77 protein-coding genes are annotated in these 92,314 nt (G+C 72.8%); 45 read left to right on the top strand and 32 right to left on the bottom strand.

Features of this window, described 5'->3' with window-relative positions; translation table 11 throughout:
• Positions 1-128: 128 nt before the first annotated feature.
• The 4 genes from ACWKZU_RS08290 to ACWKZU_RS08275 all read left to right on the top strand — a co-directional run bounded on the left by ACWKZU_RS08290 (position 129) and on the right by ACWKZU_RS08275 (position 4,526).
• Positions 129-902 (top strand): ABC transporter permease, encoded by a 774-nt coding sequence (locus ACWKZU_RS08290; RefSeq protein ID WP_449281847.1) that lies wholly within the window; start codon positions 129-131, stop codon positions 900-902.
• A 23-nt stretch (positions 903-925) separates the two neighbouring features.
• A complete protein-coding gene (locus ACWKZU_RS08285) occupies positions 926-1,714 on the top strand; it encodes an ABC transporter ATP-binding protein (RefSeq protein ID WP_449281849.1) in 789 nt (262 codons plus the stop codon).
• Positions 1,715-1,804: 90 nt separating this feature from the next.
• Positions 1,805-3,223 carry an aldehyde dehydrogenase family protein gene (locus tag ACWKZU_RS08280; RefSeq protein ID WP_449281846.1) on the top strand — a complete coding sequence of 473 codons (1,419 nt, stop codon included), beginning with the start codon at positions 1,805-1,807 and terminating at the stop codon, positions 3,221-3,223.
• Between the two features lie 22 nt (positions 3,224-3,245).
• A complete protein-coding gene (locus ACWKZU_RS08275; RefSeq protein WP_449281845.1) occupies positions 3,246-4,526 on the top strand; it encodes an aminotransferase family protein in 1,281 nt (426 codons plus the stop codon).
• Positions 4,527-4,604: 78 nt separating this feature from the next.
• On the opposite strand, the gene ku is transcribed toward ACWKZU_RS08275, so the two are convergent.
• Positions 4,605-5,435, bottom strand: coding sequence for a non-homologous end joining protein Ku (ku, locus tag ACWKZU_RS08270; protein ID WP_449281844.1), 831 nt, complete (start codon positions 5,433-5,435; stop codon positions 4,605-4,607).
• A 69-nt stretch (positions 5,436-5,504) separates the two neighbouring features.
• Between ku and ACWKZU_RS08265 the strand changes: the two genes are divergently transcribed.
• Genes ACWKZU_RS08265 through ACWKZU_RS08255 form a run of 3 tightly spaced genes read left to right on the top strand, consistent with a single transcriptional unit; the run spans position 5,505 to position 8,901 of the window.
• Complete coding sequence (locus tag ACWKZU_RS08265) at positions 5,505-8,072, top strand: ATP-dependent DNA ligase (protein WP_449281843.1); 2,568 nt, start codon at positions 5,505-5,507, stop codon at positions 8,070-8,072.
• 20 nt (positions 8,073-8,092) lie between these two features.
• Positions 8,093-8,383 carry a hypothetical protein gene (locus ACWKZU_RS08260; RefSeq protein ID WP_449281842.1) on the top strand — a complete coding sequence of 97 codons (291 nt, stop codon included), beginning with the start codon at positions 8,093-8,095 and terminating at the stop codon, positions 8,381-8,383.
• Entirely contained in the window at positions 8,380-8,901 is a 522-nt protein-coding gene (locus ACWKZU_RS08255) for a GAF domain-containing protein (protein WP_449281841.1), read from the top strand. Before ACWKZU_RS08260 ends, ACWKZU_RS08255 begins: the two co-directional genes overlap by 4 nt.
• A gap of 68 nt (positions 8,902-8,969) precedes the next feature.
• On the opposite strand, the gene ACWKZU_RS08250 is transcribed toward ACWKZU_RS08255, so the two are convergent.
• Together ACWKZU_RS08250 and ACWKZU_RS08245 are read right to left on the bottom strand one after the other, a co-directional pair.
• A complete protein-coding gene (locus tag ACWKZU_RS08250; protein ID WP_449281840.1) occupies positions 8,970-12,344 on the bottom strand; it encodes a putative Ig domain-containing protein in 3,375 nt (1,124 codons plus the stop codon).
• Positions 12,345-12,570: 226 nt separating this feature from the next.
• Entirely contained in the window at positions 12,571-13,704 is a 1,134-nt protein-coding gene (locus ACWKZU_RS08245) for an ROK family protein (RefSeq protein WP_449281839.1), read from the bottom strand.
• Positions 13,705-13,940: 236 nt separating this feature from the next.
• On the opposite strand from ACWKZU_RS08245, the gene ACWKZU_RS08240 reads away from it, so the two are divergent.
• The 3 genes from ACWKZU_RS08240 to ACWKZU_RS08230 all read left to right on the top strand — a co-directional run bounded on the left by ACWKZU_RS08240 (position 13,941) and on the right by ACWKZU_RS08230 (position 17,194).
• A complete protein-coding gene (locus ACWKZU_RS08240; protein ID WP_449281838.1) occupies positions 13,941-15,017 on the top strand; it encodes a sugar ABC transporter substrate-binding protein in 1,077 nt (358 codons plus the stop codon).
• A gap of 75 nt (positions 15,018-15,092) precedes the next feature.
• On the top strand, positions 15,093-15,899 hold the full coding sequence (locus ACWKZU_RS08235; RefSeq protein WP_449281837.1) for an ATP-binding cassette domain-containing protein: 807 nt from the start codon (positions 15,093-15,095) through the stop codon (positions 15,897-15,899).
• Entirely contained in the window at positions 15,896-17,194 is a 1,299-nt protein-coding gene (locus ACWKZU_RS08230) for a sugar ABC transporter permease (protein WP_449281836.1), read from the top strand. Before ACWKZU_RS08235 ends, ACWKZU_RS08230 begins: the two co-directional genes overlap by 4 nt.
• 28 nt (positions 17,195-17,222) lie before the next feature.
• Here ACWKZU_RS08230 and ACWKZU_RS08225 read toward each other — a convergent pair whose 3' ends face one another.
• Together ACWKZU_RS08225 and ACWKZU_RS08220 are read right to left on the bottom strand one after the other, a co-directional pair.
• Positions 17,223-18,596, bottom strand: a complete 1,374-nt coding sequence (locus ACWKZU_RS08225) for an MFS transporter (protein ID WP_449281835.1) — start codon at positions 18,594-18,596, stop codon at positions 17,223-17,225.
• 91 nt (positions 18,597-18,687) lie between these two features.
• On the bottom strand, positions 18,688-19,083 hold the full coding sequence (locus ACWKZU_RS08220) for a hypothetical protein (protein ID WP_449281834.1): 396 nt from the start codon (positions 19,081-19,083) through the stop codon (positions 18,688-18,690).
• Positions 19,084-19,407: 324 nt separating this feature from the next.
• Between ACWKZU_RS08220 and ACWKZU_RS08215 the strand changes: the two genes are divergently transcribed.
• Positions 19,408-26,739, top strand: a complete 7,332-nt coding sequence (locus tag ACWKZU_RS08215) for a fibronectin type III domain-containing protein (RefSeq protein WP_449281833.1) — start codon at positions 19,408-19,410, stop codon at positions 26,737-26,739.
• 103 nt (positions 26,740-26,842) lie between these two features.
• Here the strand turns inward: ACWKZU_RS08215 and ACWKZU_RS08210 are convergent, their stop codons facing one another.
• Positions 26,843-27,823 carry a VOC family protein gene (locus ACWKZU_RS08210; protein WP_449281832.1) on the bottom strand — a complete coding sequence of 327 codons (981 nt, stop codon included), beginning with the start codon at positions 27,821-27,823 and terminating at the stop codon, positions 26,843-26,845.
• Between the two features lie 67 nt (positions 27,824-27,890).
• Entirely contained in the window at positions 27,891-28,466 is a 576-nt protein-coding gene (locus ACWKZU_RS08205) for a helix-turn-helix domain-containing protein (RefSeq protein ID WP_449281831.1), read from the bottom strand.
• 97 nt (positions 28,467-28,563) lie between these two features.
• Between ACWKZU_RS08205 and ACWKZU_RS08200 the strand changes: the two genes are divergently transcribed.
• Both ACWKZU_RS08200 and ACWKZU_RS08195 read left to right on the top strand, forming a co-directional pair.
• Positions 28,564-30,030, top strand: a complete 1,467-nt coding sequence (locus ACWKZU_RS08200) for a DHA2 family efflux MFS transporter permease subunit (RefSeq protein WP_449281830.1) — start codon at positions 28,564-28,566, stop codon at positions 30,028-30,030.
• Positions 30,027-30,941 (top strand): hypothetical protein, encoded by a 915-nt coding sequence (locus tag ACWKZU_RS08195; RefSeq protein WP_449281829.1) that lies wholly within the window; start codon positions 30,027-30,029, stop codon positions 30,939-30,941. The genes ACWKZU_RS08200 and ACWKZU_RS08195 overlap by 4 nt, the downstream gene beginning before the upstream one ends.
• A gap of 53 nt (positions 30,942-30,994) precedes the next feature.
• On the opposite strand, the gene ACWKZU_RS08190 is transcribed toward ACWKZU_RS08195, so the two are convergent.
• The 6 genes from ACWKZU_RS08190 to ACWKZU_RS08165 form a co-directional block, all read right to left on the bottom strand.
• Positions 30,995-31,768, bottom strand: coding sequence for a hypothetical protein (locus tag ACWKZU_RS08190; RefSeq protein WP_449281828.1), 774 nt, complete (start codon positions 31,766-31,768; stop codon positions 30,995-30,997).
• Between the two features lie 79 nt (positions 31,769-31,847).
• The gene (locus tag ACWKZU_RS08185; protein WP_449281827.1) at positions 31,848-33,173 is read right to left on the bottom strand and encodes an ATP-binding protein; all 1,326 of its coding nucleotides are present in this window, start codon (positions 33,171-33,173) and stop codon (positions 31,848-31,850) included.
• Positions 33,166-33,843, bottom strand: a complete 678-nt coding sequence (locus ACWKZU_RS08180; RefSeq protein ID WP_449281826.1) for a response regulator transcription factor — start codon at positions 33,841-33,843, stop codon at positions 33,166-33,168. The genes ACWKZU_RS08185 and ACWKZU_RS08180 overlap by 8 nt, the downstream gene beginning before the upstream one ends.
• Before the next feature lie 178 nt (positions 33,844-34,021).
• Positions 34,022-34,687 (bottom strand): DUF6320 domain-containing protein, encoded by a 666-nt coding sequence (locus tag ACWKZU_RS08175; RefSeq protein ID WP_449281825.1) that lies wholly within the window; start codon positions 34,685-34,687, stop codon positions 34,022-34,024.
• On the bottom strand, positions 34,684-36,102 hold the full coding sequence (locus ACWKZU_RS08170) for an alcohol acetyltransferase (protein ID WP_449281824.1): 1,419 nt from the start codon (positions 36,100-36,102) through the stop codon (positions 34,684-34,686). The genes ACWKZU_RS08175 and ACWKZU_RS08170 overlap by 4 nt, the downstream gene beginning before the upstream one ends.
• Complete coding sequence (locus tag ACWKZU_RS08165) at positions 36,099-37,109, bottom strand: alpha/beta hydrolase (RefSeq protein ID WP_449281823.1); 1,011 nt, start codon at positions 37,107-37,109, stop codon at positions 36,099-36,101. The genes ACWKZU_RS08170 and ACWKZU_RS08165 overlap by 4 nt, the downstream gene beginning before the upstream one ends.
• Before the next feature lie 128 nt (positions 37,110-37,237).
• Here ACWKZU_RS08165 and ACWKZU_RS08160 point away from each other — a divergent pair, with 128 nt between their 5' ends.
• Positions 37,238-38,230 (top strand): MDR family oxidoreductase, encoded by a 993-nt coding sequence (locus ACWKZU_RS08160; protein WP_449281822.1) that lies wholly within the window; start codon positions 37,238-37,240, stop codon positions 38,228-38,230.
• Positions 38,231-38,261: 31 nt separating this feature from the next.
• Here the strand turns inward: ACWKZU_RS08160 and ACWKZU_RS08155 are convergent, their stop codons facing one another.
• Positions 38,262-39,065 carry a DUF1206 domain-containing protein gene (locus ACWKZU_RS08155; protein ID WP_449281821.1) on the bottom strand — a complete coding sequence of 268 codons (804 nt, stop codon included), beginning with the start codon at positions 39,063-39,065 and terminating at the stop codon, positions 38,262-38,264.
• Positions 39,066-39,152: 87 nt separating this feature from the next.
• Between ACWKZU_RS08155 and ACWKZU_RS08150 the strand changes: the two genes are divergently transcribed.
• Positions 39,153-40,208 carry a hypothetical protein gene (locus ACWKZU_RS08150; protein WP_449281820.1) on the top strand — a complete coding sequence of 352 codons (1,056 nt, stop codon included), beginning with the start codon at positions 39,153-39,155 and terminating at the stop codon, positions 40,206-40,208.
• 142 nt (positions 40,209-40,350) lie between these two features.
• Here the strand turns inward: ACWKZU_RS08150 and ACWKZU_RS08145 are convergent, their stop codons facing one another.
• Both ACWKZU_RS08145 and ACWKZU_RS08140 read right to left on the bottom strand, forming a co-directional pair.
• On the bottom strand, positions 40,351-41,694 hold the full coding sequence (locus tag ACWKZU_RS08145; RefSeq protein ID WP_449281819.1) for an MFS transporter: 1,344 nt from the start codon (positions 41,692-41,694) through the stop codon (positions 40,351-40,353).
• Positions 41,694-42,350, bottom strand: coding sequence for a flavin reductase family protein (locus ACWKZU_RS08140; protein ID WP_449281818.1), 657 nt, complete (start codon positions 42,348-42,350; stop codon positions 41,694-41,696). The genes ACWKZU_RS08145 and ACWKZU_RS08140 overlap by 1 nt, the downstream gene beginning before the upstream one ends.
• Before the next feature lie 105 nt (positions 42,351-42,455).
• On the opposite strand from ACWKZU_RS08140, the gene ACWKZU_RS08135 reads away from it, so the two are divergent.
• The 3 genes from ACWKZU_RS08135 (at position 42,456) to ACWKZU_RS08125 (ending at position 44,636) form a co-directional block, all read left to right on the top strand.
• Complete coding sequence (locus ACWKZU_RS08135; protein WP_449281848.1) at positions 42,456-43,115, top strand: GntR family transcriptional regulator; 660 nt, start codon at positions 42,456-42,458, stop codon at positions 43,113-43,115.
• 19 nt (positions 43,116-43,134) lie between these two features.
• The gene (locus ACWKZU_RS08130; RefSeq protein ID WP_449281817.1) at positions 43,135-44,067 is read left to right on the top strand and encodes an aldo/keto reductase; all 933 of its coding nucleotides are present in this window, start codon (positions 43,135-43,137) and stop codon (positions 44,065-44,067) included.
• A gap of 182 nt (positions 44,068-44,249) precedes the next feature.
• Entirely contained in the window at positions 44,250-44,636 is a 387-nt protein-coding gene (locus ACWKZU_RS08125) for a DUF1304 domain-containing protein (RefSeq protein WP_449281816.1), read from the top strand.
• 66 nt (positions 44,637-44,702) lie between these two features.
• On the opposite strand, the gene ACWKZU_RS08120 is transcribed toward ACWKZU_RS08125, so the two are convergent.
• Positions 44,703-45,485, bottom strand: coding sequence for an ABC transporter ATP-binding protein (locus tag ACWKZU_RS08120; RefSeq protein WP_449281815.1), 783 nt, complete (start codon positions 45,483-45,485; stop codon positions 44,703-44,705).
• A 79-nt stretch (positions 45,486-45,564) separates the two neighbouring features.
• On the bottom strand, positions 45,565-46,527 hold the full coding sequence (locus tag ACWKZU_RS08115; protein WP_449281814.1) for an ABC transporter substrate-binding protein: 963 nt from the start codon (positions 46,525-46,527) through the stop codon (positions 45,565-45,567).
• Between the two features lie 40 nt (positions 46,528-46,567).
• On the opposite strand from ACWKZU_RS08115, the gene ACWKZU_RS08110 reads away from it, so the two are divergent.
• Genes ACWKZU_RS08110 through ACWKZU_RS08095 form a run of 4 tightly spaced genes read left to right on the top strand, consistent with a single transcriptional unit; the run spans position 46,568 to position 51,107 of the window.
• Positions 46,568-47,617 (top strand): FecCD family ABC transporter permease, encoded by a 1,050-nt coding sequence (locus tag ACWKZU_RS08110; RefSeq protein ID WP_449281813.1) that lies wholly within the window; start codon positions 46,568-46,570, stop codon positions 47,615-47,617.
• On the top strand, positions 47,614-48,675 hold the full coding sequence (locus ACWKZU_RS08105; protein WP_449281812.1) for a FecCD family ABC transporter permease: 1,062 nt from the start codon (positions 47,614-47,616) through the stop codon (positions 48,673-48,675). The genes ACWKZU_RS08110 and ACWKZU_RS08105 overlap by 4 nt, the downstream gene beginning before the upstream one ends.
• On the top strand, positions 48,668-49,582 hold the full coding sequence (locus ACWKZU_RS08100; RefSeq protein WP_449281811.1) for a siderophore-interacting protein: 915 nt from the start codon (positions 48,668-48,670) through the stop codon (positions 49,580-49,582). The genes ACWKZU_RS08105 and ACWKZU_RS08100 overlap by 8 nt, the downstream gene beginning before the upstream one ends.
• A gap of 52 nt (positions 49,583-49,634) precedes the next feature.
• Entirely contained in the window at positions 49,635-51,107 is a 1,473-nt protein-coding gene (locus tag ACWKZU_RS08095; protein WP_449281810.1) for a lipase maturation factor family protein, read from the top strand.
• A gap of 28 nt (positions 51,108-51,135) precedes the next feature.
• Here the strand turns inward: ACWKZU_RS08095 and ACWKZU_RS08090 are convergent, their stop codons facing one another.
• On the bottom strand, positions 51,136-52,179 hold the full coding sequence (locus ACWKZU_RS08090) for a YeiH family protein (protein ID WP_449281809.1): 1,044 nt from the start codon (positions 52,177-52,179) through the stop codon (positions 51,136-51,138).
• An 87-nt stretch (positions 52,180-52,266) separates the two neighbouring features.
• Here ACWKZU_RS08090 and ACWKZU_RS08085 point away from each other — a divergent pair, with 87 nt between their 5' ends.
• Positions 52,267-53,178 carry a LysR family transcriptional regulator gene (locus ACWKZU_RS08085; protein WP_449281808.1) on the top strand — a complete coding sequence of 304 codons (912 nt, stop codon included), beginning with the start codon at positions 52,267-52,269 and terminating at the stop codon, positions 53,176-53,178.
• A gap of 69 nt (positions 53,179-53,247) precedes the next feature.
• Here the strand turns inward: ACWKZU_RS08085 and ACWKZU_RS08080 are convergent, their stop codons facing one another.
• Together ACWKZU_RS08080 and ACWKZU_RS08075 are read right to left on the bottom strand one after the other, a co-directional pair.
• Positions 53,248-53,718 (bottom strand): Hsp20/alpha crystallin family protein, encoded by a 471-nt coding sequence (locus tag ACWKZU_RS08080; RefSeq protein ID WP_449281807.1) that lies wholly within the window; start codon positions 53,716-53,718, stop codon positions 53,248-53,250.
• A 97-nt stretch (positions 53,719-53,815) separates the two neighbouring features.
• Positions 53,816-54,982 (bottom strand): PQQ-dependent sugar dehydrogenase, encoded by a 1,167-nt coding sequence (locus ACWKZU_RS08075; RefSeq protein ID WP_449281806.1) that lies wholly within the window; start codon positions 54,980-54,982, stop codon positions 53,816-53,818.
• A 242-nt stretch (positions 54,983-55,224) separates the two neighbouring features.
• Between ACWKZU_RS08075 and ACWKZU_RS08070 the strand changes: the two genes are divergently transcribed.
• Positions 55,225-56,622 carry a YibE/F family protein gene (locus ACWKZU_RS08070; protein WP_449281805.1) on the top strand — a complete coding sequence of 466 codons (1,398 nt, stop codon included), beginning with the start codon at positions 55,225-55,227 and terminating at the stop codon, positions 56,620-56,622.
• Here the strand turns inward: ACWKZU_RS08070 and ACWKZU_RS08065 are convergent.
• Positions 56,606-56,971 (bottom strand): DoxX family protein, encoded by a 366-nt coding sequence (locus tag ACWKZU_RS08065; RefSeq protein ID WP_449281804.1) that lies wholly within the window; start codon positions 56,969-56,971, stop codon positions 56,606-56,608. The two genes, ACWKZU_RS08070 and ACWKZU_RS08065, sit on opposite strands and share 17 nt — an antisense overlap.
• A 112-nt stretch (positions 56,972-57,083) precedes the next feature.
• Here ACWKZU_RS08065 and ACWKZU_RS08060 point away from each other — a divergent pair, with 112 nt between their 5' ends.
• From ACWKZU_RS08060 to ACWKZU_RS08050, 3 genes are read left to right on the top strand one after another with little or no spacing between them, the layout of a single operon-like run.
• Positions 57,084-57,518, top strand: coding sequence for a winged helix-turn-helix transcriptional regulator (locus ACWKZU_RS08060; protein WP_449281803.1), 435 nt, complete (start codon positions 57,084-57,086; stop codon positions 57,516-57,518).
• A 4-nt stretch (positions 57,519-57,522) separates the two neighbouring features.
• Complete coding sequence (locus tag ACWKZU_RS08055; protein WP_449281802.1) at positions 57,523-58,209, top strand: cyclase family protein; 687 nt, start codon at positions 57,523-57,525, stop codon at positions 58,207-58,209.
• Between the two features lie 18 nt (positions 58,210-58,227).
• Complete coding sequence (locus tag ACWKZU_RS08050; protein ID WP_449281801.1) at positions 58,228-58,863, top strand: 1-acyl-sn-glycerol-3-phosphate acyltransferase; 636 nt, start codon at positions 58,228-58,230, stop codon at positions 58,861-58,863.
• A 161-nt stretch (positions 58,864-59,024) separates the two neighbouring features.
• On the opposite strand, the gene ACWKZU_RS08045 is transcribed toward ACWKZU_RS08050, so the two are convergent.
• Both ACWKZU_RS08045 and ACWKZU_RS08040 read right to left on the bottom strand, forming a co-directional pair.
• Entirely contained in the window at positions 59,025-60,467 is a 1,443-nt protein-coding gene (locus tag ACWKZU_RS08045; protein ID WP_449281800.1) for an MFS transporter, read from the bottom strand.
• 37 nt (positions 60,468-60,504) lie between these two features.
• Complete coding sequence (locus ACWKZU_RS08040; RefSeq protein ID WP_449281799.1) at positions 60,505-61,638, bottom strand: 3-isopropylmalate dehydrogenase; 1,134 nt, start codon at positions 61,636-61,638, stop codon at positions 60,505-60,507.
• Positions 61,639-61,789: 151 nt separating this feature from the next.
• Here ACWKZU_RS08040 and ACWKZU_RS08035 point away from each other — a divergent pair, with 151 nt between their 5' ends.
• Positions 61,790-63,262: an aldehyde dehydrogenase family protein gene (locus ACWKZU_RS08035; protein ID WP_449281798.1), complete on the top strand. Its 1,473-nt coding sequence runs from the start codon at positions 61,790-61,792 to the stop codon at positions 63,260-63,262.
• A gap of 160 nt (positions 63,263-63,422) precedes the next feature.
• A complete protein-coding gene (locus ACWKZU_RS08030) occupies positions 63,423-64,223 on the top strand; it encodes an SDR family NAD(P)-dependent oxidoreductase (RefSeq protein WP_449281797.1) in 801 nt (266 codons plus the stop codon).
• 18 nt (positions 64,224-64,241) lie between these two features.
• Here the strand turns inward: ACWKZU_RS08030 and ACWKZU_RS08025 are convergent, their stop codons facing one another.
• The 5 genes from ACWKZU_RS08025 to ACWKZU_RS08005 form a co-directional block, all read right to left on the bottom strand.
• Complete coding sequence (locus ACWKZU_RS08025; protein ID WP_449281796.1) at positions 64,242-65,645, bottom strand: amidase; 1,404 nt, start codon at positions 65,643-65,645, stop codon at positions 64,242-64,244.
• Positions 65,646-65,689: 44 nt separating this feature from the next.
• Complete coding sequence (locus ACWKZU_RS08020) at positions 65,690-67,498, bottom strand: ABC transporter ATP-binding protein (RefSeq protein WP_449281795.1); 1,809 nt, start codon at positions 67,496-67,498, stop codon at positions 65,690-65,692.
• On the bottom strand, positions 67,498-68,409 hold the full coding sequence (locus tag ACWKZU_RS08015; protein ID WP_449281794.1) for an ABC transporter permease: 912 nt from the start codon (positions 68,407-68,409) through the stop codon (positions 67,498-67,500). Before ACWKZU_RS08015 ends, ACWKZU_RS08020 begins: the two co-directional genes overlap by 1 nt.
• Positions 68,410-68,411: 2 nt before the next feature.
• Positions 68,412-69,359: an ABC transporter permease gene (locus ACWKZU_RS08010; protein ID WP_449281793.1), complete on the bottom strand. Its 948-nt coding sequence runs from the start codon at positions 69,357-69,359 to the stop codon at positions 68,412-68,414.
• 108 nt (positions 69,360-69,467) lie between these two features.
• Positions 69,468-70,988 (bottom strand): ABC transporter substrate-binding protein, encoded by a 1,521-nt coding sequence (locus ACWKZU_RS08005; protein ID WP_449281792.1) that lies wholly within the window; start codon positions 70,986-70,988, stop codon positions 69,468-69,470.
• Between the two features lie 244 nt (positions 70,989-71,232).
• On the opposite strand from ACWKZU_RS08005, the gene ACWKZU_RS08000 reads away from it, so the two are divergent.
• Positions 71,233-71,991 carry a FadR/GntR family transcriptional regulator gene (locus tag ACWKZU_RS08000; protein WP_449281791.1) on the top strand — a complete coding sequence of 253 codons (759 nt, stop codon included), beginning with the start codon at positions 71,233-71,235 and terminating at the stop codon, positions 71,989-71,991.
• On the opposite strand, the gene ACWKZU_RS07995 is transcribed toward ACWKZU_RS08000, so the two are convergent.
• On the bottom strand, positions 71,942-73,231 hold the full coding sequence (locus ACWKZU_RS07995; RefSeq protein WP_449281790.1) for an MFS transporter: 1,290 nt from the start codon (positions 73,229-73,231) through the stop codon (positions 71,942-71,944). The genes ACWKZU_RS08000 and ACWKZU_RS07995 overlap by 50 nt on opposite strands.
• Positions 73,232-73,436: 205 nt before the next feature.
• Here ACWKZU_RS07995 and ACWKZU_RS07990 point away from each other — a divergent pair, with 205 nt between their 5' ends.
• From ACWKZU_RS07990 to ACWKZU_RS07980, 3 genes are all read left to right on the top strand, one after another.
• On the top strand, positions 73,437-73,946 hold the full coding sequence (locus ACWKZU_RS07990; RefSeq protein WP_449281789.1) for an Lrp/AsnC family transcriptional regulator: 510 nt from the start codon (positions 73,437-73,439) through the stop codon (positions 73,944-73,946).
• A gap of 41 nt (positions 73,947-73,987) precedes the next feature.
• Positions 73,988-75,163, top strand: a complete 1,176-nt coding sequence (locus ACWKZU_RS07985; RefSeq protein ID WP_449281788.1) for an acyl-CoA dehydrogenase family protein — start codon at positions 73,988-73,990, stop codon at positions 75,161-75,163.
• Between the two features lie 74 nt (positions 75,164-75,237).
• Positions 75,238-76,770, top strand: a complete 1,533-nt coding sequence (locus tag ACWKZU_RS07980) for a M15 family metallopeptidase (protein ID WP_449281787.1) — start codon at positions 75,238-75,240, stop codon at positions 76,768-76,770.
• 200 nt (positions 76,771-76,970) lie between these two features.
• On the opposite strand, the gene ACWKZU_RS07975 is transcribed toward ACWKZU_RS07980, so the two are convergent.
• On the bottom strand, positions 76,971-77,255 hold the full coding sequence (locus ACWKZU_RS07975) for a hypothetical protein (protein ID WP_449281786.1): 285 nt from the start codon (positions 77,253-77,255) through the stop codon (positions 76,971-76,973).
• Positions 77,256-77,563: 308 nt separating this feature from the next.
• Here ACWKZU_RS07975 and ACWKZU_RS07970 point away from each other — a divergent pair, with 308 nt between their 5' ends.
• Positions 77,564-78,895 carry a peptidoglycan DD-metalloendopeptidase family protein gene (locus ACWKZU_RS07970; RefSeq protein WP_449281785.1) on the top strand — a complete coding sequence of 444 codons (1,332 nt, stop codon included), beginning with the start codon at positions 77,564-77,566 and terminating at the stop codon, positions 78,893-78,895.
• Positions 78,896-79,246: 351 nt separating this feature from the next.
• Here the strand turns inward: ACWKZU_RS07970 and ppa are convergent, their stop codons facing one another.
• Positions 79,247-79,738, bottom strand: coding sequence for an inorganic diphosphatase (gene ppa, locus ACWKZU_RS07965; RefSeq protein ID WP_449281784.1), 492 nt, complete (start codon positions 79,736-79,738; stop codon positions 79,247-79,249).
• Between the two features lie 254 nt (positions 79,739-79,992).
• Here ppa and tilS point away from each other — a divergent pair, with 254 nt between their 5' ends.
• From tilS to ACWKZU_RS07910, 11 genes are all read left to right on the top strand, one after another.
• Positions 79,993-81,105, top strand: coding sequence for a tRNA lysidine(34) synthetase TilS (gene tilS / locus ACWKZU_RS07960; RefSeq protein ID WP_449281783.1), 1,113 nt, complete (start codon positions 79,993-79,995; stop codon positions 81,103-81,105).
• 246 nt (positions 81,106-81,351) lie between these two features.
• Complete coding sequence (gene hpt / locus ACWKZU_RS07955) at positions 81,352-81,912, top strand: hypoxanthine phosphoribosyltransferase (RefSeq protein WP_449281782.1); 561 nt, start codon at positions 81,352-81,354, stop codon at positions 81,910-81,912.
• A 218-nt stretch (positions 81,913-82,130) separates the two neighbouring features.
• Entirely contained in the window at positions 82,131-84,374 is a 2,244-nt protein-coding gene (gene ftsH / locus ACWKZU_RS07950; protein WP_449281781.1) for an ATP-dependent zinc metalloprotease FtsH, read from the top strand.
• Positions 84,375-84,379: 5 nt separating this feature from the next.
• Positions 84,380-84,976, top strand: coding sequence for a GTP cyclohydrolase I FolE (gene folE / locus ACWKZU_RS07945; RefSeq protein WP_449281780.1), 597 nt, complete (start codon positions 84,380-84,382; stop codon positions 84,974-84,976).
• The gene (folP, locus tag ACWKZU_RS07940; protein ID WP_449281779.1) at positions 84,969-86,462 is read left to right on the top strand and encodes a dihydropteroate synthase; all 1,494 of its coding nucleotides are present in this window, start codon (positions 84,969-84,971) and stop codon (positions 86,460-86,462) included. Before folE ends, folP begins: the two co-directional genes overlap by 8 nt.
• Positions 86,459-86,980, top strand: coding sequence for a 2-amino-4-hydroxy-6-hydroxymethyldihydropteridine diphosphokinase (folK, locus tag ACWKZU_RS07935; protein WP_449281778.1), 522 nt, complete (start codon positions 86,459-86,461; stop codon positions 86,978-86,980). Before folP ends, folK begins: the two co-directional genes overlap by 4 nt.
• Positions 86,967-87,482 carry a DUF3180 family protein gene (locus ACWKZU_RS07930; RefSeq protein WP_449281777.1) on the top strand — a complete coding sequence of 172 codons (516 nt, stop codon included), beginning with the start codon at positions 86,967-86,969 and terminating at the stop codon, positions 87,480-87,482. Before folK ends, ACWKZU_RS07930 begins: the two co-directional genes overlap by 14 nt.
• 209 nt (positions 87,483-87,691) lie before the next feature.
• Positions 87,692-88,243, top strand: a complete 552-nt coding sequence (locus tag ACWKZU_RS07925) for a PH domain-containing protein (RefSeq protein WP_449281776.1) — start codon at positions 87,692-87,694, stop codon at positions 88,241-88,243.
• Positions 88,240-90,144 carry a PH domain-containing protein gene (locus tag ACWKZU_RS07920; RefSeq protein WP_449281775.1) on the top strand — a complete coding sequence of 635 codons (1,905 nt, stop codon included), beginning with the start codon at positions 88,240-88,242 and terminating at the stop codon, positions 90,142-90,144. The genes ACWKZU_RS07925 and ACWKZU_RS07920 overlap by 4 nt, the downstream gene beginning before the upstream one ends.
• Complete coding sequence (locus tag ACWKZU_RS07915; RefSeq protein WP_449281774.1) at positions 90,141-90,935, top strand: Rossmann-like and DUF2520 domain-containing protein; 795 nt, start codon at positions 90,141-90,143, stop codon at positions 90,933-90,935. Before ACWKZU_RS07920 ends, ACWKZU_RS07915 begins: the two co-directional genes overlap by 4 nt.
• A gap of 196 nt (positions 90,936-91,131) precedes the next feature.
• Positions 91,132-92,314, top strand: a 1,183-nt coding sequence (locus ACWKZU_RS07910; protein ID WP_449281773.1) for a lysine--tRNA ligase, incomplete at its 3' end; no start/stop codon positions are given.

The raw sequence follows: 92,314 nt of genomic DNA, 5'->3' as shown, positions 1-92,314 counted from the left end.
GTGCAGTTCGACGTGCTGTACGCCTACGTGATCGTCACCGGGCTCGTCGGCCTGCTGTTCAACCTGCTCCTCGAGTACGCCGAGAAGCGGGTCATCTTCTGGAAGGGCGCTGCGGCGGAGGGCACACGATGACGCGGAGAATCTCCCAGTTCCTGATCGCGCTGCTGCTGCCGCTCGCCCTGCTGGTGTGGTGGTGGTTCGGCTCCGCGAGCAGCGGCGCCTTCTTCTTCCCGCCCCTGTCGAAGATCCTCACCCGGTTCCGCGAGCTCTTCCTGAGCCCCGCGGTGATGGACACGCTCGTGCCGAGCCTCATCAACCTCGCGGCGGGGTTCCTCCTCGCCGCCGTGATCGGGGTCTTCGGCGGGCTGATCCTCGGCCAGCATCCGAGGATCCAGGCCTTCTTCGCGCCGCTGATCCACTTCTTCCGCTCGCTGCCGGGACCGGCGCTGCTCCCGCTCTTCATGCTGCTCTTCGGGCTCGACATGCAGATGAAGGTGTGGGTCATCGCCTTCACGACGCTCTTCCCGATCCTGCTCAACACCATCGACGGGGTCCGCGCTCGCGAACCGCGCTGGAAGGACGTCGACGACGTCTTCCGGATATCGCAGCAGCGGCGCTTCTGGCACGTCACGCTGCCCGGCGCCATGCCGCAGATCATGACCGGCCTGCGCGTCGGGCTGCAGACCGCGCTGCTGATGATGGTCGTCAGCGAGATGCTCGCCTCGACCAACGGCGTCGGCTTCCTGGTGCTGCAGTCGCAGCAGCAGTTCCGCGTGCCCGACATGTGGGCGGGCATCCTCATGCTCGGCCTGCTCGGCCTCGTGCTCAACCTGCTGTTCGAGCCCATCGAGCGACGCGTGCTGCGCTGGTACCACGCCACCCACGACCCCGCATCCCAGTAACGAAACGAGACACCGTGAACGACATGCCACAGCGCACGACCGAGGATCAGATCCTCACCGTGCAGCACCTCTCGAAGACCTACGGCAGCGGCGAGGGCGCCTTCACCGCGATCGCGGACGTCACCTTCTCGCTGCACCGCGGCGAGTTCGTCTGCGTCGTCGGACCGAGCGGCGCGGGCAAGACCACCCTCCTGAACTGCCTCACCGGGCTGCTCGCCCCGACGACCGGGGAGCTGCTGTTCGAGGGGCAGCCGATCAGCTCGCCGCCCGCCGGCCTCGCGGTCGTCTTCCAGGACTACGCGCGGTCGCTCTTCCCCTGGATGACCGTGGAGAGCAACATCGCGTTCCCGCTCAAGGGCAAGGGGATCGCCAAGGACGAGATCGAGGCCCGCGTCCGGGAGTCGATCGAGGCGGTCGGGCTCCGCGGCGCCTCGCGCAAGTACCCGTGGCAGCTCTCGGGAGGGATGCAGCAGCGCGTCGCCATCGCCCGCGCACTCGCCTACAAGCCCGACTGCCTCGTGATGGACGAGCCGTTCGCCTCGGTCGACGCTCAGACCCGGTTCGAGCTGGAGGACCTGCTGCTGCAGGTGCGCAACGACTTCGGGATCAGCGTGCTGTTCGTCACCCACGACATCGACGAGGCCGTGTACCTCTCGGACCGGGTCGTGGTGCTCACCCGCGCTCCCGCGGCCGTGCGCTCCGTCGAGATCATCGACCTGCCGCGACCGCGCGCGCAGGTGCGGACCCGGCAGGAGCCGAGGTTCGCCGACTACCGCACGACGCTCTTCGAGCTCGTGCAGACGCAGCACTGAACGAACCGCGCCGCCGCGCAGCATCGAACCGCGGGGCTCGAACCCCGCAGTATCGAACCGCGGCACCAGGAGACAGGGAGGGATCGATCCATGAGAATCGAGAACAGCAACTTCATCGACGGCCGGCTCGTCGCCGCCACCGGCGAGGGGTACGGGCTGGTCGACGACGCGAGCACGGGTGAGACGATCGCGGAGGTCGCCCAGGCCTCGAGCGCCGACGTCGAGGCGGCCGTGGGCGCCGCAGCGGCGGCGCAGCGCGGTTGGGCCTCGCGGCCACGGGCCGAGCGCGTCGAGATCCTCACCCGGTGGGCCGATCTCATCGAGCAGCACGCCGACGAGCTCGGGGAGCTGGAGGTCGCCGAGGTCGGCGTTCCCACCGGGCAGGTGCGGCAGTTGCACGTCGGCCTCGCCGTCACCGCGATCCGGGCGACGCTGCGCGGTGCCGCGCAGGCCCTGAGCGAGGAGCGAGCCGAGACCGCGCGGGTCGTGCGGCAGCCGGTGGGAGTGGTCGCGGCGATCACCCCGTGGAACTACCCGCTCTTCCAGTCCGTGCTCAAGGTCGCCCCGGCGCTCGTCGCCGGGTGCGCCGTCGTGCAGAAGCCCGCCGAGATCGCGCCGCTCGCGGTGCTGAGGATCGCCGAGCTCGCGGCGGAGGCCGGCGTGGCGCCGGGCGCCTACAACGTGCTGAACGGTCCGGGCCGCAGCCTCGGCCAGGAGCTCATCTCCCACCCCGCGATCGACTTCGTCTCGTTCACCGGATCCTTCGGGGGAGGGAGCGCGGTCGCCGCCGCCGCGGCACGCCGCTGCCGTCCGGTGGCGCTCGAACTCGGGGGCAAGAGCGCGTCCATCGTGCTCGACGCCGCGAAGCTCGCGGCCGCCGCCCGCTTCACCTGGGCCAGCTCGATCCAGAACGCCGGACAGACCTGCGCCGCGCTGAGCCGGCTGCTCGTGCCGCGCGACCGGCTCGACGAGGCCGTCGCGGTGCTCGAGACCGAGCTCGACCGCGTGGTGCTCGGCGACGCCCACGACCCCGCGACGACGACGGGTCCGGTCGTCAGCCGCCACCAGCAGCAGCAGATCCTGCGCATGCTGCAGGGCGTCGAACGCGACGGCAACCGCTTCGTCGGCCGATCTCCGCTCGACGCGGCGGTGCCCGAGCGCGGATGGTTCGTGCCGCCGGCGATCGTGCTCGTCGAGAATCGCGAGGCGGAGATCGCGCGGGAGGAGGTCTTCGGACCCGTGCTCTGCCTCGTCCCGTTCGACGACGAGGACGACGCGCTCGCCGCCGCCGAGCACACCGATTTCGGGCTCATCGCGCGGGTGTGGACCGACGACGACCGTCGCTTCGCGCGCTTCGCCGAGCTGATGCGCGTGGGAAGCGTGCTCCGCAACGACGTCGTCGCCGACTGGTCGGCGCCGTTCGGCGGGGTCAAGGACTCCGGTTACGGACGAGAGCGGGGCGCCTGGGGCGTCGCGGAGTATCTCGTCGACAAGGCCATCCACGAATAGACGCAGAAGGAGAGCATCGACGATGACGCGACATGCCGGCCTGGAAGAACTCGATCAGGCCACGATCATCCACCCGCAGACCCGGATCGGGCACCCGCAGCCCCCGGTGATCTTCGACCGCGGCGACGGCGCCCTGCTCTGGGACACCCGGGGCCGCGAGTACGTCGACGGCACCTGCGGACTGTGGCAGTGCCCGGTGGGTCACGGCCGGGCCGAGCTCGGCGCGGTCGCCGCCGAGCAGATGGGGCGCCTCGAGTTCTACTCGTCGTTCGGCGACTACTCGAACGAACCCGCGATCCGGCTCGCGGAGCGCCTGCTCTCGCTCGCCCCCGCCGGCATCGAGCGGGTGTTCTTCACGAACGGCGGATCCGAGGGCAACGAGACCGCGATCAAACTCGCGCGCTTCGCCCAGATCCACGCGGGCCGGCCGCGGAAGACCGGCATCCTCGCGCGCAAGGGCGGATACCACGGGATGGGAGGGGCCTCCCTCGGGGTGACGGGCATCGAGAAGCTCACGGCGGGGGTCGGCCCGCTCATCCCCGGCGTGGAGTGGCTCGCGCACCCGAACGATCCGGGGGAGGGAGCGCCGAAGACCGAGGCGCTGATCGCGGACCTGGAGACGAAGATCGCGGAGGTGGGGGCCGAGAACATCGCCGCCTTCATCGGCGAGCCGGTGCTCGGCGTCGGGGGCATGGTGCTGCCCCCGCCCGGATACTGGGAGCGCGTGCAGGAGGTGCTGCGCCGGCACGAGATCCTGCTCATCCTCGACGAGGTCGTCACGGCGTTCGGCCGCACGGGGGAGTGGTTCGCCGCGCAGCACTACGGCATCGAGCCCGACATGATCGTCACCGCCAAGGGCATCACCAGCGGGTACATCCCCATGGGCGCGGTGCTCGTCGGGGAGCGCGTCATGCGCCTCGCCGACGGCGGCGCCTTCCTGCACGGCTTCACCTACAACGGACACCCGGTGGGTGCGCGCGTGGCGCTCGCCAACCTCGACATCATCGAGCGCGAGGGCCTCATCGCGCGCGGCATGGAACTGGGCGCGTGGCTGCGCGAGGGGCTCGAACCGCTCGAGGAGATGGCGCACGTGGCCCAGGTGCGGTCGCTCGGCACCCTCGTGGGCATCGAGACGACGCTGCCGGACATCTCGGCCGTGCAGGAGGCCTGCCGCGGGGACGGGGTCATCGTGCGCGCGAACGGGAAGAACATCGTGCTCTCACCGCCGCTCGTGATGACACGGGAGCAGTGCGACCGGCTCACGCGAGCCATCGTCACCCACGTCGGCGCGCTCGGCTCCTGAGGCGGGGCGCGGGGCGGAGCGGCTGAGAGGCGCGCGGGCGAGGCGGGGTGATCCCCCTCCGTGCGGTGCGCCTCCGCGCTACTGCGCCCGGCGCGTGCGCGCAGCCGGCCTGCGCTTGCGGGCCTTCGCCGCGCGCGACTTCTTGACGCTCTGCTTGAGGGCCTCCATGAGGTCGATCACCTCGGCGCCGTCGCCCTCGCGCTCGCCGAAGGTGGCGTCGGTGTCGAGGGCGTCGCCCTCCCGGCGCTTCGCCTCGATGAGGCGCCGCAGCTCCTCCTGGTACTCGTCGGTGAACTGCTCCGGGTCGAAGTCCCGGGAGACGCTCTTCACGAGCGCGGCCGACAGCTGCATCTCCTTCGCCGAGATGCGGGTGCGCTGCTCGAGGGCGGGAAAGGCGGGCTCCCGGAACTCGTCCGGCCACAGCAGGGTCTGCAGCACCAGCACGTCGCCCCGCGTGCGGAGCGCGGCGAGCCGCGTCTTCTGCCGCAGCGCGAACTGCACGACCGCGGTGCGGTCGGTGTTCTCGAGCGTGCGCCGCAGCAGCACGTAGGCCTTCAGCGACTTGCCCGCCGGCTCGAGGTAGTAGCTGCGATCGAAGAGCATCGGGTCGATCTGCTTCGACGGCACGAACTCCACGACCGAGATCTCCCGATCGCGCTCCTGCGGGATCGACGCGAGCTCCTCCCGGGTGAGCACCACGGTCTCGTCCTCGTCGACGAAGGCGCGCTCGATGTCCTCGTAGGGGATGATCCGGTCGCAGACCTCGCATCGCCGCTGGTACCTGATCCGCCCGCCATCGGCGCCGTGCACCTGGTGCAGCGGCACGTCGTGATCCTCGGTGGCGCTGTACAGCTTGACGGGCACGTTGACCAGACCGAAGGTGATCGCGCCGCTCCAGATCGCTCTCATGCTTACAGTAGAGCCGATCCGCTTGTCAAAGGTCTACTGCTTGCGCGGCGCAGCACCCATCATGTAGGCATGGCGAGCGAGTACCGACTGGTGCGGGTCGGCGGCCGGGAGATCCGGCTGTCGAACCTGGACAAGGTGCTGTACCCGTCGACGGGCACGACCAAGGCCGACGTGATCGCCTACTACAGCGAGATCGCGCCCACCATGCTCCCGCACTGCCGCGACCGCGCCGCCACCCGCAAGCGCTGGCCCGACGGCGTGGGAGCCGACGGCACCGGCGACTTCTTCTTCCAGAGGGACCTCGGCGACTCCGCGCCCGGCTGGGTCGCGACCGGCTCGATCCAGCACAAGGATCACGTCAACGTCTACCCGCTCGTGAACGACGAGGCGACCCTCGTCTGGCTGGCGCAGCTCGCCGCGCTCGAGATCCACGTGCCGCAGTGGCGCTTCGACGCGCGGGGGGAGCCGCTCGCCCCCGACCGGCTCGTGCTCGATCTCGATCCGGGACCGGGCGTCTCGCTGCGCGAGTGCGCCGACGTCGCGTTCGCGGTGCGCCGCCTGCTCACCGGCATGGGGCTCACCGCGGTACCGGTGACCAGCGGCAGCAAGGGCATCCACCTCTACGCGGCGCTCGACGGGCGGCAGACCTCCGAGCAGGTCTCCCGCGTCGCCCGGGAGCTCGCCCGCTCGCTCGAGGCGGACCACCCCGACGAGATCACCAGCTCCATGCAGAAGTCGCTGCGCGCCGGCAAGGTGTTCATCGACTGGAGCCAGAACAGCGCCAGCAAGACGACGGTCGCCCCCTACTCCCTGCGCGGGCGGGCCGCGCCCTTCGTCGCGGCGCCGCGGAGCTGGCGCGAGCTCGCGTCGCCGCATCTCCGGCAGCTCGACTTCCGCGAGGTGCTGAAGCGGGTGGCCCGCCGCGGCGACCCCATGCTGCCGCTCGCGCCCACCGCCGCCCAGCGCACCCACGAGCGGCTGGAGCCGTACCGCGGGAAGCGCGACGCGCGACGCACGCCCGAGCCGGTTCCCGGGCGGGGCGACGACCTCGAGGCGAACGAGGATCCCGCGGCGCCCCGATTCGTGATCCAGCGGCACGACGCGCGGCGCCCGCACTTCGACTTCCGGCTCGAGCACGACGGCGTGCTGGTGAGCTGGGCGCTGCCCAAGGGGGTGCCCACCGACCCCGCGAAGAACCGCCTCGCCGTTCCCACCGAGGACCACCCGATGGAGTACCGGCACTTCGAGGGCACGATCCCGCGCGGGGAGTACGGCGCCGGAGAGGTGCGGATCTGGGACGAGGGCGGCTATGAGCTCGAGAAGTGGCGGGACGACGAGGTGATCGTCGCGCTCACCGGCCGGCCCGGGGGCGGCCTCGGCGGCACGCGCAGGTTCGCGCTCTTCCGCACGAGCGCCGACCCCGAGAAGGCCGCGTGGATGATCCACCTCATGGAGCCGGAGGAGCCGGGGCCTGATCCGGGTCGGGATCGGGAGCCGGGCCGGGATCGGTCCGGGGGCCGGGATCCGGATCCCGCGCCGCGACGGTCCGCCCGCGCGCGTGCTCGCGGACGCGGGGCGCCCCGATCCGCGCGATCCGCCTCGCACGCTCTGCCGGATCCGCCTGCGCCCATGCTCGCGACCCGCGGCACGGCGGCCGCGCTCGGGCACCTCGACCCGGAGGAGTGGGCGTTCGAGATGAAGTGGGACGGGATGCGGGTCCTCGCCGCGGTGACGGCCGCGCCCGGCGGGGCGGGGTCCGAGGACGGCCCGTCCGACAGTGCCGCGGTCGGGGGAGCGGCGGACGGGGGAGTGGCGGTGCTGCTGCGGAGCCGCTCGGGAGCCGACGTCACCGCGAGCTATCCCGAGCTGCAGGCGCTCGCCGACGCCGTCAACGCGGAAGAGGCCGTGCTCGACGGCGAGATCGTCGCGCTCGCGCCCGGCGGCGTGCCGAGCTTCGGGCGGCTGCAGGAACGGATGGGGCTCACCGGCGAGCGGGAGGTCGCCCGCGCGCGGCGCGGCGCACCGGTGACGCTGTTCGCCTTCGATCTGCTCGAGCTCGAGGGCCGCGACTGCCGCGGCCTGAGCTACCGGCAGCGGCGAGAGCTGCTCGCCGAGGTGCTCGAGGATCACGCCGGCGCGGCCGTGGCGCTCCCCGCCGCGGTGGAGGGCGACGCCGAGCACGCGATCGCGACGAGCCGGCGGCTCGGACTCGAGGGGATCGTCGCCAAGCGCCGGGACAGCCGATACCGGTCCGGGATCCGCTCCGCGGACTGGCTCAAGTTCCCGCTCTTCGAGACCGCCGAGGTGGTCGTGATCGGGTGGCGCGAGAGCGAGGCCGATCCGAGCGGGCTCGCCTCCCTGCTGCTCGCGGGCCGCGTCGACGGCGAACTGCGCTACGCGGGGCGGGTGGGCACCGGGTTCTCCGCCGCCGAGCGCAGGGACATCCGGCGGAGGCTCGCGGGGCGTCGGCAGTCGTCCGCCGCGACGGAGGTGCCGGCCGAGGTGCGCCGCGACGCCCGCTGGGTCGAGCCGGAGCTGGTGGGCGAGGTGAGCTTCGGCGGGCGCACCGCCGAGGGGCGCCTGCGCCACGCGGTCTGGCGCGGTTGGCGACCCGACAAGACCGTCGACGAGCTGTAGGCAGAGCGAAGGAGCACTCCATGCACCATCCCGAACCCGTACCGGCGGTGAACGCCGTGGCGAACGCGGCCGTGAACCGGGGCGCGAGCGAGGCCGCGGGCTCCGACGCGCGGGCGGCGGTGCACCGAGCGGGTGCGGCGGATCGGGCGAACCCGTTCCGCAGGCTGCTCGCCGCCCTCGCGTCAGCGCTCGGGCTCGCCCCGCGGAGGCGCGCGCGCCGCGATCCCGAGCTGCTGCACGACGACCCCTACGCGGCCTATCTGCGCTGGAAGCGCGGGTGCGCCGACGGGCTCGCTCCCGAGGCGCGGTGACCATCGCGCGCACGCCGTCCGCGAGCGCCCCGCCGGTGTTCCGCGCGCCCATGCGCTCCCGCGACGACGAGATCGCGGAGGGAGCCGAGGGAGCCGCGGTCGAGCGCGCCCTCGCCCTCGGCCTCTGCGGCTTCGGCGGCCGGCTCGATCCGGCACCCGAGACCGCCGCCGCTGCCGCCGCCCTGGCCGCGACGCAGCACGGGGAGCGGACGGCCCGCCGCATCGAACGCTTCGCCGAGGCACCCGTCGGCGCGCTCGTCTGGACGCGGGACGTCGACGGGCTCTTCCGGCTCGGCCGGATCACGGGCGGGTGGCGGTACGACGACCGGGCCGCCGCGACGGCGTGCGCCCTCGTGCACGTGCGGCCGTGCGACTGGCTCGCGTCTCCGGTGGCGGAGCCGAGGGTGCCGGCCGCGGTGCGGCGCGCCTTCGCGCGCGGCGGCCGCAACTGGCAGCGGATCCGCGACGAGTCCGCGTCTCCGCGCAGCCTCGATCTGTGGGAGGAATCGCGGGGGTGAGGACGAAGGGGGCTCGCAGCGATCATCGATCACTGCGAGCCCCCTGAGCGTCACGCCGCGTTCGGCGGTCAGCCGATCCGGTGTCGGCGTCGCAGCACGAGCGCCAGGCCGCCCGCGAGCAGCAGGGCCCCGGTCAGCAGGGCGGCGAGGCCGCCCTCGGCACCGGTCGAGACCAGGCCGCTCGCACCGGACCCGTCGCCCGAGCCGTCGGCGCCCGCCGAGGCGTCCTGCTCGTTGCCCGGATCCTCCGGATTCTCGGCGGCCGCGGCAGCGACCTCGCCCGAGAACTCGAAGGTCAGCAGCTCCTCCGTGCCGTTGTCGACGGTGACCACGAAGAAGTAGCGTCCCGGCTGGGTCGGCGTGCCGGTGAGCATGCCGGTCGCCGGATCGAGCGACAGGCCCTCGGGCAGCTGACCGGAGGTCACGCGGTAGGTCGGCGCCGGGTCGGCGTTCACGCCCTTGCCGAGATCCACCGAGACGGGCTTGCCCTCCACGAGCTGCGGCAGCTTGGGGGCGTTCCCGCCCGTCTGCGCGGGGGACTGCACCACGGTGCCGCCGAACTCGTGGGTGATCGGATCGCCCACGCCGTTGTCCGCGGTCACGGTGAAGGCGAACCTCCCCGCCTCCGTCGGCGTGCCGGTGATGTCGCCCGTGGCCGGGTTCAGCGCGAGGCCCTTCGGCAGCGCCCCGGCCGTCACCGAGTAGCTCGCCGCCGGGGTGCCCTGGGCGAAGACCGCGTCCGCGAACGGAGCGCCGACGCGCGGCTGGGCGATCGTCGTGTCGACCCACTGCGGCGCCGCGTTCACGATGCCCGTGAACTCGAGCAGCGCGGGATCGCCGATGCCGTTGGAGGCCTCGAGGGTGAACGCGTAGGGACCGGGTTCGGTCGGCGTGCCCGTGATCGCCCCGGTCGCCTCGTCGAGGCTCAGCCCGGCGGGCAGGGCCCCCTCGGAGACGCGGTACGCGGGGGCGGGGGTGCCGATCGCCGTAGCCGACTCCGAGACCTCCGTGCCGACGACGAGCGCGAGCCCGTCGTGCGGGTTCCAGATCGGCGCCTGGTCGACGACACCGGTGAACTCCCGCGTGGTCTCGTCGCCCACGCCGTTGGCGGCGGTGACGGTGAAGGCGTAGGGGCCCGCGGTCGTCGGGGTGCCGGTGAAGGCGCCCGTGGCCGGGTCCAGCGAGATCCCCTCGGGGAGCGAGCCCGCGGTGACGGCGTACGCGGCTGCCGGCGTGCCGGTGGCGTTCACCGCACCGGTCGCCGCGTCGCCCACGATCCAGTGGCCGGGAGCGCCCGTGATCGCACCCGGCGCCTCGACCACGGTGCCCGACACCGGCAGCGAGCTGCTGCCGTGGTCGTTGGTCGCGACGATGGTGAACGAGTAGGCGCCCGCCGTCGTCGGGGTGCCCGAGACGCGACCGGTGGCCGGATCCAGCGAGAGCCCGTTCGGAAGCGCGCCCTCGCCGATCGAGTACTCGGGTGCGGGGGTGCCGTCGGCCGTGAACGTCACGTCGACGGGCTCGCCGACCTGCGGCGTCCAGCCCGGCTGCGCGCTCCAGCCCGGCGCCTGCTCGACCGTGCCCGTGAACTCGCGGAACGTGTCGGACCCGATGCCGTTGGACGCCGTGATCCGGAAGGAGTATGCGCCGGCGGAGGTCGGGGTGCCGCTGAAGGCGCCCGTCGCGGGGTCGAGCGTCACGCCGTCGGGCAGCACGCCGTTCGAGACGGTGAAGGTCGGCGCCGGGGTGCCGGTCGTGGAGACCGCGCCGCTCGCCGCGCCGCCGACGACGAACAGGTCGGGCCCACCCGTGATCGGGCCGGGAGCCGCGTTCACCGTGCCGGTGACGACGAGGTCGTCGGTGCCCGTCGGGTTCGTCGCGCGCAGCGTGAACTCGTAGGGGCCGGCGGCCGTCGGGGTGCCGCTCACGACGCCGGTCGTCGCGTTGAAGTTCAGGCCGGCGGGGAGGGAGCCCGAGAGCAGCGAGTAGGTGGGCTTCGTCATGCCGGTCGCGGTGAAGGTCGTCGACAGCGGCGTGCCGACGACGGCGCTGCCGAGCGGCTGCACGGTCCACGCTGGAGCCGCCGGGCTGCCGCAGGTGAAGCCGTTCAGGACCGTCGACTGGGCGCTCGTCGAGCCGATCGCGTTGGTCTTCGTCACGGTGATGCGCAGCTGGCTCCCGGGAGCCTCGACCAGGTAGCAGCTCGCCCCGGTGGCGCCGGGGATCGACGTCGTGGTGCTGCCGACGGTGCTGGTCCACTGGTAGGAGGTACCCGTGATGGGGGAGCCGCCGTCGACCCAGCTGCCCTCGTTCGCGGTGATCGTGTCGCCCTCGGCGAACGGGCCGTTCACGAAGGGCGCGCCGACGTTCTGGGGGGCGGTGCGCGCCGCGAGCACCCGGAAGGAGCGCGCGACGGTCTCGGCGGGAACGTAGTCGCCGCCGCCCGCCTGGTTCGCCAGCACCGTGCAGATCCCGAGGTTGCCGGTGAGGGTGACGGTGGTGCCGCTCACGGTGCAGATCGAGGTGGTGCCGGAGCTGAAGGTCACGGCGCCGCCCGACGCGGCCGTGGCCGAGACGGTGAGCGGGCCATCGGCGACCACGCGATCCGACAGGCTCGCGAAGTTGATCGAGTTCGCGAGGCCGAGCTTCACGACGCTGTCGATGTACATGTTCGACCCGAGTGCGTAGCCGCCGGTCTGGTCGTAGCTGCCGTTGACGAAGCGGAACCGGTAGGTGCCGTTCGCGGGGATCTCCTTGCTCGCGGTGGTCCAGTTCTGGGTCGCACCGCGGCCGTAGGCGATGAGCGTGTGATCCGCCGGGGTGCCGTAGCCGTTGCCGTCGACCTTCACCAGGTAGGCGTAGACCTCGTAGTCGTCGCTGACGCGCTGGGCGGCCCAGTCGAAGGAGACCGCCTGGCCGACCGTCGCGGTGAACGGCTGCGTGTAGACGTCGGGGCCGAAGGTCGAGCAGTAGGTGGTGAGCCCGCCGAAGGTGTTGGTCCCCTGGCAGTTGGTGCTGGAGGACAGCTGCATCACGCCCGAACGGCCCCCGAAGGTGGCGTTGGTGTTCGACGACCAGGTGCCCGCGTTCGTGAGCGCGCGCTCGTCGCTCTCGCGCTGCCACCCGGCGTTGCCCGTGTGGTAGTTGAAGTCGGTGATGAACTCGTAGGGATCCTGCGTGCGCGAATCCGTGCCGCGCACGGTGTACGGGCCGATGCCGCTGATGGCCACCGGCTTGCGCTGCGAGCGGCTGGCCAGATCGCCGAGGATCACGCGACTGTTGTTGGGCGCCTCGAACGCGATGTTCTGCACGGCGGCCTCGGCCGGTGCGGCGCCGGCGCCGAGGACGATGGTCGAGAGCGCGACCGCGGTGGTCGCGACGAGGGCGAGTGCGCGTTTCGCGCGGAATCGAGTGCGCCTTCTGGGCACGCCGAATACGGACATCTCTGTCTCCAAGGTTTGCTTGGCGACACGAAAGAGCGATCCCCATGTCCCCGAAAACGACAAACTGCGTGATCGCTCACGTCCCCCGCGGGAAACAGTAGCAGCGGCTGTGGCCCGGGTACAAGAATTTCACCGACGCATCGCGAAAGATGTATTCGCACGCCGTACTCGGCGGGGCGGGGCGGGGCGAGCCGAGGTGATCCGCGCCCGTGGCCGCCGCGGGCGCTCAGCGCTGCACGCCCGCTCTCGTCGGAATGGCCCCGGCCCGCATCGCCACGGTGAGCGCCCCCTGCACGGGCGACATCGCGCCGTGATTGCTCGGCCCGACGGTGAAGTCCCCGAGGATCTCGCGGTGCACGAGCTTCCGGATCCGCGCGTTCGCACCCTCGACGATCGATCCCACGGGGATGTCCTCGAGCCCGCCGATCATCAGCCGTCCCGGCTGCAGCGCGGCGATGACGGGTGCGAGCACGGTGCCGATGGCCTCGCCCGCGTCGTGCATCGCGCGCTCGCTCGCGATGTCCCTCTGGGCGAGCAGCCGCTCGAGCCCCTGCCGGTCGAGCCGTCCGTGGATCGGCTCCAGCGATCGGAGGATCGCGGGCACGGACGCCAGCGTCTCCAGACAGCCGCGATTGCCGCAGCCGCAGAGCTGGCCCTCCTGCCGCAGCGCGAGGTGGCCGATCTCGCCGGCCTGCCCGAACGACCCCCGGACCAGCTGATTCCCGATGATGACCCCCGCGCCGATGCCCGTCGAGACCTTCACGAAGATGAGGCTCGACATCGTGCCGTCGTGCTCGGCGAGGGCGCCGGCGTTGGCGTCGTTCTCGACCGCGATGGGCACGTCGAAGACCCGGCGCACCGTCTCCGAGACGGGGATGCCGTTCCAGCTGCTGATGAAGGGGGACCTCACGATCTCTCCGTTCGAGACCGGCTGCGGCACGATGACCCCGACGGAGAGGAGCTCGCCGTGCTCGGCACAGCTCTCGACGAGGGTGCGGGCCGTCTCGAGGGCCTCGTCGAGCGCCGAACGGGGATCGCGATCGACCGGTTCCTGCCTGCTGTCGTGCACCAGGATGGTCCCGCGACTGTCGGCGATCACGACCGATCGGTGCGCGTGGCCGAGGTCGATCGCGCAGATGACCCCCCGCGGAGGCACGAGCGCGAGCTTCGACGCGCGTCTGCCGCGCCCGCCGCCCTCGCCGTCCGCGGCGGCTGTGACCACTCCGGCCTCGAGCAGCTCCGAGATCCCGGCCGTCACGGTGGCGCGCGAGAGCCCGGTCTCGGCGACGAGCTCGGCGCGGGTCGCCGCGCCCAGGCGGCGGAGGGCGGACGCAATCGTCTCGTTCGTCCGGGTACTCACGCTGGAAGGGTCCCTGTGCTCGCCATAGAAGAATTTTGATCACAGTCAGTCATAAATGACAAGTATCTTTCTGAATTGACGGGAATATTTGACTAAATATTGACAAAAGACATCTCGTTACAGAACTGTTACTGTCAAGTTCTGGTACGAACAACGCCGGTGGGGCAGTATCCAAAGTGCGCGAGCGCGCAAGGGGATCGGGAGGATCCTCCACCTTCGACGAAGAAGAGGCGAACATGAAATCTGCAATGACCTCCGCGGTGGCGCTCTCCGGTGCCCTCGTGCTGGCGCTCACCGCGTGCAGCAGCGGGACCTCCGGGGAGTCCTCCGGCGGCGGCGAGGGTTCGGCCGAGGCCGGCCGCGCGTGCGTGATCCTGCCCGACGCCACCTCGTCGCCCCGCTACGAGAACATGGACCGGCCGTATCTGCAGCAGGGCCTCGAGGCTGCCGGCTTCGAGGCGGACATCCAGAACGCCCAGGGCGACGTCAACAACTACTCCACGATCGCGGATCAGCAGCTCACGCGGGGCTGCGGCGTGATGATCCTCGGCGACTACCAGGGCGCCGCCGAGAAGGTCGCGGAGCGGGCCGCCGCCGAGGGGATCCCCGTCATCGCCTACGACCGCCCCTTCGCCGGCGCCGACTACTACGTCTCCTTCGACAACGTCGAGGTGGGACGACTGCAGGGTCAGACCGTGCTGAACGGCCTCGAAGCGGCGGGCGTCGACCCGGCGGATGCCACCGTCGTCTACATCGGCGGCGACCCGGCGGACGGCAACGCCGCGATGTTCCACGAGGGCGCCGACGAGGTGCTGTCCGAAGCTGGCATCACGCCCGCTCAGGAGCCGCCCGGCGCCTGGGATCAGGCGGTGTCCCAGACGAACTTCGAGCAGGCGCTCACGGCCCTCGACGGCCAGGTCGACGGCGTCTGGGTCGCCAACGACACGAACGCGGCCGGCGTCATCCAGGTTCTGCAGAACAACAACCTCAAGGGCGTGGCGGTCTCCGGGCAGGACGCCAACGTCGCCGGCCTGCAGAACATCCTGCTCGGCTGGCAGACGGCCACCGTCTACAAGCCGGTGGCGGACGAGGCCGCGGCGGCCGTCGAGGTGGCGGTCGCGCTGCTGCAGGGCGAGGAGGTCGAGACCGACGCCGAGCTCGAGGACGGCACGCCCTACGTGCAGGTGACCCCGGTGCTCGTCGGACCGGACGAGGTGATGCAGGTGATCGAGGCCGGAGACGCCTCCTACGAGGACGTCTGCACCGACGAGGTCGCAGCGGCCTGCGAGGAGTTCGGGATCACGGCTCCGTAGCCGGCCTCGTGGGGCGCCGCGATCGTGCCGGCGCCCCGCGAGCCCGCCCGGAAGCCGTCGTGAGGAAGCGGAGATATGTCAGACACGAATGCGGTCGTCCAGCCGATCATCGAGCTGATCGGCGTCAAGAAGTCCTTCGGGCCGGTCAGCGTGCTCAAGGGTGTGAATCTCAAGGTGCATCCGGGGCGGGTCACCGCGCTCGTCGGCGACAACGGGGCGGGGAAGTCGACGCTCATCAAGGGGCTCGCCGGCGTGCAGCCCTACGACGAGGGGCAGGTGCTCGTCGACGGCGAGCATCGGGACCTCAGCACCCCGAGAGACGCATCTGAGCTCGGGATCGAGGTGGTGTACCAGGACCTCGCCCTGTGCGACAACCTCGACATCGTGCAGAACATGTTCCTCGGGCGAGAGGAGCTCTCCTCCGGCACCTTCAACGAGGGGCTCATGGAGAAGGAGGCCTCGGACACGCTGCGCTCCCTCTCGGTCCGCACCGTCAGCTCGGTGCGGCAGAAGGTCTCCTCGCTGTCGGGCGGTCAGCGCCAGACGGTCGCCATCGCGCGGGCGGTGTTGAAGAAGGCCCGCGTGGTGATCCTCGACGAGCCCACGGCGGCGCTCGGCGTCGCCCAGACCGAACAGGTGCTGAACCTGGTCGAGCGGCTCGCGGACCAGGGCGTCGCGGTGATCCTGATCAGCCACAACCTCGTCGACGTGTTCCAGGTCGCCGACGACATCGCGGTGCTGTACCTGGGCCAGATGGTCGCGCAGATCCCGACCGGCGAGACGAGTCGCGACGACGTCGTCGGATACATCACGGGGACGAAGACGCTCGGCGGCGTCGAGATCATCTCCACCGAGGCGATCGATCTGGGAGGATCCCGATGAGCGAGACGACGCAGGGCGAGACGACGCGGAGCGGGACCGCGCAGCCCGCGGCGACGCGGAACGAGGGATCCGCGGAGGCCATCGGCAGCGGGATCGAGGGGGGCCTGCTCGACCAGGTGCGCTCCTGGTGGCAGCGGGTGCGCAGCGGCGAGATGGGCGCGCTCCCGGCCGTCGGCGGCCTCATCGTTCTCGGAGCGCTCTTCAGCGTGCTGAGCCCCTTCTTCCTCACCGAGCGCAACTTCGCGAATCTGCTCAATCAGTCCGCGACGCTCGTGATGCTCGGCGTCGCGCTCGTGTTCGTCCTGCTGCTCGGCGAGATCGACCTGTCGGCCGGTGTCACGGGCGGCGTCGCGATGGCGCTGTTCGTCGTGCTCAACGGGCAGTTCGGCGTCCCCTGGCCCATCGCCCTGCTGGCCGGCTTCGGGTTCGGCCTCGTCTCGGGTGCGCTGATCGGCTTCTTCGTCGCCCGAGTGGGGATCCCCTCCTTCGTCGTGACGCTGGGCCTGTTCCTCGGGTTCCAGGGTCTCGCCCTGGTCATCATCGGGGCGGGCGGTCTGTATCGCATCGAGGTGCCGGAACTGATCGCCCTGCAGAACGGCAACCTCCCCGTGTGGGGCGGGTGGCTCATGCTCGCCGTGATGCTCGTCGTGTCGGCCGCGACGTCGTACTGGGATCGGGCCCGGCGCACGCGCGCCGGTGTGCCGAACCGCACCATCGCCCTCGTCTGGATCAAACTCGCGGCCATCGCGGTGATCGGCGGCATCGTGGTCTACGTGCTGAACCAGGATCGCGGGCAGTCGGTCGTCGCGGTCCAGGGGGTGCCGGTCATCGTCCCCGTCGTGCTCGTGATCCTGTGGGCGGGGACGTTCGTGCTCGACCGCACCCGCTTCGGACGCTACATCTACGCCATCGGCGGGAACGCCGAGGCGGCGCGCCGATCCGGGGTGAAGGTGCGCTGGGTGAAGTGGTGGGCGTTCGTCATCTGCTCGTCGCTCGCGGTCGTCTCGGCGCTGTTCAGCGTCGCACGTGTCGGCTCCGTCGACGCGACGGTCGGGCGGGACATCGTTCTGAGCGGCGTCGCCGCCGCCGTGGTCGGCGGCGTGAGCCTCTTCGGGGGCCGGGGCCGGCTCGTCCACGCCGCGATCGGCGCGCTGGTGATCGCGGTGATCACGAACGGACTCGGGCTGCTCGGCCTGCCGGCGGGCATCAGCCTGCTGGTGACGGGCGGAGTGCTGATCCTCGCGGCGACGGTCGACGCCCTCTCCCGGCTGCGATCGGGCGGAACCCGCCAATAGGGCTGCCGGCTCACCGCTCCCGCCGCCCTCAGCCCCGCGCGTCGCCCATTCTGAGGCCCGGGATCAGAGAGAGCACCAGCACCGCCGCGGCGACGGCGAAGACGGCCGGGAACCCGGAGCCGGCCAGCGGGAAGGAGAGGGACGCCAGGCCGGCCACCGCGATGGCGACCGCCGACCCGGTGGAGTCGGAGACCGAGAGGGCCGATGAGTTGAAGCCCTCGTTCGCCGGGGTCGAGTAGGCGAGGGTCAGCACCGTCAACCGCGGATAGACCAGTCCCATCCCGCCGCCGGCGATGCCCCAGCCGATCACCACGAGCCAGGGCAGGTCATCCGTTACGGCGACGAACAGGAGCGCGAGGATCCCGGCGAGCAGGAGCGGGGCGCTGATCGCGAGGATAACGGTGCTGCCGAGCCGGTCGCCGTACCTGCCCTGGGCGAAGGAGGCCAGCGACCAGGCCAGCGCGGCCGTGGTGAGCGCGAGCCCCGCGATCACCGGGCTGAACGCGAAACGGTCCATGAGGAGCTTGGGCACGAACGCCTCGGCGGCGAGGAACGCCCCCGCGACGAGACCGCGCATGAGGATCACGCTCGGCAGGCCGGGGCGGGCGCTCATGGTTCCGACGGGGAAGAGGGGCCTGACGGCGAGGCCGATGATCGCGATGCACACGAGGGCGATCGGCCAGCCGACGGCGGGCGGCGCCTCGGCCGCGAAACCCGTGCCGACGGCCGCCCCCGCCACGACGGTCGCGAGCAGCAGGCGCAGTACGACCGTGCGGCGGTCGGGTGCAGCGGCGTCGCGCGCCCCCTCCGGGGTCTCCAGGGAGAACCCCCGCAGCTGCGCGGCGACGAGGAGGAACGCCAGCGCGGTGAGGATCGCGACGCCGAGGAACGCCCACCGCCAGTGCAGGAACTGCGCCACCGCGCCCGCGAGGGCCGGGCCGATCATCGACGGCACCACCCAGGCGGCCGCGAACGCGGCGAAGATCCCGCCGTGCAGCTCGCGGGGATACACCCGCGCGATGACGACGTAGAGCGACACCGTCTGCCCGCCCACACCGAGTCCCTGGATCAGGCGACCCGCGATGAACGTGTACATGTCGGGGGCGAAGCCCGAGACGACGAGGCCGATCATGAAGAGCGCCACCGCCGTGTACAGCGGGCCCCTCGGGCCGGTGCGGTCGCTCCACACGCCCGCGGCGACCATTCCGATCACCCCGGTGGCGAGCGTGCCGGAGAAGGCGACCGCGAACAGGGCCTCCCCGTCCAGATCGGTGCTGACGATGGGCATCACCGTGGTCACCGCCAGCGCCTCGATCGCGGCGAGGAAGATCAGGGCCACGGATCCGACCGTGATGCCCAGCCGTGCGCGATCCCAGATCGTCGCCGCGGGAGCGATGCTCACGATCGTGACCTCCAAGCTCTGCGCCGCGTGAGGCGAACCACTCACCACTGTACCGTCCGGTCTCTTCGCCGGGCGGGAGCGGGGTCCGCGCTCAGGACACGAGCAGGGGGAGGAACGACAGGATCGTGCTCACGACCCCGATCGCGGTGAGGGCGAGCCCGGCGACGTAGACGGCGTGCAGCACCGGGCGGCGGGGCTCGGGCCGCATCCGCTGCGGGTGACGCTCGCTGATGAACGCGTCGGCGGTCTCCCGTCCGCGCCAGAGCAGCGTCTCGTCCGCGGTCAGCAGGCGCTCCCAGAAGTCGTCCGCCGCGTACCAGCGGGCGCGGATCCGGGATCCCTCCTCGACGAGCACGATCTCGACGGGCACCCAGCGCCCGTCGCCGGCCTTCACGAGGAGGGCGATCAGCAGCGCGGGCAGGCCGATCCCGAATCCGAACCAGGAGAGCACCTCGCCGATGGCGCCCAGCGCATCGATCGCGTTCACCCGCGCTCCCGTCCTCATCCGTGGCGAGGGAACCAGGCTCGCGAAAAAAGGGGTTCGCTGCGATCGTAGATCACCGCGAACCCCCGCCGCACCTCGCACCGCGGGTGCGCCGCGCGGATCCGCGGACCGCCCCGGGCGAGCGCCCGACGCCCTCCGGGGGAGCGCCCGGCGCGTGCCCGGAGAGGGAGAAGAATCGGGATAGTGTTTCCCGCCGCGTCGCATTGCGAGTTCCGGGCGCAAATAGCATGGTTGCCGACGCGCTGGCGAGTCGGGGTAGAGCAGTCAGCCAAGAGGGGATCTCAGCGCGCAGAAGGTTGGGGTACCTTGCAGAACAGAGTCGTGCGCCGTCCGCTGGGGATCGCACTCGCTTTCGCAACCATCGCGGCGCTCGTGGGCAGCAGCCTGCTCATCACCGGATCACCGGGCTGGACCGCGCCGCAGCAGCACTCGCAGACCTTCGGCTACACCGGATCGACGACCGTGTGGACGGTCCCGAGCGGAGTGCGGTCCGTGCAGGTCGAGATCCGCGGCGGCCAGGGAGGCAACGGCGGCGACGACGCCGCAGGCGCCCCGGCCATCAGCACCTACCGGGGCGTGATCACCGGCACCCTCGAGGTCGCTCCGGGGCAGGCGCTCACCGTGGCCGTCGGCAGCGGCGGGGCGACCGGCGCGAGCAGCGCCCAGGGATCCGCCGCCGGGCCGGCGGGCGGGAACAACCCGCTGCCGGGCTACAACGGCGGCACGGGCGGCAAGGTCGGCACCGCCGGCAGCTCGGGCCAGGGCGGCGGCGGCGGCGCGGCCAGCGTGCTGCAGGTCGCGGGCCAGGACATCGTCGCGGGCGGCGGCGGCGGCAACGGCGGCTCCGGCCAGTACGCGCCGACCCGGGGCCGCGTCGCGGACAGCGTCTTCGTCCCCCGCACCGACGCCGTCTCCACCGACGGCCAGGTCGGGCTGCAGCCGAGCGGCGGCAACAACGACGGCGGTGGCTCGGGCGGCGGTGGCGGCGGCGCCCAGGGCGGCGCCCAGGGTCGCGTGGAGTTCGGCGCGGGCACCTCGACCGAGTGGTTCGGCTACGGCGGCTCGGTCGGCCAGAACTCCACGGCGTCGTTCACCACGCTCAGCGCGGGGTACGAGCACCTCGCCCAGAACACGGGCCACGGATCGATCGTGCTCCGCTGGGTGACGGGCGTCGCAGCGGCACCCGCGGCGCCGCAGGGCGTCGCCGGGATCGGCGAGGTCGACCTCTACTGGGACGCGCCGACCGAGATCGGCCAGGGCCCCATCACCGACTACCGGGTGCAGTTCAGCGCCAACGGCGGCACGACCTGGAGCGATGCCCCGTCCGTCGGATCCGCCACCGCCGAGCAGACCGTCACCGGGCTGAGCAACGGGACCGCCTACGTCTTCCGAGTCGCGGCGGTGACGCCCGCGGGCATCGGCGACTACTCGCCGCCGTCCCAGCCGCTCACCCCCTTCGCGCTCCCGTCCGCGCCGACGATCACGAGCGTCGATCCGCTGGACGGCGCGCTCTCGGTGGGCTTCACCGCACCCGCGACCGGCGCTCCGCCGACCGGCTATCAGTACCGGATCGACGGGGGCGCCTGGGTGCCCGTGGCGGGTACCGGCCAGCCGATCACGATCTCCGGCCTGAGCAACGGCACGCCCTACAGCGTCGAGATCCGCGCGACGAGCGGCGTCGGCGCCGGCGCCGCGAGCGCGCCCGAGAACGGCACCCCGCGTGCGGTCCCCGGCGCTCCGACGGTGACCGGGGTCGTCGCCGGCGTGGGCACCGGAACCGTCTCCTTCACCGCCGGCTTCGACGGCGGATCGCCCATCACCGGCTACGAGTACCGCCTCGACGGCGGCTCCTGGCAGACGATCGGGTCGGGGACGAGCCCGCTCGCGCTGAGCGGGCTCGGCGACGCCACCGCCACCGCGGTCGAGATCCGCGCGGTGAACGCGGTCGGCGCTGGAGCGCCCAGCGCGCCGATCACCGTCACGACCCCCGATGTCCCGGGGGCGCTCGTCGACGCCGCGGCGGTCGGGCTCGACCGCGCGGTGTCGGTGGACTTCGCGCTCGGCACCACCGGCGGATCGCCGATCACCGGCGTCGAGATCAGCCTCGACGGCGGTGCGAGCTGGTCGCCGGCCGGCCTGTCGGGGCCGATCACGATCCCCGGCCTCGTGAACGGGACCGAGCAGAGCGTGCGGCTGCGCGCGGTGAACGCGGTGGGCGCCGGGCCCGCGACGACCGTCGCGGCCACGCCGGCCACGGTGCCGGGAGCGCCCGGCATCGCCTCGGTGGACGACAACGGGGCCGGTGCGCTCGAGGTGGCGTTCACCCCTCCCGCGCAGGACGGCGGTTCCCCGATCACGGGCTACGAGTACTCGACGGACGGCGGCCTGAGCTGGGCCGCCGCGGACGGGGGATCCTCTCCGCTCACCATCACGCAGGGGAGCGACGGCGGTGCGCTCGATCCCGAGACCGTGTATCCGGTCGCGCTGCGCGCGGTCAACGGCGCCGGAGCCGGTCCCGCCTCCTCCGCGGTGAACACCCTCGGGCCGGTGCCGCCGGTGCTCGCGGGACCGCCGACGATCACGGCGGTCGTCTCGCAGCCGGGCGCCCTGGCCGTCGAATTCACCCCCGGCGACAACGGCGGCGAGACCGTGACCGAGTACCAGTACTCCGTCGACGGCGGCGCGAGCTGGTCGTCGACGGGTTCCCTCTCCGGTCGCTTCGTCATCGGCGGGCTCGCCGACGGCACCTCCTACCCGGTGCTCGTGCGCGCCGTGACGAGCGCCGGCGACGGTGCGAGCTCGGCCCCGGTCTCCGGCACCCCCGCCTCCGCCCCCGGAGCGCCGACGCTCACGGCGCTGCAGCGCGGCGACGGACAGCTCACGGTCGAGGCGACGCTCGGCGGCAGCGGCGGATCCCCCGTCACCGACCTCGAGTACACGCTCGACGGCGGTTCGACCTGGCACCCCACGGGCCTGACCGAGGGGCCGGTCACGATCTCCGGCCTGAACAACGGCCAGAGCGTCACGGTGCAGCTCCGCGCGCGCAACGCGGTCGGGGTGAGCGGCGGTTCGAACCCGCTCACCGCCAGCCCGGCCGCAGCACCGCCGCAGCCGGCGCTCACGCTGACCCCCGGCGACACGACCGTCGCCGTCGCGGCCTCCTTCCCGTCGGACGGCGGTGCGCCGCTGACCCGCATCGAGTACTCGCTCGACGGCGGCTCGACCTGGTTGGACACGGGCAGTCTCTCCGGCGCCCTGCTGCTGACCGGCCGCGCGAACGGCACGCCGGTCGAGGTGCGCCTGCGCGGAGTGAACGCGATCGGCGCCGGCGCCGTCGCGGTCGAGACCGCGACCCCGCGCACGGTTCCGGGCCCGCCCACCGACGTGGTGACCGTGGGGAACACCTCCTCGGTCGAGGTCGCCTGGCAGGCGCCGGCCGACGACGGCGGATCGCCGATCACCGGCTACACGGCGTACGCGTACAGCAGCCCGAGCTCCACGACGCCGGTGGCCTCCTGCACCAGCACCGGCGCGCAGGCGTGCACCATCCCCGGTCTCGCGAACGGCACCACGTACTTCGTCGCCGTGGCGGCGAAGAACGCGGCGGGCACCGGACCGGAGTCGGTGCGGCGCCCCTCGGCGATGCCGCTCGTGCGACCGGGAGCGCCCAACCTCACGGCGGTGACCGCGGGGGATCAGCGCCTGACGCTGACCTTCGCGGCGGGGACGGCCGGGGACCGGCCGATCCAGCGCTACGAGTACACCGTCGACGGCGGCACGACCTGGCTGCCGCTCGGAACGGGCAGCCCGGCGAACGTCTCGGGTCTCGTGAACGGCACCCTCTACAGCGCGCAGGTGCGCGCCGTGAGCGAGGCCGGCCCGGGTCCTGCCTCCAATGCGCGCACCGGAACCCCGTACGGCTATCCGTTCGCGCCCACGAACATCGTCGCGACGCCCGGCAGCGGGAGCGCCGCCGTGACCTGGAGCCCGGCCGACCTGAACGGCACCGCACTGTCCCGGTACGCGGTGACGCTGTTCAACGCGCAGAGCGGCGGCGCGGTGGTGGCGGGTCCCGTCTACACGACGGGGACCAGCCACACCTTCACCGGGCTCGCGAACGGCACGACCTACTACGCCTCGATCCAGACCGAGGCCACGGCGCCCGTCGGAGGCACGCTGTACTCCGAGCGGTCCGATCCGCGCGTTCCGGTGACGCCCAATCAGGCGGGCACCCCGCCGACCTTCGGCACGCCCACGCGCACGGCGGACGGGTACACGGTCACGATCACCAACTACCAGGCCTCGTCGTCGTACACCCTGAACCAGGCCGGGCTCCCCGCGGGCGCCTCGGCCACTCGCTCGGGCGGCACCATCACGGTGACCGGCCTGGCTCCCGGAGCCGGCGGCACGGTCGGGGTCACGGTGACGCGATCCGGATTCACGCCGGCCACGGCCGCCGTGATGGGCACCGCGCTGAACGCCGGAGTGGAGCCCCAGTTCGGGGCGCCCGTGCCCACGGTCGACGGCTACACGGTGCAGATCACCAACTTCGATGCGGCCGCGAGCTACTCGACCTCCGGCCTGGCGTCCGGAGCGGCGGCGACCGTCGGCGCGACCGGGCTGGTGACCGTCACCGGCGTCGCCCCCGGCGCCACGCAGAGCGTGACGGTCCGGGCCGCGAAGACGGGCTCCGTGGACGGGGTCGGGTCGACGCAGGGAACGGCGCTCGCCGCCGCGCTGCAGCCGAGCTTCGGCACGCCGACGCGCACCGCCGACGGCTTCACCGTGCAGATCACCAACTACGACGCGGCGTTCGCCTGGTCGGCCGCGACCTCCACGGGATCCGCGACGGTGAACTCCTCGGGCCTCGTCACCGTCACGGGCATCGTGCCGGGCGGCGCGGCCTCGGTGACCGTCGGCACGAGCCGCGCCGGCTACGCCGAGGGATCGCGGGACGTCTCGGGCTCGGCGCTCGAGGCGGCGCTCTCGCCGGCGTTCGGCGCGGTGACCCGCACGGCGGACGGCTTCACCGTGCAGATCGCGAACTACGACGCGGCGTTCGCCTGGTCGGCCGCCGCTCCCGGCGGCGCGGCGAGCGTGAGCGCGTCGGGGCTGCTGACGGTGACCGGTCTCGACGCCGGATCCGCCGCGACGGCGACGGTGGAGACGAGCCGCGCGGGGTACCTGCCGGGCAGCGGGAGCGTCTCGGGTCAGGCGCTCGGCGCCGGCGCGGCCCCCGAGTTCGGCACGCCCTCGCGCACGGCGAGCGGGTACACGGTGCGGATCGAGAACTTCGATGCGGATGCGAGCTACGCGCTCGACACGTCCGAGCTGCCCGCGGGCGCCACCGCCACCCGTGCCGGGGACACCATCACCGTGATCGGGCTCCTGCCGGGCGCGAGCGGCGAGGTGGGCGCGACGGTGTCGAAGGCCGGCTTCACGAATGCCCGGGGCTCGGTGACGGGTGCGGCGCTGGAGACCGGAGCGGCGCCGGTGTTCGGCACGCCGACGCGCACGGTCGACGGTTACACCGTCGTCATCACGGACTACCAGTCGCTGGCGCTCTACGTGCTCGATCCGACGGCACTGCCCGCAGGCGCCTCGGCGACGCTGGCGGGCGACACGATCACGGTGACGGGCCTGGCCGCCGGAGCGGCCGGCGAGCTCGCCGTCACGGTGACGCGTCCCGGCTTCACGCCCGCCTCCGGCTCGGTGAGCGGCGCGGCGCTGGAGACCGGGGCGGCGCCGGTGTTCGGCGCGCCGGTGCGCACGGCCGACGGCTACACGGTGCTGATCGAGAACTTCGACGCGGACGCGGCGTACACCCTCGACGGCTCGGAGCTGCCGGCCGGTGCGAGCGCCGTGCGCAGCGGCGACACGATCACCGTGACCGGGCTGGCCCCCGGTGAGCGCGGCGAGGTGGGCGTGACGGTCTCGAAGGCCGGATCCACCGACGCCTCCGAGACGGTGGCGGGTACGGCGCTGGAGACGGGCGTCGCGCCGGTGTTCGGCACGCCGGTGCGCACAGCCGACGGCTACACCGTGCTGATCGGGAACTTCGACGCGGACGCCGAGTACGAGTTCTCGGTGCCGGCGGGCGTGACGGCCGCGGTCGACGGCTCGGGCCTCGTGACCGTGAACGGCGTCGATCCGGGTGCGGAGGCGACGCTGGAGGCGACCGTATCGAGGGGCGGATTCACCGACGCCTCGGGCTCGGTGAGCGGTACGGCGCTGGAGACGGGCGTCGCGCCGGTGTTCGGCACGCCGGTGCGCACGGCCGACGGCTACACCGTCGTCATCACGAACCTCGATCCCGATGCCGTCTACGCGCTCGACGAGTCGACGCTGCCCGCGGGGGCTTCGGCCGCACGGAGCGGGGACACCATCACGGTGACCGGGCTCGCGGCCGGCGCGACGGGTGCGGTCGGCGTGACCGCGTCCCGGGCCGACCGCACGGACGCGTCGGCGACTGCGACGGGCACCGCCCTGGAGGCCGCGCTGGTGCCGGAGTTCGGGACCGTGAACCGTACCGCCGACGGCTACTCCGTGCAGATCGTGAACCACGATCCGGCCTTCGACTGGTCGGTCGCCGCTTCGCACGGCGATGTCGCGATCGACGCCTCGGGGCTGGTCACCGTGACCGGCCTGGACCCGGGTGCCGCCGCGACGGTGACCGCGGAGACGAGCCGCACGGGCTACGTGTCCGGCAGCCGCGAGGTGAGCGGCACCGCACTGGAGACCGGCGCGGCGCCGGTGTTCGGCGCGCCGACGCGCACGGTCGACGGCTACACGGTGCGGATCGAGAACTTCGATCCCGACGCGGACTACGCGCTCGACGCGTCCGCGCTGCCCGCGGGCGCCGCCGCCTCTCGTGCCGGGGACACCATCACCGTGACCGGGCTCGCGCCCGGCGCGAGCGGCGAGGTGGGTGTGACCGCGTCGAAGACCGGGTACGCCGACGCCGCGTCGCCGGTGACCGGCACCGCGCTCGAGACGGGCATCGCCCCGGCCTTCGGCCCGGTGACCCGCACGGCCCAGGGCTTCACCGTCGAGATCACCAACTTCGATCCCGCCGCCGAGTACCTCGTCGCGGTGCCTCCGGGGACGACGGCCCGTCTGGTCGGATCGACCCTCGTCGTGACCGGCCTCGCTCCGGGCAAGAGCTCCACGATCGACGTGCGGGTGCAGCTCCCGGGTTCGACCGAGGCCGCCGGTTCGGTCACCGGGACCGCGCAGCAGGCCGGCTCGGCGCCGAAGCTCTCGAAGCCGAGGCCGACCGCGGACGGCTTCGAGGTGACCATCCTCGACTACGACCCGTCGCTCGAGTACACCGTCACGGTGACGCACGGCACGGTGAAGCGCGTCGGCGCGCTGATCGTGGTCACCGGGCTGGAGCCGGGGCAGGAGGCGGTGCTGACGGTGACGGCATCGAACGCCGACACGGCCGCCGGCACCCAGGCCGTCGCGGGTGCCGCTGCGGCGGCACCCGGCCCGGGCGAGGAGCCCGAGGCCCCCGGCACGACGCCCGGCGGCGGACTCGCCGGAACCGGTGCCGCGGGTGCCGCGCCGATCGGCCTGCTCGCAGCCCTCCTGCTGCTCGCCGGGGCGGGGCTCGTCGTGCGGCGCCGCAGGGTCTGAGCGCACGGGCTCCGGAACGGCCGCCCGCTCCGGAGCCCGCCTCGCCGTCGGCGAGGGGATCCCGTCCGCTCGCTCTCAGCCCGCTGCGCCCGGTCCGCCGCGCTCAGTCCGCCGCGGACACCCGCACGACATTGCCCCAGGGGTCTGCGGTCGTGAGGGTACCGGCGGAGCGCTCGTAGTCGTGGCCGGCCTCGTCGAGCCGCTCGGCGATCCCGTCGACGGCGGTGCCGTCGGGCACGGCGACGGTGAGGGAGCCGAGGCCGGTGGCGTTCTGGCGCGGGCCCGCGCCGGCGCTCTGCCAGGTGTTCGTCGCGAGGTGGTGGTGGTAGCCGCCGGCCGCGTAGAACAGGGCTCCGTCGGTGCTCGAGGTGACCGCGAAGCCGAGGGCGTCGGCGTAGAAGGCGCGCGCCTCCTCGAGATCCCCGACCTTCAGGTGCACGTGCCCCATGTCCGCGGATGCGGGGCCGGCGCCTGCCTCGCCGAGGTGCTCCTGGATGAAGGCGTTGGGGTCGAGCTCCGCCGATCCCATCTGCACCTCGCCGTTCTCCCACCGCCACTCGCTCCGCGGCCGGTCGACGTAGAGCTCGAGGCCGTTGCCCTCGGGATCGAGGAAGTAGAAGGCCTGGCTCACCGCGTGATCGGCCGACCCCTGGAAGGTCTCGGGCGCCACCTCCGCGATGTTCATGAGCACGCTCGCGAGTGCCGCCTCGTCCGGGTAGAGGATCGCCGAGTGGTAGAGGCCGGCCTCGGAGAGGGTGGACCCCGTCTCGCCGCCGGCGCCCGAGGTCAGGCGCAGCAGCGGCGCGTCGAGCCCGAGCACCACCTCGTGGTCCGATTCGCTCAGCACCTCGAGGCCCACGGCCTCCTCGTAGTAGGCGCGCACCTTCGCCGGGTCGTGCGCGCGCAGCTCGACGACGCCCACGGAGGTTCCGTCGGGAAGCGCCGCCGCCGGCGCGCCGTCCCCCGTACCGGCTCGTGAGGACGACACCGCACCCCAGACGATCGCCGATATCGCGGCGAGCACCGCGACGGCGGAGACGACCAGGACGGCACGGGAACGGGGACGCGTCGGGAGAACTGCCATGCTCTCCTCGAACACGGCCGCGGCGGGCGGCATTCCTGCGAATACCCGGTGGAGCGCGGCGACTCCCTCAGGCGCCGGTGCGCTCGATGCGGGTGACGGGCCGATCCCCGCGCGGGCCGAAGAGGTGCAGGATCTCGACCGAGAGACCATCGGCGGGGCCGAACCAGTGCGGGGTCATGGGATCGAACTGCGCGGTCTCGCCCGGGTCGAGCAGATGATCCTCGTCGCCGAGCAGCAGCCGCAGCCTCCCGGCGAGGACGTAGAGCCAGGCGTGGCCCGGGTGCGCGACGAGCCGCGGTTCGCGCGGCCCGAGCACGTGCTTGAAGACCTGCACGCGGCTCGGGGCCAGCGTCAGCGGCACGACGACGCCTCCGGTGGCGGCCCGCTGCGGTTCCAGGTGCACGCGCGGATCGCCCGTCGCCGGTGCGGCCACGAGCTGATCCAGCGACACCTCGTACGTCCGCGCGAGCGGGAGCAGCACGTCGAGCGTCGGCTGCCGGCGCCCGGTCTCGATTCGCGAGAGGGCGCTCACCGACAGCCCCGACCGCTCGGCCACCGCGGTCAGCGTGAGCCCCCGGGCCTGCCGCAGCCGGCGCAGGCGCGGGCCGATGGCGCTCAGGATCTCGGCGACGTCCGTATGCATGCCCCCATCTTTGCAGATTCCGCAAAATCACTGGGTCCTGCGGAATCGCGGCGCGAGCATGGGTGGCGACCCACGACCGCCGAGAGAGAGCAGCCCCGTGACCGGATCCATCGCCACCGTCCCCGCCGCACCGCCGGTGCTGAGCGCCCGTCGCAGGTGGGCGGTGCTGACCGTCTGCGCCTCGGCGCTCTTCCTCGTCGGCCTCGATACGACGATCGTGACGGTGGGGCTCCCCGAGATCGGCACGGGGATCGGGATCCCCGGAGACCGGACCGCCTGGGTGATCGACGCCTACACCGTGCCGTTCGCGAGCCTGCTGATCACCTCGGGAGCGTTGGCCGACCGGTTCGGCCGGCGCCGGATCTTCCGGATCGGCCTCGTGGTGTTCGGAGCGTCGTCGCTGGTGTGCGCCGCGGCTCCGACGCCGGAGTTCCTCATCGTCGCCCGAGCCGTGCAGGGCGTCGGGGCGTCGATGCTCACGCCGGTCGCGCTGGCGATCGTGGTGAATGCGATACCCGATCCGCGGGAGCGGGCCCAGGCGATCGGAGTCTGGGGCGCGATGTTCGGCCTGAGCATGGCCGTCGGTCCGGTGGCGGGCGGCGCCCTCATCGCCGCATTCGACTGGCGGGCGATGTTCTGGATCAACGGCCCCGTCGTGCTGGCCGTCCTCGTGCTCGTGTCGGCGCTCGTGCCCGAATCGCGCGCGACGCGCCCCCGGCGGCTCGACCTCCCCGGACAGGTGCTGCTGGCGCTCGTGCTGGGCTCCTCCGTCACCCTGCTGATCGAGGCGCCCCGCCTCGGATGGGCTGCTCCGGCCTCGGTCGCGTCAGCAGGGGTGCTCCTGCTGGCCGGGACCGCGTTCGTGCTGGTGGAATCGCGCCGCAGGCAGCCCCTGATCGATCCGGGGCTGTTCCGCCGGCCGGCGTTCAGCGGCGCCGTCGTCGCGGCGGTGGCCGTGTTCGTCGCCTGCAGCGCGACCCTGCTGCTGACCACGCTCCTGCTGCAGAACGCGCTCGGCTGGGCCCCGCTCTCCGCGGGGGCCGCGATGCTGCCGATGGCGCTCGGCGCGATCGCGGGCGCTCCGCTCGGCGGATACCTCGTCGCGAGGACCGGCGCACGTCTGCCGCTCGTGCTCGCGGGCGCGACCCTGCTGCTCGGCGGGGCGCTGCTCACGGGGTTCGCCGCGGCGACGCACCCTCTGCCCCTGCTGCTCGTCGCCTCCCTCCTCATCGGCACCGGCGTGGGGGTGTCCGGCCCGCCGATCACGAACACCGCGGTCAGCAGCCTGCCGCCGGATCGCGCGGGGGTCGCGGGCGGCATCACCTCGACCGCGCGGCAGGTCGGCACCGCCCTCGGTGTCGCGCTCGCCGGGAGTCCGGCTGGTGGCCTCGCCACGGGCTCGCCGCCGGCCGCGTCGTTCCCCGGGAGCCTGCCCGGCTGGATCCTCGTCGTCGTCTGCGGAGCCGTGGTGCTCGCGACGGCCGCGGTCGTGTCCGGGCCCGCCGCGGCCGCACGATCCGGCGCTCGGCCGGTCCGGACCCCTGACGCGGGGAGCCCGCGATGAGAGCCCTCCTCCTCGGTGCGCGCGGCGCCGTCGGCGCCGTCGTCCACCGCCGGCTGCGGCGCGACGGCTGGACCGTGACCGCCGCGAGCCGCAACGCGGCGGGCGACGCCCGCATCGACCTCGGGGGCGACCTCGCGCCGCTCGCGGATCTCGCCGCGGGCCACGACGTCGTCGTCAACGCGTCGGGGGTGGAGCGCCCCGAGCTCGCGGTCGCCACCGCCCGCACGCCGCTCGTCGACGTCTCGGCCACCGGCGCATACCTCGAGGCGCTGCGGCGGGAGGCGGCCGGTCCGGTCGTGCTCGGCGCGGGACTCGTGCCGGGACTCAGCACGATCCTCGCCCGCTCGATCCCCGGCCGGCCGGGAGACGACGTCGACGTCCTGGTGATGCTCGGCACCGGCGAGCGGCACGGTCCGGCGGCGGTCTCCTGGACGGCCGGACTCGTCGGCACCGATGTGCATCGCCCGCCGGAGGGGCGGCGGGTGCGCAACCTCCGAGAGACGCGGCGGGAGGAGGGGCCCGACGGCCGCGTGCGGCGCTACCTCCGGGCCGACTTCCCGGACCACATCCTGCTCGGCACCCCGCGGGGACCCCGCATCCGCTCGTACCTCACGCTCGACTCCGCGCCGATGACGGCCGCGCTCCGAGCCGTCGGTCGTGTCCCCGTGCTGCGCGGCGCGCTGCGCGCGGCCCCGCACGTCGGCTCGGACGCCTGGCACATCGTGGCCCGCAACCGCCGCACCGGAGAGCGCCGGGAGGCGACCGGGAACGGCCAGTCCGAGGCGACCGGGCGGCTCACGGCTCTCGTCGCCGTCCGCGTCGCGGCCGTCCCCACGGAATCGCGCGCCGTCACCATGGCCGATCTCGCGACGCTCGAGGACGCCCGCGCCGCACTTCTCCGGCGCGGGTGACCCCGGCCCGAGGGCCGGGGTCCGTACGCCGAGCCGGGTCGTCCCGCCCGGGCTCAGTCGTCGTCGACGGCGACGACTCCGAGATCCTCGGCGAGCTCGACGTCGACATCGTTCCCGCCGAGATCGACCGACACCTCGTAGCGCACGCGCCCGTCGTCCGTCGAGATCGATTCGACGGCGCCGCCGCCGGCCGCCGCGAGCGCCGCGTCGACGATGGCCGGCACCCGCGCCGTGTCGAGCAGGGGATCGGAATCGCGGTCGTCGTCGTCGCCGGTGCTCCGCACGGTCGCCGTGCCGTCGAGCGCGACGTGCACGTCGATCTCCCGGCGGTCGTCCATCACCACGTCGACGTCCCAGCCGTCGCGCTCCACCTCGATCGAGGTGGCCCCGGCGCCGCCGGCCTCGGCGACGGCGGCGTCGATCGCGTCGACGAGCGCCTCGGCGTCGGCGGGCACGTCCGTGTTCGGGGTGGTCGGAACGGGATCCGGCGAGGCGAGGTCGTCGCCGTTCCCGTCGTCGTCGTCGGCGGTCCGGCCGGTCCGGTCGTCATCCGTGCCGGGGGAGACGGTCCCGGAGACCAGGGCCGGCTCGTCGCGCTCGTCGTTCGCGCGGTCGATCGAGAGCGCGATGGCGGCGCCCGCGCCGGCGATCACGAGCGCCGCCGCCGCGATGCCCGCGCCGAGGAGCAGGTTGCGCCGCCGCGCGGGAGGAGCGGGATCGGCGGCGCCGGGGACGGGCCCGGGCGCCGGACTGCTCGCGGTCTCGGGCAGTCGGGCGGTCTCCGAGCGATCGGGGGTGTTCGGGGGGAGGGGAGTCGTGTCGTTCATGCGTTCAGGATGCCCCGACCGCGCTGAACCTGGTCTGAACGATCCTGAACGCGTCGTCAGCCGCCGCGGTGCCCGCGGCTCAGTCCTCGGCCGCCGCGGGCAGCACCATCGTGAACCGCGCCCCGCCGAGCGGCGCGGTCTCCACGTGCACCGCGCCGCCGTGGGCGCGCACCACCTCGCTGACGATCGCGAGCCCGAGGCCGCTGCCGCCGGCGTCGCGCGAGCGCGCCTCGTCGAGCCGGGTGAAGCGCTCGAAGACCCGCTCCCGCTCGTGCTCGGGCACCCCGGCGCCGTCGTCGTCGACGTGCACGAGGGCACGGCCGTGCTGCGTCGTCGTCGTGATCGCGATCGCCCCGCGGGCGTGGCGCGCGGCGTTGTCGACCAGGTTGCGCATGGCGCGCGCGAGCAGGCGCGGGTCACCGGGCACCCGGGCCGGTGCGATCCCGCGGCCGTCCGCGGCGGCCGTCCCGAGGGCCCGGATCCTCCGCACCTCGGCGAGGGCGAGGTCGTCGAGGTCGACGGCGGTTGCCGCCGCCGCTCCCGCGTCCTCGTCGAGGCGGGCGAGCAGCAGCAGGCCCTCGACGATCTCCTGCATCCTGCCGCCCTCGGCGAGTACGACGTCGGCGAGTTCGCCGGGCGGCGAGGCCTCGGGGTGGGCCCGCTGCACCTCCGCGTACTGCCGCATCGTCGCGAGGGGCGAGCGGAGCTCGTGGGAGGCATCGCTGACGAACCGCTGCCGGGCGCGATAGCCGTGCTCGATCCGCTCCAGCATGCGATTCATCGTGCCCGCGAGGCGATCGATCTCGTCGTCCGCCCCGGTGGTGGGCACTCGCTGGTCGAGGGCGCCCGCGTCGATGTGATCGACCTGGCGGCGAATGCGCTCCACCGGGGCGAGGGCGCGCGCCGCGACCACCCACACGATCACCCCGATCAGCGCGACGGCGAGGGGCACCGCCACCGCGAGCAGCACCGACGCGGTGGACACCGCCTCCGCGATCGTCTCCGTGGACCGGGCCAGCACGAGCGCGCCGCCGTCGACCTCCTCGCCGACGACCAGCAGGTGCTCGCCGTCGACCTCGACCCGCGCCGGCGTCCCATCCTCCGCGGGGAGCGGCAGCTGCAGCGCATCCTCGTCGTTGACCACGGTGCGGCCGTCCGCCTGCAGCGCGATGAGCACGTCGTCGTCGCGATCCTCGATCCACGCACCGCCCGATCCGCCCTCCTCGACCATGTCGGCGATGCTCTCCAGCTCCGATTCGAGCTGGGCCGCGACCTGGTCGGTGAGGATCCGCTCCAGCATCCAGACGGTGCCGACCGCGCCCAGCGCGAGCGCGAGCGCGACCACCACCACCGCACCCGCCGTGATCCTGGCGCGCAGCGATCGGAGCCACCGGCGCTCAGCCACCGTCCGCCGCCAGCCGATAGCCCGCGCCGCGCAGCGTCTCGATCGCGGTGCGGCCGAACGGCCGGTCGATCTTGCGCCGCAGCCGGCCGATGTAGACCTCGACGATGTTGGGATCGCCCTCGAAGTCGTCGGACCAGACGTTGTCGAGCACCTCGAACTTCGTGACGGCTTCGCCGCGGCGCCGCATGAGGAACTCGAGCACCGCGATCTCCCGCGCGGTGAGCTCGATCCGGGAGTCGCCGCGGTGCACGGTGCGCGCGGCTGGATCGAGCCGCAGGTCGCCGGCCTCCAGCACGGTCGGTCGCTCCCGTGCGCCGCGCCGCACGAGCGCGCGCAGCCGCGCGACCAGCACCGGATGGGAGAAGGGCTTGGTGAGCCAGTCGTCGCCGCCCGTATCGAGGCCCTCCACCTCGTCCCACTCGCCGTCCTTCGCGGTGAGGAACAGGATGGGTGTCCAGTTGCCCTCGGCGCGCAGTTCCGCGCACACCAGATAGCCGCTCATGCCGGGCATCATGATGTCGAGCACGATGGCGTCGTACTGCTGCTCGCGGGCGCGCCAGAGCCCGTCGACCCCGTTGTGGGCGACATCGACCGCGAAGCCCTCGGCCTCGAGGCCGCGCCGCACGCCCTCGGCGAGCCGCACCTCGTCGTCCACGATCAGCACGCGCATGCCCCCAGTCTGCCCCGATCGTGCTGACGGCAGGCTGAACAGGCGACGATCGGGCGCCGGGACCCGGAGACACCGGCCCGCGCCGCTCGGCGGCGAGGCACGACACCCGCCGGGCGCAGGGGCGGAACGCGAGACGAAGGACGCCGGGCGCAGGGGCGGAACGCGGCGACGACCCGGCTCAGAGGTGCAGCCGCTTGGCGAGCTCGTGCCGCACCTCGGGACCCGCGGCGAACTGCACGAGCACCAGCGCGACCAGGCTGAGCGCACCGCAGATCGCGGACGGCACCGGGGTCGTCACCCAGCCGAAGGCCAGGAACCCGATGGGCGCGAGGCCCAGCAGCACCGTCAGACCGCTGTAGAGGATGTGCTCGCCCACCTCGATCCGCATCACCCGCACCGTGATCAGCACGGCGACGATGGAGCACGCGCAGACGATCGGCACCGCGTAGCTCAGCGACCACCCGTGCCAGCCGGTGAGATAGTCCCAGTACACGCAGACCAGTCCGACCAGCACGACGAGATACACGGTGCCCTTGGCGACGTTGCGCCGCTTGCGCACCGCCATCAGCACCACGAGCCACATCGCGCTCACCCCGAGCCATACGGAGCGGAGCGCGCCGATGTCGTCGAACTCCCGGCTGAAGAGCAGCTGGGCGGCGAACGAGGCCAGGATCAGCGCGATCGAGGTGAGGAACAGCACCTGCAGCACCCGCCGCCGGGAGAACACGAGCGGCACCGCGGGCAGCGGGCTCGGAGCGGCGTCGCCCGAGACGGGCTCCGCGCACAGCGGGCAGCGGGTCCAGCCGCCCTCGACGTCGACGGCGCACGCGGTGCAGCGCCTCATCGCTCGCCCTCCGCGCCGGCCCCCACGAGCTCCCCCTCCGCGAGCTCGGCCTCGGTCACGCGCGCCGCGGCGACCGTCACGTCGACCCCGCGGGCGGTGAGCAGACGGGCGAACTCCCTGACGTGCCCGGTCTCCACGAACGGCGAGGTGAAGCTGACCGTGAGGAGGCCCGCGTGGGACATGGCGCAGAACTGCGGCCGGACCGCCGAGACGTGGAACAGCATCCGTCCCACGCGCGACTCGGCGGGTTCTGGCAGCACGACGCGGCCCAGGTTCGAGACGGCGACGGTCAGCCCCCGATTGGCGCCCCGGTTGATCAGGTCGAGGATCAGGTCCTTGAGCGGGCGGGGCACGACCCGCAGCACCGGCGTGCGCTCGAAGCGGATGAACCGTCGCAGCTTCCGCTCCAGCGCCTCCGGTGCGGCCTTCGGACGGAACTGGCTCTCGAGCCCCCGGCAGATCGAGCCGAGATCGTCCGGCCCCTCGCCGTAGCGGTGCTCCACCCGGATGGTCGCGAAGAAGTTGCGCGCCGACGTCGAGGGGAAGAACTGGCGCAGGTTCACGGGCACCGAGGCCGCCAGCGTGCGATGCCCGCCGAGGCCGCCCGAGGAGAGCCTGACGGACTCGAAGAACAGTGCGGTCAGGTACATCGTGAGCGTCGCGCCCTCGGCGCGGGCGAGTGCGAGCACGTCGCCGACGGGCATCGTGAGCTCGACGACGCGCGTGCGGTTGTCGGGTGTGCGGGTGCCCGCGACCCGGTGCACCCGCCGGGCGGCGTGGAGTCCTCTCCGCCGGGGCTCCCCGGGAGGCGCCGAGGCCGAGCGGGCGCTGTGCTCGACGGTGAGCGCGGCCGGCGCGGCCTCGCGGCTGAAGGCGGCTTCGGCCTCCGGATCGTCGCGCTGCGGACCGCTGCGGCGCCCGCGCCGCCGGAAGTAGTGCCCGAAGCTGTCGGCCGCCAGCTCGTGGGACGGTTCCGCCGGGTGCTCGCCGGGTCCGGGATATCGCAGCCGGGTGTAGGTGTTCACGAGGTCCGTGAGGAACCACAGCGCCCCGGTGCCGTCGGAGAGCGCGTGGAAGATCTCCAGGATCACCCGCCGCCGGTGATGCAGCACGCGGAACAGCAGGGTGCGCCGGTCGGCCTGGTAGATCGGCGCGCAGGTGTGCTGCTGCTCGGCGGCCACCAGCGGGCGCAGATCACTGTCCTGCAGGTAGTACCAGAACACGCCGCGTCGCAGCACCGCGCGATAGAGCGGGTACCGGTCGTACGTCGTGTCCAGCGCCCGCTGCAGCAGCTCCGGATCCACGTCGTGATCCATCTCGGCGCTGACGCGGAACACCTTGGGATCCGCGTCGCTGCGGGCCGCGAGGAAGATGTTGGAGGCGTTGTCGAGACGCACCCAGGCCCGGCCGCTCACGCGGGCTCCTCCGCGTCCCGTTCCCGGCCCGCGTCCCGATCCGGATGCCCGAGCCGGTCCGGATCCGGATCCTCGCCCGCGTCGTCGCCGTCCAGGAAGGCGTCGATCGCCTCGTAGGCCTCCCGCAGCGAGCGGGCGAACCGGGGCAGCGCGATGAATCCGTGCAGCGCGCCGTCCACCCGGTGGATCCGCACCTCGTTCCCGGCCTGCTCCAGGGCGCGGCCGTAGGCCTCGCCCTCGTCTCGCAGCAGGTCCAGCTCCGCGGTGATCAGCAGCGTCTTCGGCTGGCCGGCGAGGTCCTCCGCCATCAGCGGGGCGACGAGCGGATCGCGCCGGCGCTCCGGATCCGGCACGTACAGGTCCATGTAGTCCTGCACCTCGGTGTTCGTCAGCCGGTAGTCGTCGCCGTGCTGGCGCACCGAGGCGAACGGCGAGGTCTGCGGATCGTGGTCCCAGTGCGTGACGGGGTAGAGCAGGATCTGCCGGTCCGCCCCGCGGCGGCCCTGCTCGCGGAGCCGCAGGGAGACCGCGGCGGCGAGGTTCCCCCCGGCGGAGTCGCCCACGAGGACGATGTCGCCGGCCTCGCCGACGCCCGCCCGGCTCGGATCCTCCAGCAGCAGCCCCGCGACTCGGAGGCAGTCCTCCAACCCCGCCGGGAACGGGTGCTCCGGCGCCAGCCGGTAGTCGACGGAGGCCACGACGCAGCCGGTGAGATCCGCCATCGTGGCGCACGCCGGGGTGTAGCTCTCGATGTCCCCGGTGACCCAGCCGCCCCCGTGGAAGAAGAGGAGCACGTCGTCGCGCCGCTGCTCCCTCGGCTGGAAGACGCGGACCGGGATCCGGCGGCTCCCGTCCTCGGAGGTGATCTGCCGGTCCAGAGCCCGGTAGCGCGGGATCGGGAGCGCGGCGAGCTGACGCTGCAGGCGCCGCACCTTCTCGTAGTCCTCGCGCATGTTCACCCGCGGCGCCGCGAACAGGCGCATGAGGGCGCGGGTCAGCCGGTTCACGTGCGGGCCGCGGCGTCGAGTACTGGCTGCGTCATACATCCAGCTTAGAGACGCCTCCTGTGCGCGCTCGCGGCGGCACCGCCCGATGGGTACTCTGAGATCGACGGCGGGACAGAGGGGTGGAAGCGATGCGCGCGATAGTGGTCGATGCGAAGGGGGCCGAGCCCCGGGTGGCGGAGGACGTCGAGGAGGGCCTGCTCGGCGGCGACGATGCCGATGGGGCGGTCGAGCTCGACGTGCTCTACTCCTCCGTCAACTACAAGGACGGCCTCGCCCTCGCGGGGCGGGGCATCATCAGATCGTGGCCGCTGATCCCCGGCATCGATCTGGTGGGCCGGGTCACCGCCTCGCGCGCCGACGGCTGGGCCGAGGGAGATCTCGCGGTGCTCGACGGCGACGGCCTGGGGGAGTACCGGCACGGCGGTTTCGCGGACCGCGCCCGTGTGCGCCCCGATGCGCTCGTGCGGCTGCCCGAGACGATCGGCCCGCTGCACGCGGCCGCGATCGGCACCGCGGGGTTCACGGCGATGCTGTCGGTGCTCGCGCTGGAGGACGCCGGCGTCGCTCCGGACGCGGGCGAGATCCTGGTGACGGGCGCCGCGGGCGGCGTGGGATCGGTCGCGATCTCCCTGCTGGCCGGTCGCGGCTACCGGGTCGTCGCCTCGACGGGTCGGGCCGAGGAACAGGGCGAGTACCTCGCAGGGCTGGGTGCGGCGCGGCTGATCGACCGCCGCGAGCTGTCCGAGGAGGCCGGCAAGCCGCTGCAGGAGCAGCGCTGGGCCGGTGCGATCGACTCCGTCGGATCCACCACCCTCGCGAACGTTCTCGCCCAGACCGCGTACGGCGGAGCCGTCGCCGCCTGCGGTCTCGCGCAGGGCGCCGACCTGCCGACGACCGTGCTGCCCTTCATCCTGCGCGGCGTCACGCTCGCCGGGGCCAACTCCGTCGATGCGCCGCTCGCGCTGCGGCAGCGGGCGTGGGACGCGCTCGCCGCCGAGATCGATCGCGAGCTGCTCGACGGCATGACCGAGATCATCGGCCTGGCCGATACCCCGGCTCGCGCGGCCGAGATCCTCGCGGGGCGCGTGCGCGGGCGCACGGTCGTCGACGTGAACCGCTGAGGATGCGGATCCCGCCGTCCCGCGGCCCCGGCTACAGCTCGGCGTAGCGCGCCCGGAAGCCGCAGAAGACGCCGTAGGAGACGAAGCCGATGCCGACGGCGGCGACGAGCGCCGGCCCCGCCGGCAGCTCCCGCAGCGCGCGGATCGCCCCGTCGAGCGCGCTCACCAGCCGCGGCTCGTCCTGCACCGCGGCCGTGCAGACCAGCACGCAGATCACGATCAGGGCGATCCCCTTGGCGACGAAGCCGAACGCGCCGAGGCCCGAGATCCAGTGCCCCGCCGGCCCCGCCGGGAGGTCGAGCCGCGCCCGGAAGCTGCGGCGCGCGCCCATCACGACGAACACGATGCCGCCGACGCCGATCGCGACCCCCGCCGCGATGAGCAGCACGGGACCGCCCGGGAAGGCGAGCACACCGCGCCCGGCGCTCTCGGCGCTCTGCTCCGGATCGGGCCGCGCGCCGAGGGCCACGGCCGCCGCGAGCGCGCCCATCGCGAGGAACACGATCGCCTGGCCCCACTCGGCGAGCCTGCGGCCCCACCGCTTCGAGCGGCTGTCGATGCGGATCGCGACCCCGTGGATCGCGTGGTAGGCGCCCAGCGCCCACAGCAGGACCGCGAGCGCCCACAGAGCCAGGAATCCCAGGGGGACGTCGGCGATCGCGGTGAGCGCGCCGGCCTGGTCGCTCTCACCGCGCCTGCTCCAGGCGACCGCCAGGGCGATGGCGCCGACCAGCACGTGCACGAGGCCGGTCGCGACGTATCCGCCGCGGGCGAGCGCGCGCAGCACCGGATGCTGCTCCGCCGCGCGGGCGGCCGATTTCACCGTGTCTGGCACAGATGCAGCATACGCCGGGGCCGGGCGGGCCGGTGCGCTGCGCCGTATATCCGGGCGCGCTCATCCGGGGTTCGTAGAATCGGGGCGATGAGCGAACTGCAGCATCCGGCGACCCCCTCGCCGGGCTCCGCCGGGGCGACCGGCGGGTCCCCCCTGCCCGCGCCCGTTCCGCCTGGCGCTCCTGGCGCTCCCGGCGCGGTGGATCTCCCCGCCGCGATCCCGCCGGCGATCCCCGCCGCGCACCGCCCCGCCCTCGCGCGAGCCCTCGATCGCGCGCTCGCCGTGCAGCGCCCCGTGGTGCTCGCGCACATCCGCAGCGTGCGCCTGCGGCATCCGCACGCGACGCCCGATCAGGTCGTGCGCATGCTCGAGCGCCGCTATCTGCTCGCGATCACGGGAGGGGGCGCCGCGGTGGGCGCCACCGCAGTGATCCCCGCCATCAGCACACCGGCCACGCTCGCGCTCTCGGGCGTCGAGACCGTCGGCTTCCTCGAGAGTACCGCGCTGTTCGCGCAGTCCGTCGCCGAGGTGCACGGAATCCCCGTCGAGAACCCCGACCGCGCCCGCGTGCTCGTCATGAGCCTCATGCTCGGGCGGGAGGGCGCCGAACTGCTCGGCCAGCTCACGCGCCAGACCGTCGGCCGGGGCGGCGGGCGGCCGGCGTTCTGGGGCGAGGTCGTGACACGGACGCTGCCCAAGGGCGCCGTGCGGCCGGTGCTCGACGGGCTGCAGCGTTCCTTCGTCAAGCACTTCGCGAAGATCGGCGGCGGCTCGTTCGTGGGCAAGGCGCTGCCGTTCGGGATCGGCGCCGCCGTCGGCGGCGCGGGCAACCACATCCTCGGGCGCCGGGTGGTCGCGGCGTCGCGCCTCGCGTTCGGGCCGGCTCCCGCGTGGTTCGCGCCCGAGCTCGCGCCGAAGACGGGGGCCGAGCGGCTCGAGCGCAGGATCCTGCGCGGGGCCCGCACCGCGGGCGGCTCGATCGCGGCCGGCGCGACCGCGGGTGCGGGCGCGGTGGCGCGCACGGCGAGGCGGGCCGCGGGATCCGCCCGCCGCAAGCGGGGCGCGGATGGGGCGGGCGCCGTCGATGCCGTCGCGCCCGCGGAGGCGCCGACCGCGGCACCGCCGCTCGAGTCCGAGGACTGAGCGGCGGTCCGCAGCACCCGTCGCGATCTGGATCGACGGCGTTCGCCGCGTTCGCTCCGCGCAGGATGGCGGGCTGCCGATCGAGCGGAGCGCAGCGAGTCGAGATCTCGGCGAATCGCGTTTCGGCCCCGCTGCCGCTCGGCTACTCCGCCCGCGTGAGCGAGAGGCGCCTCGTTTCGGCCATCAGCAGGCCCGTGAGGAGCGTGATCGCGGCGACGCCGGACAGGTACCAGGGGAACCAGCCGCCGTGCCCGGCCTGCACGAGGAGCTGGTTCACGTACGGGGCGGTACCGCCGAACAGGGCGGTCGCGAGCGACAGGGGAGCCGCGACGCCGGTGGCGCGATACCGCGTGGGGAAGACCTCGGCCCACACCGCGCCGTTGACGCCGAAGAGCAGCGAGAGCGCGCCGAGCGCCAGCAGCATCGCGGTGAGCAGGCGTCCGAACGTGCCGTCCACCAGCGTGAACAGCGGCACGGTCGCGACGACGGCGATCACGCCGAAGGCGATCACGAGCGGCTTGCGGCCGATCCGGTCTCCCAGCCAGCCGCTCGCGAGCACGAGTCCGAGGAACACCGCCTGCGCGACGAGGCTGGCGGTGAGCGCGCTCGACTCGCTCTGCCCCAGGCCGACCTGCGCGAACGTCGGCATGTAGATCAGCCAGGTGTAGAACATGATGGAGCCGCCGGCCGACAGGCCGAACACGACCAGGATGGAGCGCCAGTACCGCCAGATGCCGCCGGGCCGCGACGCGTCCGCCCGCGATCCATGCGCGCGCTCCTGCGGCGAGTCCGCGTTCTCGGGCGAGTGCGCGAAGGCGTCGGTCTCGGGGAGCCGCCGGCGCAGGTACAGCGCGTACAGCCCCAGGAGGCCGCCGACGGCGAAGGCGACCCGCCACCCCCACTCGGCCGCGGCATCGGCGCCGAGCACCAGGTTGAGGCCCAGCCCCGTGACGGTCGCGAGCATGGTGCCGAGCACGACGCTCACCCACGAGGAGCTGCCCCAGAGCGCGCGGCGATGGCTCGGCGCGCGCTCGACGCGGTAGGTCACCGAGGTGCCCATCTCGCCGCCGTGGGCGAGCCCCTGCACCAGACGGGCGACGACCAGGATGATCGAGGCGAACACTCCGACCTGCCCGTAGTCCGGCGAGACGGCGATGAGCAGGCTGCCGCCCGCGGTGAGCATCATCGCGACGGCCAGGGCCGTGCGCCGCCCGGCCCGGTCGGCGTACCGGCCGAAGACGATCCCGCCGAGCGGGCGGGTGACGAATCCGACCGCGAACACCGCGAATGCCGAGAGCAGCGCGGAGGCCTGATCGTCGGCCGAGAAGAACCGCACCGCGAAGTGGTGGGCGAAGATCGAGTAGATCGTCCAGTCGTACCACTCCAGGGTGTTCCCGAGATTCACCGCGACGAGGTCGCGGATGCGCCCGCGCTCGCCGGTGCGGGCGGGCGCGGCGGTGCCGGTGTTCGAAGCGCTGGAGGTCATCAGCCGGCCTGCCCTTCGAGACCGAGCTGCGCATCGCGGTCGGATCCGGGTACGCGCATCTCGAACAGCTCCCGCACCACGGTGTAGTCGAAGTACCCCATGCGGGCGATCGGGCTGATGCCGAGGATATCGATCCTGCCGTCGTCCGTGATCACCTCGTCGTCGACGTGGATCACGGCGACCTCGGCGAACACGACGTCGATGGTTCCGACGTTCGAGCGGCCGGGGATCGTGGTGGTGGAGTGGTACCGGCACTCGAACTTGATCGGGCTCTCCGCGACCATCGGGATCGGGTGGCTCTCGGCGAGCACCTTCGTCACCGACAGCGCATCGAACTCGTTCTCCTCCGGCCCCAGCGCCATCGCGCTCGAGTTGACCTCCTCGCGCAGGGCGTAGGTGGCCATGTTGTAGACGAACCATCCCGTGCGCTCGGCGTTGACGACGGTGTCCTTCCGGCGGCCGTCGGGGTAGCGGTTGGCCGAGAACATCACCATCGGGGTGTCGAAGGTCAGGTTCTGCCACTGGCTGTAGGGCGCGATGTTCTCCGCCCCGTGCTCGCTGACGCTGGAGAGCCACCCGATCGGGCGTGGAACGGTGGAGCTCTTGAACACCCCGTAGGGCAGCGGGTTGGGTTCGAGTCCTGGACGGTACTTCATGCTTCTCCTCCTCGAGAGTGACACGCGTCTTCGGCGCGTAACGATATATTAGTCATATATCTTGAATATACGCAATGCTGAAATAGAATCGGCGCGGAGGTGGCGATGGCGACGAAGGCCGATGAGGCGTATGAACTGCTCCTCGACCTGATCGAGGAGGGAGTGCTCGTTCCGGGCGAGTTCCTCTCGGAGACCTCTCTGACGGAGCGCCTGGATCTCGGTCGCACACCGCTGAGAGAAGCGCTGCAGCGGCTCAACCTCGAGCGCATGATCGACATCGTGCCGGGGCGGGGGATCCAGATCGCCCCGAACTCGGTCGATGCGCAGCTGCAGCGGCTCGAGCTCCGGCGGCCCATCGAGGCGCTCGCGTACTCGCTCGCCTGCAAGCGCGCCACGGAGGCCGAGCTCGAGCACCTCGCGCGGCTCACCCGCGAGCTGAGCGCGGCCGAGGAGATCGGCCCGTACCGCGCCGCCCTCCGAGCCACCCAGAATGCGATCGTGGAAGCGGCCCACAACGACTACCTGAGCGCCTCGATGGCGCCGCTGCAGGGGCTGTCGCGGAGATTCTGGCTCACGCACCTGGCCGGGGGATCCTCGGAGATGCACCGCGGCAAGGAGCATCACCTGCGCGCGCTCGAGGCGGTGCTGCGACGCGATCCCCAAGCCGCTCAGCAGGCTTCGTGGGCCCTCAACGACTACCTCGTGGAGTTCTCGCTCGACGTGCTGCGGGAGCGCGCGACCCACGGGGCGGACGTCAGGGAGTGAAGCGAGCGAGGAGCATCCGATGAAGACCTTCCCGATGCCGGGCACCGACCTCGTCGTGCCCAACGTGGTGCTCGGACTGATGCGCATCCAGGAGAAGAGCGACGAGGAGGTGCGGGCACTCGTGGGGGCGGCCCGCGACGCCGGGATCGCCTTCCTCGACCACGCCGACATCTACGGCTCCGAGGTGCACGGGTGCGAGCGGCGCTTCGCGGAGGCGCTGCGGCTCACCTCCTCGCAGCGCGAGCAGTACGTGATCCAGTCGAAGACCGGCATCGTCGCCGACGGCCCGTACTTCGACTTCTCCCACGAGCACATCGTCGGTTCGGTGCACGGCTCGCTCGAGGCGCTCGGCACCGACTACCTCGACATCCTGCTGCTGCACCGGCCCGACGCGCTCGTCGAGCCCGAGGAGGTGGCACGCGCGTTCGACGAGCTGTCGGCCGCGGGCAAGGTACGTGCCTTCGGGGTCTCCAACCACACGCCCCGTCAGATCGACCTGCTGCGCCGGTACGTCGAGCAGCCGCTCGTGGCCAATCAGCTGCAGCTCTCGATCACGCACGCGCCGATCATCGCGCAGGGCGTCGCCGCGAACATGCAGGGACTCGACCAGTCGCTCTCCCGCGACGACGGGATCGTGGACTACTGCCGCCTGCACGACATCACGGTGCAGGCGTGGTCGCCGTTCCAGGCGGGCTTCTTCGACGGCCCGTTCCTCGGTTCGCTGCGCTACCCCGAGTTGAACGCGGTGATCGAGCGACTGGGCGAGAAGTACGACGTGCCGGTGGAGGCGATCGCCGTGGCGTGGATCACGCGGCACCCCGCGCAGATGCAGGTGGTGCTCGGAACGACCTCGCCCGAGCGCGTCGCCGCAGCCGCGCTCGGCTCGGAGGTGCCGCTCACCCGGGCGGAGTGGTACGAGCTGTTCCGCGTCGCGGGCTACACCGTGCCGTGACCCCGGTGCGGCCGAGGTGAGCCCCACTTCGAGGACGCGTCTGCTGCACTATCCCGCACATGCTGCAGCACGCGCGACTGCAAAGGTCTCGATCGAGGCCGCATCGGCACCGCGGCCGGTGCCGATCCGTATAGGGTCGGGGCAGGGCGCCCGATCGCCGGGCGCGCGAGAGGAGCCGCATCATGATCGTCGCAGGGCTGATACTCGCGGGCATCGCCGCGCTGCTCCACGTCTACATCTTCACCATGGAGTCCGTCGCCTGGACGAGCCCGCGGGTGCGGGCCGTCTTCGGCACCTCCGAGCGCGAGGCGATGGCGACGAAGGAGCTGGCCTTCAATCAGGGCTTCTACAACCTGTTCCTGGCGGTGGCCGTGCTCCTGGGCATCGTGTTCTTCGTGCTGGGCGAGACGGCCGTCGGCGCGACGCTCGTGTTCGCGGGCGCGGGATCGATGACGGCCGCGGCCCTCGTCCTGCTGCTGTCGAGCCCCGGCAAGGCGAAGGCCGCCCTCGTGCAGGGGACGGCTCCGGCGCTCGGCGTCGTGGCGCTGGCCCTCGGCCTGGCCCTGTGATGCGCCGCGGTTGAGCGGCTGAGCGGCTGAGCAGCGGATCCCGCGGCCGCGCCGGCGCGCCGTGAGCTATCTGCGCAGCACCATGGGGGTGCGGGTGACCGGATCCGGGCAGACGACCGCGTCGATGCCGAAGACCTCTGCGACCCGCTCGGCGGTGATGAGGGAGTCCGGGGATCCGGTCGCGACGACGCGGCCGTCCTTCATGAGCACGAGGTGGTCGGCGTAGCGCGCCGCCTGATTGAGATCGTGCAGCACCGCGACGATCGTCTTGCCCTGCGAGTTGAGGAGCCGCAGCAGGTCGAGCAGCTCGTACTGGTGGGCGATGTCGAGGAACGTGGTGGGCTCGTCGAGCAGCATCACCGGCGTCTGCTGGGCGAGCAGCAGTGCGATCCAGACCCGCTGCCGCTGGCCGCCCGAGAGCTGATCGACGAAGCGGTCCGCGAGCTCCGTCGTCCCGGTCGCCCGGAGCGCCTCGCGCGTGGCGTCGTCATCGGCCGCCGTCCAACGCTGGAGCGGGGTGTGGTGCGGGTGGCGCCCGCGCGACACGAGATCCGCGACCCGCATGCCCTCGGGCACGATCGCGTCCTGGGGCAGCAGCCCCATGCGGCGCGCGAGCGCCCGGGACCCGTACTCGGCGAGGTCCCGGCCGTCGAAGAGGATCGTCCCCGACTCGGGGCGCAGCACCCGGGCGAGCGAGCGCAGCACGGTCGACTTGCCCGATGCGTTCGGCCCGAGGATCACGGTGAACGAGCCCGCCGGCAGCGCGAGATCGATACCGTCGACCGCGACCTTCCGGTCGTAGGACACGACGAGTTCCCGGGCCTCGAGTGCGGCGGGTCGTACGGTCATGGGCGTGAGCCTCCGTTGCGAGGGGTCGGGCCGGGCGGGAACGGGGCGGCGGCTCCCGCGCTCGGGAGCCGCCGCGGGATCAGGCGAGGAGCTCCTCGACCTGGTCGATCACGAGGTTCGCTCCGAGCACGCCGATGCCCACCATCCAGGTGTCGTCCTCGACCTCGTAGGCCGAGCCGGCGCTGACGCCGGGCAGCGCCGACCACAGCCCGGTGATCTGCTGCTGCGTGGTCGCGGACGGATCGCCGCCCGGGCTCATGTAGAACACGACGTCGCCGTCGATCTGCTCGTACAGCTCGGGGCTGAGCTCCATCATCGACCACTCGTTCCAGTCGCGCTCGCCGAGGTCGAAGCCCATGTCGCTCAGCAGGGAGCCCGAGAACGTCTCGGGGCCGTAGAGCCGGAAGTTGTCGGCGCGGAACCGCACGATGGAGGCGGTGGTGCCCTCGGCTCCCACGGCCTCGCCCACCTCGGCGGCGCGCGCCGAGACCTCGTCGATCTTCTCCTGCATCTCGGCGGAGCGGTCGACGGAGGCCGCGGTGAGCTCGGCCTGCTCGGTCCAGTTCGTGCCGGTGTCCTCGGAGAAGACGGTGGGGGCGATCGACGAGAGCTCGTCGTAGAGCGCCTCGTGGCGCACCTTGGAACCGAGGATCAGGTCGGGCGCGAGATTGGCGATGGCGTCGATGTCGGGCTCGGCGATGTAGCCGACCGGCTCGGTCCCGTCGAGCTCGTCGGCGAGGTAGGCCGGGAACCCGCGGCCCTCGTCGATCTCGGGCGCGCCGACGGGGGTGATGCCGAGCGCGACCAGCGCATCGATCTGCGGCGAGTCGAGCACCACGATCCGCTCGGGGACCGCGTCGAACTCGGTCTCGCCCATCGCGTGATCGACCGTGTAGGAACTCCCGGACGATGCTCCGGCGCCGTCCTCCGAGGCGTCTGCGGAGACGGATCCGCTGCATCCCGCGGTGAGGAGCGCGAGGCCGGCGACGGCGGCGACGGTGGTGATCAATCTGCGGGCTGGGGAAGTGCATGCTCTGTTCACGATTGTTCATCATATGAAGATTTGGTTAGGCTTACCAACCGTGACCGCTTCGATCCTCTCGGAACACCCCTCGCCTCGATCGTACACAGTACGACCGGCGCGCCGGTGGGGCATCGGGGTGCTGGCGGCCGCGCTTCTGGCGCTATCACTGGTGCTCAGCCTCGCCGTCGGTGCGCGCTTCGTCCCCTTCGACGAGGTCGTGCGCTCCCTCTTCGGCACCGGAGATGAGAATGTGCTGAACATCGTCGGCACCCTGCGTGTCAACCGCACCGTCAACGCGGTCTTCTGCGGCGCGGCCCTCGGTGCGGCGGGGGTGCTGATGCAGTCGCTCACCCGCAACCCGATCGCGGACCCCGGGATCCTCGGCGTCAACGCCGGCGCGGCGTTCGGGGTCGTCGCCGGCCTCAGCCTCTTCGGTGCGATCGGTGCGGCCGGCACCATCTGGTTCGCCCTCGCCGGCGCCGCGACGGCGGCCTTCGTGATCTTCGCGTTCTCGGTGAGCCGGTTCGCCGCCGGCTCACCGGTCCGGCTCACGCTGGCCGGGGTGGCGTTCTCGGCGGTGCTCGTCGGCGTGTCCCAGGCGCTCGTGCTCACGAGCGAGTCCGTGCTCGACGTCTACCGCTTCTGGCGGATCGGATCCCTCACCGCGCGACCGCTGGAGGAGGCGCTGCCGCTGCTCGTCTTCCTCGTCGCCGGGACCCTACTCGGCCTCGCGCTCGGTCCCGCCCTGAACCTGATGGCGCTCGGCGACGACAGCGCGACCGCGCTCGGCGTGCGGCCCGGCCTCGTGCGCGCGCTCGTGCTCGTGTCCGTCACCCTGCTCTGCGGCGCCGCCACCGCGCTCGCCGGTCCGATCTCGTTCGTGGGGCTCGTGGTGCCGCACCTGCTGCGCCGGGTCGTGGGGCCCGACCTGCGCATCGTGCTGCCGCTCTCGCTGCTCGCGGCCCCGACGCTGCTGCTCGTCGCCGACGTGCTCGGGCGCGTCATCGGCAACGGCGCCGAGGTGCAGGTGGGGGTGGTGACGGCGTTCATCGGCGGCCCGCTGCTCATCGCCTTCGTCACCGGACGTCGGACGGCGGGGCTGTCGTGAGCGTCCGCGTGCGCGACCACGCGCTGACGGCCGACGATCGCGTGCTCCGATCCGCGCGCGGCCGCTGGTCGCTGCGCTTCGGCCGCCGCGCCGCCCGGGTCTGCGCCGTCCTCTCGACCGTGCTCGTGCTGCTGCTCGCCGGCGCCCTCGTGCTCGGCGACTTCGTCGTCACGCCGGTGGCGGTCGTCGAGACGCTGCTCGGCAACGCGCCCGATCAGCGCACGGAGTTCTTCGTGCTCGGCCGTCGCCTGCCGCGCGCGCTCATCGCGATGACGGTCGGCGCGTGTCTCGCGACCGCCGGCGCGGTGTTCCAGACCCTCACGCGCAACCCGCTCGCGAGCCCGGACATCATCGGGATCAGCGGCGGGGCGTCGGTCGGCGCCGTGTTCGTGATGCTCGTGCTGGGCGGGTCGACGGGCCAGGCGAGCCTGGGGGCGGTGGCCGGGGCGATCGCGATGGCGGGGGTGATCGTCGCGCTCACGGCGCGCACGGGGCTGCACGGGGTGCAGCTCGTCCTCGCCGGCGTCGCGCTCTCGGCCATCGCGATGGCCGCAGTCGAGTACGTGCTCTCGCAGGTGTTCGTGGCCAGCGCGACGACCGCGCAGACCTGGCTCGTGGGATCGTTGCAGGGGCGCAGCTGGCCCGATCTGCTCCCCGTGGCGACGGTGCTCGCGCTGGCCGTGCCGGTCTTGATCTGGAAGGCCTCGGACGCGCGGATGATGGTGCTCGGGGAGAGCGCCTCCATCGCGCTCGGCGTGCGCACCTCGCGTGCGCGGTGGATCCTGCTCGCGGTCGCCACGCTGCTCGTGGCCGCCGCGGTCGCCACGGCCGGCCCGATCTCGTTCGTGGCCCTCGTGGCCCCGCACGTGGCGCGTCGGCTCTGCCGCTCGGAGAGCCTGCTCTGCGCGGGGCTCGCGGGCGCGGTGCTGCTCGTGGTGAGCGACCTGGTCGCGCTCTACGCGTTCTCGGCGCCGGTTCCCGTCGGCGTCGTCACGATCACGCTCGGCGGCGGTTTCTTCCTGTGGCTCCTGTGGCGGGAGGGGCGGCGTCGTGCCTGATCCCGCAGACGCCCCCGGGACCGCAGGCACCCCCGGGACCGCAGGCACCCCCGGGACCGCAGGCACCCCCGGGACCGCAGGCGCTCCCGCGGCCGCCGGTACCGCCGGGGCCGTGCCCGTTCGCGCCCCGCGACGGCCCCGGCGCTCGCGCCCCCGGGTGTTCGCGGCGCGGGTGACGGCGGCCGCGTGGGTGACCCCGGGGATGCGCCGGCTCACGATCGCGGCGCCCGAGCTCGCGGACTACGCGCCGCTGGGGCCGGACGAGTACCTCGGCCTGCTGCTGCCCGGATCCGAGGACGCGCCGCTCGCGCTGCCGGACGCCGAGCGCGCCGATGCCATCCGTGCCGCGGTGGCGGAGCTGCCGGAGGAGGTGCGGCCCCAGCTGCGCTGGTACACGCTCCGCGGGCACCGCCCGGCCGCGGCCGAGATCGACGTCGACTTCGTGGTGCACGGCGACGAGGGGCCCGGCACGCGGTTCGCCCGGCGCGCGCGGCCCGGATCCGCGCTCGGCATCCGGGAGTGCACGGCCCTGTACGATCCACCGCCCGGCGTTCGGACGCGGCTGATCGTCGGAGACGAGTCCGCGATCCCGGCGATCGCCCGGATCCTGGAGGTCCCGGCGAACGGAGTGCGGACCCACGTCGTCATCGAGACCGGCGATCGCCGCGATCGGCAGCCGGGGCTCGGCGCCGAGGTCGTCTGGGTGGACCGCGACGGGCGGCCCGGAGCCGCGCTGGAGCGCGCCGTCAGAGCCGCCGCGCTGCCCGGCCGCATCGACTACGCCTGGGTGTGCGCAGAGCGCGCAGGGGTGCAGCGCATCCGCCGCCACCTCGTCGACGATCGCGGGGTGGCCAAGTCCAGGATCGTGTTCTCGGGCTACTGGCGCCTCGGCGAGGCGCGGGGATAGGCTCCGCGCGACCCCGGCTGCGGCGCCTGGACCCGAGGCGTACCCTGTCGACATGGACGGTTTCGCGGCGGTCGACTTCGGCTTCGCGCGCGAGATCCTGCAGCGCGGGATCGCGGCGCTCTACCTCGTCGCGCTCGTCTCGACCCTCAACCAGTTCCGCCCGCTGCTCGGAGAGCGCGGCCTGCTGCCGGCCCCGCGACTGCTCGAGTGGGCGTCGGCCTCGAAGGCGCGCGGGCGCATGATCCGGCCCACCGTGTTCCGCCGCGTGCGCTACACCGATCGCCGCCTGGCGCTGCTGTGCTGGGGCGGCATCGCGATCGCCGCGCTGCTCGTGCTCGGGATCCCGCAGCTGGCCCCGCCGTGGGTGCCGATGCTGTGCTTCCTCGCCCTCTGGGGCGCCTACATGTCGATCTCGAGCATCGGGCAGACGTTCTACGGCTTCGGCTGGGAGATGCTGCTGCTCGAGGCGGGCTTCCTCGCCGCGTTCCTGGGATCGCGCGAGCAGCCGCCGCCGGCCGTGGTGATCGTGCTGTTCTGGTGGCTGGTGTTCCGGCTCGAGTTCGGCGCGGGCATGATCAAGATCCGCGGCGGGCGCGAGTGGCGCGATCTCACCGCCCTGATGTATCACCACGAGACGCAGCCCATGCCGGGCCTGCTGAGCCGGCAGGCGCACCTGCTGCCGCGGTGGTTCCACCGGGGCGAGGTGCTCGGCAACCACTTCGCCCAGCTGATCGTGCCGTTCTTCCTGTTCGCGCCGATCCTCGGTCTCTGGGTGCCCGGGCCGGTGCCCGCGATCGTCGGCACCGCCGCCGCGGGAATCGTCGTCGCCACGCAGCTGTGGCTCGTGCTCACCGGCAACTTCGCCTGGCTGAACTGGGCGACCATCGTGCTGGCCTTCTCGGCGGTCTCGATGCCCGGGGCGGGCGCGGACCGGCTCGCGGATCTCAGCATCGGGATCGACGGCCTGCCCGGATACTGGTTCGTGATCACGACCGCCGTGGGGGTGCTCACCCTCGCCCTCAGCCGGCCGGCCCTGCGCAACCTGTTCGCGCGGCACCAGCTGATGAACGCGAGCTTCAACCGCTGGCAGCTCGCCAACGCCTACGGTGCGTTCGGCACGGTCACCAAGGAGCGCATCGAGTACGTGATCGAGGGAACGACGGATGAGGATCCCGAAGCCGCCGGCTGGAAGGAGTACGAGTTCAAGGGCAAACCGGGCGATGTGCGGCGGGTGCCCCGCCAGTTCGCCCCGTACCATCTGCGGCTCGACTGGCTGATGTGGTTCCTGCCGCTCGGCCGCTCGCTCGACGAGTGGTTCACGGCCCTCCTGGTGCGGCTGCTGGAGGCCGATGCCCCGATCCTCGCGCTGCTGCGTCACGACCCGTTCGGCGGAGAGCGACCGCGGTGGGTGCGGGTGGTGTCGTACCGCTACCGCTTCGCCTCCCGCGCGGAGCACCGTGAGGACGGTGCGGTCTGGGTGCGGGACCGCCGTCGCGTGCTCGTGCGGCCCGTGACGCTCGGGTGAGGGGGCTGCCCGGCCGGGCGCGATCCGCTCAGGAGGGGATGCGCCCGGTCGCCGCCATGACCCCGAGCGTCGTGGACATGACGAGGAGTGACAGGATCGCGCCGAGCAGCAGAGGCTTGAAGCCCGCCGCGCGGATCGCCCGCAGGTCGGTGGACAGTCCGATCGCCGCGAGCGCGGTGGCGACGAGGAACACGCTCACCTCGGTCAGGATCGCCGAGGCGCCGGCGGGGATGAGGCCCGTCGAGGCGACACCCGCGAGCAGGATGAAGCCGACGAGGAACCACGGCACCAGGCCCGCGACGCGCCCCGCCGTGAGGCGTCCTCCGTCCTCGGAGCGGCGTCCCTCGATGATCGCGAGCGAGACGCTGACGGGGATGATCATGAGCGTGCGCACGAGCTTCACGACGACCGCGAAGCCGAGCGCCGAGGCGCTGAACACGCTCGCCGCCGCGACGACCGAGCTCGTGTCGTTGATCGCGGTCCCGGCGAAGAGCCCGAACGCGTGCGGGGACATGCCGAGCGCGTGCCCGATGACGGGGAAGGCGACGACGGCGAGGATGTTGAAGAGGAACACCGTGGATATCGCGTAGGAGATGTCCGAGCTGCGGGCGCGGATGATCGGCGACACCGCCGCGATCGCCGACGCCCCGCAGATCCCCGTGCCGACGCCGATCAGGGTCCTGATGTCGCGATCGATCCGCATCGCCCTGCCGATCAGCCAGGCGGCGAGCAGGCAGACCGCCAGCGAGCTGAGCATCACCGGCAGGGATTCCGCGCCCACCGCCACGATGCTCGACAGCGACAGCTGCGAACCGAGCAGCACGACGGCGCACTGCAGCACGAACTTCCCCGAGTAGCCGATGCCCGGTGCGATCCGGCCGCCGGGCTTCCCGATCAGCGCGACGACCACCCCGATGGCGACCGCGGGGATCGCCGAGCCGAAGACCGGCACCGCGTGCGAGATGGCGGTCGCGACCGCCGCGATGCCGGCGCAGAGCAGCAGGCCCGGCCACACCTCTCGTCCGCGGGCGAGGAGTCGGGAGGGGAGCGTCGGGATCGGGGCGAGCTGCATGATGCACAGTCTGGCGCGTCGGCCCCGCGCCGCGGAAGACGGGTCGCGCTTGTCGGGGCACAAGCGGAGGTTGTACCGTGGGTGTTCGTGCCCACTCCCTCCATCGCCGAGCTCCAGTGCCTCGAGAGCGCGGTGCGCACGGGCAGCCTGTCGGCGGCGGCCCGCGATCTCGGAGTGAGCCAGCAGGCGGTCTCCAGCCGGATGCGCGGTCTCGAGCGCACGATCGGCGTCGAGCTTCTGCACCGCAGCTTCTCGGGGATCGCGCCGACGGCGGCGGGAGAGGCCGTCCTCGCGCGGGCGCGCGAGGTGCTGGCGGCGATCGGCCGGCTCGACGAGGCGATCTCGGACCTCCGCGACGCGTCCGCGGAGGCGATCTCCGTCGGCGGCAGCCAGACGGTCGCCTCGCACCTGCTGCCCGGCTGGCTGCTCGGGTTGCGGCGTGCGCAGTTGGAGGCGGGGCGCCCGGCCACCGCGGTGCACCTGCGCACCGCCAACAGCGATTCGGTGATCGCGATGGTGCGATCCGGCGCGCTCGACCTGGGGTTCATCGAGACGCCGGAGGCGCCGCGGGATCTGGGGACGACGGTGGTGCGGCGGGACCGCATGGTGCTCGCGGTGGCGACCGACCACCCCTGGGCGGCACGGGCGGCGGTGCGCCTCCCCGAGGCCGCGGAGGTTCCGCTGGTCGCCCGGGAACCGGGGAGCGGGACGCGGGCGGCGTTCGAGGCGGCGGTGCTCGCTGAGCTCGGCCGCGAGCCGGTGGCGCCGCTCGTCGTGCTCGCCACGGAGGCCGCCGTGCGCTCGGCGGTGATCGACGGGGTGGCGCCCGCCGTGCTGAGCGAGCTCACGGTGCGGGACGACGTGCGCCTGGGGCGTCTGCGAGCGCTCGACTTCGAGCCGCGGCCCGTGCACCGTCCGCTGATGGCGATCTGGCGCGGGTCGCAGCGCGACCTCACCGGCGCCCCTCGAGAGCTCGTCGCCATCGCGGCGCGCCGCTGAGACGGGAGACGCGCGGCAGGCCCCGGCGAGGGGTCCTCGCCGGGGCCTGCCGCGCGGCCTGCGACGCGGCTACGCCTGCGTGTTCTCCAGCTGGCGGGAGTCGGATCCCGCCTGGGCCTTCTCGGTCTCCGCCTCGATGACCGTGCCGCTCGTCACCTGGACCTTGCGCGGCTTCGCCCGCTCGCTCACGGGGATCGTCACGCTCAGCACGCCGTTGTCGTAGCCGGCGGAGATCCGCTCGGTGTCGATGCCCTGGCCGAGGCTGAGCTGGCGCAGGAAGCTGCCCGGAGTGCGCTCGCGCGTGATCCACTTCACGTTCTCGTGGTCGGGGAGCGTGCGCTCGGCGCGAATGGTCAGCAGCTGGCCATCGACATCGATATCGACCGAACCCGGGTCCATGCCGGGGAGATCCGCCGTCAGCATGTAGCGGTCGCCGTCGCGGTAGAGATCCATCGGCATCTGCCGGGGACCTCGTGCCGGGCCGTCGAGCAGAGCATCGGCGAGGCGTTCCATCTCGCGGATCGGACTGTAGTGTGCCATCACTTCACCTTTCATCTGGTCTACGTCGGTACCGGTGTGAAAGTTGAGTGCTATCGACTCAACCCGTGTTCAGATTAGCACTCTTGTGAGGAGAGTGCTAAGGGCTGTTCGCCGAGGGCGAGCGCGCCGCCGGGGTCTGCTCCGCGAGGTCGAGCGCGAGCACGTCGAACGCGAGCACGCGGTCGTCGTCGGGCTGCGGCTGCCCGCGCCCGTCGGTGTTGTTCGTGAGCACCCACAGCGAGCCGTCGGGTGCCGCGACCGCGTCGCGCAGGCGGCCGTACTCGCCGACCGCGATCTCGGTCGAGGTCGTGGGATCGGCGAGCGGCACGCTGCGCAGCCGCTCGCCGCGCAGATTCGCGACGTAGAGGCGGTCGCCGAGGATCGCGATGCCGCTGGGGCTGGCATCCGCCGGGGACCACTGCTGCACGGGGTCGATGAACCCGTCCGCGCCGGCGATGCCCTCGACCTCTGGCCAGCCGTAGTTGCCGCCGGCCTCGATCGCGTTGAGCTCGTCCCAGGTGTTCTGACCGAACTCGCTCGAGTAGAGCGCGCCGTCGTCGTCCCAGGCCAGGCCCTGCGGGTTGCGGTGCCCCAGGCTGTAGACCGGCGAGCCGGGGAACGGGTTGTCCGGCGGGATCGCACCGGTCGCCGTGACCCGCAGGATCTTTCCGGCGAGCGAGTCCGGATCCTGGGCATCACCCGGGTCCCCGGCGTCGCCGGCCGTCGCGTAGAGCAGCCCGTCGGGCCCGAAGGCGATCCTGCCGCCGTTGTGGTTGCCGGCGGCCGGGATGCCGTCGAGGATCGTCTCCGGCTCGCCCAGCGCGAGGGGGTCGCCCCGCAGCTCGAAGCGCTCGATGCGGTTCTCGTGGTCCGCGGTGAGATACGCGTACAGGCGGCCGTCGTGCACCGCGATGCCGAGCAGGCCGCCCTCGCCGCGGGGCGCGACGTCGTCGACGACCCCGACCTCGCGCACCGTGCCATCGGGGTCGAGCGCCACGATGCGGGCGGTGTCGCGCTCGCTGATCAGCGGGGTGCCGCCGTGGAAGGCGACCGACCACGGGGAGTCGAGCCCGCTCGCGACGATCCTCGGGTCCGGGTCCGAGCCCGGGTCGGCGCCGGGGCCCTCCGGGGCGCTCGGCGGCGGTGTCGGTGCCGCGGAGGGTCCGTCGCCCGGCGATCCGGTGCAGGAGACGAGGGCGAGCGCCGCGAGGGTCGATACCGCGATCAGCTCCGCGCGTCGGCCGGCCCGGGTGCTGGTCCGCATCGCGTCCCCCTCTCGCCTCGAGCCTACGTCGATCCGGCTCGCGGCGGCAGGGGCCGGGTCGCGAGTGCGGGTGTCGGGCCGACGGGGCCGGCCGGTCTGCGGATAGGATCTTTCTCATAATGAGAGGCATTATCGATATCTGGAGATCCCGGACGGAGCGTCCCGCCGGGCAGCCGACGCCGGATCCCCGCGGCCACTCCCACACCCGGGTGCCGAGCCGCGCGGTCTCCGCGTCTCCGCTCGTGCGATATCTCACCCTCGGGCTGCTGGTGCTCGTCGCCGGCGCGACGGCCTGGGGGATGGCGGCGCTCTGGCCCGACGGCTCCGACGTGGCGCGGGTCGCCGATCGGGCGATGTACGTCGCCGAGGGAGTGACCTTCGAGCGCGGCGAGGTGCTGCGGATCGCGGAGGGGTGCGGCACCGGTCCCGTCGACGGCTCCGGAGCCGCGGAGGGATCCGGAGCCGGGGGCGCGGCGGGCGCCGAGGCCGGCGCGGCCGGCGCGGGGGGCGAGGCCGGCGCGGAGGCTGTGGACCTCGGGAGGTCGGAGAGCACCTGCCTGCTCGCCGGTGTCGGCGTGCGCACCGGGCCCGACGCGGGGCAGTTCATCGACGTCCAGCTGCGCGGCGCGCTCGCCACCGCGGGCATCCGGCCGGGCGACCACCTCGAGCTGATCGCGTACCCCCTCGCCGCGGGTGCGGAGCCCGGCGCGGGCGCCGTCGCTCCCGAATCTGCCGCTGATCCCGAATCGGCAGCGGATCCCGAGGCCGCCGCGGATCCCGAAGCCGCCCCCGGCCTCGCAGCGAGCTACGAGGTGGCGCGCGGCTACGACGCCACCGGGGTCTTCCGCGGCTGGCAGCTCGTGCTGCTCACGCTGGTGTTCGCGGCGGTGGTGATCGCCGTGGGGCGCTGGCGCGGGCTGCTGGCGCTCGCGGCGCTGGGGGTGGCAGCCGGGGTGCTGCTCGCGTTCGTGCTGCCCGCGCTCGTGGCGGGCCAGCCCGGACTGCTCGTGGGCGTCGTCGGGTCGAGCGCGATCATGTTCGCCACCCTGTACTTCGTGCACGGTCCCAACCTGCGCACCACCGCGGCGCTCGTCGGCACGCTGTGCGGGATCCTCATCATGGCGGGGATCTCCTTGATCGCGGTGCACGCCACCCGGCTGAGCGGGGTCGGCGACGAGGCCTCGGGGCGGCTGTCGGCGATGGCCGCGGAGATCGACTTCCGCGGGCTGCTCAGCTGCGCGATCATCATCGCGGGGCTGGGGGTGCTGAACGACGTCACGATCACGCAGGCCTCGGCGGTCTGGGAGCTGCGGGCCGCGGCCCCCGGCATGCCGCGGCGCGAGGTCTACGCGCGGGCGATGCGGATCGGCCGGGACCACATCGCCTCGACGGTCTACACCGTGTTCTTCGCCTACGTGGGAGCGGCGATGAGCGTGCTGATCCTGCTGTACCTCTACAACCGGCCGATGCTCTCCCTGCTCACGCACGAGGACATCGTCACCGAGATCGTGCGCACGCTGTGCGGCAGCGTCGGGCTGGTGCTCGCGGTGCCGATCACCACCTGGGTGGCAGCGCTCCTGCTGCCGCCGGTGGAACCGGTCGCGGGTGCGAGGAGCGCCGACGTCACCGCAGCGCGATGAACCCGAGCACCGCGCTCGCCAGCGCGAGCACGCCGAGCACGGCCGCGGGAGCCGCGGTCTCCCGGCGCCGCACGTGCACCACGACGGCGCCGACCATCGTGAGCACGAGGCCGACCGCCGCGATCGGGGTGAGCACCGGCGCGATGCCGGTGGCGAGGGGGAGGATCAGGCCGAGCGCACCGAGCACCTCGAGCGCGCCGATGACCTTGATCGTGGCCGGGGCGAAGTCCTCGACGTAGCCCATTCCCCCCGCGGCGAGCGCTTCGCGGGATCGGGCGAGCTTCATGATCCCGGCGCCGAGGAAGGCGAGTGCGAGGAGGGCGTTGACGATCCAGAGGGCGATGAGCATGGGATTCTCCGGTGATCTCGAGTGGGGTCGCTTACGATGAGTAAGCAACCCCATCGTGCAACACGGAGGGGCGGCGTGCAAAAGGCACATCGATGTGAGTAGGTGACATGGAATGACGGCGCAGGAGGCGGCCCCGCTGACCGACTACGAGGGATCGTGCAGCGGCGCGCACGGCACCGAGGACGGGCGGGTGATCCGCGAGGTGCTCGCGCGGATCGGCGACAAGTGGTCCCTGCTCGTGGTGGCGACGCTGCGGGGCGGGAGACTCCGCTTCACGGAGCTGCAGCACCACATCCCCGGCATCTCGCAGCGCATGCTCACCCTCACGCTCCGCCACCTCGAGCGCGACGGCCTGCTCTCGCGCACGGTGCACGCCGAGGTGCCGCCGCGGGTCGAGTACGAGCTGACGGATCTCGGCCGGACGCTCATGGAGCACGCCGTGGGGCTCGGGATCTGGGCCGTCGAGAACCGGAGCCGGATCGAGGCCGCGCGAGCCGCGTACGACGCCTCGGCGGGCCGGCCGGCGCGCCGCCGTGACGGAGCCTGAGCACGTGATCGATCTCAGCCATCCCATCGTCACCGGCATGACCGTCTACCCGGGGGATCCCGCGGTACGGGTGGAACCCGCGCTCACGGTCGAGGCGGACGGCGTCGCCGTGGCGCACCTCGATCTCGGCTCGCACACGGGCACCCACGTGGACGCCCCGGCCCACACCATCGACGGCGGGCGCACCGTCGACCGCTTCTCGCTCGACGAGCTCTCGGGCGAGGCACTGATCCTCGACGTCGCGGACCGCACCTCGGACGAGGGCCGGATCGACGCGGCGGCGCTCGGCCTCGACCGCTTCGCCGGGGTGCCGCCGATCGTGGCGATCCGCACCGGCTGGGATCGGTACTTCGGCACCCCGCGCTACCTGCGGCACCCGTACCTCGATGCCGGGGCGGCCTCGAGGCTGCTGGAGCTCGGCATGCGGGTGCTCGCCGTCGACGCGCTGAACCCCGACCGCACGCCGCGGCCCGGCGAGGCGGCCGACTTCGCCGTGCACGCGGCCGTGCTGGGGGCGGACGGCGCGATCGTGGAGAACCTGCGCGGACTCGAGCGGCTCGGGGAGCGGGCCTGGGTTGGCGTCTTCCCGCTGCCCCTCGCGGGTGCGGACGGCGCGCCGGCGCGAGCGGTCGCGGTGCCCTCCGGCGCCGGGGGCCCGGGCGCTGCGGCATATCCCTCACGGGATCGATGAGCATCGTACGCTGAAGGGATGATCTGGGATTCGCTCCGCGCCGCCATCGCCCGACTGTTCTGGCGCCTCTCGCCGTGGACCCTGGTGCGAGAGGCGCAGCCCGTCGCCGGTCCGCGGCTGCTCATCGGCGCGCCCCACACCTCGAACTTCGACTTCCTGCTGATGCTCGGCATCGCCTGGGAGGCGAGGATGCGCATCCACTGGCTCGGCAAGCGCGAGCTGTTCCGCGGGATCGCCGGCCCCGTCATGCGGGCGCTCGGCGGCATCCCGGTGGACCGCGCGAACGCGGCCGGGGTGGTCGACGAGGTCGTCGCCCGCGCGCGGCGCACCGAGCGCTTCCTGCTCGTCGTCACACCCGAGGGCACGCGGCGGGGCGCCGGATGGCGCAGCGGCTTCTACCGGATCGCCCGGGCGGCCGGCCTGCCGGTCACGCTGGGCTTCGCCGACGGGGCCACGAAGACGGCCGGGCTGGGCATCACCATCGCTCTCACGGGCGACGTGGTGGCCGACATGGACCGCATCCGCGCGTTCTACCGCGACAAGTCTGGGGTGCGTCCGCAGTACCGCACGGAGCCCCGGCTGCACGACGAGGCCGGGCTCACCCGGCAGCTCGCCGAGGGTCGGGAGGACCGGGAGGGCCGGGAGGGCGGCTGAGGGGTCGCGCGGAAGGGCGCGTTGCGCTCCGCGCAATCCCCTCAGCCGAGACCGAGGGGATTGCACCGGCCCGAGGGTTTCAGCGGCGATACTCCGTGCGGTCTCGAGGAATGGACTCGGTTTCGGCGGGATCGGGCGGCGCGGCGCAGGGCGGCGCGAAGTCAGCTCGGCAGCGAGGGGTGCTTCTCGCCCGTCGGCTGCCTGGGGATGAACAGCGACAGCACGAGGGCGATCGCGCCGGCGGCGATCGCCAGCCAGAAGCAGATGTCGAACGCGGCGCGGCTCGGCACCGCGCGACCGTCGAAATCGGTGCTCATGGCCGCGAGCACACCGCCCATCACGGCCGAGGCGCTCGAGGTGCCCACCGAGCGGAAGAGCGCGTTGAGGCCGTTCGACGCGCCGGTCTCGTGCGCGGGCACGGAGCGCATGATGATCATGGGCATCGCCGCGAAGGTGAATCCGATGCCGACGCCGATGAAGATGTTCGCGGCGAGGATGTGCCACACCTCGCTCGACCACAGCAGCACGAAGACGTAGGCCAGCACGATCGCCGCCGTACCGCCCGTGAACAGCGGCCGGGGGCCGATCGTGCGCTCGAGCCAGCCGGAGAGCGGGGAGATCACCATCATCACGAGGCCCGCGGGCATGACGATGAGCGCGGCCTGCATCATGTCGAGACCGAATCCGGATCCCGATTCGACGGGCAGCTCGAGCATCTGGGGGAAGGTGACGTTCGAGGAGAACAGCGCGAAGCCCATGCCGATCGCGGCGATGTTGGTGAGCAGCACCGCGGGTCGTGCCGCCACGCGCAGATCGAGCAGCGGGTCCGAGGCCCGCAGCTGGTACCAGCCCCACAGCAGCAGCACCATCACGCCGCCGATCCCGCTCGTCAGCGTGAGCGGCGAGCTCCAGCCCCACTCCGCGCCCCGCGAGACGAAGAGCAGGATCCCGGTGAGGCCCAGCGCGAGCCCCGCGGCGCCGAGCAGGTCGAGGCGGCCGGCGGTGCGCAGCACGTCGCCCGGCACGAAGAGCGCCACGAGCGGCAGCCCTACGACGCCGAGCCCCGCCGCGAGCCAGAACAGCGCGTGCCAGTCGGTGTGCAGCGCCAGGTAGGCCGCGATCGGCATGCCGAGCGCGCCGCCGACGCCCATCGTGGCGCTCATGAGCGCCACCGCGGTGCCCAGCCGCTCGGGCGGCAGCACGTCGCGCATGATGGCGATCCCGAGCGGGATCACGCCGGTCACCGCGCCCTGCAGCGCCCGGCCGATGATCACCCCGACGATCGAGCCCGCGAGCGCCGCGATGAGCGAGCCGACGACGAGCAGCGCCAGCAGCACCAGGACCACGCGCCGCTTGCCGTACATGTCGCCGAGCCGCCCCGAGATCGGAGTGGCCACGGCCGCGACGAGCAGGGTGATCGTGACCACCCAGCTGGTGTCCTCCCGCGAGGCGTGCAGCAGTTCGGGCAGCTCGGCCTGCAGCGGCACGACCAGCGTGAACATGAACGACGAGCAGAGCCCGGCGAAGGCGAGCACCGCGACGGTGGCCCAGCGCGGCGGGGTGCGGGAGAGCCGCCTCCTGGCCTCCTCGTCCCTGTTCCCCACCCGACCAGGCTATCGTGATGCGGCGCGGGGTGGCGGTTTACGGCAGCCGCGACGGCGCGAGGCCCGCCAGCACGCCGAGCAGCGAGTCGGGTACGAGCGCGGCGTCGGCCCGACCCTCGCGCACGATCCCGGCGATCCTGGCGCCGATCTCGGCGGTGCCGGCCCCCATCCGGGGACCCGAGAGCGCGGGGAGCGCGCCGAGCACCCCGACCGTGGCGGCCTCGACGGCGCGGGCCGCCTCGCCCTCGCCGAGATGGCCCAGCATGAGCGCGAGCGAGAGGATCGCGCCCGCCGGGTTCGCGAGGCCGGTCCCGGCGATGTCGGGGGCGGAGCCGTGGATCGCCTCGAACATGCTCGGCGCGCTGCCGTCCAGGTTGAGGTTCGCGCTCGTCGCGACGCCGAGACCGCCCTGGATCACGGCGCCCAGGTCGGTGATGATGTCGCCGAAGAGGTTGTCGGTGACCACGACGTCGAAGCGCTCGGGCGTGAGCGGCAGATGGAAGCACATCGCGTCGACGTGCACGTAGTCGACCTCCACCTCGGGGTAGCGCTCGCCCACGTCGGCGACGACCTGCTGCCACAGCTGCCCGGCCGCGACGAGGATGTTGGTCTTGTGGCAGAGCGTCAGCCGCCTGCGGCGGCCGAGCGCGAGGCGGAACGAGAAGTCGACGACGCGCTCGATGCCGGCGCGCGTGTTGAGCGACTCCTGCATGGCGACGGCGTGCGGGGTGCCGGCGTGCACGGTGGATCCGCGGCCGACGTAGGCTCCCTCGGTGTTCTCACGCACGATCACCAGCTCGCAGCGCTCGGGCGCGAGGTCGGCGATCGGCGTGGGCACGCCGGGGTAGAGGCGCACGGGCCGCACGTTCGCCGCCTGCTGGAAGCGCTGGCGCATCTCGAGGATGAATCCGCGCTCGAGGATGCCCGGGGTGACCCGCGGGTCGCCCATCGAGCCGAAGAGGATCGCGTCCTTGCCGCGCAGCTGCGCCTCGACGGCGTCGAACAGCTCGCCGGTCTCGAGGTAGTGGTTGGCACCGGCGGCGAAGGTGCTGCGCTCGGTGCTGAATCCGAATCGCTCCTCCGCGGCGTCGAGCACCTCGAGCGCGCAGGCGACCACCTCGGGGCCGATGCCGTCGCCGGGCAGCACCGCGATCTCGTAGCTGTTGGTCATGATCGATCCTTTCGGCGGCGCTCGGCCGCTCGCGCCTTGGAGATGGGCCTGTGGTGATCTATATTAAATGGTAAGACCACTCAGCGCGAGGGTGTGCCGCAGGCATCGCCGCCTACGCCGCGCGCCCGCCGTCCACCACCAGGGAGCCGCCATGCCAGACGCACTCGATCTCATCGCCCCAGCCGGCGCCCTGCCGATCGGCACCGGCTGGCGCGAGACGGGCGTCTCCTCCGAGATCGTCTTCCCCTTCGACGGCAGCGTCATCGGCCGGGCGCCCGTGAGCACCGCCGCCGACTCCCGGGACGCGCTCGACGCCGCGGAGGCGGCGAGGGCCGAGACGGCCGCGCTCACCACGGCGCAGCGCCGGGCGATCCTGGTCGATCTCACGGCCCGGGTGCGCGCCGAGGCGCAGCGCCTCGAGGACCTGCTCGTGCTCGAGACCGGCAAGCCCCGCGTCGACTGCCGCACCGAGGTGAACCGCACCGTCGTCACGCTCGAGGCGACCGCCGAGGAGGTCTCGCACATCCACGGCGAGACCGTGCCGCTCGACCTCCAGGAGCTCGGCCGCGGCATGATCGGGTACTACACCCGGAAGCCGGCCGGCGTGGTCGTCGGCATCGCCGGCTTCAACTACCCGCTGCTGCTCGCCACCCACAAGCTCGCGCCCGCCATCGCCGCGGGCTGCCCGGTCATCATCAAGCCCGCCCCCAACACCCCGCTCGCCACGATCGAGCTCCTCGCGATCACCCGGGAGATCCTCGCCGCCCATGGCGTCACGGCCGCCGCCGCGCAGCTCGTCAACGGCGACCCGATCGTCGGCGAGACGCTCGTGCGCGATCCGCGCGCGCAGGTGGTCTCCTTCACCGGATCCGCGAAGATCGGGCACCTCATCGCGCAGCAGGCGGCCCCGCGCAAGGCGGTGCTCGAGCTCGGTTCGAACACCGGCTTCATCGTGGCGGACGACGCCGACCTCGAGGCGGCCGTCGACGCCGTGCTGCGCGGCGGCTTCTACGCCAACGGGCAGGCCTGCATCTCGGTGCAGCGCGTGGTGCTCGAGCGCGGGATCGCCCGGCGCTTCGCCGAGCGCCTCGTCGAGCGCATGGGCGAACTCGTCTTCGGCGATCCCCGCGACCTGCGGACGAACGTGGCGCCCGTCATCAACGCAGCCTCGGGCGAGCGCATCCGCGCGATGATCGATCGGGCGCTCGCGGCCGGGGCGAGCCTGCTCACCGAGGGGCCGCGGGCGGGCGATGCCGCCCATCTCGCCCCCGTCGTGCTCGGCGACGTGCCCGCCGACGTCGACGTGTGGTGCGAGGAGGTCTTCGGGCCGGTCGTGTGCCTCACGACGGTCGACTCCGTCGACGCCGCGATCGACCTGGTCAACGACTCCCGCTACGGGCTGCAGGCCGCGATCTACACGGCGTCGCTCGAGAGCGCCTTCGCGGCGATCGATCGCCTCGAGGTCGGCGGTGTCGTGGTCAACGAGATCCCGGGCTTCCGCTCCGACATCATGCCCTACGGCGGCGTGAAGGACTCCGGGATCGGCCGCGAGGGCCCGCGCTTCGCCATCGAGGAGTTCACCGTCACCCGCATGGCGATGATCCGTCCGAGGGCCCGCGGCTAGCCCCGCCTCTCGTACCCTGCCCGCCCCCGTCATCCTGCGTGCGTGGAATGCTGAGGCGGAACGCGTCAGCGTTCCGCGCATTCCACGGTGGCGCTACCGCGCCAGGCGAGTCGCAGGATCCATCCCATCCCCGCCCAGTCGTACGCCTCAGGAGACCCGCATGAACGCCCCAGCCCCCATCGACTACTCCCGGCTCTTCCGCCTCGACGGCCGCACCGCGGTCGTGATCGGCGCGGGGAGCGGGATCGGCCGCGAGGCCGCCCGGGCGCTCGCGGCGCAGGGCGCGCACGTGGTCGTGGCCGACTTCTCGCTCGAGAGCGCCGAGGCGACGACCGCGCTGATCGCCGAGGCGGGCGGCGTCGCGGAGGCGTACGAGCTGAACGTGCTCGACGACGACGCGGTCGAGGCCGCCGCCGAGCGCTTCGGCACCGCCTCGGCGCTCGTGTTCACCGCCGCGACCAACGTGCGCAAGCGCATGGACGACTACACGCTCGACGAGTTCGACCGCGTCGTGAACCTGAACCTGCGCGCGTCGTTCCAGCTGATCCGCCGCTTCGGCGCCCGCTTCGCGGCGAACGGCGGCGGCTCGATCGTCGGCTTCGCCTCGATCCGGGCCCAGGTCGTCGAGCCCGGTCAGGGCGTCTACGCCGCGACGAAGGCGGGGCTCGTGCAGCTCGCGAAGACCGCGGCGGCCGAGTACGGCCCGCAGGGCGTGCGGGTCAACGTCGTCTCCCCGGGCGTCGTCGAGACGCCGCTCACGGCGCAGATCAAGGCGGACGACGAGTGGTATGGCGCGTACGCCTCGAAGAGCGCGCTCGGCCGCTGGTCGCGTCCCGACGAGCTCGCCGGCGCGGTCGTCTACCTGGCGTCGGACGCGTCGTCGTTCGTGACGGGATCCACGCTCACCGTCGACGGCGGCTGGACCGCGATCGACGGCCGCTTCACGCCGCCCGCCGGGTGAGCGCCGACCCGCCCGCGCTCAGACGACCCGCGACCAGTCGACCGCGGCGCCTTCGCCGCGCACCGACTCGAACCACAGGGCCACGCGCATGAGACGGTCGTCGGTGCCGATCCCCGAGGCGATCTGCAGCCCGACGGTGCGGCCGTCGGCCTGCACCCCCGCGTTGATCGACACCGCCGGCTGCCCCGACATGTTGTAGGGCGCGGTGAACGAGATGTGCCCCATGGTCCGGAGCGGGTCGGTGATGGGCATGGGATCCTCGGCCGCGAAGGCGGCGACGGGCGTCACGGGCGACAGGATCAGGTCGAATGGCTCGGTCGCCGCCCGCGTGAGACGGGCCATCTCGTCGACCATGTTGCGGTTGCGCACGGTCTGCGCGGCCGAGAAGCCGGCGCCGGCCGCGCACCACTCGGCGATGAACGGCAGCACGTGCGCCCGCTGCTCCTCGTCGAGGGCCTCGAAATCGGCGAAGGAGCGGCTGCGCCAGAAATCCACGAGACCGTCGAGCACCGTGGCGGGCACGAAGGGAGCGAGCGGCTCGACGTCGGCGCCCGCCGCCTCGAAGAGCGACGCCGCGCGCTCGACGGCCGCGCGGGTCTCGGGCTCGACGGGGAGGCCCGAGCCGGCGTCGAGCTGCAGCGCGACGCGCATCCCGGCGGGGGAGAGCGGCTCGGTCGACCAGTCCATCTCGCGGTAGGCCCGGGTCAGGTAGTCGCGGGGATCGGGCCGCGCCACGATCGACATGAGGCGGATCGCGTCGCCCGCCGTGCGCGTCAGCGGGCCCGCGGCGCGGCCGGCGTAGGGCACGTCGAGGGGGATGAGCCCCTCGCTCGGCTTGAGCGCCGTCAGGCCCTGCCACGAGCCGGGGAGGCGGATCGACCCGCCGATGTCGGTGCCGACGTGGAAGGGGCCGTAGCCGGCCGCGGCGGCGGTGCCGGCCCCCGCGCTCGAACCGCCCGCGGTGTGCGCCGGGTTCAGGGCGCCGCGGGTGATGCCGTGCAGGCTCGAGACGCCCGAGGAGAGCATGCCCCAGTCGGGCATCGTGGTCGACCCGACGATGACCGCGCCGGCCTCGAGCAGGCGGTCGGTGGTCGGTGCGTTGGCGGCGGCGATCGGCGGGTCGGGGATCGCGGTGCCCGAGGGCTTCGGCAGGCCGGCGCGGGCGATGTTCTCCTTCACCGTGGCGGGCACCCCGTCGAACGGGCCGAGGGGTGCGCCGGCGCGCCAGCGCTCGGTCGACGCGGCTGCGTCGGCCCGCACCTGCGCGGGGTCGAAGAGGTAGAGCGCGCCCAGCTCGGGCTCGCGCTCCTCGACCCGGGCGATGACGTCCTCGGCGACCTCGGCGGGGGTCAGCGATCCGTCGGCGTACCCCGCCGAGAGCGCGGCGGCGTCGAGGGAGGCGGGGCGGCTGGTGGAGGTCATCCTGGGGCCTTTCGTCGAGGTGGGCGGTGGGGTCGAGAGCGGCGTCAGGCGCTCTGCGCGAGCTCCTGCCGCAGCGTCAGCGACGAGTCGATGAGCCGCTTCGTGTAGGGGTGCTGCGGATCGCGGTACACGGTCTCGGTGTCGCCGGCCTCGACGATCTCGCCCGACTGCATCACGATCACCGAGTCGCAGAGGTGCCGCACCACGTTCAGGTCGTGCGACACGAACACGAGGGTGAGCCCGTACTCGTCGACGAGATCGGCCAGCAGGTTGAGCACCTGCGCGCGCACCGACACGTCGAGCGCGCTCACGGGCTCGTCGGCGACGACGACCCTCGGGCGGCAGATCAGGGCGCGGGCGATCGAGATGCGCTGGCGCTGCCCGCCCGAGAACTGGTGCGGGAAGCGCGCGGCCGACGAGGCGGGGAGGCCCACGGCCTCGAGCATCTCGGCGACCATTCGCCTGCGGTCGGCGGCGCTCTCGCCGCGGCCCGGCACGAGGAGCGGCTCGGAGACGATCTGCTCGACGGTCATGCGCGGATCGAGCGAGCCCATCGGATCCTGGAACACGATCTGCAGGTTCTGGCGCAGTGCGCGCAACTGCGCCTCCTTCGCGCCCCGCACCTCGTTGCCGGCGACGACCGCGCTGCCGGACGTGGGCTGGTCGAGCCCGGCGAGGATGCGCAGCAGCGTCGACTTGCCGGATCCCGACTCTCCGACGACCCCGAGACGCCCGCCCTCGGGCACCTCGAACGAGATGCCCTTGAGCGCCTGCACCTGGGGAGCCGGCTTGAAGAGGCTCGTGCGGCCGCGGGTGTAGGTGCGCACGAGGTCGGTGACGCGCATGACCGGTGCGGAGCCCTCGGCGTCCATGCTTCGACTCGGCTCCGCCTCGCTCGGCACGGCGCCCGCTCGCGCTCGCTCGACCGGCGGGTGCTCCGCTCGCTCGACCGGCGGATCCGCGGTCTCCGCGCTCGGCGGCACGTACTCCTGCGCCGTCGCGACGGTGAAGAGGCGCCCGCGCTCGTCGACGGCGTCGAGATCGGATGCGGCGAGGAGTCCCCGGGTGTAGGGGTGCTGCGGGCGGGTGAACACCTCCTCGGTGGTTCCCGACTCGACGACGACGCCGTTGTTCATCACGAGCACTCGGGTGCACATGTTCGCGACGACGGCCAGGTCGTGGGTGATGAACAGGAGTCCGGTGCCGCGCTCCCGCACGAGCTCGAGGATCAGGTCGAGCACCTGGCGCTGCACCGTCACGTCGAGCGCGGTCGTGGGCTCGTCGCACAGCAGCAGCGCGGGATCGTTCGCGAGCGCCATGGCGAGCATGACCCGCTGGCGCTGGCCGCCCGAGAGCTGGTGCGGGTAGGCGCGGGCTGCCTGCGCCGGGTCGGGCAGGTGCACGGCGTCGAGCATCTCGACAGCGCGGCGGTTCGCCTCGGCCTTGCTGGGCGCGAGCCGGTGCTGCAGGATGATCTCGGCCACCTGGGCACCGGCGCGCATGAGCGGGTTCAGCGCCGTGAGCGGCTCCTGGAACACCATCGCCACGTCGTTGCCGCGCAGCCTCATGAGGTCGCTCTCGGGCGCCTCGAGCAGGTTGCCGGCGTAGCCGTCGAGCTCGACCGATCCGTCGGCGGTCACGCCGTTCGGGAGCAGGCCGAGCAGCGCGGTCGTGGTCATCGACTTGCCCGATCCGGACTCGCCGATGAGGCCGATGCGCTCGCCGTGCGCCATGTGCAGCGAGAAGTCCTGCACGAGCGTGCGGTGCGGGGTGCGCACGTTGAGATCATCCACGCGCAGCAGCAGCTCGCCGCGCTCGGACGGGGCGGGGGCGCTCTTCGGTTCGGTGCGCATCAGTCGCGGCTCCCGTTCAGTTTCGGATCGAAGCGGTCGCGCAGGCCGTCGCCGAGCAGGTTGAAGCCCATGACGGCGATCGCGATGGCGACGCCGGGCCACACGGCCAGCATCGGCTCGGTGCCCAGGAACTGCTGCGACTCCTGCAGCATGCGGCCCCACGAGGGGGTGGGCGGCGGCGTACCGAGGCCCAGGAAGCTGAGACCCGCCTCGGCGAGCACCGCGAGCGCGAACGACACGGAGGACTGCACGACGACCATGCCGACGATATTGGGCAGCACGTGGCGCACCGCGATCCGGAATCGCGACTGACTCGCCGCGCGCGCGGCGAGCACGTACTCGGTCGTCATCACCTGCAGGGTGCCCGAGCGGGCGACGCGCGCGAAGCCGGGCACGGTGGCGATGCCGATGGCCACCATCGCGGTGAGCGTCGACGCGCCGAACACGGCGCTGAACATGATCGCGAGCAGCAGGGCGGGGAAGGCGAGCGCGATGTCGGAGGCGCGCATGATGACCTCCTCGATCCAGCCGCCCCGGATGCCGGCGAGGATGCCGAGCGGCGTGCCGATCACGATCGCGATGCCCACCGAGATGACGCCGACGAAGAGGGTGATGCGGGCGCCGTAGAGCATCGCTGAGAAGACGTCGCGGCCGTACTTGTCGGTGCCCATCAGGTGGGCGAGGCTCGATCCCTGCAGCCGCGCGGCGGGATCCGCCTGCACGGGGTCGTAGGGGGTCCAGACGAACGACACGAGCGCGGCGATCGCGACGAGCCCGATGAGGATCAGCCCGATGATGAGCGTCGCGGAGAGGCGCCGCCGGCCCGGGCCGGTGCTGGCTCCGCCGGGGGCGAGGATCGCGCTGGTGCGCGGCGCCTGGACGGGCGGTGCGGGGACCTGTTGCGTGCTCATGGCTAGGCGCTCCTTCGCAGGCGCGGATCGACGACCGTGTACAGGATGTCGACGACGAGGTTCAGGATCAGGGTGATCGCGACGAGCACCATCACGACCGACTGCACGGTGAGCAGGTCGCGGTTGCCGACGGCGTCGAGCAGCATCGAGCCGAGGCCCGGAATGACGAACACGCGCTCGATGACCACGGCGCCGATGATGAGGGCGGCGATCTGCACCCCCGTCACCGTGATGACCGGGATGGCGGCGTTGCGCAGCCCGTGCTTGAGCAGGGCGCCGTTCTTGCTCAGGCCCTTGGCCCGTGCGGTGCGGAGGTAGTCCTCGCTCATCACCTCGAGCACCGCGGAGCGCACGTAGCGGGTCAGGATCGCCCCCTGCACCGAGGCGAGCGCGACGACCGGCAGGATCAGGCGCCGGATGAAGTCGCCGAAGTCGACGGCCGGGGCCGTCCAGCCGTTGGCGGGCAGCCAGCCGAGACCGACCGCGAAGATCATGACGAGCAGGATGCCCGCGAGGAAGCCGGGGATCGCGACGCCGATCTGCGAGCCCAGGCCGATCGCGACGCCCGAGAAGCTGCGGTGCTTCACGGCCGCCCAGGTGCCGAGCGGGATCGCGACGAGCAGCGCGACGGCCATCGCGGTGAGCACGAGGATCAGGCTCACCTGCACCCGGTCGAGCACCATCGGGCTGATGTCGGTGCGGGTGAGGTAGGAGGTGCCGAAGTCGCCGCGGAGCAGGCCGCCGAACCACTCGAAGTACTGCACGACGAGCGGCCGATCGGTGCCGAACTGCTCGCGGGTCTGCTCGAGCAGCTCCGGGGTGGCGTTCACGCCGAGGGCGATCTGCGCCGGATCGCCGGGGATCAGGCGCATGAAGAGGAACACGACGACCGTGGCGACGACGTAGGTCACCGCGAATCTCGCGAGATTGATCAGGATCCGTATGGCCATGCGGCTTCCTCGGGGTCGGGTGGTGGGTGGTGCGGGATCATCCCGACGGTTGAGCGAGGAGCGGAGCGACGAGTCGAAACCCGATCCGCCCCTCGCCCGACCCGCCGGCTACTGCCAGCTCAGGTTCGTGAGATCGAGCGCTTCGATGATCGCATTCTCGGGCATGCCCTGCAGGCCCGCCTTCGCGACGGTGATGTTCGGGAAGAGGAACAGCACGCCGGATGCGGCGTCGTCCACGATCTGCCGGGCGACCTGCTGCATGCCCTCGATGTAGCCATCCTCGTCCGCCGCGTCCGCCTCGGCGGCGATCGGCGCGATCTTCGAGTTGTCGTACCCGATGTAGTAGTCGGGGTCGTTGAAGACGGTGAGGATGTCGCGCGCCTCCACGGCGAGCACGGTGGTCATCTGGTAGTCGTGCTTCGTGAAGACCTCGTCGAGCCAGACGGCCGGGAACTCGGCCGACTTGATGGTCGCGTCGATGCCCACGTCCTTGAGCTGCGAGACGACGATCTCGGAGACGGCCTGCGCGTAGGGGCGCGTCGGCACCGTGAAGGTGATGTCGAGGTTCTCCTGACCGGCCTCGGCGAGCAGCGACTCGGCCTTCTCGGGGTCGTACGGGTAGACGTCGTTCAGATCCTCGTAGTACGGGTCGGTCGGCGTCGCATAGGTCGCCACGAGCGATCCGTAGCCGTTCCACGCGGTGTCGAGGATCGCCTGCTCGTCGAGCGCGTAGAGCACCGCCTGGCGCACGCGCACGTCGTCGAAGGGCGCGGCGCGGTTGTTGAGCGAGAGCGAGACCTCGCCGCTCGAGGTGCCCGTGGTCACGACGAAGCGGTCGTCGGTCTCGAAGCTCGAGAGCAGCTCCGGGGCCTGCAGATTGGCGATCGCGTCGACGTCGCCCGTCTGCAGCGCGTTCGTGGTCGCCGTGGCGTCGGCGAAGTACTTCAGCGTGACCTGCTCCACGCCGGGCGCCTCGCCCCAGTAGTCGTCGCGGGTGTCGAGCACGAGGCTCTCGTTGGGCGTCCACTGCTCGACCGCGTAGGGGCCGGTGCCCACGGGGGCGTTGGCGAGGTCGTCGACCCCGTCCTCGGAGAAGATCGCGCCGACGGGGGTGGCGAGGCTGAAGAGCCACGCGTTCGAGGGGGCGCTCAGGTGCACGGCGACCTCGGTGGGGGAGAGGACCTCGACGGAGTCGACGACGTCCATCTTGGCCTTGAGGCTCGAGACCCAGTCGGTCTTCACCCGATCGAAGCTGAACTTCACGTCGTCCGCGGTGAACTCGTCTCCGTTGGAGAAGGTGACCCCCTCCTGGAGGGTGAAGGTGTAGGTCTTGCGATCGTCGCTGACGCTCCACTCCTCCGCCAGCAGCGGCACGATCTCGCCCGACTGGTCGAGCTCGACGAGGCCTTCGTAGACGTTCGACATGAGCGCCTGCGGGATCGCGGACCCCGCGGTGGTGGTGAAGTCGAGGTTCGTCGGGGTGCCGGTGAGCGCGATGGTGGCGGTCGTGGGGGTCTCCCCGTCGCCGCCCGCGCTGTTGCCGGCCCCGGCGGAGCAGGCGGCGAGCCCGAGAGTGGCCGCGGTCGCGAGTGCTGCCGCGGTGAGAATCGCTTTCTTACGTCGCATCATTGCTTTCCTGTGACTGTGGCCCCGTGTGGCGGGGCCGGTGGTGGGGGTCGTTTCGGGCGACGATGCCCGGTCGCCGTTCTGCACTGCACAGCGTATCCGCGGAACGGCCGAGTATGTCCTTCCAAAGATCTCGAGAGATTTCGAACCAGGATACATGGTAAGGCCACTTAAGTGGGCGCTATTATCGGATCACGCGCTGCCGACGGCATCGGCGACCCGGTGCATCGATCAGGAAGAGACTCAGGTGTCCACGACTCACAGCTTCGAGCCGGCGGTGCCCGTGCACACGTATCAGCGCATCGTCGACCAGATCGAACAGGCCATCGTCTCCGGCGACATCCCCGTCGGATCGCAGCTCGCGAGCGAGCGGGACCTCATGGTGCAGTTCGGCGTCAGCCGCCCCACCGTGCGCGAGGCCCTGCGCATCCTCCAGAGCATGGGCCTGCTCGAATCGCGTCCCGGCACCCGCGGCGGCCCCGTGGTGCTCGCGCCGTCCTCGAAGACGCTGTCGCGCTCGCTGCGCGCGATGGTCGGCACCGACGCGCTCGACGTCGCCGCGCTGATCGAGTACCGCGTGGTGCTCGAGGGCACGACGAGCCGCCTCGCGGCCGTGCGCCACGACGAGGCGCAGCTGTCCCGCATGCGCGCGGCGATCGAGCAGATGGAGCGCGACGCCGAGGCCAACGCCGACACCTTCGCCGACGCCGACCTCGAGTTCCACGAGGCGATCTGGGAGGCGAGCGGCAACGAGGTGCTGCGCCTCAGCGGTCAGGCCGTGTCGGGGGTGCTGCGCGTCATCATGCAGCGCGACGCGGAGGGCGAGCACCACGACAACCGGGTAAAGCTCGAGTCGGCCTCCATCGACCGGCGGCTGTTCGCCGCGATCGAGCGACGGGACGTCGAGGCGGCCGGGCGGATCGCGCGTCGCGCGGTGGCCGACCGCTTCGCTCCGCTCATCGAGAACGAGCTCGATCGCCGCGTGCTCGCCGTGCTCGCGGAGTAGGGGCCCCGGCCAGCCGGGCGAGCACGAGGCTCGCCGCCGCCGCGATCAGCGCGAAGACCGTCACCGCGTCGGGGAGCCCGAACCGCTCCGCCAGCGCGCCCAGCGCGATGATCGGCACCGCGCTCCCGAGGTAGGTGACGGTGTAGATCGCGCTCACGGTCGAGGCGTGCCGCGCGGGGTGCACGCTCGCCGTCGCGGCGGTGAACGCCGCCTGGAACGCGACCCCCTGCCCCACGCCCGCGAGCGCGCTCGCGGCGACCAGGAACCACGCGGCGCCGACACCGCCCGCCGCGGCGATCCCGGCGAGCGCGACCGCCAGCGCGATCAGACCGACGGGCAGCCGCCGGGCGCCCGAGAGCGGCAGCAGCTGCACGAGCGCCGAGGACGCGAGGGTGACCGATGCGAGCAGGCCGATGACGGGGCGCGAGTCGGTGCCGACGATCTCCGCGAAGTGCGACGGGGCGAGCGAGAGGCAGAAGCCGAACACCGTGAAGCTCAGGAACCCGGTGGCCGCGGCGATGCGGAAGCGGCGGGCGGCGATCGGGTCGTTGCGACCGGACGGGCCGGGGCCGTCTGGGCGGGGATCCGGCGCGTCCGGGAGCGCGATGCCCGCGAGCCGAGGCGCGCACTCGTCGTGCGGGGCGACGGCGAGCACCACCGGCACGAGCACAGCGAGCACGGCCGCCACCACGAGGAACGGGGTCTGCAGCGGAGCCCCGACGAGGGAGAGCATCCCTCCCACGACGGGACCCGCCGCGACCCCGCCCGAGGTCGCGAGCAGCGTCAGACGCCCGACCAGTGCGGGTCGACCGGGCAGGAGCGCGCGCAGCGCGCCCGATCCGGTACCCGTCGCGCAGGCCACGGCGACGCCCTGCGCGGCGCGGGCGGCGCAGAACCACCCGAGTGCCGGCGCGAAGGCGAGGGCGGCCGTGGCGAGTGCCGCGACCGCGAGCGCCGCGACGAGCACGGTGCGGCGGTTCACCCGGTCGGCCACTCCTCGGAACAGGAGCAGGCCGACGATGAGCGAGAGCACGTAGCTGGAGAAGGCGATCGAGATCCCGAGCGCACCGGTTCCCAGCCGCCGCTCGAGCAGCGGGAACAGCGGGGTGCTGAGATTCGCGCTCACGAGCAGCGCGAAGAGCGCGAGCGAGGCGATCGCGATCCGCGTGCGCGGGCGGTGCAGCTGCGGCGGAGCCGGCTGGCTCGGGGTGCTGAGCGATGCGGGTGCGGTCGCACGCATGGCGGGGCTCCTTCTCGCGGACGCAGGGGTGGCGCGTCCGTGGTCGGCCCGCGGGGTGCTGCGGGCGGTGATCCGTGTGCGGCGGGGGTGTCCGCCGGCACAGTGAGTAGTTCAGCGCATGTGGATCGATCTGCGCAAGTCGCTGAATGATGATTGATCGATATGATCGATCTGATGTCACACGGATGAGCAGAAAGTGGTCAGAATGAGTGAAATCGATGCGACGGATCGCCGGATCCTGCTGCTGCTCGACGAGGACGGACGCATGCCCACAGCGATGATCGCCTCGCGGCTGGGTCTCGCCCGCGGCACCGTGCAGGCGCGTCTCGAGAAGCTGCGCGAGTCCGGGGCGCTCCGGCTCCACAGCGCGCGGATCACCCCCGCCGCTCTGGGGCGGCCGGTGGGGGCGAGCGTGCAGGTCGAGCTCGATCAGCACCAGATCGGCGAGGCGATCGCGGCCCTCGCCGATCTCCCCGAGGTGCTCGAGTGCTTCGCCCCTGCGGGCAGCACCGACCTGCTGCTGCGGGTCGTCGCCAAGAGCCCCGAGGACCTCTACCGCGTGAGCGAGGAGATCCGGCTCTGCCCGGGCATCAACCGCACGTCGACCAGCCTCTTCCTGCGCGAGGTGATCCCGTACCGCGTCACGGGCCTGCTCGCCGAGGGGAGCGGGCCCCGGCGCGCGAGCGGGGAGACTCCGCGGCGGCGCTCCCGGTAGGGTGGCAGACGCGGCACCGCCGAGCGCCGCGGGGAGAGGCGATGACGGATCGAGAGACGCGGCACGCGCAGCTGGCCGAGGAGTACCTGCCCGATGCGCTGATCGTGCGCTTCCGCGAGCGGGCGGCCGTGTACGACCGCGAGAACCGGTTCTGCGACGAGGATCTCGCCGAGCTGCGGGCGCGGGGGTATCTCGCGCTGTTCGTGCCGGAGGAGTTCGGCGGGCCGGGGCTCACCCTGCACGAGGTGTCGCGTCTGCAGCAGCGGCTGGCCGCCGCGGCCCCGGCGACGGCCCTCGCCGTCAACATGCACCTCATGTGCACGGGTGTGGTGCGGGCGATGTTCGCGCGCGGCGACCGCTCCCTCGGCTACGTCTTCGAGGAGGCGATGGCGGGCGAGATCTTCGCCTTCGGCATCAGCGAGCCCGCGAACGACTGGGTGCTGCAGGGGTCGAGCACCGCCGCGGAGCCGCAGAGGGACGGCGGCTACCTGCTCTCGGGCGTCAAGATCTTCACCTCGCTGTCGCCGGTCTGGACCCGGCTCATCGCGCACGGCCTCGACGCCTCGGATCCCGAGCGGCCCGAGCTGGTCTACGGTTTCGTCGAGCGCTCGGCACCCGGCATCTCGGTGTCCGACCGCTGGGACGTGCTCGGCATGCGGGCCTCCCAGAGCCGCACCACGACACTCCACCGCACCCCGATGCGGGCCGACCGCGTGGCGCGCCGCATCCCGACCGGCCCGCAGCCCGACCTGCTGATCTTCGCCATCGCCGCGAACTTCCAGCTGCTCGTCGGCTCCGTGTACGCGGGTGTGGCCCGGCGCGCCCTCGAGCTCGCGGCCGACGGACTGCGGGGCCGCAGCTCGGCGAAGCTCGGGGCGCCGCTGGCCGAGGTGCCCGAGATGCGGGCGCGGATCGCCGACGCCCACCTGGCCTTCCTCGCGGTGCCCGCCGAGCTCGACGCCTGCACGCGCGACCTCGACGAGCTCATCGACCACGGCGCCGGGTGGCCGCTGCGCCTCGTGAGCGCGCGCCTGCACGCCGCGGAGGCCGCGCGCCGCACCGCGGAGACGGCGATGCTGTGCGCCGGGGGAGGCGGCTTCGACAGCGACAGCGAGGTGGGACGCCTGCTGCGCGACGCCACCGCGGGGCTGTTCCACCCGCCGAGCGCCGACGCCGCGCGGCCCATGTACGCGGCGGCGCTGCTCGACGAGGAGTGAGCGAGGGGCCCGCCCACCGCGGCGCTACGGGCGCAGGGTGTCGGAACGCGGCGAATTTTGTCAGAATCGTTGCCATGGCCGCTCCCCAGCTCAGGTTCCGCCCGCGCACGATCGGTGCGGCGGGCGCGCTCGTCGCGATCCTCGCGCTCGGCCTGCTCACCGCACCCGCTCAGGCCGAGGAACTGCCGCGGGACCCGGTGCCGGAGCAGTCGCCGCCGGATCAGGGGACCGGCGCGACGGATCCCGCCGATGAGAGCGGCGATCCGAGCGTCGACGACTCGGATCCCGGCCGCGAACCGCAGGATCCGGATCCCGCGCCCTCCGACCCCGCCGCAGACCCGGGGGACGGGACGACCGCTGATGCGCCCGGCACCGCCGCCCCGGGCGCCGCGGCGCCGGCCCCGCTGACCGCGCCGGCCGCGATCCCGTCCCGCTTCGTCGACATGAAGCCGGGGCAGCGGTTCTACCGCGAGATCGAGTGGATGCGCACCTCCGGCCTCTCCACGGGCGTCCGCACCCCGAGCGGGCAGGCCTACCTGCCCAAGCACAACCTGTCCCGCGAGGCGATGGCGGCGTTCCTGTACCGCCGGGCGGACCCGCAGGGCTACACGCCGCCGAAGACGTCGCCGTTCGTCGACGTGCCCACCACGCACAAGTTCTACCGCGAGATCTCGTGGATGCGGAAGACGGGCCTCAGCACCGGCATCTCCACCCCGAGGGGCCGCGAGTACCGCCCGAGCGAGCGCCTCTCGCGCGAGGCGATGGCCGCCTTCCTCTACCGCAGCGCGAAGCCGAAGAGCTTCACGCCGCCGAAGTCCTCGCCGTTCCTCGACCTGCCGACGAATCACAAGTTCTACCGCGAGATCACCTGGATGGCGACGGGCCTCACGACCGGCACCTGCACACCCCGAGGACGGGAGTACTTCCCGGGCGGCAAGCTCACCCGCGAGGCGATGGCGGCCTTCATGTACCGCAGCGCGAAGAAGCTGAAGGTCGAGCTGAACGCGTGCGTCCGCCCCGACCTCAACAGCCCGGCGTCGATCACGGTCGTCGTGAACAAGAAGCGCCCCCTCTCGCCGATCCGCTGGGCGCCGGGCGACCTCGTCATGCCGGCGGGCATCCCCAACACCAACGGGCAGCCGGTGCGCCGGAAGACCGCGCAGGCACTCCAGAGCATGAACGCGGCCATGCGGGCGGAGATCGGCCGCGGATTCATCATCACGAGCGGCTTCCGCAGCTACGAGTACCAGGCGCAGCTCTTCAACAACTACGTCGCCCGCGACGGACTCGCCGCCGCCGAGAGCTACTCGGCCCGGCCCGGTCACTCCGAGCACCAGACCGGCCTCGCCGTCGACCTCGACGACGGGCTGGGCTGCGGCTTCCAGGGCTGCTTCGGCGTCTCGGCGGCCGGCCAGTGGCTGCGTCACAACGCCTACCGCTTCGGCTTCATCCTGCGGTACGACAGCGGTCAGCAGCACATCGTCGGCTACATCTACGAGCCGTGGCACTTCCGCTACGTCGGCACCGCCGTCGCGCGGGACATGCACGATCGCGGCTACGTCAATCTCGAGACGTACTTCCAGCTGCCGGCGGCCCCGCGCTACTGAGCCGCGCCACCGGCCGGGGCGCCGTGGGGTGCGGTGGCGCACTGCGCGGCGTGGTGCGCCGGCGGGTCGGCCGGTGGCGGTGCGGCGGGTCGGCCGGTGGTGCGCCGGAGCGTATCTGCGTGCGCAGGAAGCAGCGAGTCCCCGGAGCCGTGGGCTCCGGGGACTCGGGTGCGCGCGTCTGCGCGGGCGTGCGGGGCGCGTCAGCGCCGGCTGTCGAGGCTCGGCAGGAGACCGAACGCGAACCAGAAGCCGAGGGCGTCGGCGAGCAGGCCCCCGGCGAACCAGGCGAGACCGAAGTCGGGGCTGCTGAACGCGTGCGCCATCATGTAGAAGCCGCCGAGCACCAGTGCGAGCACGAAGACGAAGGCGAGCACGGTGCCCGCGGAGGCGCGGGGAGTCGGGGTCGGCGCGAACAGCGGCCGGGGACGGGCCGCCCCGTCGTTCTGGCCGTGGCGGGCGTCACTGGAGAGGTGCGTCTCGGGCATATCGATCCTTCGCTGGCTGTTCGACTCGGGTCACTGGGGTGCTCCCTCAATGATAGGCGAGGCGGTGATGCCGGCGAAAACCGGGGAGCTCCGGGCGGCGGAGGGGCGACCGGCTCGTGTCCGGGCTCCGCTCCCGGCGAGCCGCGCGGAGCCGGACGCGGCGAGGCTCCCCGACCGCCGCCGTTCCCCGGCGATTCCGGCGCGGGATCCGGATGGATCTGCGACCGCGCGGCCCGGCCTCACCGTGCGCCGTCGAGACGGTGCTAGCGTATGCGTGGACCATACTGGCCTGAGGGGAGTCGGGGAATATGCGGAAGCGGAGATCGGGAACGGCGAAGCGTCTCATCGGCGTGTTCGGAGCCGTCGTCTTCGCGGCGGCGCTGCTGGTCGGCGGACCCACCGCGACGGCCCCGGCCCAGGCCCTCGACCTGCCGACGTGGGACGACGTGCAGGCGGCGAAGCAGAACGAGGCCGCCGCCTCCCAGAAGGTGAGTGAGATCAAGCGTCTCATCGCGCAGGGGGAGCAGGAGCTCGAGCGGCTGCGCAACGCCCACGCGGTCGCGTTCGAGGAGTTCCAGCAGGCCGACCAGGCGTACCAGGCCGCGACCGACAAGGCGCGCACACTCAAGGAGCAGGCCGAGAAGAGCCGCGAGGAGGCGGACCGCGCGGCCGAGCAGGCCGGTGTGATCGTGGCGCAGATGTACCGCTCCGGCGGGATCGACCGCAGCGCCGAGCTGTTCCTCGAGGCCGAGGGCGACACCGCCGATGCGCTGCTGGATCGCCTCGCCTCGATGTCGAAGGCCACCGAGCGCAACACCGCGATCTCCGAGGAGGCCGAGCAGGCGAAGAACACCGCCGAGTCGCTCGGCGAGCAGGCGCAGGCCGCGCAGGAGGAGCGCGAGCGGCTGCGCAAGGAGAAAGAGGAGAAGGAGCACGCCGCGGCCGTGGCCGTGGACGGGCAGCGCGAGAAGGTCATCGCCCAGGAGGCGCAGCAGGAGGACCTCGAGACCAAGCTCGCGGCGCTGCAGGACACCACGACGAAGACCGTCGAGGGCTACAAGGAGCGCCAGCGCATCGAGGAGGAGCAGCGCCGCAAGGAGGAGGAGCGCCGCCGCAAGGAGGAGGAGCGCCTGCGCAAGGAGGCCGAGGAGCGCGCCCGTCAGCAGCAGGAGCAGGGCGGCGGTGGCGGTGGCGGTGGAGGCACCGGCGGCGGCGGTGGCGGTGGCGGTGGCGGCGGCGGAGCGACCGGCTGGGTCGTTCCCACCTCCGGGTACTACGTCTCCGAGGAGTTCCGGCCGCCGGGGCGCCCCAACCACACGGGCATCGACCTCGCCGCGGGGTGCGGCACCCCCATCGTGGCGGCGTCCTCGGGACGGGTCAGCATCGCCGGCTACGTCGACGACTTCGGCGGCTACATGGTGTACCTGAACCAGGACAACGGCTACCAGACCCGGTACGCGCACATGAACGGCTGGCCGCCGGTGGGCTACGGGCAGTACGTGTACGCCGGCCAGGTGATCGGTTACGTCGGTACCACGGGAGCGAGCACGGGCTGCCACCTGCACTTCGAGGTGATCGCGGGCCAGAGCAATGACTACTGGGTGAACTACCTCAACCCGCGCACCTTCTACAACTTCTGAGCCCGGCGCTCCGCGGCTCCGCCGATGGGCGGGCCGCGCAGTCGCGCCCCGTCATCCTGCGCGGAGCGCGCGCACTGCAGGACTCATCCTGCGCGGAGGGAGTCGTGGCCCTGCTGCGTCCTGGTCATCCCGGGAGCGGTGAGCGGTAGTCCTGCCTCCCCCTGGTCATCCTGCGCAGAGGGAGCGCAGCGAGCGCAGTCGCAGGATCCACGAGTCGCGGATCCTGCGACTGCGCGCGAGATCGCGAGGCGCTGCTGTCCACGGGGCGCGGGTTCCTCGCGCCCCGCCTCCGCATCGGCAGCGCCTGCCCGGCGCTGCCGCGCCTCAGCGCCTGCCCGGCGCCGCTGCGCGTCAGTGCTGGTCTGCGAGGCGCTGCTGCGCCTCGATGATGAGCTGCTCCGCGTCGGCGGCCGAGCCCCAGGCGTCGACCTTGACCCACTTGCCGGGTTCGAGATCCTTGTAGTGCTCGAAGAAGTGCTCGATCTCCTTGCGGGTGTACTCCGGGATGTCGGCGACGTCCTGGATGTGCTGCCAGCGCGGATCCTTGTGCTGCACCGCGATGACCTTGTCGTCGCCGCCGGCCTCGTCGCTCATCTTCAGCACGCCGACGGGGCGCACCTTGACGCCGACGCCCGGGAACACCGGGTAGTCGAGCAGCACCAGCACGTCGAGCGGATCGCCGTCCTCACCGAGGGTCTCCTCGAAGAAGCCGTAGTCGGTGGGGTAGACGAAGCCCGTGTAGAGCACACGATCGAGGTACACGCGACCCGTCTCGTGATCCACCTCGTACTTGTTGCGGCTCCCCTTCGGGATCTCGATGACGGCGTCGAATGCTGCGGCCATGCGCGCTCCTCTTTCTGTGATCGAGGCGGCGTTCCATGCGCCCGCCCCGGTGTGCGTTGCCGGTCTAAGGGTACCCGACACGTCCGACGCGCACTCCGGGCCCGGCCGTCCCGCCCCGCTCGTCCACCCGACACCGCCGGCCCCCGTCCGCCCGAGTCCCGTCGGAAGTGCGCGAATCGCCCCTATTCCTCTCGAATAGGGGCGATTCGCGCAGTGCGGCCCGGGCGCCGGGGCCGGCGCGGTACCGTGGTGGCATGGTGCAGCGCGCGTTGCTCGAGACCAGGCTGGCGGTGCGGCGCGCCCTCGCCGCCGGGTTCGGCGGGTGCGAGGGGCCGGACGGCCGGGGCCCGGCCGGTGCGAGCGCCGCCTCGGGCCGCGACTCGGGATCGGCGCCGCTCGTGCTCGTCGCGCTGTCGGGAGGAGCCGACTCCCTGGCGCTCGCAGCCGCAGCGGCGTACGAGGCGCCCGGCGCGGCGATGCGCGCGGGCGCGGTGATCGTGGATCACGGGCTGCAGGAGGGATCGCGCGACGTGGCGGCGCGGGCGGCGGAGCAGGCGAGCGCGCTCGGACTCGATCCGGTGCTGGTGCGCCGCGTCGACGTGGCGCGGGATCGCGGCGACGGCCCGGAGTCCGCGGCGCGCGACGCGCGGTACGCGGCGTTCGCCGAGGTCGCGGCCGAGGTCGGGGCCGCGGCGATCCTCACCGCCCACACCCGCGACGACCAGGCCGAGCAGGTGCTGCTCGGGATCGCCCGGGGATCGGGGATCCGCAGCCTCGCGGGGATCCCGCCGCTGCGCGAGCTCGCCGGCGCCGGAGCCGGCTCGGGGACCCCGCCGGTGATCCTGCGCCCGTTCCTGGGGGAGCGGCCGGCGGTGAGCCGCGCCGTCACCGAGGAGGCCTGCGCCGAGCAGGGCCTGCGCCCGTGGCGCGACCCGCACAACGACGATCCCGCCTACACCCGTGTGCGGGTCCGGCGGCGCGTGCTGCCGGTGCTCGAGGGGGAGCTGGGACCCGGCGTCGCCGAGTCGCTGGCTCGCACGGCCGATCTCGCGCGGGAGGACGCCGACGCGCTCGACGCGCTCGCCGAGGAGACGCTCGAGGAGATCGTGGAGCACGCCGAGGCGGGGATCGCGGTGTCGGTCGCGGCGCTCGCGGCGAACCCGCCCGCCCTGCGCCACCGCATCATCCGCGCGGTGGCGCGCGCGGAGTTCGGCGTGCAGCTCAGCCGCGAGCACACGCTCGCCGTCGCGGAGCTCGTGACCGCCTGGCGGGGGCAGGGCCCCATCGACGTGCCGGGCGCATCGGTGGAGCGGGTGCGCGGCCGGCTCGTGTTCACGGCCCGCACTGCACCGCCCGTCCCGCGCTGAGCCGAGCCGAGCCGAGTCGCGACCCCGCGCCCGGACCGCCCCTCGACCCCGCCCCGTTTCAACCGAGCCGCCCCATCCACCGGAACCATCCCACCCGTCCATCGAATCCTGAAGTGGGAGTCGCGTTCTGCTGCATCCTGTTCGCGGGTCGTGGCAGAACACGACGCCCACTTCGAGATCCCACGTCGAAGACGAGTGCGAGCACCCGTGCGCGGCAGCGCGTCGAGCAGTGGAAGAATGGAGCGCATGGACGCGAAACACCTGGGGGATGACCTCTCCGTCGTACTGCACACCGAGGCCGAGCTGCACGCCCGGCTGGCCGAGATGGCCCGCGAGATCGAGGCGGACTACGCCGACGAGCCCCCGCTGCTCGTCGGCGTGCTCAAGGGCGCGGTCATGGTGATGGCCGATCTGGCCCGCGAGCTGCGGTTCCACGCGCAGATGGACTGGATGGCGGTGTCGTCGTACGGGGCGGGCACGAAGTCGAGCGGCGTGGTGAAGATCCTCAAGGATCTCGACGCCGACATCACCGGCCGCGACGTGCTCATCGTCGAGGACATCATCGACTCCGGCCTCACGCTCCACTGGCTCAAGGAGAACCTCGAGAGCCGCGGCGCCAGGTCGGTGCGCATCTGCACGATGCTGCGCAAGCCCGAGGCGCTCAAGGTGCAGGTCGACGTCGCCTACGTCGGCTTCGACATCCCGGTCGAGTTCGTGGTGGGCTACGGCCTCGACTACGCCGAGGACTACCGCAACCTGCGCGACGTGGCGGTGCTCGCGCCGCACGTGTACTCCGACCCCGAGTAGCCCCGCGCGATGGGCGGCCCCGCGGGCCATCCGCGGCGGCCCCGCGGGCGGACCCGCGCCGCGCCCGCTCGCCGCTCGACCCCCGCGATCCGCCGGCGACCCCTCGGGGCGGCGGCGGTTTTCGCCCTCGGCGCACACGCAGCTGCTTTGTCAGAGGCATTGGCTACGCTTGCAGATGCCGAAACGCCCAGGCACGCCCGTCTCGAAAGGCCACGACTTTGGCAGAGAATTCAACGAAGAGCACGTCGAAGAACAGAAAGCTGTTCCGCGGCCCGCTGCTCTATCTGATCCTCGCACCGTTGATCGTGCTGCTGGGATGGTCGTTGCTCTCCGGCGGTGACACCCGCGAGGTGCCGACCGAGCAGGGCATGGACCTGATCACGTCGGGCAAGGCGCAGGCGGCCGAGATCATCGACGGCGATCAGCGGGTCAACCTGACGCTCATCGAGGCCGACAAGGACACCGGCACCGATCAGGTGTTCTTCTACTACGTCTCGCAGCGCGGCGACGACGTGGTGCAGGCGGTCAACGAGGCCGAGCTCAAGGACGGGTTCACGGACAAGGTGCCGCAGCCGAACCCGCTGTGGTCGCTGCTCGGCTTCCTGCTGCCGCTGCTGCTCATCGGCCTGCTGCTGTGGTGGATGCTCTCCTCGATGCAGGGCGGCGGCCGCGGGGTGATGCAGTTCGGCAAGAACAAGGCGAAGCTCGTGTCGAAGGACATGCCGCAGGTCACCTTCGCCGATGTCGCCGGGGCCGACGAGGCCGTGGAGGAGCTGCACGAGATCAAGGACTTCCTGCAGGACGCGTCGCGCTTCCAAGCGGTGGGCGCGCGCATCCCGAAGGGCGTGCTGCTCTACGGCCCGCCCGGCACGGGCAAGACGCTGCTGGCGCGCGCCGTCGCGGGCGAGGCGGGCGTGCCGTTCTACTCGATCTCGGGATCCGACTTCGTCGAGATGTTCGTCGGCGTCGGCGCGAGCCGCGTGCGAGACCTCTTCAAGGAGGCGAAGGCCAACGCGCCCGCCATCATCTTCGTCGACGAGATCGACGCCGTCGGTCAGCGGCGCGGCCAGGGCATGGGCGGCGGCCACGACGAGCGCGAGCAGACGCTCAACCAGCTGCTCGTCGAGATGGACGGCTTCGACCCCAAGACCAACGTCATCATGATCGCGGCCACCAACCGCCCCGACATGCTCGACCCCGCCCTGCTGCGTCCCGGCCGCTTCGACCGCCAGATCGGGGTCGACGCCCCCGACATGCCGGGCCGGCTCAAGATCCTGCAGGTGCACGCGAAGGGCAAGCCGCTCTCCAAGAACGTCGACCTCGACGTGGTCGCCCGCAAGACGCCCGGCTTCTCGGGCGCCGACCTGGCGAACGTGCTCAACGAGGCCGCGCTGCTCACCGCCCGCTCCAACGCGCAGCTCATCGACAACCGCGCGCTCGACGAGGCCATCGACCGCGTGATCGCCGGCCCGCAGCGGCGCACCCGCGTGATGAAGGACAAGGAGAAGCTCATCACCGCTTACCACGAGGGCGGTCACGCGCTCGTGGCGGCGGGCCTCAACCACACGGATCCCGTCACCAAGATCACCATCCTGCCCCGCGGGCGCGCCCTCGGGTACACCATGGTGATCCCGCTCGAGGACAAGTACTCGGTGACGCGCAACGAGCTCCAGGATCAGCTCGCCTACGCGCTCGGCGGGCGCGTGGCCGAGGAGCTCGTGTTCCACGACCCGACCACCGGTGCGGGCAACGACATCGAGAAGGCCACCGGCACCGCGCGCAAGATGGTCACCGAGTACGGCATGTCGGCGACGGTCGGGCCCGTGAAGCTCGGGCAGGCGCAGCCGGGAGCGTTCCTGGGCGAGTTCGGGCAGAGCCGCGACTACTCCGAGGGGATCGCCGAGACGATCGACGTCGAGGTGCGGGCGCTGCTCGAGCAGGCGCACAACGAGGCGTACGAGGTGCTCGTGATGAACCGCGACATCCTGGATGCGCTCGCTCGCGAGCTGCTCGAGAAGGAGACGCTCGACCACATCCAGATCGCCGAGATCTTCCGCGACGTGCGGAAGCTGCCCGAGCGGCCCACCTGGCTGTCGCACGACGACCGGCCGGTGTCGGATCGCCCGCCCATCGAGGTGCCCGCCGACGTGCGCACGGACGGGGTCTCGGCCGCCGATGCGGACGCGGCTCCCGCGGAGCCGTCGGAGCCCGGCTCGGAGGCCGCAACCGGGGCGAACGGCGCGAACGAGGGAGGATCGGAGTCCGGCCCGACCGGTACCGAGCCGATCCCCGAGCAGAGCGCGCCGTCCGCGCCGAACGCCGAGGACGCGCCGAGTGCTCCGGCCCCCGTGGCCCCGCCGGCTCCGTCGGCTCCGTCGGCGCCCCTCGCCCCGGGACAGACGAGCCAGCCGCCTCGCAACCTGGGCGTGCGCGACGCGGGCGACCGCGACGACGACCGGTAGCGCCGATGGGAGAGACCGTTGACCGCGAGCGCATCGCAGCGGCGGTGCGCGAGCTGCTGAGTGCGATCGGCTCCGACCCCGACAGCCCGGAACTCGCGAGCACCCCGTTCCGGGTCGCCGAGGCGTACGCCGAGTTCTTCGCGGGTGTCGGGCAGGACGCGACCCGGCTGCTGTCGGATTCGGTCCCCGTGGGCTCTGACACCGGGGAGCTCGTGCTGGTGCGCGACATCGCGCTGCGCTCGGTGTGCGAGCACCACCTGCTGCCCTTCCGCGGGCGCGCCCACGTGGCCTATCGCCCGCACGCCAAGGTCGTGGGGCTCAGCGCGATCCCGCGAGTCGTCGAGGTGCTCGCCGCCCGGCCCCAGGTGCAGGAGCGGCTCGGCGAGCAGATCGCCCAGACCATCCAGGACGGGCTCGCCCCCAGGGGTGTGCTCGTGGTGCTGGAGGCGAGCCACGGCTGCGTCGCGGATCGCGGCGTGCGGCAGACCGAGGCGCTCGCCGTCACGGTCGCCTCGCGCGGCAGCCTCAGCGACCCGTCGGAGCAGGCGGGGGTGTTCGCGCTGCTCGGCGGCGAGACCGGCGAGGCGGCGGCCCGTGGGTGACGCCGAGGCCGCCCCGGCGAATCCGACCGGGACCGCACGGGGCGGGTGCGTGGTCATGGGTGTGCTCAACGTCACCCCGGACTCCTTCAGCGACGGCGGCCGATTCGACTCGCTCGAGCGCGCGGTCGCGCGCGGGGTCGCGCTCGTCGCCCAGGGCGCGGACATCGTGGACGTCGGCGGCGAGTCGACCCGGCCCGGAGCCGAGCCCGTGCCCGAGCACGAGGAGCAGCGCCGGGTGATCGGCGTGATCGAGCGGCTGGTCGAGCGGGGCGTCGTCGTATCGATCGACACGATCCACGCCGCCACGGCGGCGGCGGCGGTCGAGGCGGGCGCGCAGTACATCAACGACGTGTCGGGGGGAACCCACGATCCCGAGATGCTGCGCACCGCGGCGCGGGCGAGCCGGGAGCACGGGGTCCGCTTCATCGCGGGGCACTGGCGCGGCATCCCCGATCCCGCGCACCAGCGCTCCGACTACGCGGACGTCGTGTCCGAGGTGCGAGATGCACTCGAGACCCGCGCCTCGGAGGCCGTGGAGGCCGGCATCGACCCCGCTCACGTCGTGCTCGATCCGGGCCTCGGCTTCGACAAGACGGGCGGCCAGTGCTGGGCGCTGCTCGCCCGCCTCGACGAGCTGTTCGCGCTCGGTTATCCGGTGCTCATCGGCGCATCGCGCAAGCGCATGATCGCAGACGTGCTCAACCGCCTCCCGGATGCGGCTCGAACGGGGAGCGCCGTCGGTGACGCCCACGAGCGCGACCTCGCGACATCGGTGACGAGCGCGCTGGCCGCTCGCGCCGGGGCCTGGGGGGTGCGCGTGCACGACGTCGCCGGCACCGCGCAGGCGCTCGCGGTGGCGAGGGCCTGGGCCGACGGCGCGGCTGCGGTTCGCGCGGCGAGCGGTGCGGGATCCGCGGAGGATCGCCCGGCTCATGCCCGCAGCGGCATATCCGCCGCGGATCGCGAACCCCCCGTCGGCCGCGGCGGCTCGGCCGGAGCCGAGGATCGCATCGCGCTGACCGGCCTCGAGGTGTTCGCGCACCACGGCGTCTTCGCGTTCGAGCGGGAGCGCGGGCAGCGGTTCCTCATCGACGCGGAGGTGGCGGTCGACCTGCGTGCCGCGGCCGCGGGCGATGCGCTCGAACGCACGGTGCACTACGGCGAGCTGGCTGAGGCGATCGTCGCCGCGGTGGAGCGCGACCCGGTCGACCTCATCGAGACCGTCGCCGAGCGCGTGGCGGACGTGGCGCTCGGCTTCGCGGGCGTGCGTTGTGCGACGATCACGGTGCACAAGCCCGACGCGCCGATCGAGGCCGTCTTCGCCGACGTCTCGGTGACCGTCGTGCGGCACGCCCGCGCCGCCGCGCCGTCCGCCGTCGCCGCCCCGGCCCCGTCATCCCACCCGACCGGAACGCCGACCGCCGGAACGCCGACCGCCGGAACGCCGACCGCCGGAAACGCCGACGACACGGAGGACGCCCGATGATCGCGCAGATCGTGCAGGTGCTCCTCGCCTTCGGCGCCAATCTGGGCGACCGCGGCGAGACGATCCGAGCCGCCCAGCGAGAGCTCGCCGAGGCGCCGGGGATCCGCGGCTTCGCGGCATCGCCGCTGCGCGAGACCATCGCGCTCACCGAGTCGGGACCCGATCCCGACGCGCCGCGCTACCTCAACGGCGTCGCCGTCGCGCAGACCTCGCTCGCGCCCCACGAGATCCTCGACCTCATGCAGCGCGTCGAAGCCGAGCACGGCCGGGTGCGCGACGTGCGCTGGGGCGACCGCACCCTCGACATCGACCTGGTCCTCTACGGAGGCCGGGTGATCCAGGACGAGCGCCTCACCGTGCCGCACCCCCGCGCGCACGAGCGCGACTTCGTGCTGTCCCCCTGGCTCGACCTCGACCCGGACGCCGTGCTGATGGGGCACGGCCGCGTGTCCGCGCTGCTGGAGCGCCTGGGGGACACCACACGACCCTTCGAGGAGCCCGCCGATGCGCAGGATTGAGCGCAGCAACCCGCTGCTCACCCTGCTCGTCGCCGCCGTGGCGGCGGTGCTCGGCGCGCTGGTGCAGTTCGCGCTCTCGAACCGCGGCGCCCCGCCGCTGGTGCCGCCGCTCTCGCTGCCGGCGTCGCTGGTGCTGATCGCGCTCGTGCTGGTGCTGTTCGGGATCCGTCTGCGCCGCGCCCTCCAGAAGGGGCCGGGCGCGGTCAACCCGTTCCAGGCGGTGCGGCTGCTCGCGGCGGCCCGGGCGGGGCAGCTGGTGGGAGCGCTGCTCGGCGGGTTCGGCGGCGGTCTCGCGCTCGCGATCCTCGGACGCACGGTGCCGCCCCCGCCGCCGACGTGGATCCCCATGCTCCTCGTGCTCCTGGGCGGTGCGGTGCTCGTCGGGTGCGCGGCCTACGCCGAGCGCTGCTGCCGTGTGCCGCCGGGCGGCGACGAGGCGGAGGACGCGGGCGCGGATCCCGAACCGGGGCCTGCCGACCAGACCGCCTTCCGCAAGCCCTGAGCCGGCCCCGCCGCGCGCGCCGCGCCCCCTCCCGCGCGGACCCCGCGGCGTGGCTCAAGAATCCGCGCGTGCACGCCGCGCCCTCTCCTGCGCGGACCCCGCCGAGATCCCGATTCTCGCGGGTTTCATCGGCCGGGAGCGACGGAAAACGGGATGTCGGCGTGAACGGGGAGGGCGATGAACCCGGTGACGGGCCTAGGGTGGGAGATGTGAACGACGAAGCGATTGAGCAGCAGACGCCGGCGCCCGCGGAGACGACGGCCGTGAGCCGGGAGCGCTGGCCGACCGGCGGCACCGCGTGGCAGCGGGTGTCGCCCTCGTACGCCTGGGCCGATCTGTGCCTCAACCTGCTGCTGGTGCTGCTCGTGGCCGCCGCGCTCGTCATCGTGGTGGTCCTGGGCGGAGACGACGTGCCGCCGGCGCCCTACATCATTCTGCCGATCGTGATCGCGGTGCTCATCGTCAACGCCCTGCTGGCCTTCCGGCGGGTGCGGGCGATCGGATACATCCTGCGCGAGGACGACCTGCTCTTCCGCCGCGGCATCATGTTCGAGCGGGTGATCGCGGTGCCCTACGGCCGCCTGCAGCTCGTCGACGTCACCCGCGGCCCGCTGCTGCGTGCGCTCGGTCTCGCGACCCTCAAGTTCGTGACGGCTTCGGCGGCCACGGGCGTGCACCTGCCCGGACTGCGCTTCGAGGATGCGGAGGCGCTGCGGGATCGACTGGTCGAACTGGCGGAGACGCGGAGGTCGGGTCTGTGACCGATCGGAGCGGCGCCGAGGACGCCGGCCCGCAGGATCCCGTTGCGCCGGATCCCGCTGCGCCGGATCCCGGTGCGCAGGCCGGAGCCCCGGCCGAGACGGGGGCCGCCGAGACGGGCGCCGCCGTGGACCCCGCCACGACGACCGGCCCAGCGAACGGGGCGGGCATCGAGAGCGCCGCCGCGGCCGATGCCGCGCTGCCGGGCACGGCCGACGCCGAGGGCTGGCGGCGGCTGCACCCGCTGTCGCCGCTGCTGCGCGGCGGCCTCGTGCTGCTCGTGATCGCCGGCATCATCGTCGCGAACTTCCGCGACCGCTTCGTCGAGGTGCTCTTCGTCAGCGGGATCCTGCGCGACAACGACCGCGTGGAGGTCGACGTGTCCGGCGAGGGAGACTTCATCGATCTGGTCGACTACCTCGTCGAGCAGGGGCTGGTGCTCGTCGCGCTCGGCATCGCCGCCGCCGCGATCCTGCTGATCGTGTTCTTCTCGTGGATCGCGTGGCGCTTCTCGACCTATCGCATCACGCCCGAGGCGGTCGAGGCGCGGCGCGGGGTGCTCTTCCGCACCCACCGCCGCGCACCGCTCGAGCGCATTCAGAGCGTCAACCTGCAGCGCTCGCTGCTCGCGCGTGCGCTGGGGCTGACCAAGATCGACGTGCTCACCGCGGGGCAGGGCGGCAAGGTCGAACTGGCCTTCCTCGGGCATCGCGACGCCAAGCTCGTGCGCGAGCAGATCATCCGGCGCGCGGCCGCCAAGCGGGGCGAGCCGCAACTCGCGGCGCCGGCGGCGGTCGACTTCGCCGGCCGGGCCTACGCGGAGGCGAGCGGCCGGCTGGCCGAGCGCGCCCAGGACTTCGCGGACTCCGACATCGATCCCGAGGCCGTCGAGACGCAGGCGCTCGTACGGGTGCCGGTGGGGCGCCTGGCGGGAAGCATCGCGCTCAGCTGGGAGTCGGTCATCACGGTGCTCATCCTGGTCGGCATCGTCGTGGGCGGGGCGGTGCTCGAGCCGGCCCTGATCCTCGGTGTGATCCCGATGCTCATCGTGATGGCCAGCATCACCTTCAGCCAGTTCAACAAGGGATTCAACTTCGCGCTCTCGCGCGGGCGCGATTCGGTGCGCACGGGATCGGGACTGACCGCGACCAACACCGAGTCGATCCCGTTCGGCCGCATCCACGCGGTGGAGGCGCGGCAGCCACTGCTGTGGCGCCCGCTGGGCTGGTGGAAGGTGCGCATCACCACGGCCGGCCACTCGGTCGCGCAGGGCGGCCAGAACAGCACGCAGAACGTCGTGCTGCCGGTCGGCGAGGAGGCCGATGTGCTGCGCGTCTTCGAGACGCTGCTGCCCGGGCTCGGCGACGACGAGCGGGATATCGCGGGGCTGCGCGACGGGCTGTCGGGCGCTGCGCGCGACTATCTGGGTGCTGGTCCGCGCGCGGGCTGGGTGCTGTGGTGGGGGAGACGACGCGCCGGGGCGGCGATCGTCGACGCCGAGACGCAGGGGGCCACGCTGCGGGTGCGCCGCGGCGCGCTCACCCGCTCGCTCTCGATCATGCCGATCGTACGAGCCCAGTCGCTGCAGCTGCGCAGGCCGCTGCTGCACCGCTTCCTCGGGCTGGCCTCGCTGCAGGCCCACACGGTGCTCGGACCGGTGCGCATGGAGATGCGCGGGATCGAGCTGGGCGCCGCCCAGGAGCTGTTCGACGAGCTCGCCGGGGTGGTGCTGCGCGTGCAGGGCGCCGATGCCCGGGGCGGCGAGGACCGTGATGCCGAGGCCCGGAGCACTGGGGTCCCGGCCGCCGAGGATCCGAGCGCCGAGGCCCCGGGCGGCCGAGGCGGCCACGGCGAGGGCGTCCTTCCCGACGCCGCGCCGAGGCACGGGGAGACCCCGGCATGAGCGTCGCGGAGTCGCGCCTCGGCGTGGGAGTCATCGGCGCCGGGCGGGTGGGGCCCGTGCTGGCGCGGGCCCTCGCCGGCGCGGGGCACGCCATCACCGGGATCTCCGCGATCAGCGAGGAGAGCCGGGAGCGCGCCGAGAGCATGCTGCCCGGCGTGCCGATCCTCGATCCGGCCGAGGTGGTGCGCCGCTCCGAACTCGTGCTGTTCGCGATCCCCGGCTCCGAGCTGCCCGGGCTCGTGAGCGGTCTCGCGGCCACCGGGGCCTGGCAGCCGGGGCAACTCGCCGTGCACACCGCGGCCGAGCACGGGTACGGGGTGTTCGCGCCGGCGCTCGCCGTCGGCGTGATCCCGCTCGCGCTCCACCCGGCCATCGTCTTCACGGGCACGAGCCTCGACCTGAGCCGGCTCGCGGGTGCGACGATCGCGGTCACCGCGCCCACCCCCGTGCTGCCGATCGGGCAGGCGCTCGCGGTCGAGATGGGCGGCGAGCCGGTGATCGTGGGCGAGGCGGACCGGCCGGCCTACGCCGAGGCGATCGCCGCCGCCGCCGAGTTCTCCCGCGCCGTCGTGCGGCAGGCCGCCGACGCGCTGCGGGCGATCGGCATCGAGCGGCCCGACCGGGCGGTGGGCGGGGTGGTGCGCGCCGCGGTCGAGGAGGAGCTGATGGCGGCGGGCGCGGATCCCGATCCCGGACTCGATCCCGGTTTCGGACTCGATCCCGATCTCGCTCCGGGCCTCGACCCCGGCCCGGATCCCGAGCAGGATCCGGGCACCGGCCGGCACGGCTAGCGGACAACCGCTCCTGCGGAACGGGCCGGGCGGCGGCGATGGATCGCGTGCGGCCCGGACTCTCGAAGCCCCCTCGCGGCGGAACCTCTAAGATGGATCGGTACGCCCGAACCGGATCGAGTGCGCGATGCGCCCGGCTGAACGAGCGCAGACATCCGAATCACAGAGTCCGAGATCACCAGAGGAACCCGCCCAGATGAGCGAGCAGACCGCACCCGCCGAGAGCGTCGAGAACGCCGAGGAGATCTTCGAGCAGAAGCGCGTGCGCCTGGAGAAGCGCGACAAGCTGAACGCCGAGGCCGATCCGGCGGGCGGCGCGTACCCCGTGACGGTGCCCGTCACCACCACGATCCCCGCCGTGCGCGCCCGCTGGGGCCACCTCGAGGAGACCCCGGACAGCCCCTCGGGCGAGACCGTCGGCGTCGCGGGCCGCGTCGTCTTCCAGCGCAATACCGGCAAGCTCTGCTTCGCCTCGCTGCAGGCCGGCGACGGCACCCGCATCCAGGCGATGGTGAGCCTCGCCGAGGTGGGCGAGGAGTCGCTCGCGCGGTACAAGGAACTCGTCGACCTGGGCGACCACCTCTTCGTGAGCGGCGAGGTGATCTCGAGCCGCCGCGGAGAGCTCTCGATCATGGTGCGCGAGTGGCGGATCGCCGCCAAGGCGCTCGCCCCGCTGCCCAACATGTACGCGGAGCTCAACGAGGAGACGCGCGTGCGCCAGCGCTACCTCGACCTCATCCAGCGGGAGCAGGCCCGCGTCAACGTGGTGACCCGCGCGCGCACCATGGCGAGCCTGCGCCAGACGTTCGCCGAGCGCGATTTCATCGAGGTCGAGACCCCGATGCTGCAGACCATGCACGGCGGCGCGTCGGCCCGCCCGTTCGTGACGCACTCCAACGCCTTCGACACCGAGCTGTACCTGCGCATCGCGCCCGAGCTCTACCTCAAGCGCGCCGCCGTCGGCGGGCTCGAGCGCGTCTTCGAGATCAACCGCAACTTCCGCAACGAGGGCGCCGACTCCACCCACAGCCCCGAGTTCGCCATGCTCGAGGCCTACCAGGCGTACACCGACTACAACGGCATCGCCGACCTCACCCAGGCGCTCGTGCAGAACGCCGCGCTCGCCGCCAACGCCGGCACCGAGCGCGAGGGAGCCCACGTCGTGGAGTGGGCCGACGGCACCCTCTTCGACCTGGGCGGCGACTGGGACCGCATCTCGATGTACGGCACCCTCTCCGAGGCCGCCGGCCGCGAGATCACGCCCGAGACCGGCGTCGACGAGCTGCAGGCCATCGCCGACGCCGAGGGCGTCGAGGTGCACCTGCCCAACCACGGCAAGCTCGTCGAGGAGCTGTGGGAGCACTTCGTGAAGGGCGGCC

This window comes from Leucobacter sp., assembly GCF_053528595.1.
This window is presented reverse-complemented; position numbering and strand designations above follow the sequence as displayed.

Excerpts from the sequence above, each read along its gene's own strand:
- ACWKZU_RS08290 (WP_449281847.1), top strand. The coding sequence starts at position 129 with ATGACGCGGAGAATCTCCCAGTTCCTGATCGCGCTGCTGCTGCCGCTC.
- ACWKZU_RS08285 (WP_449281849.1), top strand. The coding sequence starts at position 926 with ATGCCACAGCGCACGACCGAGGATCAGATCCTCACCGTGCAGCACCTC.
- ACWKZU_RS08280 (WP_449281846.1), top strand. The coding sequence starts at position 1,805 with ATGAGAATCGAGAACAGCAACTTCATCGACGGCCGGCTCGTCGCCGCC.
- ACWKZU_RS08275 (WP_449281845.1), top strand. The coding sequence starts at position 3,246 with ATGACGCGACATGCCGGCCTGGAAGAACTCGATCAGGCCACGATCATC.
- ku (WP_449281844.1), bottom strand. The coding sequence starts at position 5,435 with ATGAGAGCGATCTGGAGCGGCGCGATCACCTTCGGTCTGGTCAACGTG.
- ACWKZU_RS08265 (WP_449281843.1), top strand. The coding sequence starts at position 5,505 with ATGGCGAGCGAGTACCGACTGGTGCGGGTCGGCGGCCGGGAGATCCGG.
- ACWKZU_RS08260 (WP_449281842.1), top strand. The coding sequence starts at position 8,093 with ATGCACCATCCCGAACCCGTACCGGCGGTGAACGCCGTGGCGAACGCG.
- ACWKZU_RS08250 (WP_449281840.1), bottom strand. The coding sequence starts at position 12,344 with ATGTCCGTATTCGGCGTGCCCAGAAGGCGCACTCGATTCCGCGCGAAA.
- ACWKZU_RS08240 (WP_449281838.1), top strand. The coding sequence starts at position 13,941 with ATGAAATCTGCAATGACCTCCGCGGTGGCGCTCTCCGGTGCCCTCGTG.
- ACWKZU_RS08235 (WP_449281837.1), top strand. The coding sequence starts at position 15,093 with ATGTCAGACACGAATGCGGTCGTCCAGCCGATCATCGAGCTGATCGGC.
- ACWKZU_RS08230 (WP_449281836.1), top strand. The coding sequence starts at position 15,896 with ATGAGCGAGACGACGCAGGGCGAGACGACGCGGAGCGGGACCGCGCAG.
- ACWKZU_RS08210 (WP_449281832.1), bottom strand. The coding sequence starts at position 27,823 with ATGGCAGTTCTCCCGACGCGTCCCCGTTCCCGTGCCGTCCTGGTCGTC.
- ACWKZU_RS08205 (WP_449281831.1), bottom strand. The coding sequence starts at position 28,466 with ATGCATACGGACGTCGCCGAGATCCTGAGCGCCATCGGCCCGCGCCTG.
- ACWKZU_RS08195 (WP_449281829.1), top strand. The coding sequence starts at position 30,027 with ATGAGAGCCCTCCTCCTCGGTGCGCGCGGCGCCGTCGGCGCCGTCGTC.
- ACWKZU_RS08190 (WP_449281828.1), bottom strand. The coding sequence starts at position 31,768 with ATGAACGACACGACTCCCCTCCCCCCGAACACCCCCGATCGCTCGGAG.
- ACWKZU_RS08180 (WP_449281826.1), bottom strand. The coding sequence starts at position 33,843 with ATGCGCGTGCTGATCGTGGACGACGAGGTGCGGCTCGCCGAGGGCGTG.
- ACWKZU_RS08175 (WP_449281825.1), bottom strand. The coding sequence starts at position 34,687 with ATGAGGCGCTGCACCGCGTGCGCCGTCGACGTCGAGGGCGGCTGGACC.
- ACWKZU_RS08160 (WP_449281822.1), top strand. The coding sequence starts at position 37,238 with ATGCGCGCGATAGTGGTCGATGCGAAGGGGGCCGAGCCCCGGGTGGCG.
- ACWKZU_RS08150 (WP_449281820.1), top strand. The coding sequence starts at position 39,153 with ATGAGCGAACTGCAGCATCCGGCGACCCCCTCGCCGGGCTCCGCCGGG.
- ACWKZU_RS08145 (WP_449281819.1), bottom strand. The coding sequence starts at position 41,694 with ATGACCTCCAGCGCTTCGAACACCGGCACCGCCGCGCCCGCCCGCACC.
- ACWKZU_RS08140 (WP_449281818.1), bottom strand. The coding sequence starts at position 42,350 with ATGAAGTACCGTCCAGGACTCGAACCCAACCCGCTGCCCTACGGGGTG.
- ACWKZU_RS08135 (WP_449281848.1), top strand. The coding sequence starts at position 42,456 with ATGGCGACGAAGGCCGATGAGGCGTATGAACTGCTCCTCGACCTGATC.
- ACWKZU_RS08130 (WP_449281817.1), top strand. The coding sequence starts at position 43,135 with ATGAAGACCTTCCCGATGCCGGGCACCGACCTCGTCGTGCCCAACGTG.
- ACWKZU_RS08125 (WP_449281816.1), top strand. The coding sequence starts at position 44,250 with ATGATCGTCGCAGGGCTGATACTCGCGGGCATCGCCGCGCTGCTCCAC.
- ACWKZU_RS08120 (WP_449281815.1), bottom strand. The coding sequence starts at position 45,485 with ATGACCGTACGACCCGCCGCACTCGAGGCCCGGGAACTCGTCGTGTCC.
- ACWKZU_RS08095 (WP_449281810.1), top strand. The coding sequence starts at position 49,635 with ATGGACGGTTTCGCGGCGGTCGACTTCGGCTTCGCGCGCGAGATCCTG.
- ACWKZU_RS08090 (WP_449281809.1), bottom strand. The coding sequence starts at position 52,179 with ATGCAGCTCGCCCCGATCCCGACGCTCCCCTCCCGACTCCTCGCCCGC.
- ACWKZU_RS08080 (WP_449281807.1), bottom strand. The coding sequence starts at position 53,718 with ATGGCACACTACAGTCCGATCCGCGAGATGGAACGCCTCGCCGATGCT.
- ACWKZU_RS08075 (WP_449281806.1), bottom strand. The coding sequence starts at position 54,982 with ATGCGGACCAGCACCCGGGCCGGCCGACGCGCGGAGCTGATCGCGGTA.
- ACWKZU_RS08065 (WP_449281804.1), bottom strand. The coding sequence starts at position 56,971 with ATGCTCATCGCCCTCTGGATCGTCAACGCCCTCCTCGCACTCGCCTTC.
- ACWKZU_RS08060 (WP_449281803.1), top strand. The coding sequence starts at position 57,084 with ATGACGGCGCAGGAGGCGGCCCCGCTGACCGACTACGAGGGATCGTGC.
- ACWKZU_RS08050 (WP_449281801.1), top strand. The coding sequence starts at position 58,228 with ATGATCTGGGATTCGCTCCGCGCCGCCATCGCCCGACTGTTCTGGCGC.
- ACWKZU_RS08040 (WP_449281799.1), bottom strand. The coding sequence starts at position 61,638 with ATGACCAACAGCTACGAGATCGCGGTGCTGCCCGGCGACGGCATCGGC.
- ACWKZU_RS08035 (WP_449281798.1), top strand. The coding sequence starts at position 61,790 with ATGCCAGACGCACTCGATCTCATCGCCCCAGCCGGCGCCCTGCCGATC.
- ACWKZU_RS08030 (WP_449281797.1), top strand. The coding sequence starts at position 63,423 with ATGAACGCCCCAGCCCCCATCGACTACTCCCGGCTCTTCCGCCTCGAC.
- ACWKZU_RS08025 (WP_449281796.1), bottom strand. The coding sequence starts at position 65,645 with ATGACCTCCACCAGCCGCCCCGCCTCCCTCGACGCCGCCGCGCTCTCG.
- ACWKZU_RS08020 (WP_449281795.1), bottom strand. The coding sequence starts at position 67,498 with ATGCGCACCGAACCGAAGAGCGCCCCCGCCCCGTCCGAGCGCGGCGAG.
- ACWKZU_RS08015 (WP_449281794.1), bottom strand. The coding sequence starts at position 68,409 with ATGAGCACGCAACAGGTCCCCGCACCGCCCGTCCAGGCGCCGCGCACC.
- ACWKZU_RS08010 (WP_449281793.1), bottom strand. The coding sequence starts at position 69,359 with ATGGCCATACGGATCCTGATCAATCTCGCGAGATTCGCGGTGACCTAC.
- ACWKZU_RS08005 (WP_449281792.1), bottom strand. The coding sequence starts at position 70,988 with ATGATGCGACGTAAGAAAGCGATTCTCACCGCGGCAGCACTCGCGACC.
- ACWKZU_RS07995 (WP_449281790.1), bottom strand. The coding sequence starts at position 73,231 with ATGCGTGCGACCGCACCCGCATCGCTCAGCACCCCGAGCCAGCCGGCT.
- ACWKZU_RS07990 (WP_449281789.1), top strand. The coding sequence starts at position 73,437 with ATGAGTGAAATCGATGCGACGGATCGCCGGATCCTGCTGCTGCTCGAC.
- ACWKZU_RS07985 (WP_449281788.1), top strand. The coding sequence starts at position 73,988 with ATGACGGATCGAGAGACGCGGCACGCGCAGCTGGCCGAGGAGTACCTG.
- ACWKZU_RS07980 (WP_449281787.1), top strand. The coding sequence starts at position 75,238 with ATGGCCGCTCCCCAGCTCAGGTTCCGCCCGCGCACGATCGGTGCGGCG.
- ACWKZU_RS07975 (WP_449281786.1), bottom strand. The coding sequence starts at position 77,255 with ATGCCCGAGACGCACCTCTCCAGTGACGCCCGCCACGGCCAGAACGAC.
- ACWKZU_RS07970 (WP_449281785.1), top strand. The coding sequence starts at position 77,564 with ATGCGGAAGCGGAGATCGGGAACGGCGAAGCGTCTCATCGGCGTGTTC.
- ppa (WP_449281784.1), bottom strand. The coding sequence starts at position 79,738 with ATGGCCGCAGCATTCGACGCCGTCATCGAGATCCCGAAGGGGAGCCGC.
- tilS (WP_449281783.1), top strand. The coding sequence starts at position 79,993 with ATGGTGCAGCGCGCGTTGCTCGAGACCAGGCTGGCGGTGCGGCGCGCC.
- hpt (WP_449281782.1), top strand. The coding sequence starts at position 81,352 with ATGGACGCGAAACACCTGGGGGATGACCTCTCCGTCGTACTGCACACC.
- folE (WP_449281780.1), top strand. The coding sequence starts at position 84,380 with ATGGGAGAGACCGTTGACCGCGAGCGCATCGCAGCGGCGGTGCGCGAG.
- folK (WP_449281778.1), top strand. The coding sequence starts at position 86,459 with ATGATCGCGCAGATCGTGCAGGTGCTCCTCGCCTTCGGCGCCAATCTG.
- ACWKZU_RS07930 (WP_449281777.1), top strand. The coding sequence starts at position 86,967 with ATGCGCAGGATTGAGCGCAGCAACCCGCTGCTCACCCTGCTCGTCGCC.
- ACWKZU_RS07915 (WP_449281774.1), top strand. The coding sequence starts at position 90,141 with ATGAGCGTCGCGGAGTCGCGCCTCGGCGTGGGAGTCATCGGCGCCGGG.